This is a genomic window from Endoryza foliicola (assembly GCF_050589245.1).
Classification (GTDB): domain Bacteria; phylum Bacteroidota; class Bacteroidia; order Chitinophagales; family Chitinophagaceae; genus Endoryza; species Endoryza foliicola.
In genome coordinates this window covers 346,029-461,371 of record NZ_JBOBEW010000003.1, presented here as the reverse complement: position 1 = coordinate 461,371, position 115,343 = coordinate 346,029, and the positions used below count along the sequence as shown (strand labels likewise).

General features: G+C 41.7%; 93 protein-coding genes, 3 tRNA genes and 3 rRNA genes (1 of these 99 only partly in view). 57 read left to right on the top strand and 42 right to left on the bottom strand.

Annotated features, from left to right (window positions below; all coding sequences use genetic code 11):
• The 9 genes in view from ACQ2HE_RS09325 to ACQ2HE_RS09285 are tightly spaced (at most 24 nt apart) and all read left to right on the top strand, a layout consistent with a single transcriptional unit that may run on beyond the window.
• Positions 1-407: the 3' end of a pectinesterase family protein gene (locus ACQ2HE_RS09325; RefSeq protein WP_430898293.1), read on the top strand. Its footprint begins 607 nt before the window's first position; the window shows 407 of its 1,014 coding nt (coding positions 608-1,014); the start codon falls outside the window, past its left edge; the stop codon is at positions 405-407.
• Positions 404-1,924: a tagaturonate reductase gene (locus ACQ2HE_RS09320; RefSeq protein WP_430898295.1), complete on the top strand. Its 1,521-nt coding sequence runs from the start codon at positions 404-406 to the stop codon at positions 1,922-1,924. The genes ACQ2HE_RS09325 and ACQ2HE_RS09320 overlap by 4 nt, the downstream gene beginning before the upstream one ends.
• 18 nt (positions 1,925-1,942) lie before the next feature.
• Positions 1,943-3,586: a UxaA family hydrolase gene (locus ACQ2HE_RS09315; RefSeq protein WP_430898297.1), complete on the top strand. Its 1,644-nt coding sequence runs from the start codon at positions 1,943-1,945 to the stop codon at positions 3,584-3,586.
• 10 nt (positions 3,587-3,596) lie between these two features.
• Positions 3,597-5,033 carry a glucuronate isomerase gene (gene uxaC / locus ACQ2HE_RS09310; protein ID WP_430898299.1) on the top strand — a complete coding sequence of 479 codons (1,437 nt, stop codon included), beginning with the start codon at positions 3,597-3,599 and terminating at the stop codon, positions 5,031-5,033.
• 24 nt (positions 5,034-5,057) lie between these two features.
• On the top strand, positions 5,058-5,828 hold the full coding sequence (gene kduD / locus ACQ2HE_RS09305; RefSeq protein WP_430898301.1) for a 2-dehydro-3-deoxy-D-gluconate 5-dehydrogenase KduD: 771 nt from the start codon (positions 5,058-5,060) through the stop codon (positions 5,826-5,828).
• Positions 5,829-5,840: 12 nt separating this feature from the next.
• Positions 5,841-6,671 (top strand): 5-dehydro-4-deoxy-D-glucuronate isomerase, encoded by an 831-nt coding sequence (gene kduI / locus ACQ2HE_RS09300; protein ID WP_430898303.1) that lies wholly within the window; start codon positions 5,841-5,843, stop codon positions 6,669-6,671.
• A gap of 3 nt (positions 6,672-6,674) precedes the next feature.
• Positions 6,675-7,688, top strand: a complete 1,014-nt coding sequence (locus ACQ2HE_RS09295; protein ID WP_430898305.1) for a PfkB family carbohydrate kinase — start codon at positions 6,675-6,677, stop codon at positions 7,686-7,688.
• Positions 7,678-8,337 (top strand): beta/alpha barrel domain-containing protein, encoded by a 660-nt coding sequence (locus ACQ2HE_RS09290; protein ID WP_430898307.1) that lies wholly within the window; start codon positions 7,678-7,680, stop codon positions 8,335-8,337. The genes ACQ2HE_RS09295 and ACQ2HE_RS09290 overlap by 11 nt, the downstream gene beginning before the upstream one ends.
• Positions 8,338-8,346: 9 nt before the next feature.
• On the top strand, positions 8,347-9,705 hold the full coding sequence (locus tag ACQ2HE_RS09285; RefSeq protein WP_430898309.1) for an MFS transporter: 1,359 nt from the start codon (positions 8,347-8,349) through the stop codon (positions 9,703-9,705).
• Between the two features lie 870 nt (positions 9,706-10,575).
• Here the strand turns inward: ACQ2HE_RS09285 and ACQ2HE_RS09280 are convergent.
• A tRNA-Glu gene (locus ACQ2HE_RS09280) sits at positions 10,576-10,647 on the bottom strand.
• A gap of 228 nt (positions 10,648-10,875) precedes the next feature.
• On the opposite strand from ACQ2HE_RS09280, the gene gap reads away from it, so the two are divergent.
• The 3 genes from gap (at position 10,876) to ACQ2HE_RS09265 (ending at position 13,862) form a co-directional block, all read left to right on the top strand.
• Complete coding sequence (gene gap, locus ACQ2HE_RS09275; protein ID WP_430898311.1) at positions 10,876-11,889, top strand: type I glyceraldehyde-3-phosphate dehydrogenase; 1,014 nt, start codon at positions 10,876-10,878, stop codon at positions 11,887-11,889.
• 69 nt (positions 11,890-11,958) lie between these two features.
• Positions 11,959-12,669: a class I SAM-dependent methyltransferase gene (locus ACQ2HE_RS09270; RefSeq protein WP_472846351.1), complete on the top strand. Its 711-nt coding sequence runs from the start codon at positions 11,959-11,961 to the stop codon at positions 12,667-12,669.
• On the top strand, positions 12,666-13,862 hold the full coding sequence (locus tag ACQ2HE_RS09265; RefSeq protein WP_430898316.1) for a phosphoglycerate kinase: 1,197 nt from the start codon (positions 12,666-12,668) through the stop codon (positions 13,860-13,862). The genes ACQ2HE_RS09270 and ACQ2HE_RS09265 overlap by 4 nt, the downstream gene beginning before the upstream one ends.
• 87 nt (positions 13,863-13,949) lie before the next feature.
• On the opposite strand, the gene ACQ2HE_RS09260 is transcribed toward ACQ2HE_RS09265, so the two are convergent.
• Genes ACQ2HE_RS09260 through ACQ2HE_RS09250 form a run of 3 tightly spaced genes read right to left on the bottom strand, consistent with a single transcriptional unit; the run spans position 13,950 to position 15,797 of the window.
• Complete coding sequence (locus tag ACQ2HE_RS09260) at positions 13,950-14,732, bottom strand: TPM domain-containing protein (protein WP_430898318.1); 783 nt, start codon at positions 14,730-14,732, stop codon at positions 13,950-13,952.
• On the bottom strand, positions 14,729-15,190 hold the full coding sequence (locus tag ACQ2HE_RS09255) for a TPM domain-containing protein (RefSeq protein WP_430898320.1): 462 nt from the start codon (positions 15,188-15,190) through the stop codon (positions 14,729-14,731). The genes ACQ2HE_RS09260 and ACQ2HE_RS09255 overlap by 4 nt, the downstream gene beginning before the upstream one ends.
• Before the next feature lie 16 nt (positions 15,191-15,206).
• Positions 15,207-15,797 carry a LemA family protein gene (locus ACQ2HE_RS09250; RefSeq protein WP_430898322.1) on the bottom strand — a complete coding sequence of 197 codons (591 nt, stop codon included), beginning with the start codon at positions 15,795-15,797 and terminating at the stop codon, positions 15,207-15,209.
• 217 nt (positions 15,798-16,014) lie between these two features.
• Between ACQ2HE_RS09250 and ACQ2HE_RS09245 the strand changes: the two genes are divergently transcribed.
• Entirely contained in the window at positions 16,015-17,136 is a 1,122-nt protein-coding gene (locus tag ACQ2HE_RS09245) for a PQQ-dependent sugar dehydrogenase (protein ID WP_430898324.1), read from the top strand.
• A 92-nt stretch (positions 17,137-17,228) separates the two neighbouring features.
• Here ACQ2HE_RS09245 and ACQ2HE_RS09240 read toward each other — a convergent pair whose 3' ends face one another.
• Entirely contained in the window at positions 17,229-19,706 is a 2,478-nt protein-coding gene (locus ACQ2HE_RS09240) for a M1 family aminopeptidase (RefSeq protein WP_430898326.1), read from the bottom strand.
• Between the two features lie 130 nt (positions 19,707-19,836).
• Between ACQ2HE_RS09240 and ACQ2HE_RS09235 the strand changes: the two genes are divergently transcribed.
• The 10 genes from ACQ2HE_RS09235 to ACQ2HE_RS09190 all read left to right on the top strand — a co-directional run bounded on the left by ACQ2HE_RS09235 (position 19,837) and on the right by ACQ2HE_RS09190 (position 32,983).
• Positions 19,837-21,165, top strand: coding sequence for a DUF4476 domain-containing protein (locus ACQ2HE_RS09235; protein WP_430898328.1), 1,329 nt, complete (start codon positions 19,837-19,839; stop codon positions 21,163-21,165).
• Between the two features lie 19 nt (positions 21,166-21,184).
• A complete protein-coding gene (gene truA / locus ACQ2HE_RS09230; protein ID WP_430898330.1) occupies positions 21,185-21,946 on the top strand; it encodes a tRNA pseudouridine(38-40) synthase TruA in 762 nt (253 codons plus the stop codon).
• A gap of 623 nt (positions 21,947-22,569) precedes the next feature.
• A 16S ribosomal RNA gene (locus ACQ2HE_RS09225) occupies positions 22,570-24,098 on the top strand.
• Positions 24,099-24,204: 106 nt separating this feature from the next.
• Positions 24,205-24,282 (top strand) — tRNA-Ile (locus ACQ2HE_RS09220).
• A 10-nt stretch (positions 24,283-24,292) separates the two neighbouring features.
• Positions 24,293-24,366 (top strand) — tRNA-Ala (locus ACQ2HE_RS09215).
• A gap of 162 nt (positions 24,367-24,528) precedes the next feature.
• Positions 24,529-27,405: ribosomal RNA gene (locus ACQ2HE_RS09210) — 23S ribosomal RNA — on the top strand.
• 85 nt (positions 27,406-27,490) lie between these two features.
• Positions 27,491-27,602, top strand: a 5S ribosomal RNA gene (gene rrf, locus ACQ2HE_RS09205).
• Together the 16S, 23S and 5S rRNA genes with 2 tRNA genes alongside form the textbook arrangement of a ribosomal RNA operon.
• Before the next feature lie 175 nt (positions 27,603-27,777).
• Positions 27,778-30,933 carry a WD40/YVTN/BNR-like repeat-containing protein gene (locus ACQ2HE_RS09200; RefSeq protein ID WP_430898332.1) on the top strand — a complete coding sequence of 1,052 codons (3,156 nt, stop codon included), beginning with the start codon at positions 27,778-27,780 and terminating at the stop codon, positions 30,931-30,933.
• A gap of 154 nt (positions 30,934-31,087) precedes the next feature.
• The gene (locus ACQ2HE_RS09195; RefSeq protein WP_430898334.1) at positions 31,088-32,104 is read left to right on the top strand and encodes an FAD:protein FMN transferase; all 1,017 of its coding nucleotides are present in this window, start codon (positions 31,088-31,090) and stop codon (positions 32,102-32,104) included.
• Between the two features lie 33 nt (positions 32,105-32,137).
• Entirely contained in the window at positions 32,138-32,983 is an 846-nt protein-coding gene (locus ACQ2HE_RS09190) for a diacylglycerol/lipid kinase family protein (RefSeq protein WP_430898336.1), read from the top strand.
• On the opposite strand, the gene ACQ2HE_RS09185 is transcribed toward ACQ2HE_RS09190, so the two are convergent.
• From ACQ2HE_RS09185 to rpsF, 5 genes are all read right to left on the bottom strand, one after another.
• On the bottom strand, positions 32,980-33,867 hold the full coding sequence (locus ACQ2HE_RS09185) for an aldo/keto reductase (protein WP_430898338.1): 888 nt from the start codon (positions 33,865-33,867) through the stop codon (positions 32,980-32,982). The two genes, ACQ2HE_RS09190 and ACQ2HE_RS09185, sit on opposite strands and share 4 nt — an antisense overlap.
• A 1,501-nt stretch (positions 33,868-35,368) precedes the next feature.
• A complete protein-coding gene (locus ACQ2HE_RS09180; RefSeq protein WP_430898340.1) occupies positions 35,369-35,764 on the bottom strand; it encodes an RNA recognition motif domain-containing protein in 396 nt (131 codons plus the stop codon).
• Positions 35,765-36,059: 295 nt separating this feature from the next.
• Positions 36,060-36,506 (bottom strand): 50S ribosomal protein L9, encoded by a 447-nt coding sequence (gene rplI, locus ACQ2HE_RS09175; RefSeq protein WP_430898342.1) that lies wholly within the window; start codon positions 36,504-36,506, stop codon positions 36,060-36,062.
• A gap of 13 nt (positions 36,507-36,519) precedes the next feature.
• On the bottom strand, positions 36,520-36,786 hold the full coding sequence (rpsR, locus tag ACQ2HE_RS09170; RefSeq protein WP_430898344.1) for a 30S ribosomal protein S18: 267 nt from the start codon (positions 36,784-36,786) through the stop codon (positions 36,520-36,522).
• A 3-nt stretch (positions 36,787-36,789) separates the two neighbouring features.
• Positions 36,790-37,143 (bottom strand): 30S ribosomal protein S6, encoded by a 354-nt coding sequence (gene rpsF, locus ACQ2HE_RS09165; RefSeq protein ID WP_430898346.1) that lies wholly within the window; start codon positions 37,141-37,143, stop codon positions 36,790-36,792.
• A 476-nt stretch (positions 37,144-37,619) separates the two neighbouring features.
• Between rpsF and htpG the strand changes: the two genes are divergently transcribed.
• Positions 37,620-39,449, top strand: a complete 1,830-nt coding sequence (gene htpG, locus ACQ2HE_RS09160; RefSeq protein WP_430898348.1) for a molecular chaperone HtpG — start codon at positions 37,620-37,622, stop codon at positions 39,447-39,449.
• Positions 39,450-39,882: 433 nt separating this feature from the next.
• Here the strand turns inward: htpG and ACQ2HE_RS09155 are convergent, their stop codons facing one another.
• The 5 genes from ACQ2HE_RS09155 to ACQ2HE_RS09135 form a co-directional block, all read right to left on the bottom strand.
• Complete coding sequence (locus tag ACQ2HE_RS09155; RefSeq protein WP_430898350.1) at positions 39,883-40,773, bottom strand: hypothetical protein; 891 nt, start codon at positions 40,771-40,773, stop codon at positions 39,883-39,885.
• A 115-nt stretch (positions 40,774-40,888) separates the two neighbouring features.
• Positions 40,889-41,521 (bottom strand): hypothetical protein, encoded by a 633-nt coding sequence (locus ACQ2HE_RS09150; RefSeq protein WP_430898351.1) that lies wholly within the window; start codon positions 41,519-41,521, stop codon positions 40,889-40,891.
• A 263-nt stretch (positions 41,522-41,784) separates the two neighbouring features.
• Complete coding sequence (locus ACQ2HE_RS09145; RefSeq protein ID WP_430898353.1) at positions 41,785-42,672, bottom strand: hypothetical protein; 888 nt, start codon at positions 42,670-42,672, stop codon at positions 41,785-41,787.
• A 576-nt stretch (positions 42,673-43,248) separates the two neighbouring features.
• Positions 43,249-44,958, bottom strand: a complete 1,710-nt coding sequence (gene recJ / locus ACQ2HE_RS09140; protein WP_430898355.1) for a single-stranded-DNA-specific exonuclease RecJ — start codon at positions 44,956-44,958, stop codon at positions 43,249-43,251.
• A 21-nt stretch (positions 44,959-44,979) separates the two neighbouring features.
• Entirely contained in the window at positions 44,980-45,942 is a 963-nt protein-coding gene (locus ACQ2HE_RS09135; protein ID WP_430898357.1) for a polyprenyl synthetase family protein, read from the bottom strand.
• A 218-nt stretch (positions 45,943-46,160) separates the two neighbouring features.
• Here ACQ2HE_RS09135 and ACQ2HE_RS09130 point away from each other — a divergent pair, with 218 nt between their 5' ends.
• The 9 genes from ACQ2HE_RS09130 to ACQ2HE_RS09090 all read left to right on the top strand — a co-directional run bounded on the left by ACQ2HE_RS09130 (position 46,161) and on the right by ACQ2HE_RS09090 (position 52,934).
• A complete protein-coding gene (locus ACQ2HE_RS09130) occupies positions 46,161-47,291 on the top strand; it encodes a hypothetical protein (protein WP_430902438.1) in 1,131 nt (376 codons plus the stop codon).
• Positions 47,284-47,682: an OmpA family protein gene (locus ACQ2HE_RS09125; RefSeq protein WP_430902437.1), complete on the top strand. Its 399-nt coding sequence runs from the start codon at positions 47,284-47,286 to the stop codon at positions 47,680-47,682. Before ACQ2HE_RS09130 ends, ACQ2HE_RS09125 begins: the two co-directional genes overlap by 8 nt.
• A gap of 136 nt (positions 47,683-47,818) precedes the next feature.
• Positions 47,819-48,634: an outer membrane protein assembly factor BamD gene (locus tag ACQ2HE_RS09120; protein ID WP_430898361.1), complete on the top strand. Its 816-nt coding sequence runs from the start codon at positions 47,819-47,821 to the stop codon at positions 48,632-48,634.
• The gene (locus ACQ2HE_RS09115; RefSeq protein WP_430898363.1) at positions 48,609-48,950 is read left to right on the top strand and encodes a DNA-directed RNA polymerase subunit omega; all 342 of its coding nucleotides are present in this window, start codon (positions 48,609-48,611) and stop codon (positions 48,948-48,950) included. The genes ACQ2HE_RS09120 and ACQ2HE_RS09115 overlap by 26 nt, the downstream gene beginning before the upstream one ends.
• Positions 48,951-49,038: 88 nt before the next feature.
• Entirely contained in the window at positions 49,039-50,232 is a 1,194-nt protein-coding gene (gene coaBC / locus ACQ2HE_RS09110; protein ID WP_430898365.1) for a bifunctional phosphopantothenoylcysteine decarboxylase/phosphopantothenate--cysteine ligase CoaBC, read from the top strand.
• Positions 50,233-51,156 (top strand): type IX secretion system protein PorD, encoded by a 924-nt coding sequence (gene porD / locus ACQ2HE_RS09105; protein ID WP_430898367.1) that lies wholly within the window; start codon positions 50,233-50,235, stop codon positions 51,154-51,156. It abuts the gene before it with no gap.
• Positions 51,153-51,530, top strand: coding sequence for a DUF4296 domain-containing protein (locus tag ACQ2HE_RS09100; protein WP_430898369.1), 378 nt, complete (start codon positions 51,153-51,155; stop codon positions 51,528-51,530). Before porD ends, ACQ2HE_RS09100 begins: the two co-directional genes overlap by 4 nt.
• 23 nt (positions 51,531-51,553) lie before the next feature.
• Complete coding sequence (locus ACQ2HE_RS09095; RefSeq protein WP_430898371.1) at positions 51,554-52,246, top strand: CoA transferase subunit A; 693 nt, start codon at positions 51,554-51,556, stop codon at positions 52,244-52,246.
• 22 nt (positions 52,247-52,268) lie between these two features.
• A complete protein-coding gene (locus ACQ2HE_RS09090) occupies positions 52,269-52,934 on the top strand; it encodes a 3-oxoacid CoA-transferase subunit B (protein WP_430898373.1) in 666 nt (221 codons plus the stop codon).
• On the opposite strand, the gene ACQ2HE_RS09085 is transcribed toward ACQ2HE_RS09090, so the two are convergent.
• The 5 genes from ACQ2HE_RS09085 to ACQ2HE_RS09065 all read right to left on the bottom strand — a co-directional run bounded on the left by ACQ2HE_RS09085 (position 52,931) and on the right by ACQ2HE_RS09065 (position 56,347).
• A complete protein-coding gene (locus tag ACQ2HE_RS09085; protein ID WP_430898375.1) occupies positions 52,931-53,596 on the bottom strand; it encodes a hypothetical protein in 666 nt (221 codons plus the stop codon). The two genes, ACQ2HE_RS09090 and ACQ2HE_RS09085, sit on opposite strands and share 4 nt — an antisense overlap.
• A gap of 49 nt (positions 53,597-53,645) precedes the next feature.
• A complete protein-coding gene (locus ACQ2HE_RS09080) occupies positions 53,646-54,308 on the bottom strand; it encodes a response regulator transcription factor (RefSeq protein ID WP_430898377.1) in 663 nt (220 codons plus the stop codon).
• Positions 54,309-54,373: 65 nt separating this feature from the next.
• The gene (locus ACQ2HE_RS09075) at positions 54,374-55,210 is read right to left on the bottom strand and encodes a sensor histidine kinase (protein WP_430898379.1); all 837 of its coding nucleotides are present in this window, start codon (positions 55,208-55,210) and stop codon (positions 54,374-54,376) included.
• A gap of 19 nt (positions 55,211-55,229) precedes the next feature.
• Entirely contained in the window at positions 55,230-55,790 is a 561-nt protein-coding gene (locus ACQ2HE_RS09070; protein WP_430898381.1) for a hypothetical protein, read from the bottom strand.
• A 173-nt stretch (positions 55,791-55,963) separates the two neighbouring features.
• Positions 55,964-56,347, bottom strand: a complete 384-nt coding sequence (locus tag ACQ2HE_RS09065; protein ID WP_430898383.1) for a hypothetical protein — start codon at positions 56,345-56,347, stop codon at positions 55,964-55,966.
• 661 nt (positions 56,348-57,008) lie between these two features.
• On the opposite strand from ACQ2HE_RS09065, the gene ACQ2HE_RS09060 reads away from it, so the two are divergent.
• The gene (locus ACQ2HE_RS09060; protein ID WP_430898385.1) at positions 57,009-57,668 is read left to right on the top strand and encodes a response regulator; all 660 of its coding nucleotides are present in this window, start codon (positions 57,009-57,011) and stop codon (positions 57,666-57,668) included.
• A gap of 77 nt (positions 57,669-57,745) precedes the next feature.
• Here the strand turns inward: ACQ2HE_RS09060 and ACQ2HE_RS09055 are convergent, their stop codons facing one another.
• Both ACQ2HE_RS09055 and ACQ2HE_RS09050 read right to left on the bottom strand, forming a co-directional pair.
• Positions 57,746-58,393, bottom strand: coding sequence for a response regulator (locus ACQ2HE_RS09055; protein WP_430898387.1), 648 nt, complete (start codon positions 58,391-58,393; stop codon positions 57,746-57,748).
• Positions 58,390-59,169, bottom strand: a complete 780-nt coding sequence (locus ACQ2HE_RS09050) for a sensor histidine kinase (protein WP_430898389.1) — start codon at positions 59,167-59,169, stop codon at positions 58,390-58,392. The genes ACQ2HE_RS09055 and ACQ2HE_RS09050 overlap by 4 nt, the downstream gene beginning before the upstream one ends.
• An 852-nt stretch (positions 59,170-60,021) precedes the next feature.
• On the opposite strand from ACQ2HE_RS09050, the gene ACQ2HE_RS09045 reads away from it, so the two are divergent.
• The 5 genes from ACQ2HE_RS09045 to ACQ2HE_RS09025 all read left to right on the top strand — a co-directional run bounded on the left by ACQ2HE_RS09045 (position 60,022) and on the right by ACQ2HE_RS09025 (position 65,356).
• Positions 60,022-60,588, top strand: coding sequence for a hypothetical protein (locus tag ACQ2HE_RS09045; protein WP_430898391.1), 567 nt, complete (start codon positions 60,022-60,024; stop codon positions 60,586-60,588).
• Between the two features lie 5 nt (positions 60,589-60,593).
• Positions 60,594-61,793 (top strand): TlpA family protein disulfide reductase, encoded by a 1,200-nt coding sequence (locus ACQ2HE_RS09040; protein WP_430898393.1) that lies wholly within the window; start codon positions 60,594-60,596, stop codon positions 61,791-61,793.
• 637 nt (positions 61,794-62,430) lie between these two features.
• Positions 62,431-63,105 carry a response regulator gene (locus ACQ2HE_RS09035; protein ID WP_430898395.1) on the top strand — a complete coding sequence of 225 codons (675 nt, stop codon included), beginning with the start codon at positions 62,431-62,433 and terminating at the stop codon, positions 63,103-63,105.
• A 97-nt stretch (positions 63,106-63,202) separates the two neighbouring features.
• A complete protein-coding gene (locus ACQ2HE_RS09030; RefSeq protein WP_430898397.1) occupies positions 63,203-64,030 on the top strand; it encodes an aminotransferase class IV in 828 nt (275 codons plus the stop codon).
• A gap of 18 nt (positions 64,031-64,048) precedes the next feature.
• A complete protein-coding gene (locus ACQ2HE_RS09025) occupies positions 64,049-65,356 on the top strand; it encodes a cryptochrome/photolyase family protein (protein WP_430898399.1) in 1,308 nt (435 codons plus the stop codon).
• Here the strand turns inward: ACQ2HE_RS09025 and ACQ2HE_RS09020 are convergent.
• Both ACQ2HE_RS09020 and mqnB read right to left on the bottom strand, forming a co-directional pair.
• Positions 65,353-66,192: a 1,4-dihydroxy-6-naphthoate synthase gene (locus ACQ2HE_RS09020; RefSeq protein WP_430898401.1), complete on the bottom strand. Its 840-nt coding sequence runs from the start codon at positions 66,190-66,192 to the stop codon at positions 65,353-65,355. The genes ACQ2HE_RS09025 and ACQ2HE_RS09020 overlap by 4 nt on opposite strands.
• A complete protein-coding gene (gene mqnB / locus ACQ2HE_RS09015; protein WP_430898403.1) occupies positions 66,189-66,830 on the bottom strand; it encodes a futalosine hydrolase in 642 nt (213 codons plus the stop codon). Before mqnB ends, ACQ2HE_RS09020 begins: the two co-directional genes overlap by 4 nt.
• A gap of 244 nt (positions 66,831-67,074) precedes the next feature.
• Here mqnB and ACQ2HE_RS09010 point away from each other — a divergent pair, with 244 nt between their 5' ends.
• The 3 genes from ACQ2HE_RS09010 (at position 67,075) to fabD (ending at position 69,090) form a co-directional block, all read left to right on the top strand.
• Entirely contained in the window at positions 67,075-67,491 is a 417-nt protein-coding gene (locus ACQ2HE_RS09010; RefSeq protein ID WP_430898404.1) for a 6-pyruvoyl trahydropterin synthase family protein, read from the top strand.
• A gap of 21 nt (positions 67,492-67,512) precedes the next feature.
• The gene (gene folE / locus ACQ2HE_RS09005) at positions 67,513-68,109 is read left to right on the top strand and encodes a GTP cyclohydrolase I FolE (RefSeq protein WP_430898406.1); all 597 of its coding nucleotides are present in this window, start codon (positions 67,513-67,515) and stop codon (positions 68,107-68,109) included.
• A 90-nt stretch (positions 68,110-68,199) separates the two neighbouring features.
• Complete coding sequence (gene fabD, locus ACQ2HE_RS09000; protein WP_430898408.1) at positions 68,200-69,090, top strand: ACP S-malonyltransferase; 891 nt, start codon at positions 68,200-68,202, stop codon at positions 69,088-69,090.
• Positions 69,091-70,258: 1,168 nt separating this feature from the next.
• Here the strand turns inward: fabD and tnpA are convergent.
• The 4 genes from tnpA to ACQ2HE_RS08980 all read right to left on the bottom strand — a co-directional run bounded on the left by tnpA (position 70,259) and on the right by ACQ2HE_RS08980 (position 74,238).
• Positions 70,259-70,738, bottom strand: a complete 480-nt coding sequence (tnpA, locus tag ACQ2HE_RS08995; RefSeq protein ID WP_430898410.1) for an IS200/IS605 family transposase — start codon at positions 70,736-70,738, stop codon at positions 70,259-70,261.
• Between the two features lie 131 nt (positions 70,739-70,869).
• Positions 70,870-71,319, bottom strand: a complete 450-nt coding sequence (locus tag ACQ2HE_RS08990; RefSeq protein ID WP_430898412.1) for a GNAT family N-acetyltransferase — start codon at positions 71,317-71,319, stop codon at positions 70,870-70,872.
• 2 nt (positions 71,320-71,321) lie between these two features.
• Entirely contained in the window at positions 71,322-72,998 is a 1,677-nt protein-coding gene (locus tag ACQ2HE_RS08985; RefSeq protein WP_430898413.1) for an N-acyl-D-amino-acid deacylase family protein, read from the bottom strand.
• Between the two features lie 34 nt (positions 72,999-73,032).
• Positions 73,033-74,238, bottom strand: coding sequence for a trans-sulfuration enzyme family protein (locus ACQ2HE_RS08980; protein ID WP_430898414.1), 1,206 nt, complete (start codon positions 74,236-74,238; stop codon positions 73,033-73,035).
• A gap of 106 nt (positions 74,239-74,344) precedes the next feature.
• Between ACQ2HE_RS08980 and ACQ2HE_RS08975 the strand changes: the two genes are divergently transcribed.
• On the top strand, positions 74,345-74,842 hold the full coding sequence (locus ACQ2HE_RS08975) for a DinB family protein (protein WP_430898416.1): 498 nt from the start codon (positions 74,345-74,347) through the stop codon (positions 74,840-74,842).
• A 36-nt stretch (positions 74,843-74,878) separates the two neighbouring features.
• On the opposite strand, the gene ACQ2HE_RS08970 is transcribed toward ACQ2HE_RS08975, so the two are convergent.
• Positions 74,879-75,871 (bottom strand): beta-ketoacyl-ACP synthase III, encoded by a 993-nt coding sequence (locus ACQ2HE_RS08970; protein ID WP_430898418.1) that lies wholly within the window; start codon positions 75,869-75,871, stop codon positions 74,879-74,881.
• A gap of 143 nt (positions 75,872-76,014) precedes the next feature.
• On the opposite strand from ACQ2HE_RS08970, the gene ruvA reads away from it, so the two are divergent.
• Positions 76,015-76,599 (top strand): Holliday junction branch migration protein RuvA, encoded by a 585-nt coding sequence (ruvA, locus tag ACQ2HE_RS08965; RefSeq protein WP_430898420.1) that lies wholly within the window; start codon positions 76,015-76,017, stop codon positions 76,597-76,599.
• A gap of 50 nt (positions 76,600-76,649) precedes the next feature.
• Positions 76,650-83,828: a T9SS outer membrane translocon Sov/SprA gene (gene sov / locus ACQ2HE_RS08960; protein ID WP_430898422.1), complete on the top strand. Its 7,179-nt coding sequence runs from the start codon at positions 76,650-76,652 to the stop codon at positions 83,826-83,828.
• A gap of 283 nt (positions 83,829-84,111) precedes the next feature.
• On the opposite strand, the gene ACQ2HE_RS08955 is transcribed toward sov, so the two are convergent.
• The 11 genes from ACQ2HE_RS08955 to folD all read right to left on the bottom strand — a co-directional run bounded on the left by ACQ2HE_RS08955 (position 84,112) and on the right by folD (position 99,384).
• A complete protein-coding gene (locus ACQ2HE_RS08955; RefSeq protein WP_430898424.1) occupies positions 84,112-84,597 on the bottom strand; it encodes a hypothetical protein in 486 nt (161 codons plus the stop codon).
• Between the two features lie 105 nt (positions 84,598-84,702).
• A complete protein-coding gene (locus ACQ2HE_RS08950) occupies positions 84,703-85,464 on the bottom strand; it encodes an SDR family NAD(P)-dependent oxidoreductase (RefSeq protein WP_430898426.1) in 762 nt (253 codons plus the stop codon).
• Positions 85,465-85,519: 55 nt separating this feature from the next.
• Positions 85,520-88,123: a PKD domain-containing protein gene (locus ACQ2HE_RS08945; RefSeq protein ID WP_430898428.1), complete on the bottom strand. Its 2,604-nt coding sequence runs from the start codon at positions 88,121-88,123 to the stop codon at positions 85,520-85,522.
• Between the two features lie 177 nt (positions 88,124-88,300).
• A complete protein-coding gene (locus ACQ2HE_RS08940; RefSeq protein ID WP_430898430.1) occupies positions 88,301-90,934 on the bottom strand; it encodes a PKD domain-containing protein in 2,634 nt (877 codons plus the stop codon).
• Between the two features lie 11 nt (positions 90,935-90,945).
• Positions 90,946-91,758 carry an alpha/beta fold hydrolase gene (locus tag ACQ2HE_RS08935; protein ID WP_430898432.1) on the bottom strand — a complete coding sequence of 271 codons (813 nt, stop codon included), beginning with the start codon at positions 91,756-91,758 and terminating at the stop codon, positions 90,946-90,948.
• A 6-nt stretch (positions 91,759-91,764) separates the two neighbouring features.
• Positions 91,765-92,916 (bottom strand): lipoprotein N-acyltransferase Lnb domain-containing protein, encoded by a 1,152-nt coding sequence (locus tag ACQ2HE_RS08930; RefSeq protein WP_430898434.1) that lies wholly within the window; start codon positions 92,914-92,916, stop codon positions 91,765-91,767.
• Positions 92,917-93,084: 168 nt separating this feature from the next.
• A complete protein-coding gene (gene guaB, locus ACQ2HE_RS08925) occupies positions 93,085-94,584 on the bottom strand; it encodes an IMP dehydrogenase (protein ID WP_430898436.1) in 1,500 nt (499 codons plus the stop codon).
• 90 nt (positions 94,585-94,674) lie between these two features.
• Positions 94,675-95,778 carry a DNA-processing protein DprA gene (gene dprA, locus ACQ2HE_RS08920; protein ID WP_430898438.1) on the bottom strand — a complete coding sequence of 368 codons (1,104 nt, stop codon included), beginning with the start codon at positions 95,776-95,778 and terminating at the stop codon, positions 94,675-94,677.
• Between the two features lie 69 nt (positions 95,779-95,847).
• On the bottom strand, positions 95,848-97,767 hold the full coding sequence (locus tag ACQ2HE_RS08915; RefSeq protein ID WP_430898440.1) for an OmpA family protein: 1,920 nt from the start codon (positions 97,765-97,767) through the stop codon (positions 95,848-95,850).
• A 103-nt stretch (positions 97,768-97,870) separates the two neighbouring features.
• Positions 97,871-98,467, bottom strand: coding sequence for a 7-carboxy-7-deazaguanine synthase QueE (locus ACQ2HE_RS08910; protein WP_430898442.1), 597 nt, complete (start codon positions 98,465-98,467; stop codon positions 97,871-97,873).
• A gap of 41 nt (positions 98,468-98,508) precedes the next feature.
• Entirely contained in the window at positions 98,509-99,384 is an 876-nt protein-coding gene (folD, locus tag ACQ2HE_RS08905) for a bifunctional methylenetetrahydrofolate dehydrogenase/methenyltetrahydrofolate cyclohydrolase FolD (protein WP_430898444.1), read from the bottom strand.
• Positions 99,385-99,490: 106 nt separating this feature from the next.
• Between folD and ACQ2HE_RS08900 the strand changes: the two genes are divergently transcribed.
• From ACQ2HE_RS08900 to ACQ2HE_RS08870, 7 genes are all read left to right on the top strand, one after another.
• Positions 99,491-100,285, top strand: coding sequence for a hypothetical protein (locus tag ACQ2HE_RS08900; protein ID WP_430898446.1), 795 nt, complete (start codon positions 99,491-99,493; stop codon positions 100,283-100,285).
• Positions 100,282-102,306 carry a ComEA family DNA-binding protein gene (locus ACQ2HE_RS08895; protein ID WP_430898448.1) on the top strand — a complete coding sequence of 675 codons (2,025 nt, stop codon included), beginning with the start codon at positions 100,282-100,284 and terminating at the stop codon, positions 102,304-102,306. The genes ACQ2HE_RS08900 and ACQ2HE_RS08895 overlap by 4 nt, the downstream gene beginning before the upstream one ends.
• Before the next feature lie 139 nt (positions 102,307-102,445).
• On the top strand, positions 102,446-105,535 hold the full coding sequence (locus ACQ2HE_RS08890; protein ID WP_430898450.1) for a SusC/RagA family TonB-linked outer membrane protein: 3,090 nt from the start codon (positions 102,446-102,448) through the stop codon (positions 105,533-105,535).
• Positions 105,536-105,571: 36 nt separating this feature from the next.
• On the top strand, positions 105,572-107,245 hold the full coding sequence (locus tag ACQ2HE_RS08885) for a SusD/RagB family nutrient-binding outer membrane lipoprotein (protein ID WP_430898452.1): 1,674 nt from the start codon (positions 105,572-105,574) through the stop codon (positions 107,243-107,245).
• Positions 107,246-107,288: 43 nt separating this feature from the next.
• On the top strand, positions 107,289-108,227 hold the full coding sequence (locus tag ACQ2HE_RS08880) for a DUF1735 domain-containing protein (RefSeq protein WP_430898453.1): 939 nt from the start codon (positions 107,289-107,291) through the stop codon (positions 108,225-108,227).
• A gap of 146 nt (positions 108,228-108,373) precedes the next feature.
• Complete coding sequence (locus ACQ2HE_RS08875) at positions 108,374-109,096, top strand: hypothetical protein (RefSeq protein ID WP_430898455.1); 723 nt, start codon at positions 108,374-108,376, stop codon at positions 109,094-109,096.
• A gap of 82 nt (positions 109,097-109,178) precedes the next feature.
• Positions 109,179-109,490, top strand: a complete 312-nt coding sequence (locus ACQ2HE_RS08870; RefSeq protein ID WP_430898457.1) for a DUF3467 domain-containing protein — start codon at positions 109,179-109,181, stop codon at positions 109,488-109,490.
• 728 nt (positions 109,491-110,218) lie between these two features.
• On the opposite strand, the gene ACQ2HE_RS08865 is transcribed toward ACQ2HE_RS08870, so the two are convergent.
• Complete coding sequence (locus ACQ2HE_RS08865) at positions 110,219-110,953, bottom strand: hypothetical protein (protein WP_430898459.1); 735 nt, start codon at positions 110,951-110,953, stop codon at positions 110,219-110,221.
• Positions 110,954-111,161: 208 nt separating this feature from the next.
• Positions 111,162-111,854 (bottom strand): RadC family protein, encoded by a 693-nt coding sequence (gene radC / locus ACQ2HE_RS08860; protein ID WP_430898461.1) that lies wholly within the window; start codon positions 111,852-111,854, stop codon positions 111,162-111,164.
• Positions 111,855-111,954: 100 nt separating this feature from the next.
• Between radC and ACQ2HE_RS08855 the strand changes: the two genes are divergently transcribed.
• The 5 genes from ACQ2HE_RS08855 to pth all read left to right on the top strand — a co-directional run bounded on the left by ACQ2HE_RS08855 (position 111,955) and on the right by pth (position 115,289).
• Positions 111,955-112,164 carry a hypothetical protein gene (locus ACQ2HE_RS08855; protein ID WP_430898463.1) on the top strand — a complete coding sequence of 70 codons (210 nt, stop codon included), beginning with the start codon at positions 111,955-111,957 and terminating at the stop codon, positions 112,162-112,164.
• Between the two features lie 132 nt (positions 112,165-112,296).
• Positions 112,297-113,250 carry a ribose-phosphate pyrophosphokinase gene (locus tag ACQ2HE_RS08850; RefSeq protein ID WP_430898465.1) on the top strand — a complete coding sequence of 318 codons (954 nt, stop codon included), beginning with the start codon at positions 112,297-112,299 and terminating at the stop codon, positions 113,248-113,250.
• Between the two features lie 45 nt (positions 113,251-113,295).
• Positions 113,296-113,874 carry a 50S ribosomal protein L25 gene (locus tag ACQ2HE_RS08845; protein ID WP_430898467.1) on the top strand — a complete coding sequence of 193 codons (579 nt, stop codon included), beginning with the start codon at positions 113,296-113,298 and terminating at the stop codon, positions 113,872-113,874.
• A gap of 267 nt (positions 113,875-114,141) precedes the next feature.
• Positions 114,142-114,438, top strand: coding sequence for a hypothetical protein (locus ACQ2HE_RS08840; protein ID WP_430902436.1), 297 nt, complete (start codon positions 114,142-114,144; stop codon positions 114,436-114,438).
• A 272-nt stretch (positions 114,439-114,710) separates the two neighbouring features.
• Positions 114,711-115,289 (top strand): aminoacyl-tRNA hydrolase, encoded by a 579-nt coding sequence (gene pth / locus ACQ2HE_RS08835; RefSeq protein ID WP_430898471.1) that lies wholly within the window; start codon positions 114,711-114,713, stop codon positions 115,287-115,289.
• Positions 115,290-115,343: the final 54 nt, after the last annotated feature.

Genomic DNA, 115,343 nt, shown 5'->3' with positions numbered 1-115,343 from the left:
TCTACTGCCCACGCGGCTGGGCTTGGGCTGAAAACTGCGAATTCATTGCCCATAACGGAACCGCCGCAATTTGGCATGATGGCAGTAAATACGAAGATTCTAAATCAGTTTTAATGAATTGTAGCTTCAAAGGCTACGATGGATTCCTGCTCGGCCGATACCACCGCGATGCTCAAATCTATTTGGTGAATTGCAATTTCGCCGATAACATGCGAGACAGCGCCATTTATAGAGTCTATGTTCCTACGAATACCATTCAGTGGGGACATAGAATCTATTATTTCAATTGTCATAGAAAAGCCGGCGACTTCGCCTGGTTCAAAAATAATTTACCTGAATTCATCAAACCTCAAGAGATAAAACCATCTTGGGTGTTTGGTACAAAATGGAAACCGGAACAACCATGATTATTTCAAAACAAACATTGAATCAAATCAACGCTTCTCGAAAAATTGAGACGCCTACCACTGCCTATTTTAATTTACCGGAAAAGGTATTGCAATTTGGTACAGGCGTACTGTTGCGCGGCCTGCCCGATTACTTTATCGACAAAGCCAATAAAAAAGGGGTTTTCAATGGTAGAATTGTTGTTGTGAAGTCTACAGATTCAAATGGTGCCGATGCATTTGATACACAAAACGGTTTATACACACACGTTATTCGAGGTATCGATAAAGGCGTTCAAGTAGATGAAGTAGTGTTGAATGCTTCCATTAGTCGTGTAGTGTCCGCAAAGAAAGATTGGAATGCTATACTTGAAGTGGCAAAGAATCCTGATTTAAGTCTCATTATCTCAAATACCACAGAAGTTGGGATCACATTAGATACGGCCGATTCTATTCACAACACACCGCCCTCTTCTTTCCCGGGAAAATTATTGGCGGTATTGCATCATCGATTCAAAACTTTTGGAAATGATCCTTCTAAAGGATTGGTGATTGTGCCAACAGAACTGATTCCTAACAATGGTGATAAACTCGCTTCTATTATCGTTGAATTAGCTCATTTAAATAAATTGGAATTTGAATTCCTGGATTGGTTAGAGCAACACAATCATTTTTGCAATTCTTTGGTAGACCGCATTGTGCCCGGTAAACTTCCCGCCGATAAATACAAATCGTTAGTTCAAGAAATAGGATACGATGATGAATTGGCTATCATGTCTGAAGTATATAGTTTATGGGCAATACAAGCCAATCATCCGAAAGTAGCTGAAGTGCTTTCTTTTTCTTCAGTTGACAATGGAGTAGTAGTGGCGCCCGATATCGAGCGATTCAGAGAATTGAAACTTCGCTTATTGAATGGTTCCCATACATTCACTTGCGGCATGGCGCATCTACTCGGATTTGAAACGGTAGTACAAGCTATGAACAATCCTCATTTTTTTGAGTTCATCAGTGAATTGATGAGAGATGAGATCGCCAGATCACTCACCGTTGAGAATATTTCGTTAGATGCTGCTTTAGATTTTGCAGACGCTGTGTTAGATCGATATAAGAATCCATTTATTGAACACAAATGGCTGAGCATAACCATGCAGTATAGTTCAAAAATGACCATGCGTAACGTACCTCTCATTCTAAAATATGTAGAGCGTTTCAATAAAGTGCCACAAAAAATGGCATTTGGATTTGCGGCCTATTTGTCATTTATGCAAGTGAGCTTGGGCGAGAACGGCAAATATCAAGGAATGAGAAATGGAAAAACCTATGAAGTGAACGATGATAAGTCGCCGGTTTTGGCAGAGGCATGGGCTGCTCATCAAGGTCAAGATTTAGTGCGTGCCGTTTCTTCTAATCAAAATTTGTGGGGAACCGACTTAACTCAAATTCCCGGATGGGTGGAAACAGTGGCTGCATTCCTAGATAAGGTGCAAAGCCTCCAGTTTTCGATCCAAACAATTCGAGAAGCTTCTTTAGTATAAAGCAAAAAAGGAATAAAGTTGAAACAGGCAGTATTAAAAGTACATAAGAAAGACAATGTGTTGGTGGCTCTGCGTAATTTGACCAAGGGCGATCAAGTGGCCTATGATGGGAATAGCTATGTATTGGTAGACGATGTGCCTGCGAAACACAAATTCGTAACCAATTTACTCCAACCCGGTGATGAGGTGATCATGTACGGTGTGTTGGTGGGAAAAGCAGTTTCTGCTATTCCTGTGGGCGCACGCATTACTACTGAAAATGTAAAACATGCCGCTGAACCTTACGACTACCGTCACATCGATTTTCAATGGCATGCACCGGATGTCTCAAAATTTAAAAACAGAACTTTTAATGGATATCATCGAGAAGATGGATCAGTGGGTACGGCCAACTATTGGCTTTTTATTCCAACTGTTTTCTGTGAGAATAGAAACCTCGATGTGATCAAAGAAGCGCTGCACAATGAATTGGGCTACGCAGTTGCTGATCGCTACAAGCAATTTGCTTCTTTGCTGAAAGAAGCAATTGCCAATGATCAGAGCATCGATGATCTTTCAGTCCTCGATTTGCAGCCCCAACATTCTAAAAAGCGCTTTTTTGAAAATGTAGATGGAATTAAGTTTTTGAATCACCAAGGCGGATGTGGTGGTATTCGACAAGACGCAGCAGTTCTTGGTAAATTATTAGCTGCTTATGCCAATCATCCCAATGTTGGAGGTATTACAGTATTGAGCTTGGGGTGTCAGAATCTCCAAGTCAATGATTTCTTAAACGATCTGAAGTCACAGAACAAAGATTTCAATAAACCACTCTATATTTTCGAACAGCAACAATCGGTTAGTGAAGAACAATTGATCAGCGACGCCATCAAAAAAACGTTTGAAGGTTTGAAGCAGATCAATCAATTAAAAAGAGCTCCTGCAACGCTTGATAAACTTTGCTTAGGTGTAAAATGTGGCGGAAGCGATGGTTTCAGTGGTATTTCTGCCAATCCTTCAGTTGGATATTGCTCCGATCTTTTAGTAGGACTAGGGGGAAAAGTACTATTGGCAGAATTTCCTGAACTCTGTGGTGTTGAACAAGAATTGGTAGATAGAACGGTTTCTGAACCGTTGGCCCGCAAATTCATGCATTTGATGAAAAGTTATGAGGCTTCCGTTACTGCGGTTGGTTCCGGATTTCACATGAATCCTTCACCCGGAAATATAAAAGATGGCCTGATCACCGATGCTATGAAAAGTGCAGGCGCCGCTAGAAAAGGAGGTACTTCGCCGGTGGTAGATGTGTTAGACTATACAGAAAAAGCCACCAAACCAGGCCTTAGCTTGGTTTGCACTCCTGGCAACGATGTTGAAGCCACAACAGGAAAAGCAGCAAGTGGTGCTACATTGATTTTATTTACAACCGGACTCGGAACGCCTACCGGCAATCCCATCTGTCCGGTTATTAAAGTGAGCACTAACAGCCAGTTAACCAAAAGAATGAACGATATCATCGATATTGACTGCGGTCCTGTTGTTGATGGCGAGAAAACCATCGAACAAATGGGAGAGGAGATACTTGAATACTGTATCAAAGCGGCAAGTGGTGAGATCATTCCCAAAGCGGTTCAACTAAATCAAGACGATTTTATTCCTTGGAAAAGAGGGGTTTCATTATAAATTTGAAATGATGAAGAAGTTTTTAGATCAGCACTTTTTGTTGGAAACAAACACGGCGATCAAATTGTACGAAGAATTTGCAAAGCCGATGCCCATCATCGATTATCACAATCACCTGCCTCCAAATGAAATGGCAGCTGATAAGAATTTTGATAACATTACCCAAGTATGGTTGAATGGTGATCACTATAAATGGCGCGCCATGAGAACCAATGGCGTGAACGAAGCATTTATTACCGGTGAAAAATCGGATTGGGAGAAGTTTCAAGCTTGGTCTGCCACTGTTCCCTACACTGTGAGGAATCCTTTGTATCATTGGACACACCTAGAACTACAGCGTTATTTCGGAATCAACGAAATTTTGAATGCAGACTCTGCGGCAAGGATCTATGAACAGAGTTCTTCTTTGCTTCAAACAAAAGAATACAGTGTTCGTGGCCTTCTTGAAAAGATGAATGTAAAAGTTGTTTGTACTACCGATGACCCCATTGATTCATTGGAATACCACCAGAAAATCAAAAAAGACAATTGGGCAGTAAAAGTATTTCCTGCTTTTCGTCCCGATAAAGCAATGAATGTTGACGATACCATCACATTTAATAAATACCTAACTGCATTAGAACAAGCTGCAAATACATCGATCAGCACTTTCAATGATTACTTATCAGCATTGAAAAAACGTCACGATTATTTTGCTGAGAATGGATGTTCTGTTTCCGATCATGGATTGGAACAAATTTATGCAGCAGACTATACCTCAACTGAAATCGTTGGCATCTTCGCGCAAATTCGTTCAGGTGGAAGTTTAACGCCTGAAGAAAAGATCAAATTCAAATCTGCAATGTTGGTGATTTTTGCAGAATGGGATCATGAAAAGAATTGGGTGCAACAATACCATTTAGGAGCCATTCGAAACAACAACTCTAGAATGCTTAAGCAATTAGGGCCTGACACCGGTTGGGATTCTATCGGAGATTTTTCTCAAGCAAGAGCACTTGCAAAGTTTCTAGATAGACTCGATACCAACGACAAACTCGCAAAAACCATTATTTATAACTTGAATCCGGCCGACAATGAATTGTTCGCCACTATGATTGGTAATTTTAACGATGGTTCGGTTGCAGGTAAAGTACAATGGGGCTCAGGCTGGTGGTTTTTAGATCAAAAAGATGGAATGACCAAACAGCTCAATGCGCTCAGTAATATGGGTCTTCTAAGCAAGTTTGTAGGTATGCTTACTGATTCTAGAAGCTTTCTTTCTTTCCCTCGTCACGAATATTTCCGAAGAATTCTGTGTAATTTATTCGGACATGAAATGGAAAATGGAGAGATACCCAATGATCTAAACCATATTGGTGGAATCGTTCAGGATATTTGTTTCAGAAATGCACAACAGTATTTCGGGTGGCAACTTACGGAAACACACAACGCAGCTATCAAGGCATAAGCAGGTGTTCTATAAAAAAGAATCATGTCAATATTAAAAGCATTTAGTTTAGAAGGAAAAACAGCATTGGTAACCGGCGCCAATAAGGGCATCGGCAAAGCAATGGCACTCGCCCTAGCTGAAGCGGGGGCCAACATCATTGGAGTTTCAGCCTCTATAGAACTGGTAGGGAGTGAAGTTGAAAAAGAAGTCAAGGCTTTAGGTAGAAATTTTAATGCCTTCCAAGCTGATCTTTCCAATAAAGACAGCATTTATCAATTTTTGGAATCAGTACATTCAAAACATCCAATTATTGATATCTTGGTCAACAATGCGGGCACGATTATGCGTGCACCTGCTGCGGAACATGGAGACGATTATTGGGATCGGGTTATTGATATTAATTTGAATGCACCTTTTATACTAGCACGTGAGTTTGGTAAGAAGATGATTGAGCAAGGCTCAGGCAAGATTATATTCACAGCCTCCCTTCTTAGTTTTCAAGGCGGAATCAATGTACCGGGCTATGCAGCAAGCAAAGGAGCCGTTTCAAGTTTAATAAAAGCCCTGGCCAATGAATGGGCCTCAAAGGGAGTGAATGTGAATGGTATTGCACCGGGTTATATTGCAACCGATAATACCGCAGCGTTGCGCGCCGACCCCGTAAGAAGTAAAAGTATCTTGGAAAGAATACCGGCAGGTCGCTGGGGTACTCCCGACGATCTAAAAGGAGCCGTGGTATTCCTCGCATCAAATGCATCCAATTATGTAAATGGCACCATCATCACTGTAGACGGTGGGTGGATGGGCCGATAAACTACGATCATCATGGAAATTCGTTTCGCGCAAAGCAAAAAGGAGACTGCTCAAATGAACACTGAAGAACTAAGAGAAAATTTCTTGGTTCAAGACTTGATGACTCCGAATAAAATAAATCTCACGTATACCCACTATGATCGTGTGATCATCGGTGGTGTAGTTCCAGTTGATACAATCATCGACCTGCCCAATCACCCTGAATTGAGAGCCGAGTATTTTTTGGAAAGAAGAGAATTGGGAATCATTAATCTAGGTGGAAAGGGTAGTGTAGAAGTTGATGGAATCAGCTATAATCTTGATAAGGCAGATTGCTTATACGCCGGAAAGGGCAGCAAAATAGTTCGATTTTCATCGGCAGATGCAAAGCAACCGGCTCTTTTTTATTTGCTTTCTGCACCGGCCCATCATAGCTATCCGGTTCAAACCATGAAAAAAGACGCTGCTGCGCCTGTTCAATTGGGAGCAGTAGAAACCTCTAATAAAAGAACAGTTTACAAATACATTCACCTCGACGGCATTCAAAGTTGTCAATTGGTAATGGGTCTAACAGCACTCGAGCCGGGCTCTGTTTGGAATTCCATTCCGCCACACACGCATACTCGTAGAATGGAAGTATACTTCTACTTCGATTTGCCTGAAGAACAGCGTATCTTTCACTTTATGGGAGAGCCGCAGCAAACTCGGCATATTGTGGTAAAGAACAACGAGGCCATTATTTCTCCTCCTTGGAGTGCGCATTTTGGCTGTGGTACCTCCAATTATGGTTTCATCTGGGGAATGGCCGGCGAAAATTTGGTGTACACAGATATGGATCCTGCACCGGTAATTGAACTAAAATAGAACATGAAAATATTTTGCTTTGGTGAATTGTTGTTGAGAATCTCACCCGCTGCTAATGGCGAGTGGATCAAGCAAGCTTCCTTGCCTGTTTTTGTAGGCGGAGCTGAATTGAATGTGGCAACTGCCCTCGCATCTTGGAATCAGGAAGTGGGTTACATGACTGCATTGCCCGACAATACACTTACTACTGATATTAAAAACTATATCCAATCAAAGAATATTGACAGCAGCCCTATTCACATCTCAGGCAATAGAATAGGAACCTATTACTTAACCCAAGGCGCCGATTTGAAAAGTGTTGGTGTTATCTATGATCGTGCTTATTCTTCTTTTTCCGAACTCAAGCCCGGAATCATTAATTGGGAAGAAGTGTTGAAAGGATATCAATGGTTTCATTTTAGTGCAATAAGCCCGGCTTTAAATCAGCAAGTAGCAGATTTGTGTGAAGAAGCCTTGATCGCTGCTTCGAAATTGGGGTTAAAAATCTCGGTAGACTTAAACTACCGTTCTCGATTGTGGAAATATGGGAAGGCTCCTGTTGAAATCATGCCAAAACTGGCAGCTTATTGCGATCTCATTATGGGGAATATTTGGAGTGCAGCGGAACTCTTAGGTACAAGCATTGATGCGGATATTCATCAAAACGCTTCAAAAGAGAAATACCTATCACACGCCACTAAAACTTCCGTTGAAATAATGAGCAAATTCCCGAAATGTGAAATGGTGGCCAATACTTTTCGGTTCGATGAAGCCGATGGATTGAAATATTATGCTTCATTGAATAACAAGAACGGACAGTGGGTGTCAAAGCAATTTTTCACCAATTCGGTGGTAGATAAAATTGGAAGTGGCGACTGTTTTATGGGTGGACTCATCTATTCATCGGTAAACAAGCAATCGCACCAAGATACCATCAATTTTGCTGCTGCGGCTGCATTTGGTAAATTACAAGAAATGGGGGATGCTACAACCCAAACAGTTGCCGCAGTTCTCGAAAATTTGAAACATGGAGAATAGACTCATCATACAAAAAGTAAAAGAACAGGGAATCATTCCACTCTTTTTTCACAGTGATCTACAGGTAAGCATCAACGTGATCGATGCTTTGTACAAAGCAGGAATTCGAATAGTTGAATACACAAATAGGGGAGAAGCTGCACTAGTGAATTTTACGGCCTTGGTGAAAGAGAAGAAAACACGGTGGCCGGAATTGCTGTTAGCGATTGGAACCATCAAAACATCGAAAGAAGCCGATTCGTTTATAAGTGCCGGGGCAGATTTTATCATTGCACCGGTGGTAACTCCGGAAGTTGCCTATACGGTTCATGAAGCCGGTAAGCTCTGGATACCGGGTTGTATGACTCCAACTGAAATTGCAACAGCACATGGTTTGGGAGCTCGATTCGTAAAACTTTTTCCGGGAAACATTTTGGGTCCTGGATTCGTTTCGGCAATCAAGGAATTGTTTCCCGATATGCTATTCATGCCAACAGGGGGAGTAGAATTAACTGAGAAGAATTTAACTGAATGGTTCAGCACCGGAGTGATAGCTGTAGGTTTAGGATCTAAACTTATTACGAAAGAAGTACTAGAATCTCAACAATACGATCAATTGACAGCATTAACACAAAAAGGATTGGAACTCGTTCGGTCCATTAAACGATAAAAAATTGCCATGCAAACTGCCATAGGAAAATTTAGATGGACGATATGCGGACTCTTGCTCTTCGCCACTACTATCAACTACCTCGATCGTCAGGTATTGAGTTTGTTGAAGCCGAGTTTAGAGGAAGAATTTCATTGGAGTAATAGTCAATATGCAGATATAGCCGCTGCCTTTCAATTAACCTATGCCATTGCATTGCTTTTTGCAGGAAGGATTCTGGATAAATTAGGAACGAAAAAGGGATATACATGGGCCATTATCATTTGGTCCTTAGGTGCTATTGTTCATGCCTTGGCGATTCCTATGGGAAATGCATTGATGCCGGTATTGGGATGGTTTGGAATTGTAAGTGTTCCCGTCTCTGTTTTAGGATTTATAATTGCGAGGGCGGTGTTGGCGGTTGGCGAATCTGGTAATTTTCCGGCTGCCATAAAGGCTACCGCTGCCTATTTTCCGAAGAAAGAAAGAAGTTTCGCAACCGGAATCTTCAACTCCGGAGCAAATATTGGAGCCATTTTAGCGCCCCTTACAGTGCCTTGGATGGAAAAAAACTGGGGATGGCAATCAGCTTTCATTGTAATTGGTGCAATTGGGTTCATTTGGTTGTTGTTTTGGTTGAAGCTGTATGAAAATCCAGACAAACAATTGAGACTGTCAAAAGCGGAATTGGATTATATCAATAGTGATGTTGAAGAGGCTGTGAAAAAGGATGAGCCTCAGGAAAAACTCTCTTGGGCAAAAGTGTTGGGATATCGCCAAACTTGGGCTTTTACCATTGGGAAGTTCATGACCGATGGTGTTTGGTGGTTTTATTTGTTCTGGCTGCCAGGATATTTGAAAGATCAATACCACATGACGGGAACAGAAATCACTTTCCCTTTAGCTATTTTGTATACCTTAACCATGGCCGGTAGTATTGGAGGTGGTTATTTTCCCACTTATTTTATGAAGAAAGGATTGAATCCTTATGATGGGCGAATGAAAGCCATGTTTATCATCGCGTTGTTTCCATTATTAGTGCTTGCTGCACAACCTTTAGGTGATATCAGTTTCTGGGTGCCTGTCTTCTTTATTGGTATAGGCGCCGCTGCGCACCAGGCTTGGAGTGCGAATATCTTTACAACAGTAAGTGATATGTTTCCAAAGAAAGCCATAGGTTCAGTTATTGGCTTAGGAGGAATGGCTGGCGGACTTGGTGGCGTGATCATTACAAAAATTGGCGGCTCTTTATTCGATCATTACAAAGCACTCGGGCACATCAATACCGGTTACACCATTATGTTTGCCTATTGCGCGGTAGCGTATTTCATAGCTTGGCTCATTATGAAGTCATTGGTGCCCAAGTACAAAGTCATAACCGATTTATAGTTCCTATAGAATTCAGAATGAATTCTATAGGAAATTTACTTGATTTCAATTTTGTATGAGACATTCATTAGTGATTCATAAAATCATCGCCTCGCTTATAGTGCCATTTATACTTCTTTCGGGTAGGATTCCAAGCGAGCACTACAATCTCGTATATACGATTTCCTTTCTTTTGTTTGGCGCGAATGCGCTGCTATTTCTTTATCGAAAGCCAAGATTCGAAACTGAAGAATAGAGAATCAACATCGTAGTCTCGTCAGATCACCGAATTTCAAAACCCATCCCAATTGCGTCTATTCGCTTTAAAGAGTAGCCTATAATTCACACTATCACAACCGAGGGTTGCATTCCTCCGACCCCAGCGGGGTCGTATATGCGTAGCAGGTTAAAATATTTGGGAACAATCGACCCTGAAGGGGTCGCATATATTTAGTCAAAAGCTGAAAGGGTCAATCCAACTGAAAACGCCATCCTGTTTCAAACACCTCGATCCCCATCCCGATAACATTTTCAAAACAATCAATCCTGACACCATGCGTCCGACCCTGTAGGGGTCGCACATCAGTAGCCAGAATCGAGAAACAGGGCAATCGACCCTGAAGGGGTCGCACAGAATGTTCGTCAAAAGAAATGAAAATAGCGCCTTGCCCAAAACGTTTCCAAAATGTATTCGAACCTAAAGGCGTCACAAATCGCAGCAATCAATCCTGAAACAACGCATCCGACCCCAGCGGGGTCATATGTGCGCAGCCTGTCGCATCTGTCGCCCCAAAACGCGTGCCCCCCATTTATCCAATCCATCTGCCCCATACATTGATAACCTATATGCATAAAAAAAGCGACCGATATCATCAGTCGCTTCTTCTTTCGTAGCCCGTACGGGATTCGAACCCGTATCACCACCGTGAAAGGGTGGTGTCCTAGCCCTTAGACGAACGGGCCATGTTCTTAAAGGGAGCGCAAAGATAAGCCTACCTCCATTTCCCTCCAAACATTTTTTCGATTTTTTTACACCCCAACCCCCATTAATTTCCTCCTACTCAACCCCTAATAACCCCTCCCTTACAATTGTTAGTTATCTGAAATCCAATCTCTCACATAAATTCAACACTTGTTTATTCTTTTTTTATAACTTCGCCACGCATTTTTAACCTAAAATACTCTTGTATCATGAGCAAAGTAAAAGTTGCTATCAATGGTTTCGGTCGTATCGGTCGCCTCGTATTCCGCCAAATCTATAAAATGGAAGGCATCGATGTTGTTGCCATCAACGACTTAACCAGCCCCAATGTGCTCGCTCACCTATTAAAATATGATAGCGCACAAGGTCGTTTCGACGCCACCGTTACTGCATCTGAAAACGCCATCCAAGTAAACGGTGAAGAAATCAAAATTTATGCTCAGAAAAATCCCGCCGATATCCCCTGGGGTTCTCATGGTGTAGACGTAGTGCTCGAATGTACCGGTTTCTTTACCGATAAAGATAAAGCCGCCGCTCACTTAACCGCTGGCGCAAAACGCGTTGTAATCTCAGCTCCCGCTACCGGCGACCTGAAAACAATCGTGTTCAACGTGAACCACAACACGCTCGATGGCTCTGAAACCATCATCAGTTGCGCATCATGTACTACCAACTGCCTTGCCCCAATGGCGCAAGTACTCGAAACTAAATTCGGAATCGTTAACGGTTTGATGACTACCGTTCACGCATATACTAACGACCAAAATACTCAAGACGCACCTCACCCTAAAGGTGACCTCCGTCGCGCTCGCGCTGCCGCTCAAAACATCGTGCCTAACAGCACAGGCGCCGCTAAAGCAATCGGTCTCGTTCTCCCTAGCTTGAAAGGTAAACTCGATGGTTCTGCTCAACGCGTTCCAACACTTACCGGTTCATTAACCGAATTAACAGCCATCCTCGGTAAGAAAACAACCGCAGAAGAAATCAACGCTGAAATGAAAGCCGCTTCTAACGAAAGCTTCGGTTACACTACCGACGAAATCGTTTCTAGCGATATCATCGGTATCAGCTACGGTTCTTTGTTCGACGCTACTCAAACAAAGGTTCAAAACGTAGGCGATACTCAACTCGTTCGCGTGGTTTCTTGGTACGATAACGAAATGAGCTACGTTAGCCAACTCGTTCGCACCGTTCACTACTTCGCTACTCTTATCAGCAAGTAATCGCTTCAAGTAATATCGTAACAGGCAGCTACCACTGCCTGTTACTTTTTAATACCATAACCAACCGCTCTGGCTACCTACAACAATATCTGGAAACATCGCTGGGCCATCGCTAAACGACTGGCTTGGAAAAAATACTACCGTTTCCTAGGTAATGCCAACGCCTCCAAACAACCTCTCAGCCTCTATTCCATTAAGCCCGGCTATCGGCACGCAACTACCGTAGAATCGTACGATGCAACTCACACCAAAGACGAATGGCAGAAAGAAGTGTATCAATACGCCGCTCAATGGATGGAACAACAGCAACTTCAATCCATCATCGACCTTGGCTGCGGTTCCGGTTATAAAACGGTTCACTACCTGGGCCAATACCAAACCACCGGCGTTGAAGTTGATCCAACCTATTCATGGTTAACAAAAACCTATCCCGATAAAAAATGGTTGCTTTTCGATAACCTGAAACCATCAGAGCTCTCTTGCGACCTTATCGTTTGCTCCGACGTCATCGAACACATCGAACATCCCGATGATCTCCTCGATTTTGTTGCTGAAATGAATTTTAAACAGGTTATTTTTAGCACACCCGATCGCGATCGCCTCTGTGGGACCAAAGATTTTGGCCCGCCGGAAAACACTTGCCACTACAGAGAATGGAATCACATAGAATTTAAGAACTATCTTAGAGGCTGGTTCGATATCATCGATACCCAACTCATTAATGATAAAAGCAACACGCAACTCGTTATTTGCCAAAAACATAAAAAGACCAACACATGAGCAAGTTCAGCCAACATTCATTTAATAACCAAAAAGCATTGATCCGTGTGGACTTCAACGTTCCACTCGACAAACAAACTTCTGCCGTAGGTGATGATACCCGTATTCGAGCGGCGCTCCCAACTATTAAAAAGATTCTAGCCGATGGCGGTAGCGTTATCTTAATGAGCCATCTTGGACGACCAAAAGAAGGTCCTGAAGAAAAATCTTCACTTAAACATATTATCAATCATCTTAGTGGTTTGTTGGGTGGATTGCCTGTTCAATTTGCCAACGATTGTATTGGAGAAGAAGCTATTCAAAAAGCGGCATCCCTTAAACCGGGTGAAGTTTTGTTATTGGAGAACCTTCGTTTCTACAAACAAGAAGAAAAAGGTGATGAAGGATTCGCTGAAAAACTAAGCAAACTTGGCGATGTTTATGTAAACGACGCTTTCGGAACCGCACACCGTGCACACGCTTCTACTGCTGTTATTGCAAAATTCTTCACCCCGGAAAATAAAATGTTCGGACTCTTGATGGAAGGTGAAGTGAGCAGCGCCGAAAAAGTATTACACAAATCTGAAAAGCCCTTTACGGCAATTATAGGCGGCGCCAAAGTGAGTGATAAAATTTTGATCATCGAAAACCTATTGGAAAAAGCAACCGATATCATCATTGGTGGAGGTATGGCTTATACCTTCATGAAAGCAATGGGCGGAAAAATTGGCAACTCTTTGTGCGAGGACGATCGCTTGCAAACAGCACTCGACTTACTAGAAAAAGCCAAAGCAAAGGGAGTGAACATTCACCTTCCTTCCGATTCTGTAATTGCAGATAAATTCGACGCAAATGCAAATACCGCAGTAGCACCTTCAAATAATATTCCTGATGGATGGATGGGATTAGACATTGCAGAAAATGCCTGCGGTCAATTCACCAATGTTCTGCACCGTTCAAAAACCATTCTTTGGAACGGCCCAATGGGCGTATTCGAAATGGTGAAATTCCAACACGGAACAAAAGCAATCGCGCAAGCAGTAGCAGACGCTACTTCAAATGGTGCTTTCTCATTAGTAGGAGGGGGTGACAGCGTGGCCGCTGTTAATGAATTCGGTTTCACAGATAAAGTAAGCTATATCTCAACCGGTGGAGGTGCCATGCTCGAATACTTCGAAGGAAAAGTTCTTCCCGGTATCGCCGCTATTAAATAAACACACAATAAAGCATAAAAAGAGAAAGGAGCAACTGGCTCCTTTCTCTTTTGTATTAAACTCAAAACTTATAACTCAAAACTCTCATCACCATCCCCCACTGGCACCACCGCCACCACTGCTACCTCCTCCAAATCCTCCGAAGCCGCCGCCACCGCCGCCGCTCCATCCACCACCGCCACCGCCACTCCATCCTCCGGAATTCCAGAAGATAGGCGAATTGATGCCACGGTATCCTCTTCTACTCATAAATCCACCACCGCCACCACGGTTGATATTAGAAAGTACAATAATGATAATAATGATTATGATAATCATTCCCAATATACTTCCCCCATCTTTATCTTGGCGTCTATTAGCATAGCCCTGTGGTGCAGTATATTCTCCTCGAGTTGCTTTAATCAAGTGTTCTGCGGCCGTTGCGAAACCTTCATAAAAGTTTCCATTCCTAAAATTAGGAGCGAGGTCTTCCTCAATAATTCTTTTACTTAATAGGTCAGTTACCGCACCTTCCAAGCCATATCCTACTTCAATACGCATCTTTCGATCGTTCTTCGCCACAAGAATAAGAATACCATTGTTGGTTTTCTTGTTTCCAATACCCCACAACCGATATTGCTTATTCGCAAATTCCTCAATCGGATAATCATTCAAAGTAGGAATGATCAGAATCGCAATTTGATTAGAAGTGCTATCGTCATAACTCACCAATAATCGCTCGAGTTTATTTACTTCATCAGTACTCAGCGTATTGGTTTTATCATTCACTAGCCTTGGTGGATTGGGCACCGGAACCAGATCCTGTGCCGCAATCATTCCTGTTATTCCGATAACAGTAAGAATTACCAGTAAAAATCTTTTCATACTCATTGTCCAAACACGATTTCGTCAGGTAATTCATTTTTGTCTGTATTCGGATCGTATGGAAACGCTTCTTTCAAAGTGTTTCCAATTTTGTCGATCACTTTCACTAACCCATGCGCAACACCTTCTTCCTTTATGTAAGAAGTCATTTCATTCACCGACTGATTCCAATAATCATTTCCAAGTTTTGTGTAAATGCCATTGTCCGCAAAAATCGCAAACTGCTGATCTTTGATGGCCACATAAATCAATACGGCATTGTATTCGCCCGTACTGTCCATCTTCAGTCCCCAAAAAATCTCTTCTGCTCTGTGAATCGGATTCACAAAGCGACACCTGCTTTCTACAAAAACACGTACTTCTCCACTGGTTTCTTTCTCCGCGCGTTTAATGGCGGCTACAATTGCCTCCTGATCAGATGCAGAAAAGAAATGTTTGCGTTTGAAAAATGGAATCAACGACATTCTTACAATATTAAATTTAGAATTTAACTTTTGGAGCATTCTCAGCACCCGGATCAGCCTTGAATCCTTCTTTGGTATGGAATCCGAAGAAATTGGCAAAAATCACATTAGGGAATCTTCTAGCACCGGTATTGTAATCTTGCACGGCTGTGTTAAAATCATTACGTGCTACTTTGATTCTATTTTCTGTTCCTTCTAATTGAGCCTGCAAATCACGGAAGTTCTGGGTAGCCTTCAAATCGGGATAGGCTTCGGCAACAGCCAACAATCTTCCCAAGGCTCCACTCAAACCGGCTTGTGCTTGTTGAAACTCAGCCAATTTTTCTGGAGTAATGTTGGTTGGGTCAACCTGAATTGAAGTGGCTTTTGAACGTGCACTGATTACAGCTTCCAATGTTTCTTTCTCGAAATTAGCAGCGCCTTTTACCGTTTCAACCAAGTTTCCAATCAAATCATTTCTACGTTGATACTCACTTTGAACATTCGCCCATTTGGCTTTTACATTCTCGTCTTTCGAAACCAACCCATTGTAGCTGCTGCAGCCACAACCGCCTAATATCAAAATCAATCCAAAAATTGCAATCAAAGCAATGTTACGTGTACTCATTTTCTATTGAAGTTTTATTTTATGAATTTTTAATTCCTTGTCAAGATACTACATTATTAGTTGCAGCTTTTCTTCGTTCATTACATTTCCGATACGGCTTTTTTATTGCAACCCTGCTTCATTTATCTTTTCTACCCAAAAACCTCTTTAATCAGCATTTAACGCTGTTAAGACGGGTAAAGGCATAATTTTGGTTGTACCTGTAAAAACAATTCGTATGCTGAAGAGAATGCTCTATACTTCCTTGGTCCTGTCCTCCCTAATTCTTGCCGCAAATTGCAGCAAGTCGAAGTCTAACACAGGCGGAGGCGGTACAACCGATACCACTACTTCTCCAGTCGTTTTAAGCGATAAAATACTTTCTTCCGGACTTACCATGCCATGGGATCTGGTTTGGGCTCCCGATAATACCATCTGGTTTACCCAGAAATCCGGAATCATTTCGAAAGTAGACCCAGCCAATGGCACCGTTTCCAACTTACTCACTATCAGCGATGTAGTGGTTCGCGGCGAAGGCGGACTTCTTGGGATGGCTTTTCATCCCTCTTTTGCTTCCAATCCCTACTTATACGTGGTATATGATTATCTTAAAGGGTCCGCATATAGAGAAAAAGTGGTTCGTTACACTGTAAGTGGCAACAACCTTTCAAGCCCGACAATCATCTTTGACAATATCATTGCCGATAATAATCATAATGGCTCTCGATTAGTGATTGTAGGCGATAAACTTTTCATCTCAACAGGTGATGCAGTGGAGACGTCATATCCGCAAGATCCCAACTCTGTAAATGGAAAAATCCTTAGAATTAACCTCGACGGGTCCATCCCTTCCGATAACCCGGTTTCCGGTAACCCTTACTGGAGTTTCGGTCACCGCAATCCACAAGGCTTGGTATATGCCAATGGTATTCTCTATTCATCTGAACATGGTCCCAATAACGATGACGAGATCAATATCATTGAAAAAGGCAGAAACTATGGATGGCCAACTGTAATGGGATTTTGCGACAACTCATCCGAAACAGCCTTCTGTTCGTCAAACAATGTAAAAGAACCCATCAAAGCATGGACACCTACCATTGCAACTTGTGGTTTGGATTACTATAACAACGCCAAAATACCGCAATGGAAAAATTCTTTGTTGCTCGCAACATTGAAAAACTCACGCTTGTATCAACTTAAACTCAACGCTACTTTTAATGCCGTTACGGAAACAAACGAATTCTATAATGGGAAATATGGACGTTTGAGAGACGTTCTAGTGGCCCCCACAGGGAAAGTATACCTTTGCACCAGCAACGGCTCAGATGATAAAATCATCGAAATCAGCGCACCCTAAAAATTGAATGATCTACATACAAAAAGGCCGCCTCGATCAGTTCGAAGCGGCCTTTTTGTATGTAGATATGTTCTAGCAAATGTATTTTGCTATTACATCTTTGACTTAATATAGTCGATCTGCTCTTGTAAACTTGCTTTGTCTCCTCCCTTCTCTTTCTGCGCCTCTTTCTTCGTTACTATGCCTTTCAAGAAATTATTGATCACCGGTGTAATTCCGTACTGCTCTGGAATTGCTTTTCTGAATGCAACTACCAAATCAACTCCTTCTTTCAGTTGCTTAGTATCAGTAACCTTCGCAAGCATATCACACAAAGCCTGTGTCATTTCAAATTTGTCTTGAGAAATTGGCATGTTTTTATAAGCCAAGGCTACTGTTTCGAATACGGAAGGATCGCCTGACTGGATCAAAATTTTCACTCTTGCCGCTTGAAGTCTTCCCTTAACCGATTCAGGAACTTTTTTAGCTTCCGCCAATCCTAGATCGGGATCAATACCATACAATGCTTCCAAAGAAGCACCGGCTACAGAATAGGAAGAATCGGAGAGACCCTTTTGATACAAAGCTTTATAATCCGGATTTTCTGTTACCGACAAGAAATCAATAGCAACAGCTTTTACTGTTGTTTTCTTGTCGTTCTTCGCCATATCTTCTACAATTGGTAAAGCGCTGCTACGAATGCTCTCCTTTTTAATGTCCAATCGTCCTAGTGTAAATCCGCGAAGATCACTTGATGGATCTTTTAATCCCAATGATATGATCTCCCATGCTTTCGGCTCCGATTGTTTCTTCAATGCAGCTTCGATCGCTTCTCTTCTATCCATATAAAGCCCTGCATTCTTCATTTGGAATAAATACTGGTCCAAGGTTTTATTGTCTTTTTTCTCAGCCAACAAGATCTTATCGCCGTCAAAATTGATCAAATCGGGACGAGTACTGTATTTGAAAACAAACGTATCGTTCTTATCATCGATCCATACATTCTTGCGTTCTTTCTTTGATCCATAATAGAGATCAATAGCTACAGGCAGTTTGAAAACTTTGTCTCCCGCTTGAGTTTGTTTTACAATCACCGCTACTTCTTTTCTGGCTTCATCGTAAATATAATCAACACTCAATTTTGGATGACCGCTTCCGTAGTACCATTGGTTGAAGAACCAATTCAAATCCTTTCCGGTAACTTCTTCAAAGGCCAATCTTAAATGATGTGCTTCTGCAGCTTTGTACTTGTTGGTAGTTAAATACAAATTCAACGCCTTGAAGAAAGCACTGTCTCCCACATAGTTTCTCAACATATGTAAAATACGTCCTCCTTTATTATAGCTAACTGCATCAAACATGTCTTCACGATCTGCATAATGGAATCGTACCAAATCCTTTTTCTCACTACCACTGCTCAAATAGCCCACCATATCGCTGTAGTTGTGTGCATCTGCAGCATCTTTACCCCATTTGTACTCGTACCAAAGCACTTCACTGTAATTAGCAAATGACTCATTTACGGTAAGGTTGCTCCAACTCTCTGCTGTAACATAATCGCCAAACCAATGGTGAAATAATTCGTGGGCAACAACACCTTCCCACTGATTCCCATCAACTAGTTCTCTAGCGTCTTGCTGAGCCGATTCTCCATGTAGGGTAGTGGTAGTGTTTTCCATCGCACCACTAACATAGTCTCTGCCTGTAATTTGAGCATACTTTACCCAAGGATAATCTATACCAGTAATTCTGGAGTAAAAAGCCATCATTTCCGGAGTTAATCCAAAGATCTTTCGTGCTACTGATTCGTATTCTTTCTCTACATAGTAACTGATTTCTTTTCCTTTGTAACTATCTTTTACAATTGCGTAATCGCCAACACCAATGAAGAATAAGTACGGAGAGTGTGGTTGATCCATCTTCCAGGTATCAGTTCTGGTACCATCGCTATTCTTCTTTTGTGATACTAACTTGCCATTTGAAAGCGAAACATATTTTGCAGGAACCGTTAAATTAAACTCCTGGGTACACTTTTGATTCGGTTTGTCGATAATAGGAACCCAAACAGAAGTTCCTTCTGTTTCACCCTGTGTCCAAATTTGCGTTGGCTTAGTTTTATCTTCTCCTAAGGGATTGATAAAGTACAGCCCTTTCGCATCTGTGATCGCTGCACTTCCTTTTGCTTTATAATCATTGGGCTTTGCGATATAAGACACATAGATGGTATAGGTTTCTTCTTTTTTGTACGATTTATCAAGTTTAATGCGCAACTCCAATCCATTGTAATCGTAGTTGAGTACCTGGTTTTTATTGTTTTTAACAACTGCTACTTGTTGAATTTCCATACCCTTTGCATCCAATAACAAAGAGTCCGTAGCATAAAAATGAGGCTTGAGTTGCAGCCACACTTTACCAATGGCCTGACTTTTTGAGTAGTCGAAACGAATGTCCAATTTGGTGTGAATGAGATCGTTGATTTTGGGACTGGATTCACGATAGATCTTTTCCCAGCTGGTATCAGCAGCTTCTTCTTGTGCAAACGCTCCGTATCCTATGAGAAGGAGGGCCGCTGCTGCAATGACTTTTTTCATAAATAGATTAAATATTGTTCGGGCTAAAGATAAGAGAGCCTTTTCTTAATATTTATGAAAAATTGGATAAATTGACGTCGGCTCAATGCAATTAGTTAGTTTTGTGTACAGTAGAAATCCATTCCGGTTCATGAAAAAATGTACGTTTCTCGCCTTACTGTTAACCCTTTCGGCCGCTGTATCAGCGCAGCAAGACTATTTCTTCGCCATCGAAGCAGATAAAGCACAACCTTTTTCAGTTAGAATTCAAGATAAAAACTTCAGTTCCTCAGCCGACGGATATTTGTTGATCGGCAAATTGAAGGATACGGTTTATGAACTTAAAGTCAATTTCCCTAAGAACTCTTTTCCGGAGCAAACATTCAAAGTAGCCGTCAATAGAAAAGACAAAGGTTTCCAGTTGAAGAAAACGGGAGATCAAACCTGGTCGCTTTACAACTGGCAAACCATGGAATTGATCGCAGCCCAATCTGCTGAAGAGGCTGCTACAGTAGTGAAAGCAGAAGCTGCCAAACCCAATAAGCCCGCAGTAAATGGTTTTGCAAACATGATGGCAGCAGTGGTAAACGACAACGACGTTTTAAAGGATCGAACCAAAACAGCTGCTCCCACAACAGAAACCCCGAAGCAAACGACTCCCCAAAATCCACCTACTCCCGATGTTACCGTTGCCGAACCGGCCAAGCCTGTAGCTAAAGTAGTACAAGTTACCCCAGAGCCTGTTAAGCTTAAAGACTCGGCAGAGGCAGCACCGGCTAACCCAGTTGTGAAAACGAGTACTCCAACTCCTGAATTGGTTACTCAACCAACAAAAGATAGTACTATAGCCGCTCCTGTTAAGCCCGTTATTCAGCAACCAACAGCAGAAAATGCCGGATTAGTACCTAAAGACAGTTTAGTAGCCGCACCCGCAAAGCCTAAAATTGAAACGGCAACTCAAACGCCGGAACCGGTTGAAACACCGAAAAAACCTTTGCCTTCAATCCAAATTATTTCCGACAGAACCATTGATAAAGGCCGCGAAATCATCTATAAAGCAGGGGACGAGGATTCCATTACTGTGATCATTCCATTAGAAGATGCTCCAAAACCTAATGTAAAAACCGGAGTTGACTCGGCCTTGTCTGCGAAACCTACAGTTGATTCCTCAGAAAGAGCTGATAAAAACACCGGTCTTCTCATTGCTACAGACTTAGACTTAGATAAACTTCGTGTGCAAATGATGGAAACAGCTACCACCGATCAACGATTATTGGTGGCCAAGAAGGCGTTTGCCCTTAAATCATATTCAACAAAGCAAGTAAAAGGCCTCACCGAACTATTCTATTCCGAAGTATTTAAGTTTCAATTCCTTGAATCGGCCTACCCAACCATCACTGATAAAGATGCTTTCAAAGAGTTGGTTGGGCTGTTCTCACAAGACTATTACATCCGCAAGTTCCAAGAATTGGTAAAATAGGAACCCGTATTTTCGCTCTATGACACGTTATTTCATGGAGTTGGCCTATATGGGTGGCCCTTTTGCCGGTTTTCAGGTGCAGAACAATGCTGTTACTGTACAGTCAGAAGTTGAAAAAGCACTCCACACTTTTTTCCGACACGAAATTGCGCTAACGGGTTCATCTAGAACTGATACAGGTGTTCATGCGCGACAGAATTACTTTCATTTTGATTTTGAGGGTGGTATTTCCGAGAAAGCCGTCTATAATTTGAATGCAATTGTTCATCCGGCCATTGTAATTAAGCGAATTGTGGCGATGCAGCCATCAGCACACAGTCGGTTCGATGCAATAAGTAGAGAATACGAGTATACGGTTTTATGGGGCAAAGATCCATTTCGATCAGATAGAAGCTATCGATATCCTTTCCCATTAGAGCTGACTTTATTGAGGGAAGCAGCGGAAATAGTGAAGGGGTATTCCGATTTTGCAAGTTTTTCTAAACGGGGGTCGCAGGTACGTACTACTATATGCAGTATTGAGCGGAGTGAATGGGAGGAGATAGAGGGTGGTTTTGTATACCGGGTAAGGGGCAGTCGCTTTTTAAGGGGGATGGTTCGTGGATTAGTAGGAACGATGTTAAAAGTGGGGCGTAAAAAGTGGTCGATAGAGGAGTTCAAAAGCATCATTGAAATGAAAGATGCTACCAAAGCGGATTTTTCTGTGCCGGGACATGGGTTAAGTTTGATAAAAGTGAATTATGAAGAAGGGTATTTTGAGAGAGGAGGCAAGAAAGTTTAAAAAATATTTGGAGCTACAATGCAGTGTGGGAGAGGGTTTCAAAAATGAACAGCAAAAAAGATTCAAAATAAATTTGTTGGGAAGTGAATGCTCCTTATCTTTGCGGCCCGCTTTACAAAAAACGGGTAGTTCTTAAAGTGATTGACGCGAGAAAGTGACGAAAAAAAAGTTTAAAAAAAACGCGAAAAAAATTGGTGGTGAATGTGAAACGGTCTATCTTTGCAACCCCTTACAAAACGAGGTAGTTCTTACGATAGAAGTGATTGAAAAGCGAATAAAAAAACTTTAAAAAAATCACGAAAAAAGTTGGCGGTGAAAATAGAGTTAACTATCTTTGCAGCCCGCTTTTAAAAAGCGAAAGTTCTTCAAAAAAAGTACTGGTTAATGAGAAGAAAAAATCTTCGAAAAAAATCAAGAAAAATTTGGTGGAAATAAAAAAGGCTCTTACCTTTGCAACCCCAATCAAAAATGGGGCGGCAAAATAAAGCCGAAAGATCTTTGAAAGTTTGGAAGCAACAGCACGTAAATCAATGATTTACGGTAAGGTTTAGCGACATTTAATTATTAGACACAAACGTTATTTTTCCGAGAGAAAATTTAACGCCAACGGTCAAAACTCATTTACAATGGAGAGTTTGATCCTGGCTCAGGATGAACGCTAGCGGCAGGCTTAATACATGCAAGTCGTGGGGCAGCACAGTGTAGCAATACATGGGTGGCGACCGGCAAACGGGTGCGGAACACGTACGCAACCTTCCTTCAAGTGGGGAATAGCCCAGGGAAACTTGGATTAATACCCCGTAATATTTCGGAGTGGCATCACTCTGATCTTATAGCTACGGCGCTTGAAGATGGGCGTGCGACTGATTAGGTAGTTGGCGGGGTAACGGCCCACCAAGCCTGCGATCAGTAACTGGTGTGAGAGCACGACCAGTCACACGGGCACTGAGACACGGGCCCGACTCCTACGGGAGGCAGCAGTAAGGAATATTGGTCAATGGACGCAAGTCTGAACCAGCCATGCCGCGTGGAGGATGAAGGTCCTCTGGATTGTAAACTTCTTTTATTTGGGAAGAAACCCACGGTTTCTACTGTGGTTGACGGTACCAGATGAATAAGCACCGGCTAACTCCGTGCCAGCAGCCGCGGTAATACGGAGGGTGCAAGCGTTATCCGGATTCACTGGGTTTAAAGGGTGCGTAGGCGGGCAGGTAAGTCAGTGGTGAAATCTCCGAGCTTAACTTGGAAACTGCCATTGATACTATCTGTCTTGAATACTGTGGAGGTAAGCGGAATATGTCATGTAGCGGTGAAATGCTTAGATATGACATAGAACACCTATTGCGAAGGCAGCTTGCTACACAGAAATTGACGCTGAGGCACGAAAGCGTGGGGATCAAACAGGATTAGATACCCTGGTAGTCCACGCCCTAAACGATGGATACTCGACATCAGCGATACACTGTTGGTGTCTGAGCGAAAGCATTAAGTATCCCACCTGGGAAGTACGACCGCAAGGTTGAAACTCAAAGGAATTGGCGGGGGTCCGCACAAGCGGTGGAGCATGTGGTTTAATTCGATGATACGCGAGGAACCTTACCTGGGCTAGAATGCTGGGAGACCGTGGGTGAAAGCTCACTTTGTAGCAATACACTGCCAGTAAGGTGCTGCATGGCTGTCGTCAGCTCGTGCCGTGAGGTGTTGGGTTAAGTCCCGCAACGAGCGCAACCCCCATCATTAGTTGCCATCAGGTAAAGCTGGGAACTCTAATGAAACTGCCGTCGTAAGACGCGAGGAAGGAGGGGATGATGTCAAGTCATCATGGCCTTTATGCCCAGGGCTACACACGTGCTACAATGGAGAGGACAAAGGGCTGCCACTTGGCGACAAGGAGCTAATCTCAAAAACCTCTTCTCAGTTCAGATCGTAGTCTGCAACTCGACTACGTGAAGCTGGAATCGCTAGTAATCGTATATCAGCAATGATACGGTGAATACGTTCCCGGACCTTGCACACACCGCCCGTCAAGCCATGGAAGCTGGGTGTACCTAAAGTCGGTAACCGCAAGGAGCCGCCTAGGGTAAAACTAGTGACTGGGGCTAAGTCGTAACAAGGTAGCCGTATCGGAAGGTGCGGCTGGAATACCTCCTTTTTAGAGATTGCGAATCTTTTTGGTTGTTGCTTCTACTTACTTTCAATTTTTTTAAGTTCTTTACAACTCTTCAATGTAAACCCGCTAATTAGTGGGCTGCAGAAACAGATCCGTAGCTCAGCCTGGTTAGAGCACTACACTGATAATGTAGGGGTCAGCAGTTCAAATCTGCTCGGGTCTACCAAAACCAAAACGGGGGGTTAGCTCAGTTGGCTAGAGCATCTGCCTTGCACGCAGAGGGTCATCGGTTCGACTCCGATATCCTCCACAAAAAGTTCTTTTTATTAGGTAATGCCTGTGAGGCTTCCAATGGTTCGAAACCATATTATCTGCTTCGTTTCTATTGTTCATTCAGTAGTAAACATAGCTCTTTGACATATTGGGATAAATTTTTAATAAGTTGTAAACGACGAGTAACGAAAGTAACTCTTTTAAAGCACTTAAGGGCGTATGGTGGATGCCTTGGCTCTGAGAGACGATGAAGGACGTGGTAAGCTGCGATAAGCTACGGGAAGCTGCACACAAGCATTATATCCGTAGATCTCCGAATGGGACAACCCGGTACACTGAAGGTGTATCATCCGAAAGGAAGTCAACCCACTGAACTGAAACATCTAAGTAGGTGGAGGAAAAGAAAACAATAGTGATTCCCCAAGTAGTGGCGAGCGAAAAGGGATTAGCCCAAATTCTGGCAGCGTGCTGCCAGAAGGTTGTAGGACCACTTTTAGAAATTAACTTCAAGCTGAATCTTCTGGAAAGTTGAGCCATAGCAGGTGATAGCCCTGTAAGCGCAAATAGTTAAGGACGTGTGGTATCCTGAGTAAGGCGGGACCGGAGGAATCCTGCCTGAATCTGCCAGCACCATCTGGTAAGGCTAAATACTCCTCAGAGACCGATAGTGAACCAGTACCGTAAGGGAAAGGTGAAAAGCACCCCGAATAGGGGAGTGAAATAGTACCTGAAACCGTACGCCTACAAGCGGTCGGAGTCCTTCGGGATGACGGCGTGCCTTTTGCATAATGAGCCTACGAGTTGCTCCTCACTAGCGAGGTTAAGTTCTTAAGTAACGGAGCCGTAGCGAAAGCGAGTCCAAATAGGGCGTTTAGTTAGTGGGGGCAGACGCGAAACTTTGTGATCTATCCATGAGCAGGTTGAAGTTCCGGTAACACGGAATGGAGGACCGAACTCATTAACGTTGAAAAGTTATGGGATGACTTGTGGATAGGGGTGAAAGGCCAATCAAACTGAGAGATAGCTCGTTCTCCCCGAAATGTTTTTAGGAACAGCCTCGGATATAGACGTTTACTAGAGGTAGAGCTACTGATTGGGCTAGGGGGCTTCACCGCCTACCAAACCCTGACAAACTCCGAATGCTAGTAAATATCTCCGGGAGTGAGGCTGCGGGTGCTAAGATCCGTGGCCGAGAGGGAAATAACCCAGATTAGCAACTAAGGTCCCTAATACATAGTTAAGTTGATCAAACGAGGTGGGACTTCTATAACAGCCAGGATGTTGGCTTGGAAGCAGCCATTCATTTAAAGAGTGCGTAACAGCTCACTGGTCGAGAGGTCCTGCACGGAAAATAATCGGGCATCAAACTATGAACCGAAGTTCTAAACAGACTACTAGGTAGTCTTGTGGTAGGGGAGCATTCCCATCTGCTGCGAAGGTGTATGGCGACGTATGCTGGAGCGTTGGGAAAAGAAAATGTAGGCATGAGTAGCGATAAAAGTAGTGAAAAACTACTTCGCCGTAAGTCCAAGGTTTCCTGATCAACGTTAATCGGATCAGGGTTAGTCGGGTCCTTAGGCAAACCCGAAAGGGGTAGTTGATGGCAAACTGGTTAATATTCCAGTACCGGCTATAGTTTCGACGGGGTGACGCAATAGTGAAAGACCCGCCCTCTTACGGATTAGAGGGTTAAAGCGTGTAGATATATTTTCTGTAGGTAAATCCGCAGAGAATGTCGAACGTGATAGTACCGCAAAGCTTCGGCAGCGTGGATAGTGGTCCTAATCAAATTGCCGAGAAAAACCTCTAAGGTTAGGCTATAGCTGCCCGTACCGTAAACCGACACAGGTGGACGAGATGAATATTCTAAGGCGCTCGGGTGAGCCGCGGAGAAGGAACTAGGCAAATTGACGCTGTAACTTCGGGATAAAGCGTACCCACTTATGGTGGGTCTCAGTAAAATGGTTCAACCAACTGTTTAACAAAAACACAGGGCCCTGCAAAATCGAAAGATGACGTATAGAGCCTGATACCTGCCCGGTGCCGGAAGGTTAAGGAAGGATGTTCGGAGCAATCCAAAGCTTCTGACTGAAGCCCCGGTAAACGGCGGCCGTAACTATAACGGTCCTAAGGTAGCGAAATTCCTTGTCGGGTAAGTTCCGACCTGCACGAATGGTCTAATGAGTTGAACACTGTCTCCTCCGCGAGCCCGGTGAAATTGTAGTATCGGTGAAGATGCCGGTTACCCGTCACGGGACGGAAAGACCCCGTGAACCTTCACTACAACTTTGCATTGATTTTGAGCAACCGATGTGTAGAATAGTTGGGACGCTTTGAAGCGGAGCCGCCAGGTTTCGTGGAGCGGTCGTTGAAATACCAACCTTCGTTTGCTTAGAGTCTAATCCCTAACGGGAAACAGTGCATGGTGGGTAGTTTGACTGGGGTGGTCGCCTCCTAAAAAGTAACGGAGGCTTGCAAAGGTTCCCTCAGTACGGTTGGTAATCGTACGTAGAGCGTATCAGTATAAGGGAGCTTGACTGTGAGACAGACCCGTCGAGCAGGGTCGAAAGACGGCTGAAGTGATCCGGTGGTTCTGCATGGAAGGGCCATCGCTCAAAGGATAAAAGGTACTCCGGGGATAACAGGCTGATCTCCCCCAAGAGCTCATATCGACGGGGAGGTTTGGCACCTCGATGTCGGTTCGTCACATCCTGGGGCTGGAGAAGGTCCCAAGGGTTCGGCTGTTCGCCGATTAAAGTGGCACGTGAACTGGGTTCAGAACGTCGCAAGACAGTTCGGTCCCTATCTGTGATGGGCGTTAGAATATTGCGTGGACATGACTTTAGTACGAGAGGACCGAGTCGTACGGACCGCTGGTGTATCTGTTGTGCCGCCAGGTGCAGTGCAGAGTAGCTACGTCCGGCCAGGATAAACGCTGAAAGCATCTAAGCGTGAAACCTTCCACAAGATGAGTATTCTTTTAAGGGTCGTCATAGACTATGACGTTGATAGGCTATAGGTGTAAAGTTGGTAACAGCAAAGCCGAGTAGTACTAATTGCCCGTAAGCTTTAATTTTTTTTAATGATTTTTATTAAAAGACTTCGTTAACGTCTTTACAACTTCCCAATATGTAAATTATTTGCCGCAAGGCTCATATTCTTATGGTGGTTTTTCCAAGGGTGTTCACCTCTTCCCATACCGAACAGAGAAGTTAAGCCCCTTTTGGCCGATGGTACTGCACCACAATGCGGGAGAGTAGGTAGCTGCCATATTCTTTGATCCCGATCAGAAATGATCGGGATTTTTTTTGCCCCTAACTCATCATTTCACCTTTTTCCTCGTTTCCTAGTTTCCTCTTTTCCTCGCCTCCTCGTTCCTCATATCTTCGTCTCCTCGTTTCCTCCTCTCCCCAACTTATCGTATCTTCCATCTCTCAACCAAACTAACATGAGATCTCTATTCCTCTTCTGTTCACTGCTTGTGATCACTCTTCACCTAAACGCTCAAAAAAAGACAGCCTCGAGAAATGCCAATCCTCCAATCCCGAAATACGACTCCATTCTCGAATTGAAGAAGTGGAGAAACATTGGCCCCTTCCGAGGCGGAAGAGCCAACGCTATTTCAGGGGTTTCCAATAATCCTCTTGTTTACTATACCGGCTACACCGGTGGAGGTGTTTGGAAAACAACCGACGGTGGTAAACATTGGATGAATGTGTCCGATGGATTCTTTAAAGTAGGTACCATCGGAGAAATAGCAGTAGCCCCTTCCGATCCTAACGTAATTTATGTTGGAACCGGAGAGCATGCAGTTAGAGGAGTAATGACCTCCTTCGGTGATGGAGTCTACAAGTCAACAGATGCCGGGAAAACTTGGAAAAATATCGGATTAACGAACTCTCGGCATATCGCAGATATTGTTATTCATCCTTCAAATCCAGATGTTGTACTCGTGGCAGCTCAGGGACCTGTTCACGGCACAACCAATGAACGTGGTATTTATAAAACAGTTGATGGTGGAAAAACTTGGAAGCAAGTTTTATACGTTGACTCAGCAACAGGTGCGAGTAGCCTCGTGGCCGACCCAACCAATCCTCGCATACTGTATGCCGCTACCTGGGATCATAAACGACTTCCTTGGAAAGTGATTAGCGGCGGACGTGGCTCTTCTTTATGGAAAAGCACCGATGGCGGCGAAACATGGAATAAGATCAATAATGGGTTACCCCCTTCTCTCGGTAAAATGGGAGTTTCAGTTTCAGCAGCCAGTCCGAATCGAATTTTTGCGATTGTTGAAACTGAAAAAGTAAAGTCGGGATTGTATCGATCCGATAATGGAGGTGAATCTTGGAGATTAATGTCCAACGACGCAAACATTACATCGCGCTCATGGTACTATATGGAAGTTTTTGCGGATCCTAAAAATGAGAATACAGTATATGTTCTCAATGCCCCTATGATGAAAAGTATCGATGGTGGCAAAACATTCAGTTTTGTTCCCATTGCTCACGGCGATACACACGATCTTTGGATCAATCCAAATGACCCCAATAATATCGCTTTAGCCGACGACGGAGGTGGACAGATTTCGTATGATGGCACCCGTAGTTGGAGTACTCTAATGAACCAACCCACTGCACAGATTTATCGAGTGAATGCCGATAATCGTTTTCCATATTGGGTATACGGCGGGCAACAAGACAATACTTCCTTAATGGTGAAAACCAGAAACAACAAACAAGGATTGGACGAGAAAGATTGGCTGACAGGACCCGGTTGTGAAAGTGCCTACATTGTTTTTGACCCTAATAACCCTATTGAGTTCTATGGTGGATGTTATCAGGGATACATCGAAGTATTGAATGGTAAAACCGGTGAGATAAAAGACATCCAAGCATACCCCTCACTCAACTTAGCGGTTGAACCTAAAAAAATGAAATACCGTTTCAATTGGAATGCGCCAATTGTTGCTTCTCCTCATGATCCCAAAACAATTTATCACGGCGGTAATGTTGTACTGAAAACTACTGACGGGGGCTTAAATTGGTCTGTAATAAGTCCTGACCTAACTAGAAACGATACTACTAAACAAGAACAAGGAGGAGGACCGCTTACAAACGAAGGAGCAGGTGGCGAAAACTACAACACCATTTATTACTTGATTGAATCTACATTAGAGAAAGGACAAATTTGGACCGGTAGCGATTGTGGTAAAATTTACATAACCCGCGATGGTGGAAAAACATGGAACGATAAAACACCGGCAGGACTAGAAGAAAGTTTAATTCAATCTATTGAACTGTCTCCATTCGAAAATGGTACAGCCTATGTTTCTGCAACAAGATATAAATTCAATGACTTCAAATCTTACACTTATAAAACTACTGATTTCGGAACCACTTGGACGCTTATAAACACCGGGGTTGCAGAAGATGATTTTATCAAAGTGATTCGAGAAGATAAAACAGTGAAGGACCTGTTGTATGCCGGAGCGGAAAGAGGTTTTTATATCTCATACAATGGCGGAACAAATTGGTCAAAACTTCAGTTGAATTTACCCGTAGTACCCGTAACCGACTTAATCATTCACGATAATGACTTAATAGCAGCTACGGCAGGACGCGCCTTTTGGATATTGGATGACCTAACTTTGATTCAACAAGCAAAGGAGATTACTGCTGAAAAGCAAATCAAATTGTGGGGCGCAAAACCTACTGTACTTTATTCCGGAGCTCCGGAACTAGGTGGTGCCAATGAACAAGCGCTTGGTCAAAATCCATTAGAAGGAGTGACTATTTATTATCGCTTGCCTAAAATATCCGATTCAGCGAAATTGAGTTTACAAATTCAAGATGTTAACGGTAAAACAGTAAGATCTTATTCCAACAAAAAAGATTTGTCGTACAAACCTTTTCCGGGTGGCCCACCTCCTGCAGTTGTAATGAGTTCAACTGAGGGTTTGAATGCATTAACCTGGGATTTTAGAGCTGATATGATCAGCCCCGCAATTACCGATGCCTTTGTTTATGGCGACTATTCTGGTTATTTATTGAAGCCCGGGAAATACAAAGCTGTTTTGAAGCTTGATTCGCTTTCAACTGAAGTAGGCATCGAAGTAAAACAAGATCCCAATATATCAGCTACTGAGGCAGATTGGAATGAGCAACAAGCGCTGTTAGAAGATATTCAGCAGTCAATTAAATCAATGCACAGTGCTGTAAATAAACTGAGATCTGTAAAAAAACAAATTCTGTTTATTAGTGATAATTTGAAAGAAAAGGCTGATTACAAAGCTGTGGTTGATTCAGGAAAATCAATCATTAAACTGTTGGAAGCATGGGAGTCAAATATTGTTGAAAGCAGACAAAAGAACTTCCAAGATGTGATCAACTGGCCAAGCAAATTAAATGCTGAATTTTTTAACCTAAAGACACTGGTGAATGTATCTGACCCTAGAGTGACAGGTGGTGCGAAAACACGTTTGAAAGACTTGAAACAAGAATGGGCGAAGTATGAAAAGGAGATGAATGAAGTGCTTTTAACAAAGATCAAGGAATTCCAAAGCTATTATCAATCAAAAGGAGTACCTGTTTTGGTGTTCTAACGAATTAGATATATAATCGAAATGAAGGGATATAAATCGACCGTGGTTTATATCCCTTCACTGTTTAAATGCGATCGCGTATATTTGAAAGCAGTTCAATTAATTCGAAACGAATTGACAATACATTCATTTTTTCACCGTAACACTCGTTTACTTGCGCAAATATCTAAGCTGGCTCTTCTTGATTTTTCTAGGTGTTACTACTTCTTTTCAAACATTACAAGAGGAGTGGAATGAGTATAAGTGTTCCGGAAAAGCGCAAGGAACTTCCTACTCCATTATTTATTATCACACAGGTCTTGCGGTAACACAATTTGAAGTTGATAGCATTTTTCAAGAAATCGACAACTCCCTTTCTGTATACAATCCGCGTTCTTTAATTAGCAAGTTCAATGAAAGTACAAAGGGCCTCGAAGTAGATGCTCATCTTTTCAATATATACCGATACTCACTTCAAATTAACAAAGCTACCGGTGGAATTAGCGACCTCACGATTGGACCCATTACAGCAGCTTGGGGCTTGGCTTCGAAAAAAATGACCAATCCACCTTCGGCAAGTGAAACTAAGAAGCTGATGACATGTGTTGGTATGGATAAAATTTCATTGAAAGGAAACTTACTTATTAAGAAAAAGTCTTGTGTTAAGTTAGATCCCAATGGTATCGCTCAAGGTTATACGGTAGATGTATTGGCTAATTTCTTTCTGAAGAAAGGAATTGAAAATTTTCTAATAGAAGTGGGAGGGGAAACGCGATGGAAGGGTAAGAAAATGACCTCCAATAAACCTTTTATTTTAGCCTTGGAATCTATTGATAGTGATGGTTGGGAAATACAATACAAGAAAGTTGAATTGCAAGGAGAAGGTGCTATCACTACCAGTGGTAATTATCGAAAGTTTAAAGAATCGGCGGGAAAGCTCCGTTCGCACGCCTTCGATGCTAGAACCGGACAGCAGTCGAATAATGAGCTGATCGCTGTTACTTTAATGGCGAAGGATGCGACTACAGCGGATGGCTACGATAATGCAGTGTTAGCAATGGGACTAAAACAGGCACTGAAATTTCTAAAAACTCATACTTATTTGTCTGCTCGGTTGATTTACACAACCAGAGATGGCCTCGTTTCAGATACACTTGTGAATCGGTTTCCCGAACCATTGGCGAACCACTGATTTTGTTTAGATTTGGCTTACAAACTTATTCTATTGTCTAGACGAATTGCCATAGTGTTGAATCAATATGCGGGTAGCGGTCGCTCGGTTGCATATGCTCAAGAACTCCATCAGAAATTGACAGACAAAGGGGTTATGTCAACCATTATCCCTTCTCCTTGGCCCGATTCATTAAAGGAATTCTCCGAAGCCTGGATTGTTGGCGGCGATGGCACGATCAATGTTTTCTTAAATCAATATCCTGATATTGGTATACCGCTTATGATTCATAAAGGGGGATCGGGAAACGATTTTTTTGATTTATTGTATCACGATGCCAATTTGGATGCCATGTTGGAAATTGGTTTGAAAGGGGCTACCAAGCGAATTGATGCAGGCCTTTGTAATGGTCGGATATTTGTAAATGGAGTGGGAGCAGGCTTTGAAGGATGGGTGGCGAAAACACTGATTTCAAAAAATAAGAAAGTAGGTATTGCTGCTTACTGGTGGACTGTGATCAGAGGAATATTTACGTTTAAGGAAAACTATTACGAACTAAGCGGGGCTAACGTAAATTACAAAGGAAAAGCTTTGCTTCTTGATATCATGAACGGATATCGAGCCGGTGGAGGTTTTCAAATTGCCCCAGGAAACAAACCCGACGACGGCTTATTTTGCTGGGTGATTATGAAACCAACCGGACTCGTCGGCAGGTTCATCAATCTTCCTAAAGTGGAGAAGGGAATCCATTTTAATTCATCCAATTTCATTCATGGATTTGGAAATGTGTTCACTCTTTCCAGTAATGAAACCATTCACTATCATACCGATGGTGAATATTTTCAAGCCCAGCAATTACAAATAACATTGACCCCCGGCAGATATCTTTTTATTTGTTAAGCCACTTCTTGACCCAAGGATGCTTGCCAAAGCTTAAACCAATCTTCTCGATCCATTATAACTTTACTCGCTTTTAAAGCGCCCTGAATGCGCTCCACTTTTGATGTACCCAATACAGGAACAATGCCGGAAGGATGTTGACAGAGCCAAGCAATCAATAATTCATCTAAGGATAGCTGGTACTTTTCTTGCAAAGAAATGGCTGCTTCTTTTATGCGCTTTGTTTCGTCATCCGGATTTTCTGAGAATAACAAACCGCCTCCAAGTGGACTCCAAGCCGTTGGAATGATATTTTTTTCAAGACAAATATCTAAAGTGCCGTCAATAAAGGGCTCTCGATGTAAAATAGAAGCTTCTATTTGATTGGTCGCCAATGGAAATCGGCTGTGCATCATAGTGAACTGTGAAGGCGTAAAGTTTGATACGCCGAAGTGAAGCACTTTACCGCTGTTTCTCAACTGACTAAAAGCTTCAGCTACTTCATCGGGGTGTAGAAGGGGATCAGGACGATGAATCAATAGCAAATCAATATAGTCGGTCTGCAAGTTTTTCAGTGATTGTTCTGCAGAAGTGATGATATGTTTTTTTGAAGCGTCATATGATTTGATTTCATGTGAAGGGCGATTCGGTGTGATCATTCTGATACCACATTTGGTGATCAGTTGAATCTTTTCACGAAGATGTGGTACTCGTTTCAGTGCGGCACCAAATTCGGCTTCGGTTGTATAATGTCCGTAGATATCGGCATGATCAATAGTAGTTACTCCTAGTTCAACACATTTTTCGAGGATACTTAGGTATTCTTGGGTGTTAAAGGCTGAACCCCAAATACCCCATTTCATGGCACCGGCAATTACGGGACTGAGTTGAATGGATGCGCTCATAGTACAAGCATTTGATTGGTTAGAATAGAGTGCTAAAATAGCGGAAAGAGAATTAATAAGTAATAAATAAAAATTAGGAATTAAAAATTAATAATTGGGGTTCTTTGGTTGGGCGGATGTGGTCAGGTTAAAAAGACAGCATTTGTTTCTTTAATAGTCTTTAAATAAATGTTCGCTGAAACTGTACATCAGATAAAATAGAGAAGTGATGTGAAGGGTGCGCTGCTTTTTCTGCATTAGTATTGTTTACAAGGCAATTCTACTCTCTGTTCTCGTTAATCACGCAAATTGCTAGATAGCTCGGTTGCAACAACAATTCAAGCGTTTCCTAGAACCCCGTGTTGTGTATCATATTGGTAGCAACAGGGATTAAAGAATCACCTACTACCCCGAAGAGGTTTGCACATTGGCAGCAACAGTGTTTCAAGCGTATCCCACAACTCTTTGGTAGATTTCAGATTGGTAGCAATAAAGTTTCAAGAGTGTTTTACAACCCCGAAGGGGGTTGCCGCTTGGTAGCAACAAAGTAGCAAGCGTGTTATACAACCCCGAAGTGGGTTGCACATATTGGTTACAATAAAGTTTCAAGCATGTCCTAATACCCCAAAGAGGGTTTCACATTGGTAGCAACAGTGTTTCAAGTGTGCATTTCAACCCCAAAGAGGGTTACAGATTGGTAGTAATAATGTTTCAAGAGTGTTTTACAACCCCGAAGGGGGTTGCCGCTTGGTAGCAATAAAGTAGCAAGCGTGTTATACAACCCCGAAGTGGGTTGCACATATTGGTTACAATAAAGTTTCAAGCATGTCCTAATACCCCAAAGAGGGTTTCACATTGGTAGCAACAGTGTTTCAAGCGTGCCCTACAGCCCTAAAGTGGTTTGCACATGGGTAGCAACAGTGTTTCAAGTCTGTCCCACAAACCCATAGCGGGTTGCACATTGGTAGCAATAGAATTGCAAGTGTGCCTTTCAACCCTGAAGAGGGTTGCACATATTGGTTGTAATAAAGTTTCAAGAGTGTTATACCACCCCGAAGAGGGGGGCACATTGGCAGCAACAGTGTTTCAAGTCTGTCCCACAAACCCATAGCGGGTTGCACATTGGTAGCAATAGAATTGCAAGTGTGCCTTTCAACCCCGAAGAGGGTTGCGCATATTGGTTGTAATAAAGTTTCAAGCATATCCTAATACCCCAAAGATGGTTGCACATTGGTAGCAATAGAGTTGCAAACGTCCCCTACAACCCCGAAGTGGGTTGCAGTTATTGGTTACAATAAAGTTTCAAGCATGTCATAATACTCCAAAGTGGGTTGCACATTGATAGCGACAGTGTTTCAAGCGTGCCTTACAACCCCGAAGAGGGTTGCAGATTGGTAGCAATAAAGTGGCTAGCGTGTTATACAACCCCGAAGTGGGTTGCACCTATTGGTGAGCTGTAACAAAACAAAAAATCCTTCTGATTGCTCAGAAGGATTTAATAAATATTGTTTATCGGGAAGAATTAGAAATCTCTGCCTCTGTCGCGATTGAAACCACCGCCACGGTCGCCACGATCGCGGTTGAATCCGCCGCCGCCGCCGCCTTTGCGATAGCCACCGCCACCGCCGCCGCCGCCGAAGCTTCTTTTCTTGAAACCTCCGCCGCCACCACCTTGTGGTTTTGGTTGAGCTTCATTCACGATGATTTTACGACCCATTACTTCTGATTCGTAAAGGCTGGTTAAAGCATTTTGAGCTTCGCTGTCTTCGGGCATTTCTACGAAACCGAAGCCTTTGCTGCGTCCGCTTACTTTGTCCTTAACAATTTTAGCTGAAGTAACTGAGCCATACTGCTCAAACAGGGCCTGAAGATCCTCATCGGTCATTTGCCAGGAGAGGTTCCCTACATAAATGTTCATTGTCAAAAAAAATTTTAATGTTCTGAAAACCGGTTAAACGACGATAGTTACTGCAATGAACTGAGATACCAAGTAAGGGTAAGACGCTTCAGAACATGAGAACTAAGTACATTATCCTCTATGAAGATAAAGGATAAATTCTGGGAAAACAATAAAAATTCCTTTTTTACAAACAAAAAAGCATCAGAAAGGCGGAAAAATAGGGGTTTTTTGAGCCAACTCAATCGTTTGACTTGTGGACGGGCACGAAAAAAGCCCCCAATTGGGGGCTTTAGGTATCTTTTGTAGACTTCGCTTATTCAGCAACAACTTCGAAAGCAACTTCTGTTGAGCGGCCATTACCGAAATCGATAGTAGCTTTATAAGAACCCAACTCTTTTACTTCATCAGCGATAGAGATCTTTCTGCGATCGATCTCATATCCTTTTTGCTCACGAATAGCGCGGCTAATTTGCAATGATGTAACGCTACCGAAGATTTTGCCGGATGTACCGGTTTTAGCACCCAATTTCAACGCACCATCATTCAGTTTAGCAATAACTTCAGTGATAGCGGCCAACATTTGGTCTTCTTTTTTCTTCAGTTGCTTTCTTCTTTCTTCCAATTGTTTCAAGTTAGAAGGACTAGCTTCTACAGCGAAACGCTGAGGAATTAGAAAATTGCGCGCGTAGCCATTACGAACTTTTACTACCTCGTGGGCAGCGCCTAAATTGTCTACGTCTTGAATTAAGATAATTTCCATGATGTATCCCTCCTTACTTTAAAAGATCAGTTACATAAGGCAATAACGCCATCTGACGGGCTTTTTTAACAGCCTGCGCCACTTTACGCTGGAACTTCAAAGAGTTACCAGTGATACGACGGGGTAATAACTTGCCTTGTTCGTTAAGGAATTTTTTCAGGAACTCAGCATCTTTATAGTCGATATAACGAATGCCCATCTTCTTGAAGCGACAATACTTCTTACGAGGTTTCTCCGTTTTTATCGCGGTCAGATACTTAATTTCATTTGCCTTTGCCATAAATTAAGCTTCTACAGTTGAGTTACCAGATGATACACCACTTCTCTTTCTAGCATTGTACTCGACGGCGTATTTATCGAGTGCAGTGAACATGTGACGAAGTACGTTCTCGTCACGTAGCAACTGAATCTTCAATTGCTCATTGAGGCTGGATGGCGCAGAATATTCCAATACCCAGTAAAGACCGGTAGTCTTCTTGGCAATTGGATACGCCAGTGATTTCAAACCCCAGGGATTTTCGTGCAAAATGCTACCGCCGTTATCTTTGATAAAAGCAGTGAACTTTTTCTGAGCCGCTTTGAAGTCGTCTTCAGATAGCACAGGGGTAAAAATCACCATCAATTCATAATTGTTCATGATCCCTGTTTGATTGTTTAAAATTTAGTTTACTTTCCCAAAACCCTCAAATCCTTACGGTTCGTGAATTTCGGGCGGCAAAGATACCAAAATCCGGCATTACAGCCAAATAGCAGTGGAGATAATTTTAAGGTATAGTAAGGTGTTGATAAACAATTCTTTAAGTAATTTTTCGGTATTCATCTCTTTGTATTCTTTCATATTTTACCGCAGCGGCGCAGCGACCGCAGCGATAACGCAGCGCTTCCTGCCCCACCTCCGGTTCTTCCTCTGTATTTCATTTCCAAATGCACTTATCCTCAAATTCACCAATTTTCTTCCTCATTCCAGCGTACCACCTGCCCCTCCTCCTGTTCTTTCTCTCTGTATTCCGGCTGTTCCATTATTAATTAACCCCGCCATTTTTTCAGTCCCTCCCCCCATGGCACCCCTTTTGATACCCCCTTCCCATTCAAACACATTAATTCGATCAACATATGCAGAAAGGAAGTATCAGAGTTCAAACCGAGAACATCTTTCCCATTATCAAGAAATTCCTCTACAGCGACCACGAGATCTTTTTGCGCGAACTCGTAAGCAATGCTGTTGATGCCACCCAAAAACTGAAAACCCTTTCTTCCCTCGGTGAAGCAAAAGGTGACCTGGGTGACCTGAACATCGAAATCAAACTCGATACCACTGCCAAAACGATCACTATTTCCGACAAAGGGATCGGTATGACAGGCGAAGAAGTAGAGAAATACATCAACCAAGTTGCTTTTAGTGGTGCAGAGGAATTCGTAAACAAATACAAAGGACAAAACGAAAATGCCATCATCGGAAAATTTGGATTGGGCTTCTATTCCGCTTTCATGGTAAGTGAAAAAGTAGCCATCGAAACCAAAAGCTTTAAAGATGGTGCGGCCGTACGCTGGGAATGCGATGGCAGTCCCGAATACGCTCTTACCGAAACCACCAAAGAAAACCGTGGCACCGATATTATTTTATACGTAAACGAAGAAAGTAAAGAGTTTTTGGAAGAAGGACGCATTGAAAGCATCCTCAAGAAATTCTGTCGCTTCTTGCCGGTTCCTATCACCTTCAATGGCGAGCAAATTAACAACCCAACACCTGCTTGGACCAAGAAGCCTTCTGAATTAACAACAGAAGACTATCAGAATTTCTATAAAGAGCTCTATCCCTACAATGAACCACCGCTGTTCTGGATTCATTTAAACGTAGATTATCCGTTTAACCTGACAGGCATTTTGTATTTCCCGAAGATCAAACAGAGTTATGAAATACAAAAGGACAAGATTCAATTGTACTGTAATCAGGTTTTTGTAACGGATGAAGTGAAAGACATTGTTCCGGAATTCTTGATGCTATTGCAAGGGGTTATTGATAGTCCGGATATTCCACTCAACGTAAGCCGTAGTTATTTACAAGGTGATCCCAATGTAAAAAAGATCAACAATCATATCACGAAGAAAGTAGCTGATAAATTAGAAGAGATATTCAACAAAGAAAGAGCCGAGTTTGAAAAGAAATGGGAGAGCTTGGGATTGTTTGTGAAGTACGGGATGATGACCGATGATAAATTCCTCGATCGTGCTACTAAGTTTCATGTATTTGAAGAAGTGCCTACTGCAGGTGAAGCAAAAGAACCGAAGTTTTATACATTGGAAGAATACCGTTTAGCAGCCGAGACTTTGCAGAAAAACAAAGACGGAAAATTAGTAGTGCTATATACTACTCAACCCGTGCAACAAGATGCATACATCAAAGCTGCTCAAGCCAAAGGATATATTGTAGTGAAGATGGAAACTTTGGTAGACGCGGCCTTCATCAATCAAATGGAAATGAAATGGTCGAATGTGAGTTTCACACGCGTGGATGCCGATATTGCCGATAACTTGATTGACAAGCAAGAAAACAGTGATACCGTTCTAAGTGCAGAAGAGCAAGAAAAACTAAAGACGCTTTTCGATTTAAAACTGCCCGATTTACAAATGACCGTTGAAGTGAAAGGACTCAGTCCGGAAGCAGCACCGGTTGTTGCCACTCGTCCGGAGCTTATGCGCAGAATGAAAGACATGGCGGCGGTAAGTGGCCCCATGGCGAGTTTCTATGCCAACATGCCCGATGAAGTATTACTCACCGTAAATGGCAATCATCCGCTCTATCAAAAAATCCTGAAGCAAGAAGACCTTGTAGTACAAGAAAAGACTGTTAAGAACCTAGCAGATCTTGCCTTACTATCTCAAGGCCTCTTAAAAGGATCTTCTTTGACGGAGTTTATTAATAGGAGTGTGGAGATGATGTGATGGTAGGAGCGAGGAAATGCAGAGAAAGAACAGGAGGAGGGGCAGGGGGAAATGCAGAAATGTGGAGACGAGGAAAAGAGGAGCGAGGAGGTGAGGGAGGTAATAGGGCTAGTAGGAACTTTCAATGACGATCCTTGTTTTAATTGGTAGAGCAATGCGGAGGGTGAACCCTGAGCGAAATCCGGAGCGAAGCGATGGATGAAGTTGAAGGGCGACTCGATGGTTCAACTAGAGACCCTAAATTAATCTACTGGAAAAAAAGATGATGCTATCCTATTCGTATTATTTATAGTTTTCACGCCTATAAAAATGTAAAAAGAGCGAAGAATAGTCTTCGCTCTTTTTATTGATTTTTTATGTTTAACTGCTAAGAAATTCACTTTCGAGCCCCCTCTTCTTCCTCCTGCTCTTTCTCTTATCCTCGCTCCTGTTCTCATCCTCTCCTTCTTCTCACACTCGTCTTCCTCCCCACCACATGTCCATTTCTACCTCTCACAGTAGTAGTTGTTCTTTGATAGCGGTTGCCTCTTGGACCAACAACAGTTGTGGTTTTGCGGTTCACGCGGTAATGATTCACTGCTACGGCATGACGGTTTCTAACTACAACGGAAGTAGTGCGAATTGGGCTGTACACGCGATGCGCATATGTTAAGCGAACAGCGGGTGCATATGCGTAGTAAGGGCGGTAGCGAACGCAATAGGGGTGAAATACCGACCAACGAACCGGACGCCAAGGACGCCACCAAGCTGGGTAAGCATGCCATCTCCAAGGGCTTACCCACAAGCGATAGCCCGGAGCATACATGAAACGAACGCTGGGCCAAAGCCACACATTCACGATCACACCGGCGGGTTGTTCATCGAGGTGTGACCAGTAAGGGCCACCCGGCGTCTTTTCATCTTCCCCTTTAGGTTCTACTACTACTTCTTCTCCAAAAATATCTTCATCACCAATGATTTGAATCGAAGCAGATTCGGCCCCGTTTTTTTCTATTTCAATAACTGCGATGTCTTGATTTTCATTTTCATTCACGGGTACTTGTAATACCAACACCTGTGCATCGCCGTCTTTCTTATTGATGACTTTGATATAGTCGATATCTCCATCGCCATTCAAATCGAGGTTGTTGACATGGTTCGACTCTGTATTCAATAATTTTTCAAATTCTTCAGGGCTTTGCGCCTGTTTGAAAAGGTCGAGGGCACCCTCGAGGCTAAAATGATCGCCCGGAGTTCCCGTAGAATCTTCATTGGCATCCTGTGCAAAGCTGCTTAAGGAAGCGCCACCAATAAAGAGGGTAAGCAATAATAAAGTCCGTTTCATGGAAATAAGTTTTTTATGAGACCCTATAATATGGGCAAAGTTTATTCCGGGTTTTAAAACTGTTACTCGGATTGAATTATTGTGTTGAAAATCAGGATACAAGTACAAAAGGTTTTTACAGTTTGTATCCCAGTTTAATGCCTGCGAGAGTATTGATGTCTTCGGCGGTGTTATTAGAAAAGTCGAGTCGGAAGCCGGCTAAGAATCTGGGAGATAAGTTAAATTCAAGTCCGGTTGAAATGCGATAGCCGAATGTAAAGCGATTATCGAACCTTAGAGTGGAAATACGAGTTGCGTATCCAGTGATGTCTACCTGCCTGCTGGCTCGTGCTTCGGACGAAACATAGGAATATCCGAACGTGGGACCTATTTGAATATTAAATCCTTTTAATACTTGTCTAAAAGGATAATAGGAAGCCTTTCCCCATAAAACAAAGTCCGAATTGTGTTGGAACCAATCATTAAAAAACTCGTTTGTGCTAGGGTTCTCTACTTTAGTAGTACGGGAGCCATTTTCAAAAATCAACTCGCCGCCCAAAAGAAGTTGAGAAAGTCCTGGTCTGCTTGATTTAAGAATGTTGGTGGAAATATCAAATGCTAAGGACGATCCTATAACATCGCCTGTACCATAGACTACCCTGCCGCCAGATAGTTTGATGTAAGTGTCACTTTTTGAATTCGATTGAGCCAAAGTTTGGTCGCATAGTAAAGTAATAAATAAAGCAGTAATGTAAAGTTTTTGCTTCATAAACATGGTTTTGACGATTAAAAGGAGATGGTTCAATAAGCACATCCTTAGGCTTAAGCCATGAACGTTTGAATGTGATTCTACTAAAGTAACTAATACCTGTAATCGAAAAAAGTTAAAAAAGCGAATATTAAATGTATAGATAAGTTAAAATATTTTATTTCAAGTCCTGGTTTAATAGGTCAATTCCGTATACAACAAAAAAGCGCTCAGAATTTCTTCCTTGCGCTTTTAATCCAAAGGTTCGTACTTATGAAAATTTATTAGCGTCTTCTTCTAAATCCGCCACCACCACGGAAGCCTCCATAGCCACCACCGTAAGAGCGCGGGGCAGCACGGTATACAGGGGCCGGAGCAGTGCGAACACGCATGGGCGCAGCTCGCATGGTTCGGTAATTATTGATCACAACGGCATTGTGTGAACGAACGTAGAACGAACGCGTGCGATAGGGTGCGTATATGCTGTGCGCATAGGTTAATCGCACCGCTGGGGCGTACACATACAAAGGACGATAGCGAATAACGAATGGATAAAATGCCGAATAACTCATGGGATACCAAGGATACCACCAGTCGGGGTAGAAGTCCCAATTCCAAGGCGAAACCCACAGGGAATAGCCGGGAGCATACATGAATTGTACACTGGGCCAAAACCATGCATTTACAAAAATACCACTGGGGTATTCGTAAAAGTCAGGCGACAATGCAGGTCCCTTACTGTCGTTTTCCTCGGCTTTGGGTTCTACTACTTTCTCTTCTCCATACAAATCCTTATCTCCTACAATTTGTACGGAAGCAGTAGCATCTCCGGTTTTTTCGATTTCTATGACAGCAATGTCTTGACGCTGTCGCTTACTGATAGGTGTTTGTAAGATCAATGCGTGAGCATCGCCTTTTTGTTTATCAATGACGCGGATGTAATCAATCTTGCCGTCTTTATTCAGGTCGAGGTTGTTTACATGATTCGATTCGGTATTGAGCATTTTTTCAAAGGCTTCGGGCGACTTAGCCTCTTTGAACAATTCCAATGCTCCTTGTAAACTAAAGTTGTCACCGGGCAGTCCGGTTGAATCCTGTTCTCCACTTTGAGCCCTGGCTCCAATTGTAGTGCCCATTACAAATAGTGGAATCATTAAATATGTCTGTTTCATGGGATCACTTTTTCTTATTAGACGAAAATGGAAAGAAGAAGTTTACTAAGAGTGGGGTGGGGGCGTGTTAAGCTAGTGTGAATGGGGGGAGGGTGGTGAGTTTTTGAGTTGTAAGTTTTTGAGTTATTGAGTATGGAGCAGCTGCGCTGCACAATTTGTCACAAAGGGCATAAGTTAAGGAAGATTTATAAAGTATTCTTTTGTTGTTTTTCACCGCGTAGAACGTAAAGAGCTCGGAGATGTCGCGAAGGGTTTTTGAAACCACTGATAACTCAGATTTTAAATATAGATACCACAGATTAGAGTCCGTTATTCGAAGTGTATAACAGAATACTCAGCCCCTAATCTGTGGTAAATCTGTCATAATTTGTGCGAATCTGTGGTCAAAAAAAATATTCACCGCAAACATAGGAGAGCGCAGAGATTCCCAAAGAATTCGCAAAGCGAGTGTTGATTTTTTTAATAAAAAGGTGGCGGAAGAAATAAAGGACGGGGGAAGAAGAGACTTCGCTATCTCTTGGCGGTCTGCGCGGCGAACTTAAAAACTTAAAACTAAAAAACTCAAAAACTTATAACTCACATCTCTCTACTCTCCCTCACATCTATCACCTTCATTTGCACCGACTTCACTCCGTTCCATTCGTTCTCATCCAACGTAAACACCACATCCACGGGATTGCCGGAACTTACTAGCGGGAAAAAATCTTTCATTCCAAATCCAATGCCGCCAACAATAAATCCGTCTTGTTTGAATTGAACTTTGAGGTGGTCACCTTTTACTAAAGCCGACTTACCCGTATCCGTTACCTTTCTACAAACAAAAACCGGTTTGTTGTTCTCCGGACCAAAAGGCTCCATTTGTTGTAAGATATTATAGAAATTAAGGTTGATGTCTTTCAGCGTAATTTCTGAGTCAATCACAATTTCGGGTATCAATTGCTCAGGCTTAATGGTAGACGCCACCTGTTTCTCAAATGCTTCCCGAAAAGCATCAATTTTTGTGGCTTCTAAGGTCATGCCTGCAGCTGCATAGTGACCACCATATCCTAGTAAATAATCTTTACATGCATGGATGGCTTCGTATAAATTGAATCCGGGTACACTGCGAGCACTTCCCGCCGCATATTCGCCCGATTGGGTGAGTACAATGGTGGGTCGATAATAAGAGTCAATCAGTCTTGAAGCTACAATACCCACCACACCTTTGTGCCATGTGGGTTGGTACACTACCGTTGATTTACGGTCTTGCCATTCCGGATTCGATTGAATCATTTGTAGAGCTTCGTCTGTGATCGACTTATCGGCTTCTTTTCGATCTTTATTATCGGAATGCAATTGTTCTGCATAGTGCTTTGCTTCTTCCTGCGTTTCGGCAATGAACATCATGACAGCTTTTCTTGCATCGTCCATTCTACCGGCCGCGTTCACACGAGGCGCAATCATGAATACCAGATCACTGATCACTAGATCGTTCATACGGGCGCTGAGTTCTTTTAAAGCGAGTATGCCAACATTGGGGGTCGTATTGGCTTTCACCAATCCATAGAATGCCATAATTCGGTTCTCTCCGGTCATGGGCACAATATCTGCAGCGATGGCAGTTGCCACCAAATCCAAATATTGTTGCGCTCGTTCAGCAGGCAAGTTCATTTCTTCGCAAAGTGCACTGATGAGTTTGAAACCTACGCCGCAACCGCATAGCTCTTTGTAGGGATATTCGCAGTCAGACTGCTTTGGATTCAAAATTGCCACTGCAGGCGGCAAAACAGAATCGGGAAGGTGGTGATCGCACACCACAAAATCAATAGCTAACTCTTTTGCATAGCCGATCAAGTCGACAGACTTAATGCCGCAGTCGAGCGATATGATGAGTGTAAATCCTTCTTGTTTAGCAAAATCGATTCCTGCTTTTGAAATGCCGTATCCCTCACGATAACGATGGGGAATGTAGAAGTCAAGTAAGTTTTTATCGTACACTGAGCACAGGAAGCTGAACATGCAAGCAACAGAGGTGGTGCCGTCTACATCGTAATCGCCAAACACCAGTATTTTTTCTTTTCGTTCCATGGCCAGCAGAATGCGTTTTACGGCTTTCAGCATGTCTTTCATGAGCCATGGGTCGTGGAGGTCGTTGAGTTGAGGTCGAAAATAGTGTTTGGCTTTTTCATAGGTACAAATGCCTCTTTGCGCGAGAATGGCGCACAAAATGGGATGAATTTTCAGGCTGGCCTGCAATTCTTTGGCTAGGGCATCGGGTGCCTTCAGTATATTCCATCGTTTCGGCATGCAACAATATAGATCAGGGTATTAATAGGAACGGTCTGTGGTAAAACGGACCAGCTCTTCCATGGCTTCACGTACTTCTTTGTTATCGAAGCTGTGAAGGATGGCCAGCGCTTCATCACGGAAAGTAATCATTTTTTGAGTAGCATATTCAATTCCGCCTTTGTGTTTTACAACATCAATTACCTGCGCCACTTTTTTAGGGTCTTTGTTTTGATTTTTGATGATGTAAATAAGTTCTCTGCGTGTTTTGGGATCGCAGTTATTGAGCGTATAGATGAGTGGTAGGGTCAGTTTTTTCTCTTTGATATCGTTTCCTGTGGGTTTGCCTACATTGGCTTCGCCGTAATCGAAAAGGTCATCTTTAATTTGGAAGGCCATGCCCACTTTTTCACCGAAAACTCTCATTTTTTCGGCTTGCTCTTCATTTTTAGTGCTTGAATAAGCTCCGGCGGAGCAAGCTGAGGCAATCAGAGAGGCTGTTTTGCCCTTGATGATATCGTAATACACCTGTTCGTTGAGGTTTAGGGTCCGGCTTTTTTCGAGCTGCAAAAGCTCTCCTTCGCTCATTTCACGAACGGCGCGGGTGAGTATTTGGAGGATTCTAAAATCGTCGTTGTCAAGGGATAGCAAAAGACCTTTGGCCAGCAAATAATCGCCCACCAACACCGAAATTTTGTTTTTCCAGAGGGCATAGGTCGAGAAAAAATTGCGTCTTTCGAGGGATTCGTCCACCACATCATCATGAACAAGAGTGGCCGTATGCAATAGTTCTACCAGAGATGCCGTTCTATAGCTAGCTTCGGTAATTGATCCGCACAGTTTGGCCGATAAAAGAACGAACATTGGCCGCAGTTGTTTACCCTTCCGATTCACAATAAATCTCATGATCCGGTCCAATAGGGGCGTCTGGCTTTTAACAGCCTCCTTGAATTTTTTGTCAAATTCCTGTAATTCGTCCTGTAAAATGGCCTGAGCTAATTTCATCCGGTTGAGATATTGTTTGGGGAAACGGGGGCAAATTACTACTAAGATTTTTAATAACCGAGCATCATTTTTGGGAGGTAACCTGTCTTAATTGCATGAACTACAATTCACTATTTAAAATTGGACCCTCAAAAAAATTTGTAATTTAACAATCAATTTATAAATTTGCACCAACTTAGGTTTTTAGGCAATCTTAATCCTTCATATAAAAAACAGTTATGGCAAGTAAAAAGTTTTCGATTTTATTAGGGGTACTTTGCCTGTCAGCATCAGGTGCTTTCGCCCAAATTGGCGGTAGCTACGATGTACAGGACTCCTCCGTAATCCCTTCCAAGAGGTTACCTCAACACACAGAATTTATGGCGCACAACTACGCCTTCCCTGCTCTTCCAAGAAATCAGTGGGAATTAGGTCTTAAGTTGGGTGCATTCTCCGTTTCAGGCGACGTAAGAAGCCGTTTCCCAGGGTTTGGTGCAGGTTTGCACGTTCGTAAAGCCCTCGGATATGTATTTTCATTAAGAGGTGAATTAGCGTACGGAACCACTAAAGGTTTGAACTTCAGCCCTTCATACGGCTACAGAAGAAACCCGGCCTGGTATCCTACTTATAATGCTACTGTTCCTGTATACTACAACTACAAAACCAGTGTTTGGGATTTGAGTTTACAAGGGGTAGTAACCATGAATAATATTCGTTTCCACAAATCGAAGACCGGATTTAATATCTATGGTTTCGGTGGTATCGGTGGTTCTATCTACGATACTAAGATCGATGCATTGAATGCTCAAGGAAACCCTTACGATTTTTCTACCATCCCTGGTGGTGGTTACAGCAACCGTAAGAACATCCGTAAAGCATTGAAAAACTTAATGGATGGTAACTACGAAACACAAGCTGAAACTGACCCCTTACAACCAAAATTGTTTGGTAAGTCATTCAAGCCAGCATTCGTTTCTGGTGCCGGTATCCAAATTAAATTGAACAAGAAATTGAGCTTGGCGTTGGAAGATCGCTTTACTGTAATCAAAACTGACTTGTTAGATGGTCAGCAATGGCAAGAAGGTGATGTGAACGCTCCTGCACAAACAAGAGATTTCGATTCATACAACTTCCTTTCTGCCGGTTTAAACATCGCAGTAGGTGGTAAATCAGTTGAACCTTTGTGGTGGGTAAATCCTTTGGATTATGCTTACAACGAAATCAACAAGCCTCGTCACATGCAACTTCCTAAGCCAGTATTGGATGATAAAGATGGTGACGGTGTAACTGACCAGTTCGATAACGAACCTAATACTCCTGCAGGTGCTCCTGTTGACTCTCACGGTGTAAGCCGCGATAATCATGGCTAAATTAGAAAGCGGTGAATACGGAAAAAAACAAAAATGTGATATCGGTGCATTACCTAGCATCACATTCAAAGGCAAAACTGTAACACTGTCTAATGATGCAAAAGCTTTGTTGGCAAGCGTAGCTCAGAAAATGAAGCAAAGTGCAGATTGTAAAGTAGCTGTAGTAGGTTACTGCAATTCTAGCAAAGCTGAACAACAATTGAGCTGGGATCGCGTGAACGCAATCATCAACTACCTCGTTGAAAAAGAAGGAATCAGCGATAGTCGTTTTGTGTTCAAGTTCGGTCAGGAAGGTGGCGACTGCAACACTGTTGACCTGCAAGATGGTACCGGTGAAGAAGGTCCTAACACAGTTCCTGCTCCACACCCCAACTTACGTCGCAAAGGTTAATTCCTAACTGTTTTTAGCATATATAAGAACCCTCCCCTTGCCGGGAGGGTTTTTACTTTATATTAACGCTCTGATTTTGGACATCTTAGGGAATCCTTCCATTTTTGCCCACAATCCCTTAACTTTGTGCTCCTTTATGAGATTTTTAACCATCCTCGCATTTGTAGTTTTTGGCCTCACTTCCTGTACCGAATTTTCGAAAGTGCAGAAGAGTACGGATTATGATTATAAACTCCGTATGGCCGATAAATACTATGTAAACAAGAAATACAATTACGCTCAGCAGTTGTACGAGGAGTTATTCCCTCTTTTGAAGGGCCAGCCTCAATTTGAGGATGTGTTTTATAAGTTCGCGTACTGCTCTTATTATTTAAAGGATTGGCTTCAAGCTGAAAGCTTGTTCAAGCAGTTCACAGAAGTGTTTCCAACCAGTATTCGTGCGGAGGAAATGGAGTACATGAGAGCTTATACGTATTACCGCCAGAGCCCCAAGCAAGAACTGGATCAAACCAATACGGCAAAAACCATAGGTTTGATGCAAACTTTCATCAATACGCACCCCGCCTCTACAAGAAACAAAGAAGCCAACGAGATCATCGATCTTTGCCGTGCTAAATTGGAACTGAAAGAATTCAAGAGTGCGGAATTGTATTACAATTTGGGACATTACCGCGCAGCTGCGATCGCTTTTTCGAGCCTCATGGAGAAATTCCCTGATTCGGAGAAAAGCGAAGATTACAAGCTTCAGGTGATCCGTGCCTATTATTTGTTTGCCAGCAATAGTATAGATGAGAAAAAATTAGCTAGATTTGAGCAAGTAGTGAATGAATGCAACGATTTTACCGATCGTTTCCCCGATAGCAAACTAATTAAAGAAGTAGAGCGTTATTTGAATCAATCACAAAACAATATTAAAGCCATACAAAATGAGCCGGTTACGAAGACAAATTAGTGCCAATACAGCCAATGTGGCTGAAACAAAAGACCTCAACGTTATTAAGGGTAAAACTGGTAACGTATACGAGTCTATTTCGATCATCGCTAGAAGAGCGAACCAGATCAACGTTACGTTGAAAGAAGAATTACACAATAAGTTGGAAGAATTCGCAAGCCATACCGATAGCTTGGAAGAAATCCACGAAAACAAAGAGCAAATTGAGATTTCAAGAGCTTATGAGCGTATGCCAAACCCAGCATTATTGGCTACTCAAGAGTTTTTGGAAGACAAGATCTATCACCGCAAAAACGAAGAAGATCTTTTCAGTTAATTCTTTCTGAAATGTATTGCAAGCGACAATGATCATCATTGTCGCTTTTTATTTTTATACCCTGACATCAAACCACTAATTTTATTCCATGAAGTTTCAAGGGAAGAAAATATTGATCGGTATTTCCGGAAGTATTGCTGCCTACAAGATCATATTATTAGTTCGCGCTCTTGTAAAAGAGGGGGCAGAGGTAAAAATTGTAATGACCAAGGCCGCTGCAGATTTTGTTTCTCCTTTAACCCTTTCTACACTGTCTAAAAATCAGGTTGTAACGGAGCTTTTCTCTGATGCGGCATGGTCGAATCATGTGATGATGGGGCGTTGGGCCGATGTGATGTTGGTAGCGCCTTTGAGCTGTAATACCCTCGCAAAAATGGCTTCCGGGCTCTGCGATAATATGTTAATGGCAACCTATTTGTCGGCTACTTGTCCGGTTTGTGTGGCTCCTGCCATGGACGAGGACATGTGGCACCATCCAACTACCAAGCAGAATTTGAATAAACTAGAATCCTTTGGAAACGCCATTATTCCTGTTGGAAAAGGCGAATTGGCCAGTGGTTTGCATGGAGAAGGTCGAATGGCTGAACCCGAACAAATAATGGAATTTATCTACAATCGATATTTTGGGGAGAAAGACTTGGCGGGTAAGAAGGTGTTGATCACTGCCGGACCCACTTATGAATCCATTGATCCTGTGCGTTTCATTGGCAATCATTCCTCCGGAAAAATGGGCATCGCTATAGCCGATGAAATGAGTAGAAGGGGAGCCGAAGTAACATTGGTGTTAGGGCCTAGTTCGCACAAGCCTCGTGAGGCATCAGTAAAAGTTCTGGCGGTTCGTTCGGCGGAGGAAATGTACCAGGCCTGTGTGGGAAGGTTTGAAGGTGTAGATATCGCCGTAATGTCGGCAGCTGTAGCTGATTACACTCCAGAAGAAGTGTCAGAAGAGAAAATTAAAAAGAAAGAGGGTAATTTAACGCTAACGCTCAAGAAGACAAAAGATATTTTAAAGTCATTAGGAGGCTTAAAGAAGCCCAGTCAGGTTTTGGTAGGGTTTGCTTTGGAAACAACCAATGAACGCGCCTATGCGCAGGAAAAGCTGGTTTCCAAGAACTGTGACCTCATTGTCCTGAATTCCCTGAATGATTCAGGCGCGGGATTTGGTCATGATACCAATAAGATCACCATCTTTGCAAAAAACGGCGCTGAATGGACCTACGAGCAGAAATCGAAGCAACAAGTAGCCGTTGATATCGTTGATAGAATTGTAAACATCCAATAAATGAGAATCCGATTTTTGATCGTATTGTTGATGAGCTTTGGCTTGACTGCCTCATTGCAGGCCCAGGAATTGAATGCCCGCGTAGCAGTGAATGCTTCGTTGATTAGCTCACAAACGGACAAGAAAGTATTTCAGACCCTTCAAACAACCCTGAACACTTTTTTGAACAACCGTAAATGGACCAATGATACCTACCAGCCTCAGGAAAAAATCAATTGTAATTTTCTGATCACCATCAAAAAAACGGTGGCCGACAATGTATACAGTGGCACATTGGTGGTTCAAGCGGCTCGTCCCATTTTCAATTCCAGTTACCAATCGCCTCTCATTAATTTTCAAGACGAATCGTTTACATTCAAATATGTAGAATACCAGCCGGTGGAGTTCAATGAGAATCGCGTATCTGGCTCCGATCCACAAGTATCGAACCTGTCTGCAACTTTGGCGTATTATGTATATCTATTGTTAGGGCTCGACTATGATTCGTTCTCGTCAAGAGGTGGAGATCTGTTTTTTCAAAAGGCTCAGCAAATCGTAAACAATGCTCCTGATGGCAGAGACATAACGGGTTGGAAGCCATTTGACAGTCAGCGCAACCGGTATTGGTTAGCCGAAAATTTAGCCAATAATAAGTATGCATTGATTCATGATATCATTTATGGATATTATCGTTTGGGTTTGGACATGATGTATGAAAACGAAGAGGAAGGACGCAATGCCTTGCTTAATGTGGTGAACTTGATCAATACTTTAAACACCGATAATCCGAATTCGATGATCGTACCTTTCTTCTTTCAAGGAAAGGCAACGGAGATCGTAAAAGCATTGAAGAAAGCGGATCCTGAAGCAAAAACCAGGGCGAGAGACATTTTAGCAAAGATTGATATAACCAATTCGAATCTGTATAAACAAGAATTAAAGTGAGACTAGGCCTTGTAATGATGGTATTATTGTTGATCGCTTGTGGCGAATCTAAAGAAGTTCCTAAGGATGTAATTCCTCAGGAAAAAATGCAATTGATTTTGTGGGATATGATTTTAGCCGACCGGTATTCCAATCAATTTCTGATAAAGGACACCGCAAAACTGGATTTGAAATTGGAAACATTTAAGCTTTACGACGAAGTGTTTCAGGTACATCAGATCGATAAAGAACGTTTTGTAAAGAGTTATAAATTTTATTTGTCGCGCCCCGATTTGTTAAAAGCCATGTTCGATACTTTATCGGTGCGTGCGAATAAAGAGAAGGAAACGCTGTACAAGCCAACTCCTTCAACGCCGGCCCCAAAGCCGCAATAGAAACGAATTAAAGCTTGCTTGTTATGAATAAAGTAGTGTTGAACGCCGCTGCTGCCATCGCCGATATCAAAGACGGCGATACCTTGATGCTCGGAGGCTTTGGTCTCTGTGGTATTCCGGAAACTAGTATTGCAGCACTTGTTGAGAAAGGCGTAAAGAATTTGACTTGTATCTCCAATAATGCCGGAGTCGACGATTTTGGATTGGGTCTTCTCCTCCAAACCCGGCAAATCAAAAAAATGATGAGTTCATATGTGGGTGAGAATGCTGAATTCGAGCGTCAGTTGTTGAGCGGTGAATTAGAAGTAGATTTAATTCCGCAAGGAACTCTTGCCACCCGCATTCAAATGGCGGGAATGGGTATCCCCGCTTTCTTTACTCCTGCCGGCTATGGAACAGAAATAGCTGAGGGCAAAGAAGTACGCGAGTTCAATGGAAAACATTATTTGATGGAAATGGCGCTGCATGCCGATTTCGCGATCGTAAAAGCCTGGAAAGGTGATACCATGGGCAACCTTGTGTTTCGAAAATCGACCCGCAACTTTTCAACCTCAATGGCAAAGGCTGGCACCATCACCATTGCTGAAGTGGAAGATTTGGTAGCGCCGGGAGAACTCGATCCCGATCAAATTCATGTGGCCGGGATTTATGTTCACCGCATTTTCAAAGGCGGTCCTTATGAAAAGCGCATTGAGCGCAAAACGGTAAAAAAATAATGTTTACTTCAAATTGAATGGTATGTCGCTCGATAAATTTCAAATAGCACAACGGATTTCTCAAGAGTTAAAAGATGGAATGTATGTGAACTTAGGTATTGGTATTCCCACTCTTGTTGCGAATTATGTTCCTACCGGAATGAGTGTAGTGTTTCAAAGTGAAAATGGGATTTTGGGTACGGGACCCTATCCTGTTGAATCGGAAGTAGATCCTGATTTGATCAACGCCGGAAAAGAAACGGTAACGGTATTACCCGGTGGTGTGTTTTTTGATAGTGCAGAAAGCTTTGGAATGATCCGTGCAGGCAAGGTAGATTTAACGGTACTAGGCGCGATGGAAGTTTCAGAAAACGGAGATATTGCCAATTGGAAAATTCCGGGTAAGATGGTAAAGGGTATGGGCGGAGCCATGGATCTCGTAGCCAGTGCCAAAAATATCATAGTGGCGATGATGCATACCAATCCGGCAGGAGCTTCAAAATTACTCCCCAATTGTAGTTTGCCACTTACTGGTGTGCGTTGTGTAAAGCGCATTGTGTCGGATTTGGCGGTAATGGATGTTTTGCCCAATGGGGCCGGGTTTCTATTGGTTGAAAGGGCTCCCGGAATCAGTATAGAATACATTCAAGAAAAGACATTGGGAAAGTTAACTGTACCTGCAACAGTTCCAGAGATGCGGTTTGCTTAATTCAATTCGTTGGTATCGGGTTTGCTCCAAACTCCAATCACAAATAAGATCCATTGTAATAAGTACGACAGCCCTATTACATAGGTAAAGCTTTCTTGTATTTGAGGAAAGTTAGGATAGCTGAAATACAAAGCAGCATACACCAGCAGCATCAAATGATGGCAAAGTGCTCCCATTGAAATCCAAAACCAAGATTGTTGGAAGGGGAAGAAATAGCGTTCCTTGATGGCTTTCGCCCAAGTGATGAGAACCCCTGCAATTACAAGTCCGGAAACAATGAGGTAAATTCCCGGAATGTTCAATTTTTCCGGAGCAGCCCAAGTGAGCGTCAGAAAAAAAGAAAGCACCATGGCAAGTATGGTTTGATACAATGCGCCGGCTATTTTAAAGTTCCAATGCAAGCGTAAGGTAAGAGCAGTAAGAAATGCTCCGGTAATATAGAAATGTGTGTTGGTGGAATTTAATGTCCAATTATACTGCTGCTTAAATCCCAGTAAAAAAAAGGGCAGTAAGATGGTATAAAGTGAGAGGGCGAAAAAGAGCCAGGTACTCATTGGTTTCTTGGGTTGACGCAATAGCAAACCCGTAACGGCAAATACCGCCAATAGAGACGCAATGAGATGAACGAACAGAAATGATATGAAACCGGTTGTATCAGTCATATAAAACAAAACCGGTTCTTCAGGGGTTGGACGCGCCGCTAAGGTACTATTAATCGATCAGATTATTCTTCACTACATAGAACACCAATCCAGCGGTGTTTTTAGCCCCAAATCGCTCCATTAGGCGGTCTTTGATGGCTTCCACAGTACGTGGGCTAACATCCAATTTTTGCGCAATTTCTTGAGCTGTGAATTCCATACAAATGTATTTCATTACATCTCTTTCACGATCGGAAAGGGCCGTATCTGTAGTGAGGGTAGGTGCGGTACGTTGACGGGAGTGTGATTTTTTCAACAAGATTCGGTTAACGAAATTGTTGAGGTAATAGCCTTTGGCCTTTACTTCCATGATGGCCTTTTTGATTTCTGCCGGGTCGGCGCTTTTCAACAAATATCCATTGGCACCAATTTCCATCATGTGACTTACGAAGCGCTCGTCTTCATGCATGGTGAGGGCAATGATATGAATATCGGGGTATTGTTTGGCAACGAACTTAGTAGTTTCTATACCGTCTTTAACGGGCATGCGTAAGTCCATGAGAATTACCTCCGGTTTATCCTCTTCCGGTGCGGTTGCGAGTTGGTCGATCAGTTCTTGACCGTTCTCTGCTTCCATTATGAATTTCAAGTTGGCGTACTGTCTTAGCGACAGGATTACCCCCTTGCGGAAAATTTTGTGGTCGTCGGCGATAGCAACTTTAATTGGTCCCATGGTAAACGATATTGGAAAATAAAAGTACTGAATCTCAACTAGTTAATTGACAGGGAACTGTCAATTTATTTTGCCGGTATTCCGTCTTCTATTCTTGGTACTTCAATGGTCACTTTATAATAGGTTTGAGAAGCATCTTTTTCGAAAAAGATTTTCCCGTGTAAAAGTTTGAGTCGGCTTTGAATGTTTTTAAGTCCTAACCCATTTGCGCTTTTGTTCAATCGGTCGAAATCTTCTTGTGTGAGGCCTTTTCCATCGTGGTGCATTCTCACGTAAAGTTTATCGCCGCTAATGTTTTGGGTAAGGTGGATAAAGCTGGAATTACTGTGTTTCAGGATGTTGTTGATCAATTCTTGGATTACACGGAAAACGATCAATTCGTCTTCGGGGTCCATGCGGGTGCGGTAATCGTGGAATCTGCAACTAGCGTTCATGCTGCCGGAGGCGCTGATTTTTTGGAACAGGTCGTTCACGGCACTCTCTAAACCGAAGTTTTTGAGGGTGGGAGGCATCAAGCTATGGGAGATATTGCGGATCAGTTGGATGGTATCATCGATGATCTGCTTGGCATTGTAAATATTTTGGAGCTGGGTTGTTTTGTCGAGGTTTACCAGGTTTTCGTTCAGGTAGAGTCGGGCGGTAGCCAACAGCGGACCGGCGTCGTCGTGCAGATCGGCTGCGAGGCGTTGGCGTTCTTCTTCCTGGAGGCGGATAGAGGCATTGAGGAACATTTTTTGCTGATCTTGCTCCATTTTTTGGAGTTGGAGCTGATAGCGAATGACTTTCCGCTGGTGGAAGATGATGAAAACGATGAGTCCGATTGTGAGCACGAGCATTCCCACGGTACCGAAAAGGAGTACCAGCGAGGTGGAGCTTGTTGTACCGGTTTGTAAAAAGTACATGTTTAGGGTGCTTACGGGTTTAAGTTAGGTTTTGGTTAAACGGAATTTCTTCTTCTTTGGTGCCTCGGGCTTGTAAATAAACGGCTACACCGAACAATAAATTTTTCAGGATATTGAAAAAATAGTTGATCGCCCAGTAATCTACCAGTTCTTTTTCTGAAAGATTCATCGAATAGAGAAAAATAAAGAAAGTACCAGATAGATATATCAAAATACTTGTTACCACCCAGAAATTAGGAGTCGAGTATATAAATAGATTTACTGGGTTTTTTATTTGCTCAAAATAAAACATTACACAGAGTGGCATTATTACTAGGGCTTGAGAAACAACAGGTATTGTGTCAAGATTTGCACCATACTTGGGCAAAAAGAACCAATTAACTATGCAAACGGGGATAAAGATAAAAATGGCAAAAAGTGCGACTTTTGTAGATATTGGAGATTTAAGCGCCTTACTTAAGAAAAAGGCGAAGGATGAAAATTCAATAACTGTAAAAATACTTAGGAGTAGGTTTGTAATGTTTTGCGCATTCTCACCTTTTAAGAATGTACTTGATGCAGTCAATAAAATATCAATCAAAAAAGCAAGTATAGAATACAAAAAAATAACCACCAGTTGACTGTTTTTTTTGTCTTTTAACAATAAAAACAGCACCAGTGGTAATAATGGGCTAATTAAGCTAATATTTTGGAGAAACTTATCTATTTTGTTGATTTTCTCAAAAATAGCTAAGTTTCAATAATATACAAAAATTAGTCGTTTGTTACGCCCCAATCATCAGCGTCAATTCCTTCTGTTCTAATAGGCTTAATTCTGTCAGCAACGATACCTTTTGTTGTTTCGAACTCACCTGTAGTGGTTACAGAAGTAACTGTGATGATAGCAGATTCGTTGGCGTCTACACCAACATAAACGAGCGTTTTTTGACCTAGCTCGTTATAAGCGTTGTAGAAACGGATGCCTACGCAACCGGGTTGAGCCAAAATTTGCTCGAGGATGTTTCTTCCGATCAAATAAGCGCTTACGTCGGTAGGATTAGCGTCTTGATAAGCCTTAACCATTTGCTTACCTAAATCCAAACCAATTTCTTCACCAATTGCAGCGATGTTTTGGGTTTTGATGGTAGTCTGTGTCATATAAAATTCTTTTTTGAAGAGGTTTTTAGCACCGAATTCAGAGTAAAAGACCACCAAAAAAAAAATCTGGACAATACCTAAAACCTTGATAAAAAGGCGTAATTTGGACGAAACTTAGATCAGACGTAGCTTTTCGGTGATTTTTATCGTAAACCTACTAGGTAAAAATACGTAGTTGTACGCTAAAAAATTAGTAAAAATACGGTGAAATATTCGTAGACTTACGATGAAAAACTACGATTTTTTGAAGTTTATGCACAAGTGTGAATAAACCTGAAAAAGCCGGGTAGTTGGAATTTGGAGGAAATACGGAAAAAGGCAATTTTTCGAGTAAAAACACGTTAATGGCCTATAATTTGAAGTACAAGGATTTCAAAACGGGGAAGAAGAAGTTGACTGATAGTGGATCTCTCTGATGGTCTTTCTTAGGATTTTTGGAAACTTTTTACTGGACGGTATTCAGGACATTGGATGATTTGGAGAGGTTGCATACCTACATCAATCAACTTCTAGACAAAAGTACCGGTTGTTGAAAGTAAGAACAAGAGCGCATTTGCTCGATTTTGTAGATAGGGAATTAAGAAAGCAATTTCGTATAACTACGAATTCAAACTCGAAAAAAAACGAAGGATTATCAAACCTATAAAAGAACCGCTGCAATATGAGTACAGAAATGGTGATAAAAGTAGCCCTTGCCGATGATCATAAGATTTTTCGCGATGGAATAAAAATGGCGCTCAAAGGAAAAGAGTACTTGAAATTGTTATGGGAGGCCGAAGATGGAAAGGATCTGATGCATAAAATGCAGTTGAAGAAACCCGATGTACTGTTAATGGATATCAGGATGCCGGAGGTAGATGGAATCAACGCCATTGGTATCTTGAGAAAAGAATACGACGATCTTAAAATCATTGTGTTAACGATGTACGACGATCAAGAGATGATTAGTAAGATGTTGGAGCTTGGAGCCAATGCATACCTCACTAAAACCTCTGATCCGGATGAAATATACCAGGCAATTCTCACTTGCATGAATGATGATTTTTATTTCAATGATCTCGTAAACAAGGCAGTGCTGAGCAAATTGCAAACAAAGAAGCAGGTTCGTCAATTTTACCCCAATCCGGTAAAATTCTCTGAAAAGGAAATCCGCATATTAAAGTTATTGGCTGAAGATAAAACCACCGAAGAGATATCGAAAGAAGTGTTTTTAAGTCCTCGAACAGTTGAAACCATTCGTCAAAACATGAAAACCAAAGTCGGCGCCAAAACCATCGCTGGTTTGATTATGTATGGTATGAGGAATAAGTTGATAGATTAAGTTTATTAGATAGTATTTTTTGTGAAGCCAGATACCTTTTTGGGGTTATTCTGTGTACGGGTTGAATAATTCAATATCTAAATATGGACTAGACCGTTTTTGATAGCAAAAAGAGCTAAGCCTACTCTGCTTTTTACTTCAAGTTTTTCAAATAGTTGATCTCGCATGTGATCTACATTACGAAGTGTAATTCCCAATGTGATAGAGATTTCTTTATAAGTTTGATCCGTTGCAGTTTGTTGCAAAAAAGTAACTTCTTCCTCCGATAGGATTGTTTTGTTGAATATGTCTTCTTTATTAAGTCGAAATATTGTTGCGAGTCTATTGATAGATGAATTTGTGTAGTAATATCCAATTTCATTTACATGAATTAGTGCTTGTTTTAATTCAGTTGGATGAATGTCTTTTCTCAAAAAGCCTCTTATTCCTGATCTTAATAGTCTAATAAGGGCGGCCTCAGCATCATACATTGTTAGCATTACTATCTTAATATCTGGGTAATTAGAATTCAACCATTTGGATGTATCGTAACCGTCTAATTCAGGCATGTTAAGATCCAATATGATAATATCTGGTAAACTGTTAGATTTAATACTTTTAATAAGTTCTTTACCATTTGAAGCTTCTATGATAACCTTAAAGTCCCCAAAGTTATTAATAAGATTTACTAATGCAATTCTTAGTAATTGGTGGTCATCAACGAGAGCAATTTTTATTGGAGTCATGGTTTCTTAATTTTAAAGAATGTTATATTTTCATTTTCGGTAACTAAAGATTCCAATTGAGAATCTAATAACTTCAAGCGATGTCGGATATTAATCAATCCTGATGTGTTTATCTTTGGGGTACTATGTTTAATTGGATCTCCATTGTCGACAATTGATACTTGCATACATTCTGCTGAATACTCTAATAGGATTATTATTTTTTTCGTTTGAGAGTATTTGATTAAATTATTTAACAGCTCTTGAATAACCCTAATAATAGCAATTGAAAAGTCGTTCGAGATTTGAAAAGGCGTGCCGATTACATCATATTCAACTCGTTTTGATGTAAGTCTGTTTATTCTCGAGACTTCATTTTCAACAGAGTGATGGAGACCAAATTCACTAATTAAATCACTATTGATTCCCATAGAAATTTCTTTTAACTCTTTAATGGCATCGGTGATTGTCTGTTCAATATTGGCGAAATCGTTCATGACGTTAGGCGGCAGCTTACTTACTGTGCTATTTAAGGTTAGCTTCGCTAATGTTAGAGTAAGTCCAACCCTGTCATGTAACTCTTTTCCGACGTAATTCAAGGTGCTTTCTTGAGCATGAACTTCCGATTCTGACAGTTTATATTCATAAACAGCACTAATCAATTTGTCTTTTTCTATTTGCGTGATTCTTTGTTTTCTTGATTTGTTAAATGCGCTTAAGAAAAAAATAAATAGGATTAGGAAAGCAAAGGTTGAAGCGATTATAGCTGTATAGATATATTGAACCGAGTCTTGCATTTTAATGTATGAATTACTGTTATAAGAAATAATAAATAAGAGAAGTCATTGATTGAATATAATGTAAAGAATACTTCTTTGTTGAAGTTGAAAAGAAAGTCATGAAGCGAGTATAATGGAATCGTTATTGTATACATAAAAATGTTTGCCACGAAATATAAAGTTTTAAAATCTTGTATAAGATTGATATTCCGTAATTCATCATTTCCAAAGTAAAGCACTAATGCAGACAGCGTTACGATTATTACTGATTGAATTGTATATAAAAGCGTAAAGTCTGTGGTTTGACTTGAATTGAAAAAATTGAATATGATATATAAGATTTGAAAAATACTAACTAAAAGTGGAATATTCTTGTGTTTTTTTAAAGCAAGAACTGACCTAACTATCAGAGTAAATGAAATTATTTCGAATAATAGATATAAATAGATACTTAAAATAAATAGTGGAGTCAATCTATTCAGAAAGGATACTTCAAGTGATGGTAAAAAAGAGAGAGAGCACTGAATAGCCCCAGCAATCATTGTCATTACTAATGGTTTAAAGTATCCAAGCTTTTTGAAATGCTTGATCATAAATACAGTTGCATATATGTAAGTTAATAGCATTATAAATGCAGTTACATCTTTTAACAAGTAATACATTCTCTGATAAGTTTTGGTACCTAAAATTTCAAACTTCTCGTTGGATAGAAAAAATATTTTATACGTTTTTTTGTGTTTTTTTTCTCCTAATTCCATGGTGTTTTCCTCATGGTTGATTTTGAATGGTTTATGAAATTTGCTCTTCCTGTATGGAGCAGGAGGGGGTAGCCGAAAACCATTTTAGAGTAGGCATCTATTTTTCAAAGCCATGAAAAAGTATTTTGTAATTGCAATCCTCGCTGTGATTGCCACCAGTTCCTACTATTGTACGAAAAAGAGTAATGAGCCGCTTGTTGCAGATCATGAAGAACATCTTGAGATTGACAAAGCCGCAACCGGCAGCGGATGCACGTGCCCTGCCGGGTATGCAAGTTGCTCGGCCGATTGTTGGTTTAGTGACTGTTGCATTTGTTGGGACCCCAAGCGCGAAACCGGCGGATGCGGTTGTTGGTTAGGTGTGTCAAGCTGTAAAACCGCACCTATTGGTTCTACGTCAGGTGCTTCAACCGCTGTAAGAACCATAAGATTTTATCCTGACCGGTTCTCAAGTTATCTTAATTACTTAAAACAATTTGGAGTAAGCACCACTGCACTATCCAATTCAATAACTACCATGAGCGCAGCCGGTCAATCCGGAGTCAATGCCAAAGGCAATTTTGTGCTTGTGAAGCCAGGAGATTACGATCAGTTTTTTGCCGCCTATGAGTCCTATATAAATACGCTTTCGAGAGAACAACAATCCGCTGTTAGCAATTATATCGCAACATTAAAATAAACATCATGACAACTACTGCTATTACTATCCGAATTAGGTTAACAATTTTGTTTTGTATTCTGTGTGCAGCACTGAATTCACAAGTTGTACTAGAAGGGAAAATCAAAGTTAAGAATGATTGGCGCCCCTATATCTACGTTGAAGAACAGGGACAGTTCAATGCGCCGCTTTTTCCGGTTGATTCTATTCGTGTTAGTAGTAGCGGTAGTTTCCATTATGTTGTGCCTCAAAACAAGATCAAATCCAGAATGATCAGATTAGGGGTTGTTCCTTTGAATTCAGGATATCAGTATTTTAAGGAAGGTATTGAGCAGAATGTTTTTTCACTAATCCTACCGCCAACTGGTAAAGTAACTATTTATGCTAACGCCGATAGCTTTTACAATTCTTCTAAAATATCGGGTGCTTCCTTGTTGAAAGACTGGACCGAGCTTCGGAGCATGAAAAATACGTTCAACCTTATTGGTTCAGAATTTATGAAAGAGAGTCAAAAGAAAATATCTGAAGAGGCAAGACGCAATTTGGTTGGTAAGTATCAGCGTAAAGTAATGAGTTTTCTACCCGAATATTCGGGAAAACTCAAACAGAAGATCATTGAAGGAAATGATGATTATCAAAAGCTTTTAGTAATGAATGATTACTATGTTACCACAATGGGTAATTTAGATTCGCTTTTCTGGTCCGATCATCTTTTGAGAATGAGTGATACCTCTATTAAAGCTATTCGTGTTTTGTTTTATCAGCTGAGGAATGTTCAATTTACACGGATTGGCATGAAACTGCCAAAGATATCAGTAAGGGATTCTAGTGGAAAGGAGTATTCAATAAGTAGTCAATTGAAGAAGATTAATATCATTGATTTCTGGGCAAGCTGGTGCAATCCCTGCCGCGTTTCAATTAGAGAACGATTACCACGATTGATTCGAAAATATTCCAGTGATAGTATCCAGTTTATTGGTATTTCTGTTGACAAGTCGGTAGAAAGTTGGAAGAAAGCTTTGATAAAAGACAAACCTTTTTGGAAACAATTAATTGACAATCAAGCGGGGCTTAGTTTTATGGAACTTTTAAAATTGAACGCATTTCCAACCATAGTGGTAGCAGATGACCAGGGCGTGATAATAAAGCAACCTGTGAATGAAGTTGAGTTGGAGGATTTTTTAGAAGAATGGATTTCAAAATTCAAAAAACCTGCCCTTCCTTAGCAAGGAACAAACGATACTAATTTCAAAACCAACTGCAAAAGGCATCGATTGTTCGGCTGGACGTCTTGCGTTCGGGTTGGGCAGGTTCTTATATTGTCCTGAAAAAAATTGCTGTGATAAGGTATAGGGCGGAGTGGTTCGGCAAAAACGGGCGCACTTTTCAATAAAATAAGGCGGTAGTTTTCAAAGGACGCGATTCGGTGTGGTTGTATCAGAGTTGGGTTCAGTTCCCAGGGTGCGTGGTCAAAAAGAAAGAAAGTTGATTGATATTGGACTTTGCCGGTTTCATAGAATATTGAAATTCTTTATTGGACGGTTATTAAAGGACATTGGACGGTCTGAGGTTGCTAATCCTTATCAATCAACTTTAGAATACAAATTTACGGGCACCCAAAACCCTGAACAAGAGCAGATTTGCCCTATTTTCCCCTTTCGGATTTTGCCCTTTTTCTCGTAAAACTTCTTGCCCTTTTTCGAAAAAGCACGCAATAAACCATCGTAAAATCCCGTTTAAAAATAGGTAACCAGTATATTCCGAAATAGTATAATTTCGTAAATCTCCTATGGTAAACATCAGAGATTTTTACCATTTTTAACGGCAAATTTTAAAACCAACCACGAAAGAAAAGCAAACCTCATGAAACGACCCGACCAGGATCCTATCATTAAAGTGGCCATTTGCGATGACCACACCCTCTTCAGAGCCGGTGTGAGAACCGCCCTGTCCGTTAAAAAGGACGTGGAACTAATTGCAGAAGCCGATAACGGTATGCAACTGCTGAACCTGCTGAAACACATCGAACCCGATGTAATTCTACTCGATATTCAAATGCCCATCATGGACGGCATCCAAACCCTGCCCGAAATTCGCAAGGTTCGCCCCGATGCCAAAGTGATCATGTTGTCGATGTACAACGACCACTCCATGATCAGCAAACTGATGGAAATCGGCGCCAATTCTTACTTAACCAAGAATTCCGACTCCGAAACCATTTACCAGGCTATCAAAACCTGCTACGAACAAGAATTCTTCTTCAACGAACTCACCAATAAGGCCCTGCTTTCCGGTATCCGCACCAAACGCAACGAACCGGTAGGCATCCAAGAAGCCAATTTGAGCGATAAAGAAGTACGTGTGCTGAAACTGATGTGCGAGGAAAAAACAACAAAGGAAATTGCAGACATCGTAGACATCAGCCCCCGCACCGTAGAAGCCATCCGCGACAAACTCAAGGTAAAAACCGGTTCAAAAAGCATGGCCGGGTTGGTCATGTACGCCGTGAAGAACGGACTGATCGATGAACCGAATTAAGTGGTAAGTTTTAAGTTTTTAGTTATAGGAAGGCCGAAGCGATGCTTCGGCTTTTTTTGTTTTGGGTGATGTCTTTTTTCTTCTCGTTCTTTGCAGCATGTCTTCCTTCATCAATTTCAACGGAGATTTACTAGCTGCCGATACCCCCATAGTAGGAGCGGCCAATAGAGGGTTGCGCTACGGCGATGGATTGTTTGAAACCATTTTGTGGACGGAAGGGGGCATGCCCTATTTTGAATTGCACCTGAACCGCTTGTTCGAGGGCTTGCAAGCCTTTCATTATACCATTCCTGCTCATTTCGATGCTCATTATCTGGAACAGCAGATCCATCGCCTCATACGTAAAAACAAATGCAGCGGGGCCGTTCGCATCCGCCTCTCGGTGTTTCGTGGTGATGGGGGCGTGTACGATCCGGTGAACCTCAACCCCAATTGGGTGATAGAGACCTACCCAATGGCTTCCCATACCATTGAACTCAATGAGAATGGTTTGATCGCCGGCATTTATTCCGGTGCCATCAAAGCAGCCGATGCCTTTTCCCAATACAAATCCGCCAATTACCAACCTTATTTGCTGGCCGCTTTTCACGCCAAACAACAAAAATTGAACGAGGCCTTGGTGTTGAACCAATGGGGCCGTATTTGTGATGCCAGTATCGCCAATGTGTTTTGGGTGGAATCGGGACGAGTCTATACCCCAGCACTGAGCGAAGGAGGCATTGCAGGGGTGATGCGCGCTCACTTGATCAAACATTCGGGCACCATTGAAGAAGAAATATTGCCGGTAGAACGCTTGATGAATGCGGAAGCCGTATTTCTGACCAATGCCGTGCGTGGCATTCGATGGGTTAAGCAAGTGGGCGACCGAGAATACGCGTTGAATGATTTCTTGAAATACTATTACAAGCTTAAACTTTTGCTCTAGTTTAATTGTTGTAAAAGCATGTCGAAATTGGCTATTTTTTGGTTCCGCAGAGACCTGCGTTTGGAAGACAATGCCGGTCTGTACCATGCCCTAAAATCGGGGCTTCCGCTTCAACCCATTTTTATTTTTGATCGAGAGATTTTAGACAAGCTAGAGGATAAAAAAGACGCGCGCGTGCATTTCATTCACCGTGTCATTACGGAATTGGACGCGCAGTTGAAAGCTTTGGGCTCCTGCTTGCGGGTGTACTATGGCAGTCCCTCAACAATTTGGCCCGAGATTCTGAAGGAGTTCGATGTGGCCAAAGTGTTTACCAACCACGATTACGAGCCTTATGCTTTGGAGCGCGATGGCTTGACCCGTTCATTGGTAGAAAAAGCCGGGGCAAGTTTTCATACGTTCAAAGATCAGGTGATCTTCGAAAAAGATGAGGTAGTGAAAGACGATTGTAAGCCCTACACTGTTTTTACGCCTTACTCAAGAAGATGGAAGGCGGCACTTAAACCTTTCTTCCTAAAATCATATCCCACTAAAAAATATTTCGAGGCCTTTCATACAGCCAAACCAACAAAGATCCCAAGTTTGGCCGACATGGGATTTGAGCCTTCGGAGATCGACATACCACCCACCGATTGGAAAGCGGAAGTGATCAAAAAATATTCGGAGCAGCGCGATTTCCCGGCAGTTCCCGGAACCTCAAGATTGGGTGTGCATTTGCGTTTCGGAACCATTAGTATTCGTCAACTCGCTCGTGAAGCCGGCGCATTGAACGAGACTTATTTGAATGAATTGATCTGGCGCGATTTCTATCATATGATTCTCTGGCATTTCCCACGCGTGGGAAAGGGCTTGGCTTTCAAACCGGATTATGATCAAATACAATGGCTGAACGATGAAGCGGCTTTTGAGAAATGGTGTAAGGGTGAAACCGGCTATCCCATTGTTGATGCAGGTATGCGCGAATTGAATGCAACAGGATATATGCACAACCGCGTGCGGATGATTGTTGCTTCTTTTCTTACCAAACACTTATTGATCGATTGGCGCTGGGGAGAAGCTTATTTCGCTCAGAAATTATTGGACTTCGATTTGGCCGCTAATAATGGTGGCTGGCAATGGGCTGCGGGCAGCGGTTGCGATGCGGCTCCTTATTTCAGAGTATTCAATCCGCAACTACAAACGCAAAAATTCGATCCGCAATTAAAGTACATACGCAAATGGGTACCCGAATTGGACTCCTTTAATTATCCAAGACCCATTGTGCAGCATGAGTTAGCGCGGAAGCGTTGTTTGGAGACTTATGCGGCTGTATTGAAGAAAGACTAGTCGATGTAATGAACGGGGCTAATGGTGAGTCCCGGATTGTTTTTCTGATAGATCTCAATTAATTGGTTGACTGCGGCTTTTCCTGAACTGCCGAGGTTGAGGGAGAAATTATTTACATACAAATCGATGTGTTGTTTCATTACATCCGGTTCCATTTCTTGTGAATGGGCTTTCACATAATCGGCCGGAGCGGGGTAGTGGTGGGCATAAGCGTATTCAATACTGGCTTTGATTTGAGCGTTTACTTTTTCCATCAATGCTGTATCCAAGCTGTTTTTTGCAACAATGCCACCGAGTGGAATGGGATTGCCGGTGGTTTCTTCCCAATAGTTACCAAGGTCTTTTATTTTGTACAATCCTTTCGATTGATAGGTGAATCGATTTTCGTGGATGATAACCCCCATGTCTGTTTTACCGGTCAAAACGGCATCTTCAATATCTGAGAAGATCATCATTTCTTTTTTAGAACATTCAGGATGAGCAAGGGAAAAGAGGAGATGAGCCGTGGTGTTTTGTCCGGGTATGGCCACTGTATATTCGGAAAGATCTGATTTTGTTAGCAGGTCGGGATTTTTAGTGATGAGCAAGGGTCCTACTCCCTTACCCAAGGCGCCGCCTGATGATAATACTTTATAAGTAGTAGTAAGCAAGGGCATTACGCCGTAACTGATTTTTGTGAAATCGAGTTTGCCTTCGAGGGCCCATTTGTTCAATTGTTGAACATCGGCCAATACCACTTCAAATTCGAGATCGGTATCAATTTTTTTATTGACCAAGGCATCGAAGATAAAAGTATCGTTGGGGCAGGGTGAGAATCCGAGCGTATATTTCTTCATAACGATTCAATGAATTTGTAGGATACAGAACTTAGGTTTTCAAGACTGGATTTAAAATCCCAATTGGCTTTGTTGCGATCACCAACTTGGTTGGAAACGGCTCTGAGTTGAAGAAAAGGGATGCCTTTTTTCAAGCAGGCGAAGTGGAAGGGGGCGCCTTCCATTGATTCAACAATTGGGCGGTACAATTGGTTCCAGGTTTGAATGTATTTGGGGTCGGTGCTAATTTGATTAACGGTTATCGCAGGTCCTTTTTGTAGGGTGTTTAAGAATGGAAGTTGAATAGGATTGGGAAGTAGTCCGTTTACATAAGGAGTTTGATTGGCTGCAAACAGGTTGAGGTCGGCTAGGGATTTAAACGCATTGTTTTCCCAAACGCCCTGGTCGGCCACTGTATCAGATTCAATCCAAACAACGGATCCATTACGTAATTGGCTATCGAAAGTGCCGGCGATACCAATTTGAAGGGCGAGATCGGGTGAATGGAGGTCCAATAGTTTTGCGATTTGGTAAGTGGATTCCATAATACCAACACCGGTTGTGTGAAACCGGATGTTGTGTGTTAAAGAACTTGTAGAAACCTTTGAGCGCAAAGGACTTAGTTCAAAATCGGTGGCGGCTACTACAAGAATATTCATGGTGCAAATATCGTTGTTTTGGGGCAGTTGTAGTTCGGGGGTGTGAAATGATATTTTTGTTTTAATTTCGAAAAGTCGAACAATTCGACAAACGTACTGTTATTTATCTAACCCACGATTTTTAGGCAACTTGGACGGCACACTTCCGTATCAGTTGTTTGACAAAACAATGTTTCTCATCTTCTTAGTGTGGTAGTAAAGAGAGAAGAAAAAGTTTCAATTGTAGTGGATAAAATTGGTAATCATGAATAAAAAGGTGGCTGTATACCGCAGAGAGCATTTCAATGCGGCGCATCGCTTGTTCAATTCTGCTTGGAATTTTGAGAAAAATCAAGCGGTATTTGGTAAATGTAATAATCCGAATTATCACGGTCACAATTATGAATTGGAAGTGAAGGTTGTAGGAGAGGTTGATCCGGAAACGGGTTATGTGATTGATATAAAAGTATTGAGTGATCTGATAAAAGAGGAAGTGTTGGATTTGTTGGATCATAAGAATTTGAATTTAGATGTACCTTATTTTTCAACGGTGAATCCGACAGCGGAAAATATCTGTATTTATATCTATGATTTATTACGAGCAAAGTTGAACCAATCGCAGGATTTGTTTGTTCGTTTGTACGAAACCGATAGGAATTACGTGGAGTTCCCAGTTCATTAACAACCTTGAATATAATTGATTATGGCATATAGAAAAATTGAGCAGTATGATGAGGCAACAACCAAGGGGTTGATTGAGCATTATACGAAAGCATTAGAATTATTAGGTGAAGACCCAACAAGAGAAGGACTCTTGAAAACACCGGAACGTATGGCAAAAGCCATGCAGTTTTTGACGCAGGGTTATGTATTGGATGCGAAAGAGATTTTGAATTCTGCAAAGTTTCATGAGAATGTTAGTGAAATGGTGATTGTAAAAGATATTGAGTTGTATAGTATGTGCGAGCACCATATGTTACCATTTTACGGTAAGGCGCATATTGCCTACATTCCGAATGGTTATATCACGGGTTTGAGTAAATTGGCGCGTGTGGTGGATGTATATTCAAGAAGATTGCAGGTTCAGGAGCGTTTGACATCGCAAATTTTGGAGGCGATCAAAGAAACACTAAACCCTATTGGTGTAGCAGTGGTGGTAGAAGCATCGCATTTGTGTATGATGATGAGAGGGGTTCAGAAGCAAAATTCAGTGACAACGACGAGTGCATTTGATGGAGAATTTCTAAAAAATTCTACCAGAATGGAGTTTTTGAAGTTGGTTGGCGTAAAGTTGCATTAACAACCATAAAATTTGGGTTAGAAGCCACAAAGATTTTGTTAGTTTAAAGTCTTTGTGGCATTTTTGTTGACTCTAAACTTTGGTAGCACTATGAAGCATGCATTTGTGTTTCCGGGACAAGGTTCTCAGTTCCCGGGTATGGCGAAAAGCTTATATGAAAATAGCGCGTTTGCGAAGAAATTGTTTGAGCAAGCAAATGAGATTTTAGGTTTTAGAATTTCTGATGTAATGTTCAATGGCAGTGAAGAAGATTTAAAACAAACAAATGTTACGCAGCCGGCGGTGTTTTTGCATTCGGTGATTGCGTATAAATCAATTGAAGGGGCGCGTCCGGATATGGTAGCGGGACATTCATTAGGAGAGTTTTCGGCATTGGTGGCGAATGGTACCTTGAGTTTTGAAGATGCCTTGCAATTGGTTTCCATTCGTGCAACGGCCATGCAGAAAGCATGTGAAGTTACACCGTCTACAATGGCGGCGGTATTGGCATTGGCGGATGAGAAAGTAGAAGAGATTTGCAAGAAGGTTTCTGAAGAGACGGGAGAAATTGTGGTTGCTGCGAATTATAATTGTCCGGGACAATTGGTGATCAGCGGATCGTTGAAAGGGGTAGAAGTAGCCTGTGAGCAGATGAAGGCGGCGGGCGCGAAAAGAGCATTGTTGTTGCCGGTGGGAGGGGCGTTTCATTCGCCTTTGATGGAGCCGGCGAAGGAGGAGTTGAAGGCAGCGATCGAGAAAACAAATTTTCATCAGCCTACGGCGCATATTTATCAGAATGTAGCTGCGAAGGCGGTGTATGATAGAGATGAGATCAAACAGAATTTGATTGATCAATTAACCGGTGCCGTTCGATGGACACAGAGTGTTCAGTCGATGGTAAAAGACGGGGCCACCAAGTTTACGGAAGTGGGTCCGGGCAAGGTGTTGCAAGGGTTGGTTTTAAAGATCGATAAAACGATGCAAGTTGAATCGGTAAATTAATAAAAAATAAAACCGTCGGAAACGACGGTTTTTTTATTGGGTGGTATTGGTGGGTATGTTTTATCGGAACGGTTTTATTGAATACGCAGATGCGACCCATAGCGGGTCGATTGGGATTGCACGTCGTTGATTGGTGCGACTGATGTGCGACCCCTACAGGGTCGTACCTCAGTGGTGCGTGATTGTAGTTACTACTGATGTTCGACCTCTACAGGTTTGTGTTACATTATTGCGTGAAAGAGTGCAACTTGTGGTGGAATTGGTTGGTGTCAATAGAGATACCACATGCGACCCCTCCGGGGTCGGGATTAATTGTTGCATTAGCTTTCTAACAACATATGACCCCTGCCGGGGTCCAGAATATGACACAGTTGGTTTTAGCAAGGTTGTTTCTTTCTTCTTACATAAGTGGCAAGGAGTTTAACAAATCGCCAATTCGGGTATTCATATTTCCGTTTCTTTAAATTGAATTGTACTTGTAATGCAACATTGATGATCAAGTTTGTTGTTTTGAATGCCCGACCCTAGAACGGTCAAATGTTGGTGGTAGCAAAGACAAGGTGGATAATTTCGACCCCTACAGGGTCGCGTCACACTCTTGCGTGATAGTGGCAACTTGTGGTGGAATTGGTTGGTGTCAATAGAGATACCACATGCGACCCCTCCGGGGTCGGGATCAATTGTTGCATTAGCTTTCTAACAACATATGACCCCTGCCGGGGTCGAGAATATTATACAATAGGTTTTAGCAAGGTTGTTTCTTTCTTCTTACATAAGTGGCAAGGAGTTTTACAAATCGCCAATTCGGGTATTCATATTTCCGTTTCTTTAAATTGAATTGTACTTGTAATGCTCCTTTGATGATCAAGTTTATTGCTTTGAATGCCCGACCCTAGAAGGGTCAAATGTTGGTAGCAGCACAGACAAGGCGGATAAGTTCGACCCCGGCGGGGTCGAATGTGTGTTTTGTATTGCGAAAAAGGATTCGCCGTTCAATTTTCAGATTTAAATTGAATTGTTCTAGTAATACACCTTAACTGATCAAGTTTATTGCTTTGAATGCCCGACCCTGGAAGGGTCAAATGTTGGTAGCAGCACAGACAAGGCGGATAAGTTCGACCCCGGCGGGGTCGAATGTGGGTTTTACATTGCGAAAAGGTTTCGCTATTCAATTTTCAGATTCCGGTTCTTCAAAAAAATCAAATAAATATCCTTCTTTAAATTCAATGTCAAATTCTTTCAGTTGCCTTTTGAATTCTTCTTTGAAATTTTCTTTTGAATGATGTTCTTTCTGATTCTTAATATAATTAATTACTCGATCACGGTCTTTTCTTGAATAAGAGAAGGCTCCATATCCTGATTGCCACCTGAAATGCTTTTTCGAAAGTCTTCTGTCATTAACAAAATTCGTAGAAGATTTCTTGACTTCGCGAACGATTTCTGCGATTGATAAATCACCTGATAAGCTCAAAAAAATGTGAATGTGATCCTTGTCGCCGTCAATAGCTAGCATTTTTTGATCTTTGTTTTGTACAATACCGGTTATGTATTTGTAGAGTTCCTCATCCCAAGAGTATTCAATCAAAGCATCGCGGTATTTCGTAGCAAAAACCAGCATGATGTCAACTTGCATAAATGTATCTGCCATATGTGTATTTTTGACAAAACTATTATTTCTCCTTCGGCATTTTTGGCTTTGAAACAACTCTAGGTTGTGTGTTACAACGAAAAAGCGAGCGCCTGAGAGGCGCTCGCTTTTTCGTTTTGGATTGTAATGAATTAAAATGAAATGGTGCAATTGATCCATTCAGGATCGAATTTGGTGGGGAACTTTTTGTAGAAATTAATGGCCGGTTCGTTCCAATCTAATACTTGCCACATCATTCCGGAAAATTTCTTTTCTTTCGCTTCTTCTATTAATCGATCGAATAACAACTTTCCAATTCCTTTCCCACGCGCTTCATTCGTAACCAAAATGTCTTCTAAATACATGCGCTGACCTTTCCATGTGCTGTACCGAATGTAGTACAGGGCAAATCCTTGAATGATCCCGTTTTCTTCGGCTACAAATGCCCACCAAACTGGATTTTCGCCAAATCCACTTTCTTGGAAATGCTCTAAACTTACCGTCACTTCTTGAGGCGCTTTCTCATAATCCGCCAATTCCTGAATCAATTGCATGATTCTCGGACAATCTTCTTTTCTTGCTCTTCTAACTGTTATGCTCATGTTTATTTTGATTTATATCCCGGTCCTCTTAATGCTTTGCCCGGTCTTTTTCCGGTGTGCTCATTGTTTCTCAATACGGCTACTCCGTTCACCCATACATCACTTACTCCTTCTGAATACTGATGTGGCTTGTCGTAGGTAGATTTGTCGTTCACTGTTGCAGGATCAAACACCACTACATCGGCATAATATCCAACTTTTAACAATCCTCTTCTCTGCAGTTTTAAATTTTTGGCCGGCAAACCAGACAACTTGTACACCGCTGTTTCCAACGGAATCAATTTCTCATCTCTCGTATATTTTCCTAATAATCGTGCAACGTTTCCATAAGCCCTCGGATGCGGATTCGCCTTCAAAAACACTCCTTTCGTTGAATACGATCCTTCATCACTTCCGAAACTTACCCATGGCAATTGAATCTGTTTTCTAATATTGTCTTCATTCATTAAGAAATACGCAACTCCCACTCTCGTGCTGTCTTGAATTATTAAATCCATGGCCGTGTTCTCCGGACTCGTGCCTCTTATTTTGGCAACCTCGGCCAATGTTTTGCCTGTGTATTTTTTTAGCGAATCTTGTTTAAATGCCAATAATAATACATGCTCGGCTCCATTCGCGCCATAGTATAAATTCTCCCAATCGGTAGCGTTAGTATTCATCGCTTTCGCCATCTCTGCACGAATCTTTGGATCTTGTAAACGTTCTCTTAATTTACCAAATCCACCGTCTTGCAATGAAGGCGGAAACGACGCGGTCATTCCCGTTGCACCTGCCGTATAATTGTACATATTAGCACTGATATCAATCCCGGCTTTACGGGCATTTTCAATCATTGCAATCACTGTATCATATTTGCCCCAATTGTCTTTTCCCGCCATCTTCAAATGGTACAATTCGCCGTGACAATTTGCGTAGCTGGAAATTTCTATCAACTCATTCAATGCTTTTTCAATATTGTTGCCCTCACTTCTCATGTGACTAATATATGAACCGCCGTATCTCGCCGCTTCTTTGGTCAACTCTTTTAATTCATTGGTGCTTGCAAAAAAGGCTGGTGGATAAATCAAAGAAGTACCGATTCCCAACGCACCTTCTTCCATTGCCGCTTTAACCAACATCCTCATGGTATCCAATTCAGCCGGAGTAGCTTGTCGATTGTCTTCTCCAATAACATAATCACGTACGGTAGTAGCTCCCAAAAATGAAGCGATATTGCAACTCACACCTCTTTTATCCATAAAATCGAGGTATCCTCCGAAGCTCGTCCAATCTACTTTGTATTTGATATCACCTTGTGAATTCTGTTCACGTTCTTTCATTTTTGGACTCAAAGGGCCCATACTGCTTCCTTCACCAAATACTTCCAATGTTACACCCTGACGAATATCACTTTCACTGTTCCCGTCTTCAATTAAGGACTCAACAGCCCAACTTAGCATATTGATGAAACCCGGACTCACTGCTTTCCCTTTCGCATCAATAGTTTCTTTTGCAGTAGCTTGTGAAAGATCGCCGATGAAAGCGATAGTGTCGGCATTGATCCCAATGTCACCTTTAACAGGCGCCGCGCCAGATCCATCATAGATCATTCCATTCTTGATAATTGTATCGTAGGTAGGTTTCGATTCGCAACCAATGATCAGGCATACAAAGGCTGCGAGAAAGAGTGAATTTCTCATGTGAAGTTGATTGATTGTTGTATAAAATGTGGCGTTATCTTAATGCCTGATCAAGATCGGCCAGAATGTCTTGCACATTTTCCATCCCAATACTCATTCTGATCAATCCATCTGTGATACCATATTTCTCACGTTGTTCTTTCGGCACGCCTGCATGGGTCATGGATGCAGGATGGCAAAGCAATGTATCACATGTACCCAAGCTTACCGTTCGGGTACAGAGTTTTAATTTATTCATCATTTTCACTCCTGCTACCAATCCATCTTTCAATTCAATGCTCATCATGGCACCCGGATGGCGCATTTGTTTCAGTGCCACTAAATGATCAGGATGCTCCGGTAATCCATTATAGTTCACTTTTGCTACAGCATCGTGAGACTGCAGAAAATGAGCAACTGCCATGGCATTATTGCAATGACGCTCCATGCGCACTTCCAATGTTTTCATGCCATTCACCAACAAGAAGGCATCGAATGAATTACTATTGCCGCCCAATAAACGATGAATTTTAGTAGCATGCGTTTTCATGAACTCAATGTTCCTACCTAATAGAATTCCTCCAATGATAGTGCCGTGCCCATTCAAAAATTTTGTAGTTGAGTGCACTACGAAATCAACTCCAAATTTGAATGGTTGCTGAAGATAAGGTGTAGCGAACGTGTTATCGCAGGCTACTATTTTCCCGTATTTTTTAGCGAGTTTAGTCAGTTCTTCAATATCTACACATTGAATGGTAGGATTGGCCGGTGTTTCCAGATACAGCATTTTGATTGCCGGATCTTGTTGAAGGGCTTCTTCGGCTTTGTTCAAATCGCGAAGGTCTACAATAGTAGATTGAACGCCTGTTTCAGGCAACAAGCGATTGAGGATTTCTTGAGTGCCGCCATAGAGTGAAAAATGGCTCAGCACTTTATCACCTTGTTTCAGATTGGCTAGAAAAAGTGTTGATATTGCGGCCATACCCGATGCGTGCAAAATTCCTTTTACTTCAAAATCGAGTCCAAAGGTTTCCATTGCGGCAATTTTGTCTTCTGCCTCTGTCATAGTGGGGTTGCCCCATCTGCTATAAATGTATCCTTCTTCTTGTCCGCTGAAACGTCGCATTCCTTGTTCTGCCGTATCAAAAACATAGGTAGAGGCTGCATATATGGGTGTTAAATGCGCATAGTTGGGGTCCTGAACATGTCCGCCATGAATGGCCAAAGAGCTAAAGCCTGAAATTGGAAAATTCTTATCCATAGTCACTGTTTTTTTGCCGATATTTAGTAAATCTAATCTGCTACCAAATTTAACCTATTTCGATTAGTTGCCATCGAGAATAAATCCACAGTTTTAAAGAAGCAACATGAAAGAATTATTAGAAAATTATTCGGCCTATAATGTTTGGGCCAATCAAAAACTAACCGAAAAAATAGGGTCTTTATCTCCCGAACTTCAAACTAAAGAGATGGTCTCTAGTTTCCCAAGTTTGCATAAAACCTTGCTCCATATGTGGGACGCTGAAACTGTTTGGTGGCAGCGCATTCGATTGGTTGAGCAACCTGTTTTTCCTAGCGTTCAATTTTCGGGCGACACTAGCGAGTTGATGCAGGCGCTTAACGCTCAATCGAAACAATGGCAGCAATGGATTCAACATGCTAGCATGGCGGCTTTGCATCATGTAATTCTCTATCACAATGTAAAAAGGGAGCCGGTTAAAATGCAGGTGGGGCAAATTGCACAGCATGTGATGAATCATGGAACTTACCATCGCGGTCAACTCGTTACAATGCTTCGAATGTTGAATATAGAGAAGCTACCTCAAACAGACTATTCGCTGTGGGTTCAAAAGTTTCGGAAATAAAAAAGCTCCTTTTCAGGAGCTTTTCGTTGATATTCTTTAAATCGACCATTTAATTAGTGTAGCACCCCAAGTGAATCCACCACCAAAAGCAGCTAACACAATTTTGTCGCCTTTTTTCAATTGATTTTGCCATTCCCATAAGCAAAGAGGGATGGTAGCAGCGGTTGTATTTCCGTAACGTTGAATATTGAGCATTACTTTATCTTGACTCAAGCCCATTCTATTGGCTGTAGCATCGATAATTCTTTTGTTTGCTTGGTGAGGAACCAACCAGGCAATGTCTTCTCCCGTTAAATTGTTTTTTTCGAGCAATTCAGCGGCTACATCGGCCATTCCTTTTACTGCGAATTTGAATACAGATTGACCTTCTTGGTAAGCGAAGTGTTCTTTATTGGTAACGGTTTCAATAGAGGCGGGGCGAAGTGAACCACCGGCTTTCATATTGAGGAACTGACTTCCGCTTCCATCAGTCTTCAAGATGCTATCGAGAATTCCATAACCTTCTTCGCTGGGTTCCAACAGAACGGCACCGGCCCCATCTCCAAAAAGTACACAAGTATTTCGATCGGTATAATCTACAATGGCACTCATTTTATCGGCACCTACAACTACTACTTTTTTAAAGCGACCGCTTTCAATTAAGGAAGCACCTGTGGTAAGAGCGAACAAAAAACCGGAACATGCTGCGGCCAAATCGAAGCCCCAAGCATTTTTTGCCCCAAGTTTATGACAGGTGAGATTGGCTGTTGCGGGGAAAACCATGTCGGGGGTAACGGTGGCAACAATCAAGCAATCAATTTCTTCGGCACTAATACCCCGTTTTTTGAGAAGTTCTTGAACAGCCGGAACTGCCATATCGGAAGTGGCCAATCCGGGAGTTTTCAAAATTCTGCGTTCTTCGATACCTGTTCTTGTGCGAATCCATTCGTCGTTGGTATCAACCATTTTCTCTAAATCGGCATTCGTAAGCTTGTCTTCCGGAACATATCCACCCACTGCTGTAATGGCGGCTGTAATTTTTTGGCTCATGCAGAAATACTTTAGATTGGGGCACAAATTTAGTTTTTAATATCGAGATTTGAGAATATTGGCATTAATTTGGTTTACAAGGGCTTATCTCTTTTTAGGAGATAAGCGAATCAAATTCGCGCGAACTACTTATTTTCGTTGGTATGATTGCATTTGTTAAGGGAAAGTTTGTTCAAAAAACTCCAGCCCATTTGATTGTTGACGTACAAGGTGTTGGTTATGAGTTACATATAAGCCTCAACACGTATGAAGCCATTCAAGGTAAGGAAGAAGGACTACTCTATACCTATCTACAAATAAAGGAGGATGCACATGTTTTGTTCGGTTTTTCGGAACCGGCTGAAAAAGAGCTGTTTATACATTTGATAAGTGTTTCGGGAGTGGGTGCAGCAACGGCTAGGATGATGTTGTCTTCGGTTAAGCCTGACGAATTGATAAAAATCATCGTACATGGCAATACCGCGCAGTTGGAAAAGATCAAAGGGATCGGTAAAAAAACGGCGGAAAGAATTGTGTTGGAATTAAAAGATAAGTTGGCCAAAATGGGACCAACAACAAATATTTCTCCATTGATAAACAATACATTGGATCAAGATGCGTTAAATGCATTAGTCGCTCTTGGCATTGGTCGTTCGGCCGCTGAGCAAGCTGTAAAAAGGGTACTTACAGCCGAGCCCGGTAACAGCCAAGTAGAAGACATCATCAAGAAAGCTTTAAAACTAATTTAAGCCTATCGGAACGGATTTCTACCTAACTAATTCTAGGGAAAAGATTGTTTTTGACTAAAGAGATAATAGGATTGTACATACGGTATATGGCCGTGGTATGCCTGCTATGTACTGTTGCGTTACAGTCCAAAGCAGGTCATTTTCGTGATACCACCGATCCTAAGGGTGTTGATACACTGAAGTTTCCCATTCACGATCGTTTAGGCGATCCGTTTAGTAACCCCGGTAGAGGGCCCATTGATCTTCGCCGACCCGCAAACATCACCGATTCTATTGTGTACGACCCCACCACTCGTACTTACTATATCATTGAAAAAGTTGGTTCCAAGTACTATCGCAAACCTACTGCGATGAGTTTTGAAGATTTTCAACGCCTCCAAGCACGGAAAGCTGAGATTGAATATTTTCAGAAAAGAGCGAGTGTGTTGAGCGACTTGAACCGCAAAAATGCCCGCCCCAAATTAACAGCCTACCCAAGTTTGTTCAATCGCATGTTTGGGGGTGATGCCAATGGATTACCCAAAGTAGACATTCGCCCGCAAGGGGATGTGACCATCATTGCAGGTTATCAGGGGCAAAACATCAAGAACCCTGCACTTCCTGAAAGAGCTAGAAGAAACGGGGGATTTGATTTTGATATGAATGCGAATATCAGCGTACTCGGTAATATTGGCGATAAATTGAAGCTTCCTATCAATTACAATACCCAGGCGAATTTCAATTTTGAGAATCAATTAAAGCTTGATTACGCAGGTAAGAATGATGAAATTATCAAACGCATTGAAGCGGGTAACATCAATTTCGCAACCAAGAGTACATTGATACAAGGTGCACAACAATTGTTTGGTGTGAAAACCCAATTGCAGTTCGGTCGATTGTTTGTAACAGCAGCCTTAGCGAATCAAAGTTCTACCCGCCAAAGTGTGGCCTTACAAGGCGGTGCCACCAATTCTTATTTTGAATTCAAGGCAGATGATTACGAAGAAAATCGTCACTTCTTATTAGCACAGTATTTCCGTCAGAATTTTAATAAGGCCATGAAGGATGTGCCAAAAGTGAATGCACAGGTGCAAATCCTTCGTATGGAAGTTTGGGTAACCAACAGAAACGGATCTACTACCGAAACCAGAGATGTGGTTGGTTTGATGGACTTGGGTGAACGAAATCCTTATAGCCCTAGCATTACTTCACTAACAAATACGCCCTATCCATACAACGATGCGAACACACTTTATCGGAGCATTGTTAACGATCCCGGAAGCAGAAGTTCTTCTCAAATAGTAGGAAAGCTGAATGCACTTGGATTGAAACAGGTGCAAGACTTCGAAAAGACATTTGCCAGAAAGTTGAATCCTTCAGAGTATTCGTTCAATCCGTTGATCGGATTTTTGAGTTTAAATCAACCCTTGCAAGCAGATGAGGTTTTGGGGGTAGCTTTTCAATACACCTACAATGGTAAAGTATATACAGTGGGTGAATTTTCACAGGATGTAACGCCTGATACTACTGCGAATACCATTGCTACAGGTCAACAAAAGGTATTGTTCCTGAAATTATTAAAAGCCACCTCTCAGCGAACCAATTTGCCTTTGTGGGATTTGATGATGAAGAACGTTTATTCATTGAAGACCAAAGATGGAGGGATTCTTACCAATATTCAATCGGCAGATTTCAAACTGAACGTGCTTTATGAACAACCTAGTTTAGGACAAAAGCGCTATTTACCGGAAGGTGATAAGACCGGTGTTCCTTTAATCAATGTATTGAATTTGGATCGATTGAATACAAGGAATGATCCATTGCCCGATGGAGTGTTTGACTATTTGGAAGGATACACCGTGCAATCGCAACAAGCTAGAATCATCTTCCCTTTCCTGGAACCTTTTGGGCGGGATTTGGATTCAGTAGCGTTTAAGAACAGTCCTCAGTCGCTGAAAGATAAATATGTGTACTATCCATTGTACGATACCATTAAGGAGATCGCTAAAACCTTCGCCAATTTGGATCGATACATTATTAGTGGGTATGCGAAGGGAAGTGCGTCTTCTGAGATTTCGTTGGGTGCTTTTAATGTGCCACAAGGGTCAGTTACTGTAACTGCGGGTGGACAAGTATTAAAGGAAAACGTAGACTATACCATTGATTATAATTTAGGAAGTGTTCGAATCATCAATAGCGCTATACTAAGTTCAGGTGTTCCTATTAATGTGAGTTTTGAAAACAATGCCGGTTTTGGTATTCAGCAACGAAACTTCATGGGATTGCGGTTAGACTACAACGCCATCACTTCCGCTACTCGCAACTTAACCATTGGTGGTACGATTGAGCGTTTGGGCGAACGTCCTTTCTTTACAAAAACCAACTACAATGAGGATCCGATTCGCAACACCATGTACGGATTGGATTTCAATTACAATACACAAGCACCGCGCATTACTCGGTTACTTGATAAATTGCCGTTCTACTCTACAAGAGAGATGAGTACGGTTACCGCTTTTGGAGAAGTAGCCATGCTGAAGCCCGGTCACCCACCTCAAATTGGAAAAGGCAGTAGTGGATTGATTTTTATTGATGATTTTGAGGGAAGTAGAAACTCTATTGATCTTCGTTTCCCATTGGTGTATTGGGGATTGGCCAGTACGCCACAAAACAATGGCTTGTTTCCAGAATCAGCTTTGAAAGATTCTTTGGATTATGGGTTCAACCGTGCTAAAATTGCATGGTATAATATTGAACCTGTATTGCAAGATAGAAGAAATGCTAACAATCCTGTACGCACATACGAAAACTTCTTAGATCCACGTGTACGATCTGTAAACGTAACTCAAATTTATCCGAATAGAACTCCTGACTTTGGTCAAGCACAGTTAGTAACCTTTGACTTGGCTTATTACCCAACTGATAAAGGCCCGTACAATTTTGATTCTCGTATTGGCAGTGTTACTCCTGATGGAAAACTTCTAAATCCCAAAACCAGATGGGGAGGGATTATGCGTGGTATTGATCAGGTTGACTTTGAAACAGGTAACGTAGAGTACATTGAGTTTTGGGTACAAGATCCGTTCCTAATGAACCCAAGCAGCAGCGGTGGTCAATTGTATTTTAACTTGGGTAATATTTCAGAGGATATTTTAAGAGATGGTAAACGCTTTTTTGAGAATGGAATAAGTGGTGCTAATACAAGGGCTGCTGAAGATTCCACCGGAGTATGGGGAAAAGTGCCTGCCAATCCGTTGCAAGTAACACAAGCATTCAGTAATGATCCTGCAGATCGTCCTTTGCAAGATGCCGGACTAGACGGGTTGACAAATGAAGCGGAGTTAAGAAAATTCAAATCCTATTTGGACAAATTGGCTGCCAATTTTGGGGTTAACTCCAATATTTACAAAAGAGCGGCTGAGGATCCGGCTAATGATGATTTTAAGAATTATCGTGATGCAACTTATGATCAAAGTCAAACTAAGATATTAGGTAGATACAAAGATATTAATAGCCCACAAGGCAACTCGCCCGTAGCTACAGCCAATCAACAATTTGTAAGTGCTTTTACATTGTATCCTGATCAAGAAGAATTCAATAGGGACAATACGCTAAACGAATTAGAAGAGTATTTCCAGTATAAAATTGAGATGCAACCCAACTCAAGTCCTTTGATGCAGGTTGGTACCAACTTTATTACTGACAAGAGAGAATTTACACCAAGCGGTGGTAGTTTGGAAAGATGGTATTTGTTTAGAGTACCTATCAAACAATACGAGAAAAAAGTGGGTGATATTCCCGATTTCAAGTCCATTCGATTTATCCGTATGTTTTTGAGCGGTTTCGAAGATTCAGTGGTGATGCGTTTTGCAAAACTAGAACTCGTTCGAAACAACTGGCGGAAGTTCAACTATGAGTTGGATACTGCCGGTCAATACATTTCTATTCCGACCAACTCAACAACCAGTTTCAATCAGTTAGCAGTTAACATTGAAGAGAACAGCAGCCGCAACCCTATTGTTTATAAAACACCTCCGGGGGTTGTTCGTCAGCAACAGTTGAGTAATAATAACGTGAACGTGTTGTTGAATGAGCAAAGCTTGAGCATGCAGATTTGTGATTTGAAGCAAACTGAAGTACGTGGGGTGTTCAAAAATATGAACCTGGATTTGCGTCAGTATTCAAAGATGCAGATGTATTGGCATGCGGAGTCTAAGAACTCCAGTACCGACATTAAGAATGGTGACATGTATGCTGTGATGCGATTGGGAAATGATTTGATCAACAACTACTATGAAATTCGGATTCCTCTTACAGTTACGCCATGGAATACATCGGATGCAAACTTAATTTGGCCTGCTGCCAACGAGATCGATATTGATCTTTCCGTTTTAACATCTATTAAAACCAAGCGTAATAGTTCAGCGAATCCTTCTATTTACTATCGAGAGGTGGAGGCTAGTGGCCGTGAGATTGCTATTTATGGAAATCCAAACCTTGGCGAAGTTCGCGTATCTTTCTTAGGGGTTGAAAATAGAAAGCGCGAGTCTGTTTGTACAGAAGTATGGGTGAATGAGTTGCGCTTGAGTGGATTGAATGAATCGCCCGGTTGGGCTGCATTGGGCAGAGTTGATATTAAATTGGCTGATTTAGGTACCCTGTATATTTCAGGAAGTGCACACAGTGCCGGATGGGGTACCATTGATCAACGTGTGAATCAACGTTCAAGAGAAAATTACAACCAATTTGATGTTGCTACGAATTTAGAATTAGGCAAATTGGTTCCAAAAGAGGCCGGGATGTCAATTCCTATGTATGCCAGCGTTCAAAGAACCATGTCGTCTCCTCAATACGATCCATATGATTTGGATCTGAAGTTGAAAGATAAGATCAATGGCGCGCCAAGTTCGCAACGCGATTCAATTCGCAATGATGCGGTAGATGTGAAGACGATCAAGACCGTGAGCTTTACCAATGTGAAGAAGAATAATACGAATGGCAAGAAACAACAGATTTGGAGCGTCGAGAATATTGACGTTAGTTACACGTATTATAAAGAGGAGCAGCATAATCCGCTGATAGAAAGTAATGAAGTAATTCGTCATAGAGCCGGTATTGGATACAACTATACATCGAATCCCAAATTCTGGGAGCCTACCAAAAAATTGTTCAAGTCGAACAGTCCTTGGTTGAGTTTGATCCGCGACTTGAATTTCAATCCCAATCCATCCTTGTTAGGATTTAGGGCCGATATGAACCGTCAGTTCGGAACCTACCGTCCTCGAAATGTGGGTGGTCCGAAAGGTGGATTGCCGGAGACTTACGACAAATACTTCACTTTTGATCGAGTATACAATTTGCGTTGGGATCTAACCAAGAGCATCAACGTAGATTATACATCTACTAATAAGGCTTGGGTAGATGAAGATACCGGTAGACTAGACAAAGCAGAAAAGAAGAACATGTGGAGCAATTTCTGGAAAGGAGGAAGAACGATACTTTTCAACCAGAATGCAACTTTAAGCTATACTTTCCCAACATCAAAAGTCCCCATGTTGGATTGGACCTCTATTCGTGCAAGTTATAATGCCACCATGACTTGGACTGGGGCTTCTTTAATTGCTAGAGAATATGGCAATACTCTTGGTAATACACAGGCTAAAACCTTGAATGGTGAGTTTGATTTCAATAGATTGTATTCCAAGTCTCGCTGGTTAAGAGCCCTTGATGCCGATGCGCCGCCTCCAACGGGTGATAAGCCGAAATCAGATACAGCCAAAAAACGCAAACGTGATCCCAATGAACCGATTGAACTGAGTACTGCAGTGAAAATTGTTGGTCGATTCATTACTTCCATTAAACGGGTAACGGTAAACTATTCAGAGAATGCTGCAACCACTATCTATGGATATACTGATAGTACAAGAGCATTGGGTATGAACTTTAAATCGAATGCACCCGGATTTGGATTCGCTTTTGGCCAGCAGCCTGATAGTAACTTTATCAATAACCTCGCTTCAAGAGGACTATTGACAGGGGACCCTAATTTCAACTTCCTGAATAGACAAGATTATAGTCAGAAGTTGACCATAAATGCGCAATTGATTCCTTTCAGAGATTTTACGATTGATTTGAATTTGGAAAAATCATTCGGTAAGAGTTATTCTGAATTGTATAAAGATACATTAGGTTATAGCGGTAAGTTTTCTCGATTGAGCCCTTATGCAGGTGGTAGCTTTAGTGTTACCTTTATATCTTTTCAAACCTTGTTCCGCAAAACAGGTACCAATGAAGTGTCACAAACCTTTAAGGAGTTTGAAGCAAATCGTTCGATCATTGCTCAACGATTGGCTTTGTTGAATAAATATTCCCAAGACGCATTCGGTAATCCTATTTCCACGGGCGATGGTTATTATAAAGGCTATGGAAAATACTCTCAAGATGTAATATTGCCTGCGTTTATTTCTGCTTATACCAAGAAGGATCCAAAATCTGTTGCCTTGGTAGAACAGTCGAACCCAAATACGAAGAGCAATCCTTTTAAAGGATATTTGCCGCTTCCAAACTGGAGAATCACTTATAATGGCTTGACACGTATTCCTGGCATGGAACGCATTTTTAGTAATTTCTCTGTTTCTCATGGATACAACAGTACCCTGAGTATGAATAGTTTCAATTCTTCATTGTTGTTTGAAGATCCATTGAGAATTGGCTATCCGAGCTTTATTGATACACTCACCGGTAATTATATTCCATTCTTCTTAGTGCCAAACGTAACCATTAGCGAGCGTTTTGAGCCTTTGATAGACGTTGACATGCAGTTTACCAATCAGGTTACTGCACGTGTTGAATACAAGAAGTCAAGAACGCTGAGTTTAAGTATGATCGATTTCCAATTAAGTGAAAACGTTTCCACAGAAATTGGAGTTGGAGCAGGTTGGAGAAAGAGAGGCCTGTTCAGTTTCATTAAATGGAAAGGTAAGCCATTGGACAACGATGCTTCCTTCCGATTAGACTTTAGTGTCCGAGATGATGCTACCGCCAATAGCCGACTGGATCAAACTACTTCATTGCCAACCTCAGGTCAAAAAGTAGTATTTATTAACCCGTCAGTTGACTATGTAATCAGCAATCGTGTTAGTATCAAACTCTATTTTGAACAAAGAAGAGTAGAGCCGAAAATTTCTACTGCACCTCCTATTACCAACACAAAAGGCGGCGTTCAGATACGAATAAGCTTAGCACAATAGTAAAAACGACAAGGAGCTTGGTATGGGTGAAAAGTTCTTGAGTTGTGAGTTGTTAAGTTATTCATTAATCGGAAGCATATGTTTTGCGATGTTTGCATCTTTGATAACAAGTGGGGCAAGCCTCAATTGGTGCTTGATGCATTGAAACTAAGAGAAAGGCGCAAATTGGGAATCAGTATAAGTGAAATCGCGGATCGATTCAATTAGAATTGTTTTCTCTGAAGACAATTGAAAGTGATTTCAAGGTAAATTATTCTACGACCGCTTGGGTTTGTAAGGCTGCTTACTGTTGAACTGTTTTCTTCAACAACATTACATAACCACAAAGTTTTTTCTTGTTCTTATTAACCTGTACAGGTTTGATCATGTGGTATTCGGAGAATTTAGGAACGTAGGAGTAGCTAATAACATTACCGTCAACATCGCCCCACATGTTCTTTTTGTAAACCACTTGCTTTTCATTCCAATCGTACATTCTTACTTCATACAAACGAGAAGTGGGATCTCCAATAAATACAAATTGATACAAGGTTCCTTCGGTCATAGGTAAAATGATGGGCATCTCGTATTCGCTTTCCATGGTCATGGAAGCTTCTCTTAAAACAATATAACCTTGCGCGCTGTAAGCTTTTTTGATGCTATCGATGGTGGAAGAATAAGAAGCGATATCGCAACCTTGTTGGCGTAAGTGATCGGTTTGACCTATGACAGTGCCGGCTACAAATTGTAAGCAGGTGACAATCAGTGCTAAACACAAGGTCTTTCGCATACGTGGGTTTTTTCGGATATCGGGATTAAAAACGTTCGACTGCTAATATATGCAATTGACCTGTAAGTTCAAATACTTGATTGTCAAATAACTTAAATCTTAATATTAGGCACCTTTATAAGTATAGAATGAATTTGCCTGAGCTAGGGAGGTTACAACTAAATCGTTGATACACAGATGGCTAGGTAGGGAGCTGCAATAGAGCGCAATTTTGGCGATATCGTCGGCGGTCATTGCTTGATATCCTTCGTACACTTTAGCGGCTTGTTCGGCATCTCCTTTGAATCGAACCAAAGAGAATTCGGTTTCTGCGGCGCCGGGGTTGATGCAGGTTACTTTTATTTTGTGTCTTAAAAGGTCGATGCGCATTGATTGCGACAAAGCATTCACGGCAAATTTCGTTGCGCAATAGGCATTCCCTTTTTCGTACACTTCTTTTCCGGCTGTTGAACCGATATTGATGATATGACCTTTTTGGCGAGCGATCATGTAGGGCAATACTGCTTTTGTAGTATAGATCAGTCCTTTCACATTCGTATCAATCATAGTTTCCCAATCACTCAAAGATGCTTCGTCAAAGTAATCCCGACCGGCTGCCAAACCTGCATTATTGATAAGAACATCAATGGCTCTCCATTCTTCCGGAATGGATTCAATGGCTTGGAAACTTTCTTCCTTGTTTTGTACATCGTACGACAAAATCAATGATATTGTATTGAATTCAGTTTTAAGACGAGCTGCTAGGGTTTCCAATCTGTCTTTTCTTCTACCTGTGATAATGGTTTTGTATCCGGCTTCTGCATAATTCAAAGCCATTGCTTCTCCAAATCCTGATGTAGCTCCTGTGATCAATACAATCTTACTCATTTCCTGAATTTTAAATTGGATACAAATTTGGCACAATGTGATGAATCGAAGAAAATTATCTGACTAAAATGGCGGTGCCTTTTCGAAGTATTTTTTTGCCTGTATAATCGATACCTCCGGCAACCCATACATAAGTTCCACTGCCTTGTAGGTAACCACCAATGGTGCCGTCCCAACCGTAGGATGGGTTTGAAGATTGAAAGACCAATTGCCCCATTCTATTATAAACTCTAAAAAACTCGAATTGGGCGATACCAACAGGAATTGGGCGTAAGACTCTGTTCTTGCCGGAAGGAACAAAGGCATTGGGGACAAAGATATCCGGCCCTGTTTTAAAGAGTTTTATACGAATTGTATCCAATGCAAAACATCCCTCTTCCGTAAATGCCTTTAGAATATAAGTCTGATTGTCGGACAATAGGGCTATGGGGTTAGGGATGCTTGAGTTAGAAAGATAAAGCGCAGGCGACCAACTGTACAAATCTGCACCGCTTGCGTTTAGTTGCAGAGGTTGACCAATGACCACTGAAGTATCATTACCTGCGAATGCCAATATTTTAGGACGAACTGTAACTTTTACTTGGTCAACACCGGGTTTGGGGCAGCCCAAGGTATCGTAGACTAGCAAATTATACACCGTAGTAGTGAGCGGATAAGCAATAGGCTTTAAGGTGTTTGCCCCGGAAAGGGAACTGACAGGAGTCCATGTAAATCGGATTCCTTTGATGTTCGCGTGTAACTGTGCGGTGTCATCGTAACATATCACTGTATCGGCGCCTGCATTGGAAAAAGGATAGGGAACCGTATTTATGGTTACTTCATCTTGTTTCGAACATTTTCCGATGCTTGCCAATAAACTATAGGTTGTAGTGCTTGATGGAAAAGCTAATGGGTTTTTGCTTGTCGGATTTAGTAAGGTGGAAGTGGGTGTCCAGCTGTATTTCAAGCCATCGGTAGTTGGATTCAAACGAATAGTATCAGTCAAACAAATAGTAGTATCGGGGCCTGCCGAAAGAGTGACTTCATCCACTACTCGAATCTTTACAGAATCATTATTGATACATCCGCGATCATTCATGGCCACATAATATGTAGTGGTTGATTTCGGGTATACGAGTGGGCTTGCTACACCAGGATTGATGATATTATAAGCCGGGGTCCATTGATAGTTGCCTGGGCCGTTGATTACCAATTGCAAAGTGTCGATACTACAAATCAAGGTGTCGCGAAATCCTAGATTCACTATGGGTTTAAGTTTTACTTCGATGGTGGTGTCAATAGTGGCGGTACAACCTTTGCTGGAACTAACCGTGAGAATCACATTTTTGAAGCCGACGGTTGAATAGAGCCAAGAATCATTCTTTTTAGTTGATACATCATCAGCACTTGTTTCGTCTCCGAAGTTCCAGTTCCAAGAATTGATAACTCCGTAACGAGCAGTACTCAGGTCAGAATAAGTGTAAGGCGTTTGAATGCACGCACCTTGAACATTCATTTTAGGAAAGAAGCCCGGGTAGATTCTTACTTGCGTAGTGGCTGAGTCGGAACATTGTTCTCCTCTGTTGATGATCAGTTTTATGGTATAAGTGCCTGTATCTGCATAGGTGTAGTTTGGAGCAGACTGGGTGCTGGTGTCTGAATTCAATCCGGGCACTCCAAAATCCCAAAAATACGTATGGGTTAATGTGGAAGGTGGCGCTTCGTTCTGGAAAAATTGCAGGTAGTTGTCGCAGTTGGTAATGTTTGGGGCTAGAGATGCTGCAGCGAGATCGCAGAATTGATCCACTTTTAAATTGAAGTCTTTGCGATGTTCACTTAATACTTTACCATTTCTCCATTCCTTCACGCAAACACTTATTACATAATCTCCGCCACCGGGCGCGATACCTGAAATAAGGCCTGTCTTTGGATCGATCCGAACACCGGCCCCCATTGGAGTAGTTCCGTCAAATCCGCCTGAATAGTTCACAAAACCAATTTGACTTGGGGGCACAGGGGTGATGGCTCCACCTTGACCATTTTGAAGTGCTGTATATGCATCACAAAATTCGTAGCTTAATGAATCGCCATTTGTATCAGTAGCACTGAAATCGAGTGTGAAGGGTCTGTATTGACAGATCAGCACGGTATCTTTGATGGCAAAAGCCGGACTTGAATTACTGCCGATACCTAATACATCAGTGCCTCCCATTTTACACGTGTAAGAAGAACCCACATTTGTATTGGGTGATAGATTTACCAGTCCATTAATGCGGCAGCAGCGTTGAAATACAAATGTGTAACCCAGTTCTGTTTTTGTGAGTTCAATTTCACGAGAATAGGTTCTGAGTCGGTAACAAACAGGAGAGGGGTTGTTAATACATGGATTGGGAGCGGTTAAATTAATAAATTCATCACCGGTAAGTGGGAAAGAAAAAGGCGAGCCACTTACTGCAATCTCGTCACTATTTCGAAACACTCCAATATTTGCTTCAGCATCCAATTGGTTTCCGGAAGCTCCACATTCTAAGAAAAGCCTTAAGGTTACTTGGTAACGTTCTGAATTAGCGGTCGACCCCGGACCAATGTACTGATAGTTGATTTCTCCGCCTTTAATGTGGCGTGCTGAAGCTACCCAAGGCAGCCCAAGAATCAGCAGCAGTCCGTAAATTATCCGCATGAGATAGTTGTACTAAAAGATACGGATAAAAAAGGTAAAGGGTTGTGGTTTTAATGTACCAATTCGATGGTTGGTAGATTTGAGGAAATAGTGCTTAATAAGTTTGGTGTGTTAGTTTATTTTGAATTGGTTCTCCTAGTATTCTGTTACTAACTCACACATTATCAAATCATCACATTAATGTATAAGTGTAGCGGTTCCTTTTCTGAATACCTTTCTTCCGGTATAGTCCACTCCTTGTGCCATCCAAACAAAGGTTCCCGTGTCTTGAGTTTTGCCGCCGATGGTACCGTCCCAGCCATATGCAGGATTGGAAGTTTGGAACACCAACTGTCCCCAACGATTGTACACTCGGAAGAAGTCGAATTGCGCGATACCTACCGGTATGGGTCGAAGCAAACGATTTTTTCCTCCCGGAACAAAAGCATTCGGAACGAAGATATCAGGAAGTGTTTTAAATACTTTGATATTGATTGTATCATAAGCTTCGCATCCTTCGGGCGTGTAAGCGCGCATGATGTAAGTGAAGTTATCTGATAATATAGCTATCGGATTTTTTATGGCAGCATTGTTCAAATTTGTGGAGGGCGCCCATTGATACAAGATTCCACCAGATCCGTTTAGTTGTAACGGTTGTGAAATTACCACTGAGGTATCGTTTCCTGCAAAGGCAATGATCTTGTTTCGAACATTCACTGTGATTTGCGAAATACCGGGTTTGGGGCATCCCAGCGTATCGTAGGCATAGAGCGTATAAGTAGTTGTAGTTGTTGGGAATGCCAACGGATTCAATATCGATGGGTTTGACAACGTAGACGTTGGAGACCATACAAACCGCGACCCCACAATACTTGCATTCAATTGCGCCGTATCGTCGAAGCATATCGTAGAATCGGGCCCTGCAATAGAAGTTGGATACGGCACTGTTTTTACGGTAAGGTCATCGTCTTTTCTACATTTACCAATAATGGCTGTTACTTTATAAACGGTTGTTGTGCTTGGAAATACAATTGGGTTTTTGACATTCGCATTTGATATAGCTGTAGCAGGGGTCCATACAAATTGAAGGCCGTCGCCTGATGGGTTGAGACGTATGGAATCTGCTGCACAAATAGTGGTATCGTTACCTGCAAATAGTGTAACAGTATCCACTACTCGAACTCTTAAAGAGTCATTGTTTACGCACCCATTCTCATTCAAACTTACATAATACCAAGTTGGCAGTTTGGGAAAGACAGACGGAGTAGCCGAATTCGCATTGATGATATTATAATTGGGCGACCAAGAAAAAATACCATTACCGGAAGCATTGATTTTTAAAGTATCAATGCTACAAATCAAAGTGTCTTTGAAAGGCAAATTGATAGGGGGCTTGTCGCGTACTTCAACTTGAGCAGTGGCGGTGTCTATACATCCTTTGGTGCTTTCTACAATCAACTGTACCGTTTTGAATCCGGTTGTAGAATACTTCCAGGATGGGTTTTGTTGGTGAGAAGTATCTGCCGTAGTGGTTTCATCACCAAAATTCCATGACCATTTTGAAGCGGCACCGTATCGAGATTTTGTTGTGTCTTGAAAGGGTATCGGAAATAGAATGCAAGTTCCTTGCGGGATAAAACCGGGATAGAAGCCGGGGTATACTTTGGCGCTGGTGGTTGCAGAATCAACGCATTGACCACCTGCTAAAATTACTTTTAGTTTTACGGTATAAGTTCCTGAATCGGCATATTGGTGAGTTACGGCACCCGTTGGGTCCAAGGTAGTATCGGCCTTTGAACCGTCACCATAAGTCCAGATATAACTAGACCCGGCGGGGTTGATTTGATTGTTTTTGAATGACACTTTCAAATCATCACAAAAAACATAGTTGGGGTCAAGGTAGGCTTTCAGTGGAATACAGTTCGAAACTGCCACATGTATATCTTTTCTATGAACGTTGATTAAAACTCCTTTTCTGTATTCGTAGGCGCAGGCTGTAATTACATATTGACCTGTAACTCCGGGTGCAATTCCGGTTATTAAACCGGTAACCGGGTTTATAGTAGAGGACGCACCCAAGGGGGAGGTTCCTGAAAATGGAAATTGATAGTTTAATTGCGTGTAAGGTGGCTGAGATGCTATAATAGGAGCCGGGCTTTGAGTGCTACCTCCTGTATACCCCCCACACAAACTGTACGATAGGGAATCGCCATCAATTTCAACCGCAGCAAAACTAAACGTGAAAGCGCTATTGGCGCAGATTGCCGCAACATCATTGGTTACAAATTGGGGGCTGTTATTTTTGTATGCCTCAGGATAAACAACCGAACCTGGTAATTCAGCTGTATAGGTACTTCCGGCATTTCCGCTTGGGGATACAAGGTTAACGATGTTTGCGACGCGGCAACATCTTTGATAGGCGATGGTGTATCCATTGTTATTTATTGGAACAACAACAATGGTCGTGAACCATCTAATTCGATAACACACATCGGTTGGAGCGTTGCTAATACAAGGATTGGAGGCCGGATCGAAATTAATGAATTGTTCTTTCGCTAAACGAGCCAAGGCCGTATCCCCGTATTGTTGGCCATTGTCCTTATTAAAGACTGTAAAGGGAATTGCCGTGTCTAATTGACCCGGGCTGGTAGCTTTACAATCGATATACAATTTGAGGGTAACGGTATATGAGTTTGTGTTGGCTGTTGGGCCTGGACCATTGTAGGTATAATACATTTCCCCTCCTTTAATGTGTTCGGCCTTCAAGAGTCCTACACAAAAAAGGGTACTGAATAAAAATATGACTGCCTTTTTTACCATTCGCTTCTTCAATAACGTGAATTTTACCCTTGAATTTCAATGTTCTGTAAAAAAGTTTTCACAAAAGTGATCACTTTTTGAGGCTCTTCAAACATCCCCATATGGGCAGTGTTTTCGAGTATCAGAACATGGGTTTCTTTTGCCAAATAGCTTTGTTCCAAGCCATCAACATAAGGAACCGCTTTATCGTGTTTTCCGATGATCATAAGTATCGGATAATCAGCGCTTTTTAGTATTGCCGTTCGATTAGGCCGATTGATCATCGAATTGTAATAGTATACGAGTGCTTCCGATGAAAAGTTGGAATTTTCTTCAACAAAACCGGTGATGAACGAAGCATTGTTTTGAGTAAACCCTACTGAGAACAGATTTGGAGTAGTTTGTTTCAAAAACAGCGCCGGTCCATGTTCTTTTATAAAAGCGATGCTCTTGGTTCTTGCTTCCACTTTTTCTGGCGAATCTGCGTAGGCGGTTGAATGAAAAAGCCCTAATGCTTTAATTGCACCGGGTTTTTGTTCAGCCATTGCCAATCCAATATATCCTCCCATACTGTGACCTATAATAACAATTGGGGCTGTTACACTCAGGGATGCTACTAATTCCCAAAAGTCTGATGCTAAATGATCGATCCCCGGTTGGGTGGGGTCTATTAATTCTGAAGCCCCTGATCCCGGAATGTCGGGAATAATGAGGCTGGCATTTTGATGGATGCTTTCAGCGAGTTGATTAAATATAGTGTGATCTTCTCCAAATCCATGCAAAAGCAAAACAGGCAGTCCCTTGCCCTGTACAGTATATGAAATGCTATTTCCTCTAGTTGTTTTAAAAAGCGCCATGATTTATTAATTCGACTTCTCAGCGTAAACACGATACGATTTGAATGCCAAGTATAGTGCAACCGGTAATAGGGCTAAGTTCATGGATTGCGGTAACCAAGCCCAATTGATGACCATTAATAGGTTGATCAAAAACACCACTTGAAAATAGTAACGGGTTTTTTGATTAAAAGGGATGAAACAGGCAATTAAATTGGTAGGAAGGGCCCAAATCAAATTCATATTGTTGGCGCACATATAATGATCTGTTCCAAACCACATGAATACTAATAGTACTCCCAACGTACCGGTAACAAAGAGTACTAGTCGGAAGACTAAATTGTTAAAGGTTCGAGCCTTTCTTGATTTCATGAAATTCAGGAGAATTAACAGAAGGAAGATTGAACCCAAGGTTATTGAAGGAATCCATTTGTTATTGGCAGTTCGTTCAGGCGCGTTGAGCAGTTCAGTTCTGGCTGCTACAAGCGGTTGATTCCTGATCTTGGTTTCATTTAAATCGTTCATTAACTGCGCCGGTAGAAATCTAGTTTCTGCACGGGTCATTTTTCTGTCGAGGTGAGCACCTAAAAGGATATCGATGCCCAATTTGCTCCAAGCAAACCCTCCATTGTCGAGGTCATGGTGAATAGCAGTTCGGAAACTGTAGGGTATTGGAACTGATTTGGGTAGATCAAATTGATTGCCCACTGTTTTGTTAAGAATATCGAGTGCTCGAGTGGTACAATTATCAAAAGTGAAGTCGTATTTGTAGAATTTATTTTCTTCTCTGGCATTTACTCTAAGTGCTTCCAAGATGGCTTGTTTTTCCGCGCATTTAAGCCCAAGGTCTTGTTCATAGATGGATCTTTTCTCATAAGTATAAGCCATTTTAAAATCGCTCATTCTTTCAACGGAAAGGAAATAGGGAAGTTTACCTCTAACAAATTTTGCTAGGAAATTTGGGTCTTCGAATTCGAAAGTGCCGTAATTGAATACAATATCGAAATTGGGAGTTTGAACTCGGATGGCGGTATGTCCGAAACTGCTGTACAGCTCGTCGCCGGGCCCACAGGTAAGCAGACTGATCTTGGTTTGGCAGTAGATATCGGCGCTGTCCTGTTGGGCAATGGCGATTTTAAAGCAAAACATTGCCAACAGTAACAAGGTTTTTCTAAGCATAATTGTACTGTTTCCGTGGAGGAAAGATACGAATCATAATTGGGATTTGGGAGTGGTGAGTTTTGCAAGTAATTACGAAGTGTATTGGGATAAAAAAGCCGGTGCACCTTTTCAATGCACCGGCTTTTTAATTCTTAAATAATAATTATTAATTAAGAATTGCTTTCATTAGCGACTGTAATTCGGCGCTTCTTTCGTGATCTCAATATCGTGCGCATGGCTTTCTTTCATGCCGGCATTGGTAATACGAACGAATTGAGCTTTTTGAAGGTCTTTGATGGTGCGAGCGCCACAATATCCCATACCTGCTCTCAATCCTCCGGTGTATTGGTATACAATTTCGCTGAGGTTTCCTTTGAAAGCAACACGACCTTCAATTCCTTCGGGAACAAATTTCTTGATGCCGTCTTCTACATCTTGGAAATAGCGATCGGCGCTACCTTGGTTCATGGCTCCAATAGATCCCATACCGCGGTATTGCTTGAATTTTCTTCCTTCATAAATGATGGTTTCACCAGGGCTTTCTTCAGTTCCGGCAAACACGCTACCCATCATCACTACATTCGCACCGGCGGCCAATGCTTTTACCATATCGCCTGTATAGCGAATACCACCATCGGCAATTAATGGGATGTTTAATTTATGCAGTACGGAAGCTGCTTCCATTACTGCCGTTATTTGAGGCATCCCTGCACCAGCTACAATACGAGTGGTACAAATAGAACCGGGTCCAATTCCTACTTTAACCGCATCAGCACCGGCTTCTGCCAAGGCTTTAGCACCTGCAGCAGTACCAATATTTCCGGCAATTACTTGAAGTGATTTAAAGTTCTTTTTTAAATTTCTCAGCGCATCAATTACACCTTTGCTATGACCGTGTGCGCTGTCGAGCGTTACCACGTCTACACCAATTTGTTGCAAGGCGGCGGCTCTATCAAGGAGGTCTTTTGTAATTCCTAAAGCAGCACCCACCACCAAACGACCAAAGCTGTCTTTTACAGCATTAGGGTGAGAGTCTAACTTTTGAATGTCTCTATAAGTAATGAGGCCGGTTAAGGTTCCGTCTTTTTTAATAACCGGAAGTTTTTCAATTTTGTAAGAGCTGAGAATTTTTTGAGCTTTCTTCATATCTGTTCCTGCAGGAGCAGTGATCAGATTTTCTTTGGTCATTACCTCGCTTACCAATTTGGTTTTGCTGGTTTCAAAGCGAAGGTCGCGATTGGTAAGGATGCCTACCAATCTATTGTTGTGGTCAACAATGGGAATACCGCCAATTTTATTTTCTGTCATAAGTAAAAGGGCATCGCCAATGGTCGCGTCTTGTCTGAGTGTAATGGGATCGATGATCAATCCGCTTTCACTTCTTTTTACTTTCCGAACATGTTCTACTTGCTTTTCTATGCTCATGTTTTTGTGCAGAATTCCAATTCCTCCTTCACGAGCCAAGGCAATGGCCAGTTTCGCTTCGGTAACGGTATCCATAGCTGCAGAAAGCAATGGAATGTTGAGCTTAATGGTTTTAGTAAGCTGAGTACTTGTATCTACGTCGCGGGGTAATACATCAGAGTATGCCGGAACGAGCAGTACATCATCGAAGGTCAATCCTTCACCAAAAAATTTAGAAACGGGAGATTTAACAGAGCGGGGAGTCTTAATTCTTGTTGCCATGTGCAAAGATAGCGCGTGCAACTAATTCCTGCCAAATAAAGTTTTCAAAAATGATTTTTGAGCTGACGTGAATCGCTGATTGTGAGAGAGTTAAATCCTAAGTTTGTAGTGCTTGCCCGGTAAACTTTGCACCAATTGTTTCAACTCCATCTCTAATAAAAGGGCCGCAATTTTTGAAGGAGAGAAGCTTGTTTGCGTTCTCAATTCATCTACATGCAACGAAGGCGTTGCGTTCAAAATATTGTACAAAACAGATTCATCCGGACTCAGATCAACAAATAGATTCGATTGAGGTGCAGGCGCATTTGATTGTGTTTGCCAACCCATGAAATGAAGCAAATCTGCAGCGCCGGTGATGAGTTGTGCCCTTTGTTGCTTGATGAGTTCATTGCATCCACTGCTTTTTAGGTCAATTACCCTGCCCGGGAATGCCATTACATCTCTATGATAACCGTTGGCTAATTGAGCCGTTACCATACTTCCTCCTTTTACACCCGATTCAATGATCACTGTTACATCACATAATCCCGCTACAATTCGATTTCTTGAAGGGAAATGATGACGCTCCGGATCAATGCCCGAACCGAATTCACTCAATAATCCACCACCGGAATAAATCATTTCTTTTGCAATTTTTTTGTGCGCATAAGGATAGATGGTATGAAGCCCGTGCGCCAATACGGCTACCGTTTCCATTTCTAGTTTCAAAGCTTTTTTATGTGCGATGATGTCGATGCCATAAGCCAATCCGCTTACAATCAAAGGCGAAACAGGCTTGAGTCCGTCTATCAATTGTTCGGTGAGTTCTCTGCCCAGTTCGGAATTCGATCGTGTTCCAATGATGGCAACTGCTTTAGAATTGTTCAGATGAGCCGTGCCTTTATAGTATAGTAAGGTGGGAGGATCGGTGCATTGAAGGAGTTTCTGCGGATAGCCGGCATCGCTTAAGAAAAGGGTTTGAATTTGAAATTTTTCAATGAATTTCAATTCTTCTTCCAACTCCTGAAAGGACTTAAAGTCGCGAATTTGTTTCGCACGCGCAGGACCGATCCCTTCTATTTTTTCTAATGTTGATTTCTTGCTTTCAAATATTTTCTGTGCTGATCCAAGTTCTTCAACAAGTAGTTTCGCTTGTACAGAGCCAATTTGCGGTACTTTGGTAAGGGCAATCTGATAGAGGATTTCGTTGTTCATACACTTCAATGAAGTGTAAAGGTAATCGCTCTACTTTACAGTAATAACGATTACCCTTGTACGAAACAACTATTGATTGATGACTTTCATTTCGGTTCTTCTGTTCAAGGCTTTGCCTTCTTCTGTAGCATTGTCTGCAATTGGAATGGTTGCTCCATAACCTTTGCTCAAAAGACGTTTGGCTTCAATTCCTTTTTGTGTGAGGTATTTTACCACTGCCATTGAACGATCTTGTGACAGCTTCAAGTTGTCGGCTGCCTTGCCTACATTGTCGGTATGACCTGCAATTTCAATGGTTAAGGTTGGATTGTCCTTTAACAACTGCACCAAACGATCTAGTTCAGAAGTGCTTTCCGGTTTCAATTCAAACGAATTGGAATCGAAGAAGATATTGCGCAACACAATGGCTGCATTTACTTCTAAAGGTTGAAGTGGAATATCGATGTGGTAAGTTGAATCGGGCGTTTTTTGCTTCAGCGAAAAATTTTCAGAATAGAAGAGGTATCCTTTTCTGTTTACGTTGAAGGCATAGTCTTTACCAACGGGTAGTGTAATGAGATAAAATCCATTCTCGTCGGTTTGAACTTTATTGGTGAGTTCTTTTGTAGACAAATCGGTGAGCTCTACTGCCGATGGCAAGCCTTTGGCTGTTTTCTTATCGTATACTTTTCCTTTGATCCAAAGTGTTTTTGCAGGACGAACTTCGTTTCTCAATTCGAAAGTGTACAAATCGAGGCCACCCATCCCTTCGCTTCGATCGCTGGCGTAGTAAGCAGTTTTCCCATCTGATGCAACAATCATGCTTCCTTCGTTTTCGATGGTATTGATGGGATAACCCAGATTGGCGGGTCTGCTCCAATATCCCTTTGGTCCTTTTTTGGCCATGAACAAATCATCACCACCATATCCTTGCAAACCATTGGAGGTAAAATACAAGGTTTGATTGTCGGCATGGATAAACGGACAGCTTTCATCTCCCGATGTATTGATGGCGCCTCCTAAATTCTCAGGTTTACCGAATTTTCCATTTGGCATTAAATGGCAAACATAAATATCACTGCCACCGTATCCATCGGGGCGTTTGGAGGCGAAGTATAAATCTCTTTTATCGGGCGACAAGCTAGGTGCCGATTCCCAGAATTCTGTATTGATTACCGGACCCAAGTTTTCAGGTGTACTCCATCCTACATTGGTTAAATATGAAATATAAAGATCACAACTACCATAGCCATCCGAAAAATTGCAACCCGTAAAAATCAACCAAGTGCCATCTTGCGAAAGCGTTTGTGCACCTTCGTTCTGCATAGTATTGATGTTTCCTGTTAGTGGGCCGGAGGGCAGCCAACCTCCTTCAGGATTTCTTTCTGCACCAAAAAAGTCCTCGTTGTAATTTTTGATCCTTCTAGTGAAGACCAACTGTTGGCTGTCGATGGTTAATGTGGGATAATATTCTGAAACAACCGAATTGATATTCGGTCCCATGTTTATCGGATTGAATAAATAGTTATCGAGTTGATGTTGTTTGCCATAGTCAATGGCGAACTGATACGATTTTTTTCGATACCCTGCAGAAAGAACACTTCTTTCATTGAGGTTAGGAATTTGCATGAATTCTTCAATAGTTTCCAATGCTTTTGCAAATTCACCTTTTCCTGCTAAATTGATAGAATAGGGAAGATTGTAATCTTTGAAATAATCTGCATCAATTGCTTTAGCTTGTTGATAGTAATAGATGGCAGAGTCGTATTTTTTCATTTCACCGAACATGCCGGCTATTGAGAGAAAGCCGTCGGCAAACTGAGGATCAATTTTAGTGGCGTTTTGGAGCAATTTAATTCCCGTCTTAAAATCGTCGTTTGAAGCTGCTTCCATTGCCTGCTCATATAATTTTGCTGCTTTCTTGTTCACTTTCTTAGGGTCGTATTGAGCCTGACTCACCAATCCAAGCAAGAAGCAAAATCCTAACAACAAACTAAGCTTTTTTTTCATGTATTCCTTTCTTAATGTGTCTGAGGTATATATAGGGTAAGACGGATTTCGGACACCTGGCGTTGCAGGTTCCTAATTAACGGTAAATCAGCGCCTAATGTTGTTAAGGTACGTTTATATATTTGTGCGATTGAATCGACAATTCCCACTGAGGGTTTCCCTTTATATAGTCAACAATAAGAGGGGTCATTTGATTTCTTTTCTCCCATTCCGGTTGCAAGAAAAGTTTGGTTGTTGGAGGTACTTGAGCCGCGAAGGATTCGGCCCATTCAAAATCGGATTTATTGAACACCACAATTTTCAGTTCGCTGGCAACATCAATCACTTCTTTTAGTGGTGCTTTGAACTTTTTAGGTGACAAACAGATCCAATCCCATTGTCCGGAAAGATGGCTGGAACCGGAAGTTTCAATATTGGTATAAAAGCCAGCGTTTTTTAGTGCAACAGTGAGTTCATCTAATGGATGCATGAGTGGTTCTCCCCCTGTGATCACTGCAATCACCGATTGTTGGGCCACCGGTGTTTCTTTTTTTGCTTTCTCTACAATTTCATCGATCGTGAACTGGGGGTGCTTGGATGCGTCCCAACTGTCTTTTACATCACACCATACACAACCAACATCGCATCCGCCCAAGCGAATGAAATAAGCTGCTTTTCCTTGATGGTATCCTTCCCCTTGTAAGGTGTAAAAGGACTCCATCACGGGAAGTTTTGAGGTTGTTATGGTTTCAGTACTAGACATTAATTCTTTTCGCTGCAAGCATGGAACGTGTTCTTCATTAAAGCCGCGATGGTCATCGGGCCCACTCCACCTGGTACAGGTGTAATGTACGAAGCCTTTGGAGCCACTTCATCAAATTTAACATCCCCTTTAATGGAATAGCCTCTCTTCTTGGTAGGATCTTCTACGCGGGTAATTCCAACGTCGATGATGATAGCGCCTTCTTTTACCATGTCTGCAGTTACGAACTCAGGTTTGCCCAAAGCAGCAACAATGATATCTGCCTGAAGACAAAGTTCCTTCAGGTTTTTGGTATGAGAGTGACAAATGGTAACGGTGCAATTGCCCGGATTGGTTCCGGCACTGAGCAAGATGCTCATGGGTCTACCCACGATATTACTTCTACCAATTACAACTGCATGTTTGCCCTTGGTATCAATTTTATAATGTGCCAACATTAACATAACGCCGTGCGGAGTTGCGGGAATAAAGGTTGGAAGTCCTTGCACCATTTTACCCACACTTACCGGATGGAAACCATCCACGTCTTTTGAGGCATCGATGGTATTGATCACTTTTTCATCTGAAATATGCTTCGGCAAAGGAAGTTGAACCAATATTCCGTCAATATCAGGGTCATTGTTCAATTCTTCAATAACACCCAAAAGTTTGAATTCACTAATAGATTCTTCTAAACGGATCAAAGTAGACTTGAATCCAATTTCTTCGCAGGTTCTTACTTTCGAACCTACATAGGTTTCGCTGGCTCCGTTCGTACCTACCAAGATGGCGGCCAAATGGGGAACTTTTTTACCCTCTGCTACTCTTTGTGCTACTTTGATTTTGAGCTCGTCGCGGGTAGCTTGCGACACCAGATTTCCGTCTAAAATTTGCATGGCGCAAAGGTAAGTTTACAACCTTATTTTCAGCACAGCGCTCAGTTTTAATTGTATAAATTTTATTCGACACTTTCCCACATTTAATTTTTCAGGCAAAAGTTGTATGAAGCAAGTTTTGTGGGTAGTAACGCTATTTTCTGCGCTCTCCTTAAATGGTCAGAAACTTCAATTGCCGGAAACCGCCGCCACCGATTGGGGGAGTTTTTCAGGCGATTCTATGCAGCGTAACTCCGGGTCTTTTCTGGATGCACAGGTAATATCGAGAACCGCCACTACGGCCTGGGTAGCTTCTCAATTGCCATTTGGATTTTCTGATTTACGTTTTATAGATGCAGGGTTAGTTGCTCCTTTCAAGCAGGATTCATGGGGGCTTCGATTCAAGCATTTTGGGACTGTTTTTTTACAGACCCAGCAATTTCGTTTGATGCTCTCCAAGTCTTTGGGAAAAATTTCGATTAGCGGAGCTATAAGTCTCGATCGATTGAAAGAAGTGGAGAAGAAAAGTAGCCAGTCGCTGGGTGCCGATATCGGTTTTTTGTGGGGCGAATCCAATGCGTTTCATTGGGGCTTTCAAATTGAAAGATTGATTTATTCGAATCGGAGTTTTCAACAACCTATCATAAAAATGGGTGCCGGATTTCGGCTTTCAGATCAAGTGTATTCTGAGCTAAGAGTTGTATCGGATGAAACCATAAAAGCGTACATGGAGCTTTGTTACCAACCTTACTTACAATGGCAAATTAGAATTGGCTACCGCTATCCTGAAATCGGCTACTGGTATGGTTTGACGTGGAATATCGGGCATTTGATCATCGAGCATCAGATGCTGTATCAACCGCTGCTTGGCTACAGTCCGGGCATTCGAATTTTCTTCACTCTGAAATCGAAAAAGGCATGAGAAAGTTGATGTTATTGGGACTATTATTATTCAACGGTTTGGCATATGCGCAAGTGGAGAATGAGCAAGCGATTGAGGAATTGAAAGAACGTGATCAAGAACCGGATGATTATTGGTTAGACACAAAACTTTATCCCAAGATCAAGTTGAACACAGTAGATCCACAAACCCTGGAACTATTTGATTTTTTAACTCCTTTTCAAAGGCTCCAATTTTTCAATTATCGGAAAACATTGGGGGCCTTTCTTTCTATTTGGGAATTACAAGCCGTACCGGGCTGGGATAAGGCCAGTTTCGATAAAATGCGTCCTTTTGTAAAAGCAGCATTGGGGGGACTCGACTTGTTGGAAGATGAAGGATTCTTCACAAAAAAGCGAACGGTGGTGTTGCAACGATTAGGGTTGACGATAAGTGGTTTGGGTGCAGCAAATGGAAAGAAGAGCTTGTTTATTGGACCAAAGCCTTTGAGAAGTTTGACCAGGGTAGATTTCAGTTTAAGTAAGAAGATAGAAGCCGGTCTTACTCTCGAAAAGGATGCCGGCGAGCCTTGGTGGAGTGGATCGGGTCCTATACGAGGGGTGGATTTTATGAGTTTTCGAATTCGGCTGCGGCCAATTGGTCGTTTAAAGTCGTTATATATTGGAGATTATACATTGAATATCGGGCAAGGCCTCACTATTTGGCAGAGTATGGCATTTGGCAAATCTTCAGCCATTGGGTCTATTAAGAGAGAAGGAGAAGTTGTTCGAGTTTACAAGGGGTCGGGCGAATACAATTTTATGAGGGGGATTGCAGCCCAGTTTGGAGGAAAGCGGGCTGAACTGAATCTTTTTGCATCGTTAAGAAACTTGGATGCGAACTCTAGATTTGATTCTGTAACCGGTATCCGTTCTATAAGCAGTTTTATTAGTTCAGGATTCCATGGATCGGCGGCGACATTGCAAGACGCGCGGCAGGTACGAATGTGGGTATTGGGAGCTGTTATGGGTTGGAAGTTTCCCAAGGGACGAGTGGGAGTACATATACTACAATATAAATGGTCGAAACCCATTCAAAAGCAAGCGGAATTGTACAATCTGTTTGCGGTTTCGGGTCGGCAATTGTTTCAAGCCGGACTGAGTTATTCTTATGTTTTTCGGAATCTTCAAATTTTTGGTGAATGGGTTCGAAGCCAAAGAAAGGGTGCCGCACTAGTGTTTGGTGGTTTGCTAAGTGTGGATGCGAAAACAGATCTAAGCTTTCTGTATCGAAAAATCAATCCTGAGTATCAATCATTTTGGTCGAATGCCTTTGTTGAAGCAACTCAAGCAAGCAATGAGCGTGGTCTTTTTCTTGGTTTGGAGCATCGAATGAGCAAAAAATGGAGGTTGGTATCTTTTGTTGATTCGTATGAATTCGATTGGGTGAAATATCGAATGGGACGTTCTACGGCGGGTACTGAAGCTGCTTTGAGCATTTTTTATACACCCAATCGAAAATTAAGTATTCAGGTGCAAGCCCGGTTGCGGAGAAAGGATGCCCCGGTAACCGGAAATGAAGCCATATTGGGAAAAACCGTGGAAGTTGTGCGTAATCAATTCAAATATCAATTTGATTATCAGATTGATAGTGTCTGGAAAACTAGAGTGAGGTTTGATTGGGTTGGACTGGGAGGGGCAAACAGTGGGTTTGTAGTTGGTACAGATTTGATTTACAGGCCATTAGGGAAATACTGGGATTTAGGTGTACGTTGGAGCCTATCGAAAGTAGGGAATTATGCATCCCGTGTTTACGTAACGGAGCGGGATGTTTTATATGCCTATTCGGTATATGTTTTTGATCAGAATATCAATCGGATAGCGATTAATTATCATATTAGAAAAATAGGTGGTTTTGAACGGAAAAAGGGTCGGGAAAACCAGGTTTGGATAAAATTTGCGCAAACGGTTGTATCAAAAAATAGCTCATATGTGGGGGAGCTCATTAACAATCGTGAAATCTTAGGTACGGAGTTGAAAATCCAATGGTTACAGATATTATAGATGTTAATTTTTTCTTAATGCAGCATACCGGGACCCTTTAATGTCTTTTTAATGGTCATTCTGCCCATTTTAACAATTTTTTTTGTTAAAGTGGTTAACGTACATTTATCGCCCATAATTCAATTAAACTAACAGTCTCATGAGAAAAATTCTATCCCTGCTCGCAGTGCTGATGCTCTGGACGGTATCAGTAATTGCTCAGAACCGGGTTATTACCGGACAGGTGAAAGATGACAAGGGAGATCCCATTCCCTTTGCATCTGTTACAATCAAGGGTACTCAAAAAGGTACTCAAACAGACGCTAATGGTAACTTCCGCATTGAAGCTAAAACAGGTGATGTTTTAGTTATTTCAGCGGTTGGTAGTAAAGAGCGTGAAGTTGCTGTAGGAAGCAGCAATTCTTACAATGTTTCCCTCGACAAATCAGGCGCTTTACAAGAGGTAGTAGTAACTGCCTTGGGGGTTCAGAAGCAACCTAAGGAATTGGGTTATTCTGTTGCTCGTGTAAAGGGATCTGACATTACTGAAGCCAAAGTAACCAACCTCCAAAACGGTTTGGTGGGTAAGGTTTCAGGTTTGAACGTAACAACTGCCAACAACGGTGTATTTGCTGATACACGTATCGTGTTGCGCGGTATTCGTTCTTTAACAGGTAACAACCAGCCATTGTTGGTAGTTGATGGTTCTCCAATCAACTTGAACTTCATCAACTCCATCAACCCTAACGATGTTGAAAACGTGAACGTACTGAAAGGTGCGAACGCGGCTGCGTTATACGGTCCTGAAGGTGTGAACGGTGTAATCGTTGTAACCACCAAAAAAGGATCTGGACGTTCTAAGCCTCAAATCAATGTAAGTAACACTACTTTGTTTGAGCGTGTAATGTTCATGCCAGACTTCCAAAGCCGTTTCGGATCCGGTTCATCTTATGATGCAAACGGAGACGGTGTGTACGACCCAATCGAGAACCAAACTTGGGGTCCTGCATTCGACGGTACTTTGAGAAGAATCGGTCGTGTTGATGAAAACGGAAACGAGCAATTGGTTCCTTATTCATTAATTAAAGACGAAAAATTCAAGTTCTTCAATGAGAGCAACGCAATGACGATTCAGAACGACGTATCAGTTAACTCTGGTGACGAGCGCTCTAACTTTTACCTCAGTGTACAAGACTTAAAAACTAAAGGTGTTGTTCCTGGTGATGAAAGAAGAAGAACTACTTTCCGTGCAAACGCCGGAAGAACTTATGGAAAAGTTCGAATCTCTACCAACTTGTCTTACACAGCTGGTAGCTATGATGCTACTTCTTCATTGGTTTATTGGTATGTTGCCAATACTCCTCAACAGGTTCCTTTAACGAGTTATAAGAACTTCTTGACAGACAAATGGTCTGACCACAACCACTACTTTAACGACTATTATCCGAACCCTTACGAGGATGCTTGGAGAAACAGACAAACAGGTAGATCTGATGATTTAGTAGGAAACTTTGAAGTTAACTTCAAACCTGTTAAATGGTTGAACATCATGAACCGTTCTTCTTTGACTTTGTCAAATACCTCTAACAAAAACTTCAGCCGTGCTATTACTTATTCTGATTTCGCGTTGCACAACAACCGTTTCATCAGTGGTAGCGGTAACGTAAGAGCTGGTGTTTCTGATGGTATGGGCTTAGGAAACCGTGTTCAAAACGAATTGATCTTAAGTGGAGATAAAGATTTCGGTAAGTTCAACGTGAAGGCTTTGGCCGGTAACTTGATTAGACAAACCTATTCTAAGTCAATCGGTGTTTCCGGTAGCAACTTGGTGATCCCAACTTTGTTCAACGTTGGTAACCGCACTGGTGAACCAGGAGCTAGTGAAAGCAATTTCCGCAGCCGTCTGGTATCTGCTTTCGGTAGTGTGAGCGTTGGCTATAACAACTTCGCCTTCATTGAATTTACCGGTCGTAACGACTGGGATTCTCGTCTTCCAATCAACAACAACTCTTATTTCTATCCTGGTGTGAATGCTTCAGTTTCTTTAACTGACGCAATTGAAAGCCTTGGAAAGAGCAAGTGGTTGAGCTATGCAAAATTGAAAGCTGCATGGGCTAAAGCGGGTAACGTTAACGTCAGTATCTATGGCTTGGAAAGTAATTTCGGATCAGGAAGTGGATTCCCTTATGGCAATGTTCCTGGCTATACTGCCTTTAATACCATTAACAACCCAACTATTCGTCCTGAGGTAGTTGAATCATATGAATTGGGTGGTGAGTTTTCATTCTTCAACAACCGTGTGTCTTTCGACGCGGCTTACTACTATCAAAATAACAACGATCAGGTAATCAATGTTAACATCTCACAAAGTACTGGATATGCAGCAGCTGTTTTGAACGCTGCACGATTCTACAATAAAGGTTTTGAATTTGATTTGCGTTTGACTCCATTGGTGAAGCTTGGCAAGTTGGTTTGGAATTTCAGCGGTAACTTAACTACCAACGACAGTAAAGTATTGGAAGTTTACGGTGACTTGAACGAATTGAGCATCGGTAACACTTCTTATGCAATCAAAGGATATCCTGCCTTCACTCACAAGTTAACCGATTGGTTGCGTGATGATCAAGGTCGTGTTATCATTGATGAAACAACCGGTTATCCTAAACAAAATACTGCTCAAACTATCTTCGGTCGTACCAATCCTAAGTACATCGTAGGTTTGAACACAGATTTGAATTATGCCGGTTTCACTTTGAAAGTAGTTGCTGAATACCGTGGTGGAAACTTCATCTACAACAACGTAGGTGCTGACTTAGGTTTCACTGGGGTAGACAGAATGTCTGCTATCAACAACCGTCAACGTTTTGTATTCCCTAATTCAGTTTATTGGGATGGTTCTAAGTATGTAGAAAACACCAGCATCGTTGTAACAAACGCACACTACGATTTCTTACAAGCTGGTCGTTTCCGCAATACTCAAACAAACTACTATACTAGCGCAGCCTTCTGGAAATTGCGTGAAGTAGTGTTGAGCTATGACATTCCTCAACGTTGGTTGGGTAGTGTGAAAGTTATCAAGAAAGCAAGTGTATCTCTTATCGGAAGAAACTTGTTGACTTTACGTCCTAAAACAAACTGGTGGACTGACCCTGAGTTCTCTAACACCACTGGTAACGCCGTTGGTACGACTACAATTGGTCAAACTCCTCCAACTCGTATTTATGGATTTAACGTAAACGTTACTTTCTAATAACAACCATTCCCAAAACATTAAATGATTATTGAAATGAAAAGATTTAATAAAGTGATGATCATGGGAGCACTTGTTGCGGCTGTTGTAGGAAGCGGCTGTAAGAAGTCTTTCTTTGACATCAATAAAGATCCCAACAACGCTGTTGAGAGCAATATCACCGCGGACTTGATAGCACCTCAAGCTATGTTAAATAGTGCTAACAGAACCGGTACAGGGTATGCCTGGTTGAACATGTGGCTCGGATATTGGGCACCATCAAGCGGGTTTGCCCCAGCAGTTGAAGAACAATCGTATAATATTAACACGGCTTTTGGAGCAGGTCTGTTCAGCGGCTTAATGGACAATGCATATGATTATCAGTTCATGGAGAACCAAGCAAAAGCAACTGGACAAGATTTCTATGTAGGTATTGCTAAGATCATGAAGAGCAATAATTTTGCGCAATTGGTCGATCTATACAATAACGTTCCTTACAGTGAGGCACTGCAAGGCTTGAAAGCTATCCGTCCAAAATACGATGATGCAAAGAGTATCTATGAGGATTTGATCAAACAAGTTGATACAGCCATTTCTTTGATTAAGAGTGCTGATAAAAACAAGAACGACAAAATTGCCACAGCAGATTTGATGTTCGGTAGTGACAAAACCTTGTGGATTAAATTTGCAAACACGCTTAAGTTACGTTGGTTAATTAATCAATCTAATAGAGCTGATCGTGTTTCCTATGTTACTGCAGAAATTGCAAAAATCGTGGCCGAAGGATCTGGATTTCTTTTGGCTGGTCAGGATGCGGCTGTTACCCCAACATACACAACTGATAAGCCCAACGCATACTATAATGCCTTTGGTTTCACTTCAGTTGGAAACCCAGCAACTTCTTACTATCGAGGAAACGTGGTAGCCATTAACTACATGAAAGTAATAAATGACCCACGTTTGACTTACTACTATAAGAAGATTCTTAGGGATCCAGCAGGAGTTTTAACAGAGCCATTGACAACATTACCACCTAAAAATGTGCGCGGTAATCAATATGGATTGCCCATTGATAATAATACTTATCCATATCAAGCGGGGGATTGGGTATCTCAGATTGGCGGGGTTGACTCACCAGGCGTATACTCTCCAACTGCAAAAGGTCTTGCAAAAGGGTACAACCAACCGATGTGGGTTATAACCTCAATTGAAAGTCTATGGTTACAAGCAGAAGCAACCGCCAAAGGTTTTATCAGTGGAGATGCAAAAGCGGCATATAAGAATGCAATTCAAGAGTCTTTTAGATGGCTTGCTATTCCCAACTGGTCTATAGAATTCAATAATTGGTACAATTCTCAGGTAGCTTTGGGGAACAAGAATGTTGATTGGGATTTGAATACAACTACGGCGGATAAATACAGATTGATCATGTTTCAAAAGTATTTGGCAATGAACGGTATTGATCCATTAGTAGTATGGAATGATTTCAGAAGAAGCACCGGTGGTGTTGCTCAGGTTGACCCAGAGCCAACAAAGTATGCCGGTGGGGTTGTAGGTGCAGGTACTTATCCCTATCTTGATCTTTCTTTGAACCCCGGTAGATCGTCACAAGTAATTCCTGTTCGTTTGTTGTATCCTCAACGTGAATTGGAATTGAACTTCGCGAACGTACCAACCGTTGGTGTGAAATCAGGAGATCAGTTCACAGCAAAAATCTGGTGGATGCCATAAGCGCTCCTAGGATGAGTATTTGAAAATCAAAAAACAGTTTGAAATGAAAAATATTTTTAAAATTGGTTTGTTTGCAACAGTGGCATCTACACTTTTTGCTTCTTGCTTAAAGGACACCCCTGTTACAGATTATTCTGAATCAGCTATTAAGCCGGTAGTATTGATTCCTAATGGGAATTACCCTTCTACCAACCAGGCTGCTATCATCGCATTTGAAGCAGCCGACACTCCTAGTACGCTCAACATTACTGTTCGAGTTTCATGGAGCAAGCCTTTGGGGAAACCCTTGACAGTTACGATCGCAAAAAACAGTGCGCTCATTACAAGTCATAACACTCAATTTGGTACCAACTACCAAGAATTGAGTGCAACTGCATGGTCTTTGTCTTCTTATTCAGTAACTATTGATGCCGACAAGAACGAGGCTACATTTCCTTTGAAGATCGCTACTTCTAAAGTGGATCTTTCTAAAGAGAACATGTTGGCTTTCACTATCACCGATGCTTCTGGTGAAACCATTTCTTCTAACTTCAAAAACATTCTTCTCCCTATTGGTGTAAAGAACCGTTTTGATGGAGTATGGGACTTAACTAAGAAGCAAGTTGGTTGGGCTGCCTATGGTATTGCCGATAACCAAACTTTCCATTGGGGTGAATATGAATTGATTACTGCCGGTGTAAACAGTGTTACTACATTCAACGGGTTCTCTAACTTGTTGGCTGCGTTCACTAGCTCTGGTGGTTTGACTCAGTTCGGAGCAACCGCTCCTCGTTTCACATTCGACGCAACTAACAAATTGGTTGCCGTTCAGAATGATATTCCGGATGATGGTCGTGGACGCGTGTTGGTGATGAACCCTGCTGTTACTGATAGCAGATTTGATCCAGCGGCTAAAAAAATCTACTTGTCTTACATCATGAAGCAAAACGGAAGACCTAACCAATTCATGTATGATACATTGGTTTACATTAGTCCTAGATAAGAACTAATCATAAGTCTATATAAAAGGGCGCTTTTAGGCGCCCTTTTTGTTAATATGCTGCATGCGAATTTGAAATTTTAATACATTTAACAATTGAGATTCGCAACTAATGTAGAGCTTCAGTAACTTCAAAAAAATATCGCAACATGAAAAAACTCTTCACCCTTATTCTATTAGCGGCAGCTGTTCAAACTACCTCTGCTCAATCTATTGCCGCTTTGCAGCAACAATACACTAATTTTATCATCAATGCTCATACGCAGTTTGGGAAATCAGATAAGGCTGATTTCGTGGACGGAAGTGACAATCGTTTTTTTGGAAAAGATTGGGTGAAAGGTGGTGTTGTGAACAACTATGGAAGTGAATTGTCGAAAGGCTTTGAATTCAACTACGATTTCATGCGTCAGGAATTGTATGCCAAATGGAGTGATACTGTAATTGTAGTAGACCCTCGCACAGTGAAATACTTCTATCTGAATACTCCCACCGGAACCAAGTACTTCGTAAAGAATTTTGAGTTGGATGGAAAAGGGGAGAAGTTCTATGAGTCGTTGGCTTTTGAAGATATAGCTACCGACAGCGCCGGTGTGAAGCTCCTTAAATTCAGATCTGTAAAAAGAATTCGTGCAAATAAGAACGATTACGCTGCTAATTTCTCGGGTGATTATTCCGACACTTTCAGCAATTCTTTTGATTATTATGTTATAACTCCCGACGGCAAGTATAAAAAAGTAAAGTTGACGAAGAAAGACATTGTGAATGCGCTTTCTGCGTATCCAAAATTAAAGAATGTGAATGTGGGTGCAGTTCCCGATCAACTATCTGAAGATGCGGCTGCCGTATTCATCGAAAAACTCAATCACTCTTAAGGAAATTTAGTTGAAAGATATCGAATGGCCGGTTTCATTTTTCCTTTGAAACCGGCTATTTTTGTATACTAAACTTTGTAACATGGATCAGGCCAACGAACAACAACAACTCAATATCGAAATATCGGAAGAAGTAGCAGAAGGTACTTATGTGAACCTTGCCATCATTACCCATTCGCCTGCTGAATTCATTGTAGATTTTGTGAATGTAATGCCAGGCACTCCAAAGAGCAAGGTAAAGTCGCGCATCATTTTAACTCCTCAACATGCCAAGCGATTGATGAAAGCCTTGGTTGAAAACGTACAACGCTACGAAGCAGCTCATGGCAAAATTCAAGAACTGGAGGAAATTGCATTCCCGATGAATTTGGGTGGAGTAGTGGGGCAAGCCTGAGACAAAAAAGAGTTGTAAATTATTGGTGATTCATTGATGGTCTAAAATGTATGTTTTCCTTGGATTTTCAAAAGGTTTATGAGGCCCTTAAATTAAATATACTAGATTTATTTGTTAACACAATGCACGAATAAACTAATTTGTTGATTAATAGGAATGTTTTCCCAGTTTGGAAGAGTTTCAATAGATACTTTAGTGATGAAATGTCCTATTGAACTTTAATGGTTGAAGTATGAGGATTTTTTTCTTCTCAGTGAAATTAAAACAAATTATTTTATTTCATTAAATCATACAACTGTCAATAGCTAGTAAGCTTTGAGAATACTGTTTGATTGAATATCCTTTTGTAGAGACCAGTTTAACTATGCTGAAAAAAGAATTTTAAAGTCAGAGGATAGATGTTTCGATTATAAGATTTAGTGAAGTTTGAACAGATTGAAAGAAAATATTGTTTTTATTCATGCTACAACAGACATATTTATACAACTGTATTCTGCAATTTTTTTTAAATTAATATAATTTTCTGCGGACAGGTTTGAACTGAAATTCTAAAATAAACAGGAGAGAAATTTTACTAGTAAAAGAATAAAAGAAGAAGTTGGGATTCGTTATCGTTTATGAAACAAGTTGCTTAGAAATGAAATGAGCTCGGTACAAGTCCGAGCTCATTTCATTTGCATTATTTTAAGCTTTTAAAAACACTAAATAAGTTTATTATCTATCATTAATTAATTTGCTGGATTCTTTACGCAGTTACATTTTACTGTTCTGGAGTCACAACATGCATAGTATCCAGCCTGACAAGTCACACTACATTTTCCTCCAATGGTCTCCTCAATGCTACATTCACTCGCACCTGCTCCTCCAGAAGTACAGTTTGGCGTTCCTCCACCTCCGCCTGTTAATGGAACAATATTCATTAATTGATTTGAATAGTCTAATTTATCAAACGCAGAAGAGAATTTGTTTGTTGTCAATTTCTCTAAATCCCACTTCCCTGTCAATACCGATATACCATATCCCAAAAGCGTTTCAGTATAGGAGTCTTTTATCAACAAATTTGAATTTAACAAGTCCTTTTTTTCTTGGCTTTCTTGTTCGTTTAATCCCACTAAAAATACTTTATTCTCAATTTCAGAATGTAATGCTATAGCTCTTTTGTCTGAAAAGAAGAACATGCTAGTTGTTTTAAGATCTTGATCCTTAATAGGGATATTAATTCCTTTGTCAAATGCCAGTATAATAATTCTATCTACCTGATTGGGTGTATTCGGATCTGACGATTGCAAAAGCATTAGCTCATTATTTTCAGTAACCTGTAATACAACTTTTCCATTTTTTAAATCACCTTTTTTATCAGCAAGCGTTTTGGTAATTTCAGTTTCAATTGATGTGAAACTTTGTTTTTTGGAGCAGCTAACAAGGACAAAGCATACTAAAAAGTAATAGAATGATTTTTTCATTTTAAAAAAATTTAGGTTTAAAATATTGTAATGAAATTAGTTGATTTTTGGGATATTAACACAATATTTATCATTATGCTATTATTTTTTTATTTGTTGCAAGTTTTTCTTTTTAGTTCCTAATTTTCTTGTCAGGATTTGTCCTTGTCTCGGTATTGAAACAAAACTTCTTTATTTCGAAGACTTCATAGTCTTTATACATATAATTTTATAAAATTCCTTCATCTGCAAAGCTGTAATACCCGTCTTGACTCACGATGATGTGATCCATCACGCGGATGTCCATGAGTAACCCTGCATCTTTAATTTTCTGTGTGAGCATTTCATCGGCCTTGCTGGGGCGTAAGTTTCCGGAAGGGTGGTTGTGGCATAAGATCAGGCTCACGGCTTCTTGCTCCAATGCTTTCTTTAAAATGATTCTTGGATCGGCAACGGTGCCGGTGATCCCACCTTGGCTGATGATTTCATAATGAATGATTCTATTGGCGCGGTTGAGAAAAACGACGGAAAACACTTCATGTCCCAAATCTTGTAGTTGGTCTTTCAAAAAAGTGGCGATTTCTCGGCTATCGGTAATGGATTTTTTAAAAAGGGTAGTAGAGCTGCTGCGCCGGCGCCCGAGTTCTAAGGCGGCCGCAATGGTAATGGCTTTGGCTTCGCCGATGCCTTTTATTTTCATGAAATCGTGTGGGGAGAGGCGGCCTAGTTCCTGTAACTCATTGTTGCTCAATACTAAAATTTCTCTAGCGAGGTCGATCGCTGTTTTTTCGCGGTTTCCATGGTTGATTAAAATGGCGAGAAGTTCGGCATTGGAAAGCAGGGAAGGACTCGATTTTAGTAATTTTTCGCGGGGCCTATCGTCAATTGCCCATGTTTTTATTGAGTAAGAATTCGCTTGCATTCTTGGGTTACGATTTATATTTTTATTAGGAAATGGGGCACTAAAAAGCGCGACAGCTCGTTTTAGGCTCAGTTACGTGAAAACTTTAATCAATATCCAAATGAAACGTAAAACCACTTTTTCTGCAATTGGCGGCTATCAGCCATTTTTATTTGCCATCGGCATGTACATTGTAGCCTTGTTCTTCTCTATTTTCATCTGTTCAGCTATTTTTAATGTGTTGCATCCAAAGAAGTCTGTTGCTTCAACTGAAACGGTAAAACCAAGTACCGAGAATGCAAATATATTACTGACAGTAGCACAGAAATAATATCTAACTGAAATTCAGGTTGTTAGAAACAAATTGAGTTTTTACACTTGTTGAAAAAAATGAGTGTTAGTGGATATTTTTTGACCCCTATATCCCTGCCTTATTTTATCTTCGCCGCTCATTCAACGCGGCATGCAAAACACAGCAAAAGTATTCTCGGGTACTGGTTCGCAGTACTTAGCAGAAAAGATTGCGCAGCAATACGGCGCATCACTCGGAAAGATTACCATCAATAGGTTTAGTGACGGCGAAATTCAGCCGGTATTTCAAGAGAGTGTACGTGGAGACATGGTTTTTTTGGTTCAAAGCACCTTCTCTCCGGCGGAAAATCTCATGGAATTGTTATTAATGATCGACGCGGCACGCAGGGCATCGGCTTACAAAGTGGTTGCTGTTATCCCATATTACGGATATGCCCGCCAAGATCGTAAAGACAAGCCTCGTGTGGCCATCGGTTCTAAATTGATTGCCAATATGTTAGAGGCAGCCGGGGCCGATCGTGTGATTACCATGGACCTTCATGCCGCCCAAATTCAAGGGTATTTCGACATCCCTGTTGATCATTTGGACAGTTCGGCAATTTTTATCCCTTATATCGAGCAATTACAACTGGAAAACCTTACCTTTGCGGCCCCTGACGTGGGAAGTGCGAACCGTATCAGAGAGATTGCCAGTTACTTTAATGCTGAAATGGTGATTTGTGATAAGCATCGTAAACGTGCGAATGAGATCGCGAGCATGGTGGTAATTGGTGATGTAACGGATAGAGATGTGGTATTGATTGATGATATCTGTGATACCGGTGGAACGCTAGCAAAAAGTGCCGGTTTGTTGAAAGAGAAAGGGGCTAGAAGTGTAAGAGCTTTGTGTACGCATCCGGTATTAAGCGGCAATGCTTATGCGAACATCGAAAACAGTGTGTTGGAAGAATTAGTGGTTTGTGATACAATTCCTTTGAAGCAACACAATCACTCTAAGATTAAGGTGTTGAGTGTTTCTGAATTGTTTGCAGTAGCTATTCGCAATGCGTATGAAAACAGAAGTATCACAGGATTGTTTATTCACAGCAATCAACGTAACAAGTAACTGATACAACCGTTCAAGAGCGTTTAATTTAAAACACATATACAAATGAAATCAATTACAATTGAAGGTCAACTGAGGACCGAAACCGGGAAAAAAGCCACCCGACAAGTTCGCTCTCAGGGACTCGTGCCTTGTGTAATTTACGGCGGTGCACAGGAAGTTTCTTTTTCAGCTCCTTTGCTGGCTTTTAAGCCGCTTGTTTATTCACCCGAATTCCAAGTTGCAGAAATTAAAGTGGATGGTAAAACTTACCGTTGCATTTTGAAAGATCGTCAATTTGATAAAGTAAGCGATATTTTATCACACGTTGACTTTTTGGAATTGGTAGAAGACAGAAAAGTAGTAGCTACCATTCCTTTGAAGTTCGTAGGAACCTCTAAAGGGGTTAAAGATGGTGGTAAATTGATCACCAAAATCAAGAGTTTGAAAGTAAAATCTTTACCAAAAGATTTGAAAGAGAATATTGAGGTTGATATTACCAACCTGGAGATCAATGGAAATATTCGTGTTGAGGACGTTAAAGAGCCTGCATACGAAATTTTGAACTCTCCCCGTATTCCTATTGCTTCTGTGGTAACAACGCGTCAGCTGAAGATTGAAGAAGCGGCGGCTCCTAAGAAGTAATCCATACTTTATAACACGTAAGATGCCTCGGCCTTTGGGTCGGGGCATTGGTGTTTAAAAAAGGAGGGAGGATGAGAGGAGACGAGGATAGAGGAAATACAGAGAAAGAACAGGGAGGGAATACAGAGAAGGAAGAGGGGGAAGAACAGGGGGGAAGAGAGGAACGAGGATGAGAGGAGACGAGGGACGAGGAAATACAGAAAAAGAACAGGGAGGGAATACAGAGAAGGAAGAGGGGGAAGAACAGGGGGGAAGAGAGGAACGAGGATGAGAGGAGACGAGGGAAGAGGAAATACAGAAAAAGAACAGGGAGGGAACACAGAGAAGGAAGACGGAAAACAACAGCTAGGAAGAGAAGAACGAGGATGCGAGGAGACGAGGGACGAGGAAATACAGAGAAAGAACAGGGAGGGCATACAGAGAAGGATGAGGGGGAAGAACAGGGGGAAGAGAAGAACGAGGATGCGAGGAGACGAGGTACGAGGAAATACAGAGAAAGAACAGGGAGGGAATACAGAGAAGGAAGAGGGGGAAGAACAAGGGGGAAGAGAAGAACGAGGATGAGAGGAGACGAGGAGGGAGGAAATACAGAGAAGGAAGAGGGGGAAGAACAGGGGGGAAGAGAAGAACGAGGATGCGAGGAGACGAGGAGAGAGGAAATACAGGAAAGGCTGCTTATTATTCAGGCACAAGCTTACGCTTGCGCCAATAGCAGATTGAAATGAAACACTGATTCGATTCTTTAGGAGTCGCACATTAGTAGGCAGAGTTGTAATATTGTAGAAAATACTACTAAGTGGGTATAGTTGATTTAAGCAAAATAAAAGAGCTTTAGTATGTCGAAGTTTTTAATTGTGGGATTGGGAAATATTGGTGCAACGTATGTAAATACCCGGCACAATATCGGGTTTGATGTGGTAGACGCTTTTGTTGCGAAACACGAAGGCAGTTTCCGTTCGGATCGATTGGCCGATGTGGCAGAGATCAAATACAAAGGCCGTAACCTAACTATCATAAAGCCAACCACTTACATGAATCTAAGTGGAAAGGCTGTAAAGTACTGGATGGACAAGGAAAAGATCCAACAAGATCATATATTAGTAATTGTAGATGAATTGGCATTGCCGCTCGATAAAGTAAGAATCCGCCCTTCAGGCAGTGCTGCCGGACATAACGGTCTTTCTAATATTCAAGAATGCCTCGGATCAGATCAGTACCCTCGTTTGCGTTTTGGCATTGGAAATCAGTTCCCAAAAGGTGGGCAGGTCGATTTTGTACTTGGAAAATGGAATACCGAAGAATGGCCCCTTGTGAAGCTTAAAATTGAGAAATCGGTGGAAATAATAGAAACAGTGGTGTTTCGAGGCCTAACTGAGGCCATGAATCAGTGGAATAAAGTGGTGTTTACCCTATGATTTGTAAAATCAAATCTTTATTTTCGCACACATGATTCTATGTATCTGCATATT

Excerpts from the sequence above, each read along its gene's own strand:
- ACQ2HE_RS09320 (WP_430898295.1), top strand. The coding sequence starts at position 404 with ATGATTATTTCAAAACAAACATTGAATCAAATCAACGCTTCTCGAAAA.
- uxaC (WP_430898299.1), top strand. The coding sequence starts at position 3,597 with ATGAAGAAGTTTTTAGATCAGCACTTTTTGTTGGAAACAAACACGGCG.
- kduD (WP_430898301.1), top strand. The coding sequence starts at position 5,058 with ATGTCAATATTAAAAGCATTTAGTTTAGAAGGAAAAACAGCATTGGTA.
- kduI (WP_430898303.1), top strand. The coding sequence starts at position 5,841 with ATGGAAATTCGTTTCGCGCAAAGCAAAAAGGAGACTGCTCAAATGAAC.
- ACQ2HE_RS09295 (WP_430898305.1), top strand. The coding sequence starts at position 6,675 with ATGAAAATATTTTGCTTTGGTGAATTGTTGTTGAGAATCTCACCCGCT.
- ACQ2HE_RS09290 (WP_430898307.1), top strand. The coding sequence starts at position 7,678 with ATGGAGAATAGACTCATCATACAAAAAGTAAAAGAACAGGGAATCATT.
- ACQ2HE_RS09285 (WP_430898309.1), top strand. The coding sequence starts at position 8,347 with ATGCAAACTGCCATAGGAAAATTTAGATGGACGATATGCGGACTCTTG.
- gap (WP_430898311.1), top strand. The coding sequence starts at position 10,876 with ATGAGCAAAGTAAAAGTTGCTATCAATGGTTTCGGTCGTATCGGTCGC.
- ACQ2HE_RS09265 (WP_430898316.1), top strand. The coding sequence starts at position 12,666 with ATGAGCAAGTTCAGCCAACATTCATTTAATAACCAAAAAGCATTGATC.
- ACQ2HE_RS09260 (WP_430898318.1), bottom strand. The coding sequence starts at position 14,732 with ATGAGTATGAAAAGATTTTTACTGGTAATTCTTACTGTTATCGGAATA.
- ACQ2HE_RS09255 (WP_430898320.1), bottom strand. The coding sequence starts at position 15,190 with ATGTCGTTGATTCCATTTTTCAAACGCAAACATTTCTTTTCTGCATCT.
- ACQ2HE_RS09250 (WP_430898322.1), bottom strand. The coding sequence starts at position 15,797 with ATGAGTACACGTAACATTGCTTTGATTGCAATTTTTGGATTGATTTTG.
- ACQ2HE_RS09245 (WP_430898324.1), top strand. The coding sequence starts at position 16,015 with ATGCTGAAGAGAATGCTCTATACTTCCTTGGTCCTGTCCTCCCTAATT.
- ACQ2HE_RS09240 (WP_430898326.1), bottom strand. The coding sequence starts at position 19,706 with ATGAAAAAAGTCATTGCAGCAGCGGCCCTCCTTCTCATAGGATACGGA.
- ACQ2HE_RS09235 (WP_430898328.1), top strand. The coding sequence starts at position 19,837 with ATGAAAAAATGTACGTTTCTCGCCTTACTGTTAACCCTTTCGGCCGCT.
- truA (WP_430898330.1), top strand. The coding sequence starts at position 21,185 with ATGACACGTTATTTCATGGAGTTGGCCTATATGGGTGGCCCTTTTGCC.
- ACQ2HE_RS09200 (WP_430898332.1), top strand. The coding sequence starts at position 27,778 with ATGAGATCTCTATTCCTCTTCTGTTCACTGCTTGTGATCACTCTTCAC.
- ACQ2HE_RS09185 (WP_430898338.1), bottom strand. The coding sequence starts at position 33,867 with ATGAGCGCATCCATTCAACTCAGTCCCGTAATTGCCGGTGCCATGAAA.
- ACQ2HE_RS09180 (WP_430898340.1), bottom strand. The coding sequence starts at position 35,764 with ATGAACATTTATGTAGGGAACCTCTCCTGGCAAATGACCGATGAGGAT.
- rplI (WP_430898342.1), bottom strand. The coding sequence starts at position 36,506 with ATGGAAATTATCTTAATTCAAGACGTAGACAATTTAGGCGCTGCCCAC.
- rpsR (WP_430898344.1), bottom strand. The coding sequence starts at position 36,786 with ATGGCAAAGGCAAATGAAATTAAGTATCTGACCGCGATAAAAACGGAG.
- rpsF (WP_430898346.1), bottom strand. The coding sequence starts at position 37,143 with ATGAACAATTATGAATTGATGGTGATTTTTACCCCTGTGCTATCTGAA.
- htpG (WP_430898348.1), top strand. The coding sequence starts at position 37,620 with ATGCAGAAAGGAAGTATCAGAGTTCAAACCGAGAACATCTTTCCCATT.
- ACQ2HE_RS09155 (WP_430898350.1), bottom strand. The coding sequence starts at position 40,773 with ATGAAACGGACTTTATTATTGCTTACCCTCTTTATTGGTGGCGCTTCC.
- ACQ2HE_RS09150 (WP_430898351.1), bottom strand. The coding sequence starts at position 41,521 with ATGAAGCAAAAACTTTACATTACTGCTTTATTTATTACTTTACTATGC.
- ACQ2HE_RS09145 (WP_430898353.1), bottom strand. The coding sequence starts at position 42,672 with ATGAAACAGACATATTTAATGATTCCACTATTTGTAATGGGCACTACA.
- recJ (WP_430898355.1), bottom strand. The coding sequence starts at position 44,958 with ATGCCGAAACGATGGAATATACTGAAGGCACCCGATGCCCTAGCCAAA.
- ACQ2HE_RS09135 (WP_430898357.1), bottom strand. The coding sequence starts at position 45,942 with ATGAAATTAGCTCAGGCCATTTTACAGGACGAATTACAGGAATTTGAC.
- ACQ2HE_RS09130 (WP_430902438.1), top strand. The coding sequence starts at position 46,161 with ATGGCAAGTAAAAAGTTTTCGATTTTATTAGGGGTACTTTGCCTGTCA.
- ACQ2HE_RS09125 (WP_430902437.1), top strand. The coding sequence starts at position 47,284 with ATGGCTAAATTAGAAAGCGGTGAATACGGAAAAAAACAAAAATGTGAT.
- ACQ2HE_RS09120 (WP_430898361.1), top strand. The coding sequence starts at position 47,819 with ATGAGATTTTTAACCATCCTCGCATTTGTAGTTTTTGGCCTCACTTCC.
- ACQ2HE_RS09115 (WP_430898363.1), top strand. The coding sequence starts at position 48,609 with ATGAGCCGGTTACGAAGACAAATTAGTGCCAATACAGCCAATGTGGCT.
- coaBC (WP_430898365.1), top strand. The coding sequence starts at position 49,039 with ATGAAGTTTCAAGGGAAGAAAATATTGATCGGTATTTCCGGAAGTATT.
- porD (WP_430898367.1), top strand. The coding sequence starts at position 50,233 with ATGAGAATCCGATTTTTGATCGTATTGTTGATGAGCTTTGGCTTGACT.
- ACQ2HE_RS09095 (WP_430898371.1), top strand. The coding sequence starts at position 51,554 with ATGAATAAAGTAGTGTTGAACGCCGCTGCTGCCATCGCCGATATCAAA.
- ACQ2HE_RS09090 (WP_430898373.1), top strand. The coding sequence starts at position 52,269 with ATGTCGCTCGATAAATTTCAAATAGCACAACGGATTTCTCAAGAGTTA.
- ACQ2HE_RS09085 (WP_430898375.1), bottom strand. The coding sequence starts at position 53,596 with ATGACTGATACAACCGGTTTCATATCATTTCTGTTCGTTCATCTCATT.
- ACQ2HE_RS09080 (WP_430898377.1), bottom strand. The coding sequence starts at position 54,308 with ATGGGACCAATTAAAGTTGCTATCGCCGACGACCACAAAATTTTCCGC.
- ACQ2HE_RS09075 (WP_430898379.1), bottom strand. The coding sequence starts at position 55,210 with ATGTACTTTTTACAAACCGGTACAACAAGCTCCACCTCGCTGGTACTC.
- ACQ2HE_RS09065 (WP_430898383.1), bottom strand. The coding sequence starts at position 56,347 with ATGACACAGACTACCATCAAAACCCAAAACATCGCTGCAATTGGTGAA.
- ACQ2HE_RS09060 (WP_430898385.1), top strand. The coding sequence starts at position 57,009 with ATGAGTACAGAAATGGTGATAAAAGTAGCCCTTGCCGATGATCATAAG.
- ACQ2HE_RS09055 (WP_430898387.1), bottom strand. The coding sequence starts at position 58,393 with ATGACTCCAATAAAAATTGCTCTCGTTGATGACCACCAATTACTAAGA.
- ACQ2HE_RS09050 (WP_430898389.1), bottom strand. The coding sequence starts at position 59,169 with ATGCAAGACTCGGTTCAATATATCTATACAGCTATAATCGCTTCAACC.
- ACQ2HE_RS09045 (WP_430898391.1), top strand. The coding sequence starts at position 60,022 with ATGAAAAAGTATTTTGTAATTGCAATCCTCGCTGTGATTGCCACCAGT.
- ACQ2HE_RS09040 (WP_430898393.1), top strand. The coding sequence starts at position 60,594 with ATGACAACTACTGCTATTACTATCCGAATTAGGTTAACAATTTTGTTT.
- ACQ2HE_RS09035 (WP_430898395.1), top strand. The coding sequence starts at position 62,431 with ATGAAACGACCCGACCAGGATCCTATCATTAAAGTGGCCATTTGCGAT.
- ACQ2HE_RS09030 (WP_430898397.1), top strand. The coding sequence starts at position 63,203 with ATGTCTTCCTTCATCAATTTCAACGGAGATTTACTAGCTGCCGATACC.
- ACQ2HE_RS09025 (WP_430898399.1), top strand. The coding sequence starts at position 64,049 with ATGTCGAAATTGGCTATTTTTTGGTTCCGCAGAGACCTGCGTTTGGAA.
- ACQ2HE_RS09020 (WP_430898401.1), bottom strand. The coding sequence starts at position 66,192 with ATGAAGAAATATACGCTCGGATTCTCACCCTGCCCCAACGATACTTTT.
- mqnB (WP_430898403.1), bottom strand. The coding sequence starts at position 66,830 with ATGAATATTCTTGTAGTAGCCGCCACCGATTTTGAACTAAGTCCTTTG.
- ACQ2HE_RS09010 (WP_430898404.1), top strand. The coding sequence starts at position 67,075 with ATGAATAAAAAGGTGGCTGTATACCGCAGAGAGCATTTCAATGCGGCG.
- folE (WP_430898406.1), top strand. The coding sequence starts at position 67,513 with ATGGCATATAGAAAAATTGAGCAGTATGATGAGGCAACAACCAAGGGG.
- fabD (WP_430898408.1), top strand. The coding sequence starts at position 68,200 with ATGAAGCATGCATTTGTGTTTCCGGGACAAGGTTCTCAGTTCCCGGGT.
- tnpA (WP_430898410.1), bottom strand. The coding sequence starts at position 70,738 with ATGGCAGATACATTTATGCAAGTTGACATCATGCTGGTTTTTGCTACG.
- ACQ2HE_RS08990 (WP_430898412.1), bottom strand. The coding sequence starts at position 71,319 with ATGAGCATAACAGTTAGAAGAGCAAGAAAAGAAGATTGTCCGAGAATC.
- ACQ2HE_RS08985 (WP_430898413.1), bottom strand. The coding sequence starts at position 72,998 with ATGAGAAATTCACTCTTTCTCGCAGCCTTTGTATGCCTGATCATTGGT.
- ACQ2HE_RS08980 (WP_430898414.1), bottom strand. The coding sequence starts at position 74,238 with ATGGATAAGAATTTTCCAATTTCAGGCTTTAGCTCTTTGGCCATTCAT.
- ACQ2HE_RS08975 (WP_430898416.1), top strand. The coding sequence starts at position 74,345 with ATGAAAGAATTATTAGAAAATTATTCGGCCTATAATGTTTGGGCCAAT.
- ACQ2HE_RS08970 (WP_430898418.1), bottom strand. The coding sequence starts at position 75,871 with ATGAGCCAAAAAATTACAGCCGCCATTACAGCAGTGGGTGGATATGTT.
- ruvA (WP_430898420.1), top strand. The coding sequence starts at position 76,015 with ATGATTGCATTTGTTAAGGGAAAGTTTGTTCAAAAAACTCCAGCCCAT.
- ACQ2HE_RS08955 (WP_430898424.1), bottom strand. The coding sequence starts at position 84,597 with ATGCGAAAGACCTTGTGTTTAGCACTGATTGTCACCTGCTTACAATTT.
- ACQ2HE_RS08950 (WP_430898426.1), bottom strand. The coding sequence starts at position 85,464 with ATGAGTAAGATTGTATTGATCACAGGAGCTACATCAGGATTTGGAGAA.
- ACQ2HE_RS08945 (WP_430898428.1), bottom strand. The coding sequence starts at position 88,123 with ATGCGGATAATTTACGGACTGCTGCTGATTCTTGGGCTGCCTTGGGTA.
- ACQ2HE_RS08935 (WP_430898432.1), bottom strand. The coding sequence starts at position 91,758 with ATGGCGCTTTTTAAAACAACTAGAGGAAATAGCATTTCATATACTGTA.
- ACQ2HE_RS08930 (WP_430898434.1), bottom strand. The coding sequence starts at position 92,916 with ATGCTTAGAAAAACCTTGTTACTGTTGGCAATGTTTTGCTTTAAAATC.
- guaB (WP_430898436.1), bottom strand. The coding sequence starts at position 94,584 with ATGGCAACAAGAATTAAGACTCCCCGCTCTGTTAAATCTCCCGTTTCT.
- dprA (WP_430898438.1), bottom strand. The coding sequence starts at position 95,778 with ATGAACAACGAAATCCTCTATCAGATTGCCCTTACCAAAGTACCGCAA.
- ACQ2HE_RS08915 (WP_430898440.1), bottom strand. The coding sequence starts at position 97,767 with ATGAAAAAAAAGCTTAGTTTGTTGTTAGGATTTTGCTTCTTGCTTGGA.
- ACQ2HE_RS08910 (WP_430898442.1), bottom strand. The coding sequence starts at position 98,467 with ATGGAGTCCTTTTACACCTTACAAGGGGAAGGATACCATCAAGGAAAA.
- folD (WP_430898444.1), bottom strand. The coding sequence starts at position 99,384 with ATGCAAATTTTAGACGGAAATCTGGTGTCGCAAGCTACCCGCGACGAG.
- ACQ2HE_RS08900 (WP_430898446.1), top strand. The coding sequence starts at position 99,491 with ATGAAGCAAGTTTTGTGGGTAGTAACGCTATTTTCTGCGCTCTCCTTA.
- ACQ2HE_RS08895 (WP_430898448.1), top strand. The coding sequence starts at position 100,282 with ATGAGAAAGTTGATGTTATTGGGACTATTATTATTCAACGGTTTGGCA.
- ACQ2HE_RS08890 (WP_430898450.1), top strand. The coding sequence starts at position 102,446 with ATGAGAAAAATTCTATCCCTGCTCGCAGTGCTGATGCTCTGGACGGTA.
- ACQ2HE_RS08885 (WP_430898452.1), top strand. The coding sequence starts at position 105,572 with ATGAAAAGATTTAATAAAGTGATGATCATGGGAGCACTTGTTGCGGCT.
- ACQ2HE_RS08880 (WP_430898453.1), top strand. The coding sequence starts at position 107,289 with ATGAAAAATATTTTTAAAATTGGTTTGTTTGCAACAGTGGCATCTACA.
- ACQ2HE_RS08875 (WP_430898455.1), top strand. The coding sequence starts at position 108,374 with ATGAAAAAACTCTTCACCCTTATTCTATTAGCGGCAGCTGTTCAAACT.
- ACQ2HE_RS08870 (WP_430898457.1), top strand. The coding sequence starts at position 109,179 with ATGGATCAGGCCAACGAACAACAACAACTCAATATCGAAATATCGGAA.
- ACQ2HE_RS08865 (WP_430898459.1), bottom strand. The coding sequence starts at position 110,953 with ATGAAAAAATCATTCTATTACTTTTTAGTATGCTTTGTCCTTGTTAGC.
- radC (WP_430898461.1), bottom strand. The coding sequence starts at position 111,854 with ATGCAAGCGAATTCTTACTCAATAAAAACATGGGCAATTGACGATAGG.
- ACQ2HE_RS08855 (WP_430898463.1), top strand. The coding sequence starts at position 111,955 with ATGAAACGTAAAACCACTTTTTCTGCAATTGGCGGCTATCAGCCATTT.
- ACQ2HE_RS08850 (WP_430898465.1), top strand. The coding sequence starts at position 112,297 with ATGCAAAACACAGCAAAAGTATTCTCGGGTACTGGTTCGCAGTACTTA.
- ACQ2HE_RS08845 (WP_430898467.1), top strand. The coding sequence starts at position 113,296 with ATGAAATCAATTACAATTGAAGGTCAACTGAGGACCGAAACCGGGAAA.
- ACQ2HE_RS08840 (WP_430902436.1), top strand. The coding sequence starts at position 114,142 with ATGAGAGGAGACGAGGGAAGAGGAAATACAGAAAAAGAACAGGGAGGG.
- pth (WP_430898471.1), top strand. The coding sequence starts at position 114,711 with ATGTCGAAGTTTTTAATTGTGGGATTGGGAAATATTGGTGCAACGTAT.